The organism is Mucilaginibacter gossypiicola (assembly GCF_900110105.1).
In the GTDB taxonomy this organism is placed as follows: domain Bacteria; phylum Bacteroidota; class Bacteroidia; order Sphingobacteriales; family Sphingobacteriaceae; genus Mucilaginibacter; species Mucilaginibacter gossypiicola.
Map to the genome: position 1 here is coordinate 459,217 of NZ_FOCL01000005.1, position 105,026 is coordinate 564,242.

Sequence of the window (105,026 nt, forward strand, 5' to 3'; positions counted from 1 at the left end):
AATGTTTTTTCCGCTGATCTTGTATCCGATCTGTGCATCTTTAAAACAGGCGTTCAATGTTTCCTCTATCGAAGCGTCTTTAACATTAACGCTGATGGAGGCGTTGGCCAGGTTTTGATCGGTGTAAAGAAAAACATAACCCGATTGGCTTTTGATCTGGGATAAAACTTTTTCTAAGGGGGCATTTTTTTCGCTTAAACTAATCTTTTGACCATAGCTTTTAGCGCTTGCCTGTAATAGTGTAATTATTAGTAGGAGGGTGGTTAGTTTCATAACCATTATAAGTTTATGGATCAGTGAGCCTTTTTTGGGGCATACCACTGTCAGGACACCTGTAAAATTCATTACATTTGTTAGGTTTGAGGTTAACACATAAGATAATACTCCAATTTGTTTTACCGATTTACTCGGAAGGGTTGACTCAAGCTTTATCGCAGAAGTGCTTCGAACCACTTCTGCGTTCTTTTATGAACCCTGTTTTTCTAATCAGGTTATTTGGCGTAATAATTTTTTCATCGTTTTTAGGTTAGCTGTTAAATAATTGGTTGTTTATGTAGTGTAGGGTTAAGGTTTAATTATAATTTTTTTTCCCGAGCCTTTGGTTTGCTGCACAATTTCATAGTTAACTTTAAAATAGGCCAGCATATCCAGTATTTGTGAGGCGTTGGCGTCTTTGATCATTTCGCCCGAAAACACGGTTTTCGGAACACCGTAAGGGTATGCAACATCAACATTGTACCAACGTGATAGCTGCCGCATAACATCCTCAATTTTGGCTTTTTTAAATTTGAACAGACCGTTTTTCCAGGCGGTTGCCTCGTTAATATCGGCGTCTTTAACTTCTATATCTGTATTAGATAAAGAAGTAATACTTTGCTGGCCGGGGCGGAGCGTTACACTCCTTGAATTTCTTGATAATTTTATGCTGCCTGCTACCAGGGTAGTTTTTATTACTGGTTCATCATCATAGGTATTTATGTTAAATTCGGTACCGATATCTTCAATAGTATGCCCTTTAAAATTTACCCTAAATGGTTGTTTTACGTTATGTACTATCTCAAAATAAACCTCTCCGGTAATACTTACCGTACGCTCATTTCCTTTAAAATCAGTGGGGTAAGTGATAGACGATGCAGAGTTTAACCATACTTTGGTACCATCAGCTAAGACCAGGTCATATTTGCCACCCCGTGGTGTACTTAATGTATTGTAAACTACGGCAGAAGCACCCGAATTGTCGGGTGCATAAGCCAATTGCCCGTTAGCCATTTTTACAATTTTAACATTGCCTTGTTTAGCTATTGTTCCATTTACCTGGCTGTTTAAATTAATTTTGGAACCATTGTTTAATACCAATACCGCTTTATTGCTACCTGGAGCAATGTCTACCTTTTCAGCTTTCGCCGTAGTTTGCTGTTGTTCGGTTTTTGATTTTGAAAGATAATAGTAGCCACCTATCGACAAACAAAGTATAACGGATGCCACCAATCCTATTCGTGGCCATAACCGTTTGGTTGCAGCCGGAGACTGGCCAATGTTTAGTGATTGCCAAACATTAGTTTTTAGTTGATCAATTTCTTCGGATGAAAGATCTTGCTGTTCAGGCTTCCATTGGGCATACCATTCCTCCAATAAAACGCGCTCTTCGTCGCTTATCGTGCCTGCCTGATATTTACTCAATAACTCCTGAAGATTAATTTTTTGGTTCAACTGGCTAAATGTTGTCTTATTTATTATAGACAAATAGCACGGCGGCCATGGGGGTAAAAATTATTTATTAAATAAAATAAAAATCAAGAATGTGATGATCCCCAACTTAACCCTCAATACTTTAAGCGCGTTTTTTACATGGCTCCTTACAGATTGTTCGGTAATATCCAGCTGACCGGCAATCTCCTTATAGGTCATATGATACTTGCGGCTCATTTCAAAAACTACACGCATTTTTGGCGGTAGGGCCTGTATTTCTTTATTGATGATCTCGGTCAGCTGTCGTTCACGTACCAAATGATCGGTGAGGATAGGGGTGATGACCTGCTCAGGGAGTTTTAATTTATATCTTTCGTGGATCTGTTTGCGCCCTATTACGTTCAGTATCCTGTTTCGGGTAGCGGTGTATAAATAGTTGGATAGGTTGGTCTTAAATTCAATAGTATCGTGATTGGCCCACAAAAACGCGAATAACTCTTGCACTACATCCCTTGCTTCTTCTTTATCCCTTACGCGGTTAAATGCGTGGATATACAACAAACCAAAATAGCGGTCGTATATCTCTGCAAAGGCCAGCTGATCATCCAGCCTGAGCAAATCTGTTAATTCGGAATCGCTTAGTGTGTTATAATTGACCATCGCGATTATTTAAGTTAACTAAAAAGGCACCCCTCCCTATTGGAAGCAGCCATTGCGTAAAACTGATTAATTTGTTAATTGGCGGATGTATTAAATGTGGCTTTGACATTAAACGCAATCAGGTAAAATGGCCTGTCAACTCCAATAAAGGTATCACGAAGATCTTGAAATGAATTGGCAGGTGTTATAACTTAAATTTCGAATTAAATTACAATAAAGCAAATTTATTTTCAAGCAGGAAATTTATTTCTTTCTACTGGAGGTTGAGGGGGCTTTGAATTGTTCTAATTTGTCTCAAAAAAGTTGGTTCGAATTCCACCCAGCAAAGGAAAACTACAATAGGCAAGCACGGAATTTATTTGATAATTAATTTACAAACAAGTAAATACTGTAAGTTTGATTGGCTACTTAAGGATTGGGGGATATCTCTTTTTACTGCTTGCTCTAAAAGGTCATTGAGTCCGATATATTGACACCTGACTTGTCAAATGAACTTGCAGTCAATCGAAATCAGCAACCTCTTAATGATAGCGTTTAAAGATCAATCAATACTATCCAAATTTATAACCATTTGATTGTCTTCATAAAAAATCGTTAAGTTTTTGGCCGTGATATAGCCACTTGCATGATAATTTATTGTTTTCCATTCATTCGGTAAAATCCTTAAATTTAGATTTTATCAAAGGGATATTGTCTAAGATACGCATGAAAAAGGTTTTTATCGTTATAGCTTGTTTGCTTTCGATATACAAAACTGCTTTTTCACAAATCTCATTTGATCATTTAACAGTTGCCAACGGACTTTCCCAAAGTACCGTTCTCTCTTTTTGTAAGGATAGCAGGGGGTACATTTGGATTGGTACCCGCGACCGTCTTAATCGTTATGACGCCCGCAACATTAAAATATATAATCACTCGTACAAAGATCCGGGCAGCATAAGCTGTAACGACTATGTGTTTTCGGTTTTTGAGGATCGCGCTAAAAACCTTTGGGTTGGTACCGTTAGAGGGCTTAACCGTTACATTCCCGAAACCGATTCTTTTGAACACATTTTAAAAGACAGCACCAATCGTAATAGCTTAAGCGATGATAATATTCATTGCATTTTTCAGGATCATCTGGGGCACCTGTGGGTTGGCACCAACAATGGGTTAAACATGGCTGTCACGTCAAATTCCAGAAAATTTACGCGTTTTTTTAAAAAAGACGTGATACATCCCGGCCTTGCAGGCAACGAGATCCAAACCATATATGAAGACCATGCCAACAACATTTGGGTGGGCACCGTTTATGGTTTAACCAAAATGACACTCAAAAACGGCAGATATCTATTTACATCATTTGTTAATTCCGAAACCAATCCTAATAGTTTAAGCGGCAATTCGGTGCAAGCAATTACTGAAGATGCCGCCGGCCGGTTGTGGATAGGTACACAAAGCGGCGGGCTAAGTTTATACCATCCAGAAAGCGGCACATTTACCAATTTTAAACACGATATAGCTAACAGCAACAGTTTAAGTAGCAATGATGTGCGAACCATTATGGTTGATAAGCAAAACAAGTTATGGGTTGGCTCTATTAACGGTTTAAATATCTATGATCCTGCAACCGGTTTGTTCACATTTTATGACCATGATACCGAAAATCAAAACAGTTTAAGTAATAACTCTATAAAAGATATTTATCTTGACAGGACAGGTACCATCTGGATAGGCACCATGTACGGGGGTATCAACATTGTTCATCCATACAGCATTCCCTTTAAGATATACCGTTCAAACAAATTTAAGAACAGCATAAGCGGTAATACGGTAAGCCCACTCATTGCCGATGCTAAAGATAATTTATGGATAGGCACCGATGGCAACGGACTAAACTATTATGATAAAAGCAAGAACCAGTTCACAAATTATATCAACCTCCCGGCAAACAATACGAGTATATCAACGAATTATGTAAAATCTATTTATATAGATAAGGAGAACAACTTATGGATAGGCTTTCACCAGGGAGGGCTTGATCTGTTTGACCCGGCAACACAAACATTTAAGCATCATAAACATGATCCGGCTAATCCATTTTCAATAAGCAGTGACATTGTTAGCTGTACGTTGGAAGACAGCCAAAAAAGATTTTGGGTGGGGACAGCATTGGGGTTGAATATTTTTGATAAAAAACAGGAACAGTTCCGAACCTATATTAACGATCCCGAACATCCTATCCGTTTAAGCACCATCGCCGTAAGATGTATTTACGAAGATTCCAGGCATAACATTTGGGTGGGCACAACCATCGGTCTTAATATTTTAAAAGATCATTCGCTGGCATTCGTCGCTTTTAAGGTAGACGAAAGGGACGACAATAGCCTTAAAGCCAGCTACATCAACTGCGTTACTGAAGACAGATCGGGTACCGTGTGGATAGGGGCATACCACGGTGGCTTAAGCAGGTATAACTCAAAAACCAATACTTTTAAAACCTATACCGCAGCACAAGGTTTGCCAACAGATAATGTTTTAAGAATTGAACAGGCTAATGACGGCGCACTGTGGATTAGTACCGATAATGGTTTGGCGAGGTTTGACCCCAAAACGGAAAAATTTAAAACTTTCACCGTTAAGGACGGTCTGCCCATCAATGAATTTAACGCTAACTCATCTTTCAGAGACAGTAACGGCGACATTTATTTTGGCACTTATAACGGCCTTGTAGGCTTTAACCCTAAATATGTAAGAGACAATAATTACGCAGGGCCTGTAATATTCACCGGCTTAAGATTGTTTAATGAACCTGTGCAGATAAACGATAAAACAGGCTTACTTAAACAAAATATCAGCTTAACACGGCAATTAACTTTCAGGCACGATCAAAATGTTTTCAGTTTAGATTTTACAGCCCTGAACTATAACACGCCCGAGCGTAATAAATTCATGTACAAGCTGGACGGTTTTGAAAAAAACTGGAACATTGTTAGTATACCATCGGCTACCTATACCAACCTCCCCACCGGCGATTATGATTTTTTAATTAGGGGCAGCAATAGTGATGGTTTGTGGAATAAACATACGGCATCTTTGCACATTGTTATACTGCCTCCTTTTTGGAAAACCTGGTGGGCATATCTCATCTATTTTGGGGGCTTTTGTACCATGCTTTACTTAGTTGTACGCTTTTTCAGGAAGCAGGCAAAACTGGAACGCGATCTGTATTACGAACATTTGAACCGCGAAAAACAGCAAGAAATTTACCAGTTAAAGGTCGATTTTTTTACCAAAGTATCGCACGAGATCCGTACCCCGCTTAGCCTGATCCTGGGGCCTATTGAAAAAATAATTGAACAGGCAGCAGAAAGCCCAATTATTGAAAAACAATTGGCACTTGTAAAACAAAGTACCGATAGGTTGTTAAGGTTAGTTAATGAATTATTGGATTTTCGCAAAGTTGAAAGCGGGCATCTGCAACTAAACGTTGGTGAATACGATATTGTAAAGTTTTGCCGACAGGTTTTTGATCCTTTTGAGCAATTGGCAACTGCCAATAATATCAATTATCAATTTAAAACTGCAGTTGACTCAGCCTATTTTTATTTCGATTACCAGCAATTTGAAAAGGTGTTATATAATGTTTTATCAAACGCATTTAAATTCACACCCATTGGCGGCGAAATAACGTTGACCATTGAACCTGGTCAGGAAAATATTAACATCATTATAGCAGACAATGGCACCGGTATTTCTGCAGAAGCATTACCCCACGTTTTTACGAACTTTTACCAGGATAATCCTACACCAAAATCACAGGGTTGGGGCATTGGGTTGGCGTTGGCTAAAAACATAATTGAACTTCATAAAGGGGATATAACAGCCCAATCAACACCCAAAACTTCTGAAGTATCCGGGCACACAGTATTTATTATCTCGTTGTTGAAAGGCAGCCAACATTTTTCTGAGCATGAATTGCTAAATACAGTTAATGATAATAATGACCTTCATACCGACGATATTATAGTTCAATTGCAAAATACGAAAACGTTGATTGACAGGCCTGCACCGAAAGGACGGGCAGTAGTTTTGATAGTTGAGGATAATGATGACCTTCGCGACTTTATAAAAGAAGCGCTTTGTGGCCTGTATGCAATCCACGAAGCAGTGAACGGGGCGGATGGATGGGAAAGGGCATCTAACTTGATTCCTGATTTAATCATCAGCGATGTGGCCATGCCGGTAATGGACGGGTTTGAGTTTTGCTGCAGGATCAAATCTGACGAACGAACCAATCACATTCCGTTTATTATGCTTACCGCCAAGGTAGCTCAGTCACACCTTGTAAACGGATTGAAAACTGGGGCCGACGTTTACCTAACTAAGCCCTTTAGTGTGCAGGTTTTGGAACTGAACATTTGCAACCTGTTGCAAGCCCGTGAGCGGATGCGTGAGAAATATGCACGACAGGTAACCCTGATGCCACAGGATAAATTCATCGAATCGCCTGATGAAATATTCCTAAACAAATTAATGCAAATAGTTGAAGGGCATCTTGAAGATCCGGAGTTTGACGTTAACCAGCTTGTTAATGAAATTGGCATGAGCCAAGCCGTTTTGTATAGAAAAATTAAAGCTCTTACCGATTTAACCATCCATGATTTTATTAAAACTACCCGACTGAAACAGGCAGCGCTCCTGCTGAAACAAAATAAACTGAGTATAGCCGAAGTGGCTTACTCGGTAGGTTTTAATGATCGTAAATATTTTAGCCGGGAGTTTAAAAAGCAGTTTGGTAAAGCACCGGCCGATTATATTTTGAACAATCCCGCTTCGCATGATGAGCCTGTTAAAGGCTGATTTTTTTATCAAAACTCTTTTTTGAATATTATTTACCCCTAAATAGCCGAATTTTTGCCCCCCTGCAGCAACTTATCATAAGGATATTTGTGTAAGGCGAATCCCTGACCGTCCGTTTTCTTTCCGATGAACAACCGTTCGTTATGTGTGCGCCCCTGAAACATATATCCCTATAAGCTGTACCGTTATGACAACTTTCTCCCCACAATCGCCACAGGAAAGTATTACAGATGATCTGTTGCTATTATTCAGTGCCGAGTTTTCCGCAGTTAAAAGTAAAGATCAGCTAACAACTATAATTGACTCCTGGTTAAAGGATGTACTGCTCTTTAATCAATCAACAATATTTATTGTCAATTCTGAGCATGGCCTTTACTTTGATTTTCTGTCACAGTCCGGCTTATCTGCTATCACTTGGCCGTTCAAGTCAACTTTGCATATTAAGAATCGCAGAGGCCAGGTAGCCAGCGCGAGCCAGTTGTCATCTATACCTGATGTTCACGAGTTCATAATCCCCGAAATGGTTGCTCAATTTAAAGAAGGGCTAATCATTCCGCTCAATCAGGGCGATAAGCCTGTTGGTTTTTGGGTAATGCTTTATAACAATAGTGCCGCAACCGCACGTGAGCAGCAAATGTTGATCCGTTTAATTGCTAACCAATTGACTATTGTAACCCAAATGCTGCTGGCGGAAGAAATCACCATTGAGCGTGAGATAGAGGCAGAAATTATCCAATCGTTAAACATTGATTTTGCCTCAATAAAAGAAAAAAAAGACCTTCTCAAGATCATCCATTTTAAGTTAAAAAGACTCTTTGATTTCGGACATCAATGGGTTGCCGTCATCAATGAAGATCAACTCAGCATGACCTCATTTTTACAGGATGAACATTCACAGGTAAAGGATCACCCTAAGTATCAGCAGGTCATCAATACCAAATACACCACTAACGACCGCATTTTCAACAAGGTTCTTTTATCAAAAGAACCGTTTGTTTTTGACCTGCAACAACTCTCCCAACGCTCCTCACTTCCCGGATATTTGGAAATACTTTATGAAAGTGGTATTAGCAAGGTAGTTATGGTGGGCCTGCAGGTTGGCGCACGCATTATTGGCGTTTGGGCCATTTGTTTGGTTGAAGATCAAACTATGGATTGCAGGCAACTTAACCTAATTAGTGGAATAGCCAATCAATTATCAATAGCGGTTGATAATATTATCATTAATCAATCCATCAAGCAAAAGGAAGCCGAAGCCGAGTTACTACTTAAACTGAGTTACGATATCAGCACTATCCGTAGTAAAAAAGACCTTGTGAGAGTAATCAATACCGATTTACGGAAGATATTTGATTTTGAGAGCATCCTGATTTTCATGTTGAATGGTGAATACAATCAGGACTCTTTTATCCTTTCATCGGTCCCTGATCATAAAACCCCTAAAATGGACGGTCCGGCCAATATTAACGAGCATACTTTAAACTGCCTGAATAGGGTATTGCAAACAGAAGGCGCACAGGTGTTTGATATGGAGCAATTGTATCATCAGGAAACAAGCCCTGAGTCGGTAAAACAGGAATTTTTAAACGGAATAAAGGAAAAGGTTACTGTTAGTTTAAAAGATGGCGATACATACCTTGGTATGTTTTGCGTTAACTCAAATGTAAAGGGCGGCTACACCGATCATGACCTTGACCTTATTAAAGGAGTGGCCTACCAGATTTCAACAGCTGTTTCAAACATTATTGCCAATGAAGAGATCTCGAGGCGTGAGGCTGAGCGTGAGCTCCTATTATCAATGAGTATCGATATCGGCGCTGTTAGGAACACCAACGAGCTTCTTTTGATGATGAACAACCGGTTTAAAGGGATGCTGGGCTTTACACATACCGCCATCCTAACTATCAACAAAGATCGTACAGCAGTGCATGCGTTTTTAAAAGACCCGGAATCTAAAAGCAGAAACCATCCCCGTTATGCAGAATTAAGCAAGTCGGGGTTTCCGGCAAAGGACGGTGTCCTTGATAAAGTGATTGATCAGTCCAAACCTATGCTGGTTGATCTGAACTCATTTGGGCAAGAATCGGATCTTCCGCTTTATATGAAAGTAAACCAGGAAAGCGGGATTAAACAATCAATAGTGGTAAGACTTTCAAAAGGGGCTGAAATGTATGGTTTCTGGCTTATATTTTTTGAAAAGGAATGTGTAAACTACGGTAACAAACTCAATTTAATTGAAAGTTTAGCCAACCTTATCTCAGTTGCTGTACTTAATATTATTGCCGACCAAAAGATCAGCAATCAGCTTAATGAGATCAATAATTACAGGAAGCAACTGGAAGAGGAAAAAACCTACCTGCGCGAAGAGTTGGAAATATCGCATAATTATGCCGAGATCATAGGGGATGGCCCCGCTATGCAGCAAACATTTAAGTTGGTAGCACAGGTAGCATCTTCGGATAGTACCGTACTTATCCTTGGCGAAACTGGCACCGGTAAAGAATTAATAGCCAGGGCTATTCACAATACTTCGCCACGTAAAAACAAGCTCATGGTGAAGGTTAACTGTGCAGCCCTGCCTGCCAATTTGATTGAAAGTGAATTATTTGGCCACGAACGGGGAAGTTTTACCGGGGCTACCGAGCGCCGTGTAGGCAAGTTTGAGCTTGCTAACGGTGGTACACTTTTCCTTGATGAAATTGGCGAAATGCCGTTTGACCTGCAGTCAAAATTACTACGAGCGCTACAGGAACGCGAAATAGAGCGAATCGGTGGCAAAGACGTTATAAAGGTCGACGTAAGGATCATAGTGGCAACTAACAGGCGGCTTGAAAAAGAAATGGAAGAGGGGCGTTTTCGGAGTGATCTGTATTATCGTCTTAACATTTTCCCAATTGAGATACCTCCTTTAAGGCAGCGCAAAGAGGACATTTTTTTACTCGCCACGCATTTTATAAATCGCTTTGCCAAAAAAGCAGGACGCAAAATTAAAATGATCAGTAAAAAGGCCTTACTTGATATGCAGTCATATGACTGGCCCGGCAATGTCAGGGAAATGGAACATCTTATTGAAAGAAGTATTTTGTTGTCGGAGGGTAATACTTTAAAAACTATCCACTTACCTACACTCAGAATAAAAACTCCCTCTTCTACTGAAAAAAAGGAATTTGAGGTTAAAACCATTGACGAAAACGAAAGGATACACATCATTGAGATGCTAAAATATTGCAATGGCAGGGTTGGCGGTTTTCGTGGTGCGGCAGAGTTGCTTGATGTGCCTGCAAGCACTCTTTTTTCAAAAATGAAAAAGCTGGGTATAAAACGCAATATCGCTGCTGATTAATCACGGAAACGTCTTGAATAGTATTTAAACTCAACCAGTCATAACCTTATCTTGATAATGAATATCAAACTGTTGATTGTTGACAACCAGGTTACGGAAGCCAATTACCTTAAAGCAATACTGGAAAAGGCGGGATATTTCGTTTCTTTTGTTGCTTATACTGTGCCGGCAGCTTTAAGCATCATCAGTAATGAAGATGCTCTATTGGTGTTATTGGATCTTGGTATTGAACAACTTGGATGGGGCCAAAAACTTGTTGCAGTCCTTGCAAAAAAAAGAATCCCATTTGTATATCTTGTAACAAATATTGACGTGTTTGCGCTTAATACAGCCAAGCAAAACAATGCTTACGGTATATTGGTAAAACCGTATCTCAAAAAAGATGTAAGCGTTATGATGGAAATAGCCTTTGTCGCCTATCAGCAGAAAAGATTATCGCCCACTTTTACATCGGTTAAACCAGAAATTGTTGGCATTATTAGCAAAAGCAAAGCCTTTTTGGCTGCATTGGAAAAGGCTAAGCTGGCCGCCCAGTCAGACATTCCTGTACTTATCTACGGCGAAAGCGGAACCGGAAAAGAAATGATAGCCAGAGCTATTCACGCTCTGTCAATTCGGAATACCGGCCCGTTGATAGTGATCAATTGCGCCGCGTTTTCTCCGGCCGTTATCGAATCAGAAATGTACGGTTACGACTGTAACCCCTTCAGCGGAGCGCCTGAACAACGGATTGGCAAACTTGAGCAAGCTAACGGCGGCACTATTTTACTCGATGGTATTACAGAACTGCCGGTAACCTTTCAGGCCAAATTTGTACAAAACCTGCTCAATCATAATATTAAGCCTTTGGGTAGTAAAAAACGCAGAATAAATGTGCGCGTAATTGCAACAACAAGCCATTTACCCGAAGACGATGTAGCACGCGGACACTTGAGGGTAGATTTATACTACTATCTTAATATGGCTGCCATTACTTTACCTCTGCTCAAAGAATGCAAGGAGGATATTCCCCTTTTGGCCAGTCACTTTGTTAGTGTTTTTGCCGGGAAAATAAATAAGCACATCATTGGTTTATCAGACGAAGCGCTTATGGCCCTCAAAAATCACTCCTGGCCCGGGAATATCAGGGAGTTAAAAAACCTGATGGAAAGATGCGTGCTATTAACTAATGGCAACGTAATTACCTCGGTATTCCTCTCTCCTGATAAGGATAAAGAACATTAGAGAAAAATATCAATTAGCTCATTCATCCTTAATTGATTGCTGGCAATTATTGCAGCGACAATTAACATATCTGCGACATTCCGTTACACGTTATCTAATCAACAATAATAAAAATATCTGATAATCAGTAGTTTAAAAAACAGGCATGCTTATTACTTGGTAGCTATTGTCTTGCGCATAACTATCGATATATCAAAAAAGAGATGGATAAAACAAAAGCCCAACAATATAACCGTATTTCATGTAGGATCTTTCTGCGTTTAATTAAGTTGTCCGATTTGTCCAAGCCTTTACCCTTTTTGTCCATGTTCGGATAATAGCTGCAAGGCTAATTTTGAAGCATCGAAACAAACACATATAAGAACAAAAAATATGAAAACTATAAAAGTCCCTGCATTTGAGCAGGTAAGCCCAGAGTCACAAGTATTATTTGAGCAAATGAAAAAACGCATTGGTAAAGTGCCAAACTTATATGCAACTATAGGTTATTCTGCCCATGCCCTTAAAGCATTTCTTGATTTTGAAGGCGAACTGAACCATGGTGCTTTTAACGGAAAACAACGCGAAGCTATTGCCTTGGTAGTTTCAGAAATAAATCATTGTGAATACTGTTTGGCAGGTCATACTTTGGCAGCTATTAAAAACGGGCTGTCGCAAGCTGATACTATCGATATCAGAAAAGGTGTAGCTGCCGACCCAAAACTCGATGCCATAGTTAAACTGGCAAAATCAGTTACAGAAACCAAAGGTCACCCTGAAGGCCAATATCTTGAGGCTTTTTACAACGAAGGTTTTGATGAAGCCGCTTTGATGGAGCTTATCGGTTTAGTTACAGTGAGAGTATTTACCAATTACGTGTTTGCTACAAGCAAAATTCCGGTTGATTTCCCTGCCGCGCCTGAGTTAAACTGAATTTAAACCATCAGCATTAATCTATTATGAACAATAACGGAGTGATCATTCGCCGGAGCCCTTTACCAGTGAAAGAAACAATTGATAAGATAATGGAGGCTTTATCCAAAAATGGGGCTACTATTTATTTACGCATAAACCAGCAAAGTGAGGCAAACAAAGCTGGTATCATACTAAACCCATTGGAGTTTATTCTGTTCGGTAACCCAAAACGTGGCGGCGAAGTAATGCAGGAAAACCCTGTTGCAGCGCTCGATTTACCCCTAAAGATCATAGCCTGGCAGGACGATGAACTTAAAACATGGGTTTATTTTAATGATGCTGTTTACCTGCAATCAAGGTTTTCATTAAGCCATGAGGTAACTGAGTTAATTGACATGGATCCGGTTGTGATAAGGATACTACAACAGTAATGCCACTGCTCGGAGAGGCTGGCAGAAACGGGCTTAAACTATAACAGAATCATATTTGAAACAGCTGAAATTAAATCAACATCATTAATTCATAAAACAGTTCACCATGAAAAAGCACTTATTTCTGTTAGGTCTGCTAATCATTGTTATGGCAGGCACAGTATCGGCACAAAAAAATAATAAGGACATCCCGGTTCCCAAATCCACAACACTCGATGCAAGCCTTTCAAAGTCACAAAATGACCAAATGATGCATGCCGGATTAATGTTCTATGCTTTTTGGAACACCGGCAATGAAAAGTATCTGCATGAAGCCGTATCTATGGATTTTTACGATAATACTTTACCTGAAGGACGCCCGCAAGGGTTTAAAGGGATCCTTTTCGCATCGGCAAATTTCCGAAAGGCAGTACCCGATCTACGTTGCAGTGTAGAGGACATTATCATTTCAAAAGACAAAATAACCTGCCGCCAGATTTATACCGGTCATAATACCGGGCCAATAGGTGATCATGCGGCGTCAGGAAAACCTATCCGCTTTATTGCCATCGATATTTTGCATGTTAAAAACGGTAAAGTATATGAGGATTGGCACCTGGAAGATAATCTCGCTTTTTTAAAAGAGGCTGGGATTGTAAAATAGCCTATAACAAACATAATAAATAAACAAAGTATAATTTATGAACGATCAGATTAAAGTAGGGATCATTGGAGTAAGTGCAGACAGAGGCTGGGCAACGGTTGCCCACATTCCTGCTATTAAGTCGTTGCCCCAATTTAAATTAACCGCTATCAGCAACCGCCACTCCGATCAGGCCATCGCAGCAGGTAAAGCGTATGATGTACTTCATACCTATCATAGCACGGATGAATTAGTAAACAGCGACGATGTTGACGTGGTTGTGGTAACTGTAAAAGTACCACAGCATAAAACTGTGGTAGAAGCTGCCATTAACGCCGGCAAAAACATTTATTGCGAATGGCCGCTCGGCAACGGGCTTATCGAAGCCGAAGAGCTTGCCCAAAAAGCAAAGGAGAAAGGAATATATGGCGTTGTCGGCTTACAATCTCGCGCGGTACCGGCTATTAATTTCATCAAAGACCTAATAAAAGACGGTTACGTTGGCGAAGTATTATCCACTACGCTTGTAGGTTCAGGTATCTATTATGGTGCCTTTATTGATCAGTCCACCGCTTACGCTATGGATGCTAAGAACGGCGCGGGAATGATCTATTCCACATTTGGCAACAGTATCGATGCGCTTTGCTATTGCCTTGGCGAATTTCAGGAGCTGAATGCTACAGCCACTACCCGTCGCAAAACAACAACTGTTGTTGAAACGGGCGAAGAGATCCCGATGACTGTTTTTGACCAGATAGCGGTTACGGGCATACTGGAAAGTGGTGCTGTGGCTACAGCTCATTTCCGTGGCGGTATGTTTAAAGGCACTAACTTTTTCTGGGAGATAAATGGCACCAAAGGTGATTTGGTGATCACAGCCGATGGCGGTCACCCGGGGGTGTTTGAATTAACTATTAAAGGAGGCCAGGATGAGGCTTTAGCGGTAATACCTGTACCAGATAAATATTTCAAGGTAAATATGGAACCCAAACAGGGCCCGGCTTATAATATAGCCGAAAATTATGCGCGCCTTGCCAGCGACCTTTCTGAAGACACATACCTGAGCGCCACTTTTGAAGATGCTGTAATACGACATCGCATGATAAACGCTATTGAGGTTGCAGCTGCGACAGGACAAAAGCAAACCTATCTTAAATAACATATAATAAACAAAATGAAAGAGAAAATTGTGAAGACGGCCGAAGGGCAACGAATGAATGTACTCGGAGACAACCAGGTACTAAAATTAACCGGGAAAGATACTGGTGGACAGTTTGCAGTAATAATTCAAAACCTGCCGCCAGGGGTTGGTGTGCCTAAACACGTACACAACAATGACGACGAGCATTTTCATTTGCTTGAAGGCGAAGTACATTTTCAAGTTGGTGAAGATGAATATACTTTAAAAGCTGGCGATATGATCTTTTTGCCGCGCCATATTCCTCACTCTTTACGAGTAATAGGTGACCAAACCGCTATAGTAAGGCTTACCGTTGTACCGGCTGGTGCCGAGGATATGTTTATAGAACTGGATAAACTGCCCGAAGGCCCGCCTGATTTTGAAAAGGTAACAGAAATATGCGGCAGATACGGAGTAAGCTTTGTTTAACAACGCTGCGCAAAAAATAGCCGGGATCAATAAATATCATCGCACCAATGGCTGTTTAGCGGGGCCACACCGCAGGAAATTTCTGATGGTTTGCAAAACACTGTTATTCCGCGAGAGCTGATGATCTCAAATCTCGGTCGCTGGCCATTCACTACTGAATTTGGGGCAATGAAACTAAACGCGATTCATGGACCGCTTGCTTTATCCGGCTATCCGGGGGATTTTACAGTTGGTGCTATCACAACCGGTGAACGCCTCAGTTTGTCTTTAGCTACACGAGCAAAGCAAATATGGACGACATCCTAAAAAGGGCATACGATATTTTGGTGAGTAATTGCCAATCTTAATTGAGGGCAAGTTATCAAAAGCTGACTATTTAAACTAAACAATATGAAACGTACATTATCAATCATTGTGGTTCTGTTAACCGTAATAATTCAAAAAGTTGGGGCACAAGAACCCGTACCTGCACCTATTTCAATAGTTTCGGAGCAAGCAGTGCATTACAGAACAGTTAACGTAAATGGCATAAACATTTTTTACCGTGAAGCCGGTCCTAAAGATGGCCCTGTGGTATTACTAATGCATGGTTTCCCAACATCATCGTTTATGTTCAGGAACCTTATACCCATGCTAAGTGATAAGTTTCATGTGATAGCACCTGATTTACCAGGTTTTGGTTTTTCTGATTTTCCTCCCCGCGAAAAATACCAGTATACATTTGATAACCTGGCCCATACTATGCAGGGTTTCATCGATCAGATGGAACTTAAACATTTCGCCATTTACATTTTTGATTATGGTGCACCTGTAGGTTTACGGCTCGCCGTTAGCAATCCCGAAAAGATCACCGGGATCATCACACAAAATGGCAACGCCTATAAAGAAGGACTACTGGATTGGGCCGGCGGTTTGGTACAAGCCTTTTGGGCCGATGGCTCAAAGAAGAACCGTGACGCGGTGCGAAAATTCTTTTCTGTAGATGCAACTAATTTCCAATACCACCAGGGTGTTATTGATAAAACGCTGATAGCCCCGGAAAGCATTTTGCTGGATCAGCACCTAATGGACAGGCCGGGCAACGTCGAAATGCAGCTTGATCTGTTGCGCGATTATCGCACCAATATTAAGCTCTACCCTACATTTCAGGAATATTTCCGGAAATATAAACCAAAAATCCTGGCAGTTTGGGGCTCTAATGATCCATACTTTTCTCCGGCGGGAGCAGAAGGTTACAAAAAGGATGATCCCAATACAACCGTGAAATTTTATAATACAGGGCACTTTGCACTGGAAACTAATGTGAAAGAGATTGGAGCGGATGTATATAGCTTTCTATCAAGCCTTTAAAAGGTTTGATAGAAAGTTTTTGTTGCTTAATGACACTAATTAAAATCCATATCATGAATGCACAACAATCAAACACAATCAGTCGCCGCAGATTCTTAGGGACAGCCGGCTTTCTCGCCACAGGCCTGTGGCTTGCACCTAAAAACCTCTTTGCCTTTCAGGAGGCCACAAGCCCTGTTGTAACTATCATCAATGCTGCTAAAACTGCTAAGGTAACCGTAACGCCATTACGTAAAAACATAAGCATGCTGGAGGGCTCGGGTGGTAACATTGCCGTGTTGAACGGCCCAGAAGGTAAACTAATGGTTGACGGCGGCATCGGGGTTTCTAAAGCCAATGTTTTAGAAGCTTTGAATTCAATCAGCGCCAACCCTGTCAAATTTTTGATCAACACACATTGGCACTTTGATCACACTTTTGGCAACGAATGGCTCCATGGCGAAGGCGCCACCATCGTAGCGCAGGATGTCACGAAAAAACACCTCGAAAGCACAGTAAGGGTTGATGATTGGAATTACACATTCCCTCCTATGCCAAAAGCGGCCTTGCCAACCATGGTTTATTCGAAAGAACATAAAATGAATTTCAATGGTGAAGCCATCCATATCAGCACATATAAACCATCTCATACAGACGGCGACTCATCGGTTCATTTTGCTAATGCCGATATTTTGCATGTAGCCGATACCTTTTGGAATGGTTATTTTCCTTTTGTTGATTATTCAACCGGTGGAAGTATTGATGGTATGATTGCCGCTTCAAAGCAAAATATAGCCAGAGCAGGTAAAGACACCATTGTGATACCAGGTCATGGCCCACTTGGTAACAAAGCTGATCTTATGGAGTTTCATGAAATGCTTGTAACAGTGCGCGAAAAAGTAGCATCGCTAAAACAAGCTGGAAAATCTTTAGACGAAATTATCGCAGCCAAGCCAACCGAAAAGTACGATGCAAAATATGGTGGTTTTGTTATATCAGGTAAAATGTTCACCAATCTTGTTTATAAAGGCGTATAAAATAGCGGCTAATGAAACCTGGCAATCTATGTTAGGCGCTATTAAAATTTGCGATTACTCAATTACAAGAAAGCCCCTGCAGATCCATGGGCTTTCTAATCTGTAGGTCTTTGGTTCGAATCCCAATGGGATCACATCTTGTTATAGCCTCTTAGTTTATCTAAGAGGTTTTTTTATTGACTAAAATGGGCTACTGATATTTTGAACGCTGTTTTGCTACTTGTTAATTGATAATTGAATGGATCGCTGATTCGTTCACCAAATAAAACAACGGCACACCGCGCAGTTATTTTACCTTAAGGTTTTGAGCATCAATGTTTAATAAACGCTGAAGGGCGCGATTTAGTAAACTGGTAAAAAGTATTGCTGAACGACGAAAGACTTTGATATCCTGTTGCAAAGGCAACTTCACTCATGGTCATATCTGTTTGCAGGATCATTTCAAAAGCTTTCACCATTCGTAATAACTTTAGGTATTGTAAAAAAGATATACCCAGGATAGATTGGAACTGCCGGGACAGTGAACGCCTGCTTAAGCCAAAGCGATCGCCAACGCTTTGAATAGTATGCGGATCGGCAATATTTTCTTCCATGTAATCCATAATGGTGCGCATACGCTCATTTTCGGTGGAGGGTAGCGCAATTGGTAACACATGGGTGCTCATTTCAGGAAGAATATTTTTTATAGTAGTCAAAAACTGGTAGCGACTATCCTCGGGGTGTACCGGCCCTTCCCAGGTATCGGTGTATTTAATCATTTGTAATAGCAGGTCGCTGATAGGATATATACCTACCTTGCTATAAAAGGGATCGCGCCCATCGTCATAAACATAAAAAAAGATTGACCTTAACACAGTAGCCGAATGGCTTACTTTAAGAATATGCTCCAAACCATGTGGTATCCAGAAATAATGCCGGGCTGGTATTACCAGGGTTTTATTTTTGATATGTACGTAAGCTATCCCGCCCTCTACATACGATAGTTGCCCTTTTTTATGCTGATGCACCGGTATTAATCTTTCCAGCTTTTCATGCAGTACGTAAACTGATGTTGGCGCTTTATCGATATCAGGTAACGAAGCTATTAAACCCATCCGAATAAAATGATTTTGAGCGCGTGGCCCGAATCATCAAATATATGGCTTATTTAGGAAAACTTCATTTGACGGCGGCAGATAATTTCGCACCGTGAAAAAAATGATCGAGGGTAAGCTATTCATACTTATTGTCTTATTGCATTTAGTGCCGGCTAAAACATACAGCCAAGAGTTACAAATGTTGTCAGATACAGGGCATCGTTTGTCGCTTACGGCAGTATGGCATCTGGCCGACATTCAAAACAGAACCAATCAAGTCAAAAGCATACAGGTTAATCAGTTACAGGAAAATATTTTGGATGCCAAAGCAGAGCGGTTACCTGAGTTAAATGCGACCGGTGGTTTTGAAGAAGCATCTGATTTGCCAATTTATACCAATGGAGTGCTCAATGCGCCAAAGTTGCACAACATTGTTCATACACGTTACCGCTTAGGTGTTGATGGTACTTTGAATATATATAATGGCAATAAAACAAATCTGAAAATAGAAGAACAGAAAACGCTAAAGGAATTGGAAGTAATTCGCCAGCAGGCAACAGTTGCCGATATCCGGTTACTGGCAGCAGCTTACTACCTTGACCTCAAAAAGAGTTATTTATTTAAAGCACTCGTTGAAAAAAACATTGCAGATCAGGAAAGGCAACTTGCAAAAATCAGTGTATTCCTGCAGCAGGGTGCTATCCTTAAAAGTGACTTGCTTCGTGCACGGTTAAAGCTATCCAACCAGCGGGTGTCATTAATTCAAATCCAGAACGACATCCTGATCGGTACCCAAAAACTCAATATCTTAATAGGTCGACCGGATAATGATACCATTATCCCGATAGATTCGCTTCAAACTGACCAAAGTGACCTTAAGCCTTATGATGAATATTTAAACGGGCTGCCCCAGGTATATAATAATCGGATATCGGATAAAGAAAAGTCACTCAGCGAAATTCGTTTGAAAAATGTAAAGGCGAATGTTGGCCTGAAAGTAGGCTTATACGGAAATTTTCAATATGCTTATCCTGAAAATTTTCTTTACCCGTACTATGCAAACGTATACTCGCTTGGCGTTGCCGGTATTAAAGTATCATACCCGTTATCAGGCTATTATCTGAATGCGCATAAGCAAAAAGCAGCTATGCTGGAAGTTCAGAAACAGCAGCTGCTTTCATTAGATGTTCAGGACAAAGTACGGCAGCGTATAACCGAGGCGTACGTACGCTTAACCGAAGCTCGTACCAAAGTAACTGTAGCCCACGATAATGTTTCGGTTGCTGCCGAAAATTACCGGATTGTAAAAAACACTTATTTCAACCAGGCTTCGCTGATCACCGACCTTTTGGATGCCGACGTTCAGTTGCTGCAAGCCAATTTTGACTTAGTGAGCAGTGAGGTTACCGCCCAGCTTCAATATTATCAACTCCAAAACACATTAGGCACGCTATGACTGCTAAAAAAAATAAATATACAGTAACCGATCAAACCGTCACTCGTGTAACCTCAGCGATAGCAGGTGTAATAACAGTGGCACTTTGTGTGTGGGGGATAATCTCGTTCTGGACTTATTATCATTATGAAGAAACCAATGATGCCCAGATTCAGGAATATATTAATCCGGTTATAGCACGTGCCGGAGGATTTATTGTAAAGATCAATTTTGAAGAAAATCAGGAAGTCAAAAAGGGCGATACCCTCATCGTTATTGACAGTCGCGAATCAAAAATTCAGCAAAAACAAACTTCAGGTTCGCTTCAAAACGCACAGGCCCAGCTCAAAGTTTTGCAAAGTAATGTATATACGCTTAAACGGATTGCAGAGGCTGGCAAGGCGACAATCGCAGCTGCAAAAGCCCGGTTGCTTAAGCAGCAACAGGATTATACCCGTACATTGAAAATGTATGAAGCTGAAGCTGCCACTAAACAGCAGTTGGAAAACAATAAAGCGAGTCTTGATATAGCCCAGGCTGATTACGAGGCTGCACAAAATAACTATCAGGCTTCTGTTGCCAAAGTTGGAGATGTGACAACGCAACAGGATGTTGCCCGTGCCGATATAAATCGGATCCAGGCCACGTTAGAGCGGAGCAAGCTGGATGTTAGCTATACCGTAGTCACCGCACCTTATAATTGCCGCATAGGACGGCGCACTATAGAACAGGGGCAAATGATAGATCCCGGCCAAATACTGGCCTATATCGTTAACCAGGAATCTAACAAATGGGTAATAGCAAATTACAAAGAAACGCAGGTAGCTCATTTGAAAATAGGGGAAGAAGCGGAGATCGAGGCTGATGCCTATCCGGGTCAAACGTTTAGCGGGCGCATCATTTCCTTGTCCCCGGCTACGGGATCAAGCTTCTCCATTAGTCCTCCCGACAACGCGACAGGAAACTATGTAAAGATCGTGCAGCGTATTCCGGTTCGTATTCAGTTAACAGATAGCAGGGCAACAACAGCCGGTTTGGTAGCGGGTATGAACGTTAATGTCCGGCTAAAAAAACTATAATATTGAAAGAGGTTATTCCATTATTTAAGGCATGGGTACCTATGTGGCTCATCAGGATCACCATGTTTGTGGTGATTTTGCCCAGCCTGGCGCTAATGTTTTTGCCGTTATCAAATGTACCTGCTGCTGCCGGCTATTACGGCATTGAACCAGCCGATGTGCAATATGCCGTTCTGGTATATTACGCGGGGTATACCGCCTTTTTTATTTTAGAAAAAAGGTTTTTCAGTTATTTGGCTGCTAAAGAATACTTTTTTGTATTTACCATACTGCAAATAATAACGAGTTATGCTTGTTATCATACGCAAAATCTGGTGGTTCTGCTCCTGATTCGCTTTATCCAGGGAATGGGGCTTGCGAGTACAGGTAACCTGGGCATGTCTATTATCTTTAATCGTATCGGAACTGAAAGGGGCAGGGTTGTGAGCTATACGGTTTACTTTGGGATGCTTGTTTGCATGATACCCTTTAATAACTTCGTTACTGCAGATTTGATTGATTCGTTCGATTTTAACGTGATTTATAAACTTGCCGTATTTGCTTATTTACCCGGTTTGATCCTGTTAGGCGTTACTATGAATAATGTACGGCTAAATATAAAGTTTCCGTTGTATTTGCTTGATTGGCCGAGTTTTTTGCTTTTTAGCTATTTCTTATGTGCGTTGGGCTACCTGGTGGTTTACGGGCAAGAACGTTATTGGCTGGAAGACCGTGGTATTTGCGTGGCTGCTTTAACCGGGGCGTTTTCTGTATTGACTTTTATCATCAGGCAGGTTCACCTGAAGCGCCCTTATTTTAACCCTGGTGTTTTTAAATATCGTAATTTCATGGTGGGCGGGGTGGTTCTTTTTACACTTTATTTATGCCGTTTTACCTTAAATTTTTCTTCTGCGTTTTTCTCTTCTGCTTTTGGATTTGACCCTGCTCATGTATCCTACATGAATCTCTTAAACATCTTGGGGATAGCTGTGGGGGCACTTATTTCATGGGCGCTGCTGGTGCAGCATCGCCCTATCCGGCTAATATGGATTTACGGTTTTTCTGTCTTATTAGCATTCCACATCTGGATGTACAGCCTTTTTAGTTTGCATGGTGAACCTCATGCTTATTTCATTCCCTTGTTTTTGCATGGCTTTGGTGTAGGGCTGCTTATTGCTCCAACCATTATTTTTATGGTTGCTGCTGTGCCGGTAAAAATGGTCGATACATCGGCAGGGATATGCCTGTTTGTAAGATGCCTTGGTTTTTATGTCAGCATTGCCTTGATCAACTACTTTGATCTGCTTAACCGGGGAAAGCATTTGAATGCGCTTAAAGAGCAATTTACTGCAGTTAATCCACTCGTTAGGCAAAACATACTTAAACAAACCAAAAATTTCGTTGCGCATGGTGTTTATAAGAAGCAAGCGGCCGGCGCAGCTGGTAGGCAGGTCACTAAACAATTAATGCTAAACGCCCAACTCAGATCGGCAATGGATTACTACGCAATGATCATTGGCCTAATACTTCTGACATTGATATTTGTGGCCTGGGTGCCTTATATTAACCGAACAATTGTTCGCTTAAGGAAAAATCAGCCTGCACCTATATAAAATTTAGTGGGGTACTTTTATGAGTCAGGTTGATCTGCTCAGTTAGTGAAACATAAAAATGCTCAATTTGGCGTAAAGTGTTTTTATAAGGCTTACATCAGCATGGCAGAGGTTTGTTTTTGAATTTAGGATGGTTCGATTCTTATCCATTAAATTTTAACTTTTTTTAGATAGTACCCACCTTAATAAAAAAGGCATTAGCTCTCCTTTTTTTAATATTCGATTTCTTATTCAATAACTTCAGAGTGTAAAGACCATTACCAATACACCTGGCCGCTTTGTATATGGAATATCTGACAAAAAAGTTGGCGGGCTTGATCTTAAAGTACCAGATGGCAATGAACCGGTGGCCTATCCGGCTGCTTTGCTGTCTGATGTGCCCGAACCTTTTAAAAGTGAATCAGCTGGCGGCTCGGGTATTCATATGCACCATAAATTTGTTGTGATTGATTTTGACCTGCCTACAGCGCGTGTGTACACTGGCTCTTATAACTTCTCAATCGCTGCAGATGAAGACAATGGGGAAAACCTCTGGTGCTTCGATGATCGTCGTATAGCTGTAGCCTATATGATCCAGGCAGTCACCATGTTTGATCATTATGAGTGGCGTGATGCTCATGCTAAAGTCCCGGGCGGAAAACTTTATCTCAAAACGCCTCCGGCTCCTGGCGGAGCTACCTGGTTTGATGAAGATTTCTCTGATCCGCAGAAAATAAAAGACAGAGTACTGTTTTCTTGATAGAACAATAACGTGGTTTAATAGACCTGAAATTATCCTTAAATCCCGGATGATTTTTTAAGTGAATTCAATTACTATACTTAAAGAAGCACGCTGTAAAGCAAGCTTCTTTTTTTATGCCACTAAAATTTTATAAACAGGTATCAGTGACCGGCAGCATTTGTGGAAATTAAGCATATCATTCCAAAGCTATAGTGCGTATCATATCTTTCATGGCTGTTATCTTATACAAGTGTTAAAACTACCCTGTAAGCGGTTTTTTTCTCCCAGTGCGCTATCAACCAGGCTATAAAGCTCAAAGTGAAGATGTCGTTATTTTCTGCCCGGTTCAGCAGATCTAAAACTGCCTTTTTATACGTTGTTTCAAAAGCCACATCCGGTTTTAACATGTATTTTTCAACCAGCTTCAAAAATAATAACACACGTTCTTCCGAGGTTTTAAGCAGATATTTCTTATATCGCCGTCGGAAGCTGTTTAGCCGTGACATGGCAAGCTCGATGTTGGAGAACTGTGCATGGACTAAAATTTCCATCAAATTCTTTCGAATAGTCCATAGCATACCCATTTTTTTCTCGTACCAGGCATCAGTACGCGTTAGTAAAGTCAGCTGTTTTAAACTTCCCCGGTCATTGCAGAGGGCTAAAAACATGGTCAGGCATATTCGTAAATCCTCAATATCTTCAGGTTTGGATGTATGCTTTGTATTGGAAAGACAATTCTGTAATAGCGAGATCGCGTCGTGCGCATAGTCGGTAAAAAACAGGTTAAGCGCAGAAAGTAACTGGTGACGCAGGTAAAACAGCGCATAATACCTGCTATCCGTTTCCATTAAATCCATCATTTCCCGGAGATAGGAGGTACTCCCTGCGAAGTTCTTTTGCCGTAGATGAAAGTTTGCCAAATAATATAAGATGGATATATGGTAAAAGAGATAAGATTGTGTTTTATAGGGCTGGTTTTGTATAAATTGATTTGTTCGGTTGATATAGCGCTCTATCAATCCGTAATTCTGCTGTATGGCAGCGTATTCATTCGCAATGAAAAGAATTTGATAAATGGATTTATAAGTCATGAGGTCCTGCGCAGAAATTTTGTATTTCCGGATCGTGGTTATCATCAGTGAAGTCAAATTAACAACCTTCCCTTTCAGGTGTATCTCCTGCAGTTCCTGCCTCAAAAAGGCATACGCTATGTTGAGCTTAGCCTCGCGTTGCATTTGCAACTGGTTCTGCATAAAGCGTGTGGTCAAATCTTCGAAATCCTCAGCGCCCGGCAAATGGGCGTACTGCAGCTTCAATAGCAAGAGTTCATTCAATAAATTGAACTGCTCCAGATGTCCGGCCAGTCGTTCGGCCTTTTCCAAGCATTTGAAGGCTATTTTAGGTACATCATTTTCTAACAAAAAACGCCCAACTACAACCAGGCGCAATGCATCGTAGGTGTCGGAGTGGCTGCTTTCAAAGGTTTTCTGAGATAAGAACAGCAGTAAATTGTCCTGCAATCTTTTGCGTAAAGCATGATAAGCATCATTGTTTTTCTCAGGCTTATAAAGCTTGTTTATTCCATCTATATCGTCAGTTTCTATCAAATCAAGTAACTGCAGGTTTTTTACGTCCAGTCTTTTGTTTTTTCGTTGTAAAAACTGCCTGAATAGCTTTTTGTCATTGCTATTTAGCAGGTTAGTTAATTCTGAAAGTGAATCCATTTAAGTTTATTAACGGATATAAAGATATAATAATTGCAAAATTATATCGTCAGTAAATTACGTATTCTGGTTTTTTTAGGTCTGCTTTCCGGCCGACATTTGCTTTCATATTAATCAATAAAACAAAACAAATATGGAACCGCTACAAAACAAAACAGAAGAAAATTCATCCTTAGTAAAACACAGTGATAAGGTTAGAAATCCGTTTAAACCAACTGCCGCGTTTATAGGCGCATCCTGGTTTGCCTTATTAGCAGGAGTGGTGGGCTATTGCATTGGCCTATGGAATGCAGGTATGGAGTTGAACGAAAAAGGTTATTATTTCACCATTTTATTATTTGGCTTATTTGCAGTGATTTCGGTACAAAAAAGTGTGAGGGACAGGGCCGAAGGACTCGTGGTTACGGATCTTTACTATGGCCTAAGCTGGTTTGCCACAATCGCGGCGATGATCCTGTTAACAATTGGCCTGTGGAATGCAGATTTGGCCAGAAGTGAAAAAGGCTTTTACGCCATGGCGTTTTGCTTAAGTATGTTTTCGGCCATTGCTGTACAAAAAAATACCCGCGACGCAAGGATGTTTGAGGATAAAGAGATGTAACGTAGCGGTTGCCGCCCCGCAGCGCCTTGCTTTGCAGGCCTGCGGGGTTTATTTACGTATAAGATTTGGATTACTGAAGTAATAGCCTCTTAGATTAGCTAAGGGGCTTTTTATTGTTGTTGCCTTTTGTGCAACATCATCGTCCTTGTGATAAAAGTGTATCATTCACATCCTGCTTTAAGTTATAGTATAATAGCGGCTTAAAGTTCTCGATTTCAACATTAAAATCGTTCGACCGGCAATAAAAATCGACAAGCGTCATGAATTTACAGACGAAAGCCAGTATAAATTTCTGTAATGATCTTTTCGGACATTTTAAGGCGAACGTCGATTAGTTTATCGTGTCCGTCTATCGCGTTTTAAGGCTTAAGTGCCATTACCTTTCTTTGTGTCGCAATAACGCAATTATGAATAAGTTACTTCTTCTATATTTTTTACTAATAGCTTCCCTCACAGCAAAAGCGGGCGATGGCAAATCTATTATTACCGGAACGCTTGTCGATTCGGCCAGCCGCCAGCCGGTAGGCTATGCTTCTGTAGCTGTTTTGGAACAGGCAACAGGTAAACCTGTATCTGGTGTAATGGCCGACGGGAACGGTTTATTTACCATCGGCAGGCTCGCAGCGGGCACATATCGCCTCAAAATTACTTTCATTGGTTATGCCGACAAAGTAGTGCCGAACCTGCAAATGGCCGAAGGTGCTACGCTTAAAGTAGGGGCTATTGTGATGAGTGCAAACGCTAAAGCTTTAAGTGAAGTTAGGATCACCGCTAAAAAAGCCTTGATTGAAGAAAAGATTGACCGCACGGTATACAATGCTGAAAACGACCTTACCGCACGTGGTGGCGACGCAACAGATGTTATGAAACGCGTCCCTATGGTGTCGGTTGATCTTGACGGCAATGTGAGCGTAAGGGGAAGTTCAAATATAAAAGTGCTGATCAACGGCAAACCTTCGGCTATGATGTCGGCCAGTGTTTCTGACGCCCTAAAGCAAATCCCTTCCGATCTGATCAAAAGCGTAGAGGTTATTACTTCACCATCTGCTAAGTACGATGCCGAAGGTTCGGGTGGTATTTTGAACATCATATTGAAGCAAAATAATCTTGAAGGATTATCGCTAAATATAAATACCACAGCAGGTACGCGTGGCTCGGGCTTGGGCCTGAATGGTGGTTATAAAGTGGGCAAGTTCAACTTTTCGTTAGGCGGCTTTGGCAGGGCCAGTTATAATACCCCCGGTGATTTTACCAACAGCCAAACAGTAACCAGCTTAACATCTAATGATGTGAGCCTTACAACACAGTCGGCACGTACTAAAAACAGCGGATTGATGGGGCGTTATAACTTTGGCGTAGATTATGACATCAATGATCATAACTCTTTAAGCCTTGGCCTGGTATTAGGTGCTAATAATCGCCCTGTACAGCAGAATGATTTCTTTACACAAAGCTATCTCAATGATGTATTAACCGGTTCAACCTTGCAGAATAACAAGATCACAAACAATTCAAACCAAATTGATGCTACGCTAACTTATACCCACACCGGCAATACCCCGCAGCGCGAATTCAGTTTCCTTACCGCTTTCAGTCAAAATAACCGCAACTATAATTTTGAGAATATTTTTTTGAACCAAACCGACGGCTCTGTTACCAATGGCCTAAAAAACCTGAATAACAGCGTAAACAAAGAGTTTACGCTTGAGGCCGACTACCAAACCCCGACATTCAAAAATCAACTGCTTGAATTTGGTGCAAAAGATATCATCAGAACTGTTAGCAGCGATTATGCATATTATAGTGCCTCTGACGGTTCGCTGAATTATCAGCCTCTAACATCGGCAAGCTTGTCCAACTCATTTAACTACAAACAAAACGTTGCTTCTACGTATTTGTCGTATACGTTAAGCCCTTTTAAAAATTATACATTAAAGGCTGGTGCGCGTTACGAGTATACCAGTATTACGGCCGATTTCGAAACCGGATCGGCGGTAAGCATACCCAACTACGGTGTGTTGGTCCCCAGCTTAAACCTGGCACGTAAATTTGATAACGGGGATATGCTCAAATTGGGTTATAACCGCCGGATACAACGCCCTTCGCTGGAGTACTTGAACCCCAATGTTCAGGCTGCAAATCCGTTGAGTATTACTGTGGGCAATCCGGCCCTGCAGCCCGAGTTTACCAACAATTTTGAACTGGCCTACAGTACGCATATTAAAAACAATAACTTCAATATATCGGCATTTATGCGTAATACCAACGATGCCATACAAACTATCCGTACCGGTAGCGGAGATACAGTAAGGACTACCTATCAAAATTTAGGTAAGCAAAACGCCTATGGCATGAGCTTGTCGGCCAATCTTTCGCCAATAAACAAGTTGAACCTCAACTTTGGTATTGACCTTTATTACCTGACTTTAAACAACCAAAATCCAGACCCAACATATTATGCTTCCAACCACGGTTGGGTATATAATTACCGGATGTTTGGCAGCTATGATCTTTCGGATAAATACGCCATACAAGCCTTTGCTTTTCATCGGTCTAACCAAATCCAGTTGCAGGGTTACCAGGGAGGGTTCGGGGTTTATAACCTGAGCTTCAACCGTTATTTCGCAAATAAAAAAGGTACCATTGGTATTGCGGGAGACAATTTCTTGAGCAAGGGTTATAAAATCCCTACCGTAGTATCATCGGGGAACATTAGCCAAACTGCTATGAACGTCAATTACATCCGCAGCTTTGAGATTAAGCTTAGTTATAAGATTGGTGGATTGACAAACAAGCCGAGCAAACCAAAAAAGACGATCAACAATGACGACCTGAAACAAGACGGCGGCGATAACAGTAGTAGCGGAAAATAGATAAAAAGTTTAAGTCTCTTTGCTAAATAGCGGATAGCCGGAAATACAAATATGAAGTCAATCAAATAATTTGCTGAGCACTTTTATGATGGCTTTGTATTCAAGGGTTGGGCAACGGTTAAGATGTATCGATGCCCAACTTTTGTGATAACCGGTTCTTCATCTTTCTAACCGCTGTTATTTTACCATTACTTTCAACAATATACTTTTAAAATCGTGCTCAGATATTCTGTAAGTGCCGATCTGCGCGTATCCTGCATTAAATCTTATTGATTACTTCCTCATGAATGATTAGGGGATGATTTAATAAGTGCTTCTTTTGTTTAAAACCATTTTAGTCATAATCGTGGTTCTAATGATTTAATAGCCTATTTCAACAATGGTGTTATAGGTTGCCTGATTGCTAATGTTATTAATGATAAAGTGCGCAACATCGGCTCTCGATATTTTCAGGCAATTTTTAAGAAACGTGTCGATGGCTATTCGGTACTTGCCACTAACGGTTTGGTTTGTAAGTTGCGGAGGACGGATGATTGTCCAGTCGATATTATTGCTTTGTTTTATCAGTGCCTCCATCCTATGCAAATCGGCATACATGTGTTTTAGTAGTTTTTGAACAATATATTTTTCAATTAGCCTGACATAAAACGGCAGTACCGGACTTATCTCAATAGCACTTGCCGATATAAGGAACAGGCGTTTTATACCTTTTTGGTTCATCACTTTTAAAACATTTGCATTGCCCTCCGAATACAAAGTTGTTGGTTTATCGGCGCCGAAGCCACCGGCTACACCTATTGCTGAAATTATTGCATCCTGATTTTCAAAATGATCTTCAAAAGCACCGGGGTGCATAACGTCACCGCTTACTTTTTTAAGATTTGGGTGTTCGATTGTCAGTTTTGCCGGATTGCGCAGTATTGCCGTAACCAGATGGCCTGCCTGTAATGCTTGTTCAACACATTGTAGGCCAATACCGCCGTTTGCACCTATAATCACTAATTTATGGATAGGGAAATTTTGCTGATTTTTCATTTTTTTTGCAGTTAATTAAATTTAAAAACGCTTAAAAAAACTATACTGAAAAACAGCGCCAGCTGTATTGCAAAAAAGATATTAAGGTTTGTCTTAATTTGGTTTATCTGTTCTGTCAAGTAAGCTCCGTTTTTGTTGATGATGGTTCGTAGCTTTTCGCCCTGTCTTCTGCCAAAAAGAATTCCGTTCAGCATCAGTATTAAAACAATCCCTATTTTTATTCTAAACCATAATTGCTCACCAAATACGCCATGGGTTAGAGCCATCATACCAATGCCTGTTGTAACCAGTAAGGCAGCACCTATCCCAATCAACCTTGATGATCTGGATGTGCCGGCAAGTACGCCTTTTGATTTTGCTAAGTCTTCGTCGAAATACTTCCAAAAAATTTTAAAAATGGTAAAATCAATTATGGTAGTGCCCGCCATTATGGTTAGCCCTGTTAGGTGTAATACTAATAAAGCTGGTAAAAAAGTTGATGCGTTCATTTTATTGATAATTAAATTTTTATTATTTGTTATGCCATATGGTACTAAATTAATGCAATAATATACCAAAAGGTAGTAAATAGCAAATATTTGTAGCGATTTTTATAAATTTGATACCAAAAGGAAGTAACGCGTGAATAAAACAGTTGAATTGGTTAAGCTTTGGGGTGATTATGAAATGCAAAATCCCGAATGTAGCTTGGATGATTTTTTTCGGCATCAGGTGACTGCAACAGCAATAGATGAAAAGAATGCTGTGCCCGATTGGCAGCTAAGGCCCGGGATAAATGGCAGGCTCATGATTTTAATAAGGCGAATTGGTAAATATCATATGGTTTATTCAAACAAAGCGCTTGAAGGTACCGGGCTCGATCAGATAGAGGAGTTTGGTATATTGGTTACTATTTTTAACCAGGTTAATCCAATAAAATCTGAAGCTATTTATAATAATATAATCGAACTATCAAGCGGTACCAATATGCTTAACAGGCTAAAAAAACGCGGACTGATAACCGAATATGACGATATTGATGATAAACGTATTAAGCGTTTAAAGTTAACAATCCTTGGAGAGGAAACACTGGGGAAAGCCAAAGTACGTGTACTTGAAGTAGCGCGAATGATGACCAATGTACTAAGCGAAGAGGATAAACAACTTTGCTTTCAACTGCTTAACCCGGTCAGTGAAAAGTTTGACGGCACTTTTCAAAAATTTAAGAATAAAGGTTTTGACGAGATCTTTGAGGCTATGATGAAATAGGTTGCTTTTTTGCCGGAGTTGAGGCATGCGACGGCAGCAAATGTTAATGTTTGTTAAAAGCGTACGGGTTTATAATTTATACGTATATTTAGTTAACCTACTTTACCTGTTAACTGAACCCGTCATGAAAACATTGAAACTAACTTCTGCAGTTATATTGATGCTTCTGTCAATGAACTCATTTGCCCAGCGTATTAAAGGAATTGTGATTGATAAGGCTACTTATTTGCCGGTAGCCAATGCTTTTATCAGTACACCTACTTCGAAAAACATAAGCAACGCCGAAGGAAAGTTTGTGCTGGCCAATGTAAAACCCGGCGATACTTTGAGGATTAATAGTATAGGTTACAAGCCATTCAGGCTCATAGTCAGTTTTTTAAAATTTGATACTTTAAGGTGTTATATTGAACCTGATGCAACCGTTTTGAGTGAGGTGAAAATCAGGGGCAGGCGTAACGCTAAAGCCGATTCATTGCGCAACCGGAGGGAGTTTGCCTCTGCTTTTGCCTATCGTGGTTCAACCATAAAAGATGCATTTATAACACGCCCGGCTGATCTTGATTTTGGTAAACCCAGCAATCATATCAATGCAGATAAAAGTACCGCAACTATTTTAAGTATCAACCTGCTTTCAGTGATTGATATGCTGGGTAAAAACAAAGCCCCGCAGTCAAAGCTGCAAAAAATCCTGCTTAAGGACGAAGAAGATGAGTACGTCGACCGGTTTTTTTCGCCTGAAAAGGTAAGTTCAATAACCAGTCTCAAAGGCGATTCGCTTCAAAACTTCATGAACCAATATCATCCCGATATTAAAAAGGTAAAAAAGATGAGCGATTATGATATGATCAGCTACATCAGAAAAAGCTATGCCGATTACCTTAAATCAGGAAGCAAACAAACAGTGCCGTTATTTGGAAGATAAAAAGATTAGCTTGCACGCTAAGATTGTATTGTGTGATGATTTTCTTACCGCTCAATTACCAGGTACTTTTTATTACAGTTGTAACAAAAATACCGTTTTAGCGGTAGCCAAAATGTCAATATTTTTAAAATGCGTGGCCTGCGGATCCTTTGGCCGGTATTGGTTTGGCATGTTGGGCAAAATGTGCGGCTATGCCTTTTTTCCGAAGGTTCATTTTCAGTATCTACAATATGCATAACATGAATACAATTAAACCCATTGTATCCTCATAGCAGGCTTTTATTGATTAATACCCAAAACTAAAAAGCGTACCTTTTTTAAGAGATCGCTTTTATGAGGCTTTGCTATTATATGGATTGCTCGTAAGCAACGGCGACTTTTTGTTAAACCTATTCCATTCATCAATATTTACCAGGCCGGGAGCAGTTGCATAATGCTTTTTACTTGTAGGGCACGTAACCATAAAACCCTTACGGTTTTGTGCAATTACCGGACGTGCACCGCATTCTTTGCAAGGCTCACAATGGATGTTTGGTTGAATTTGTATAGGTTCTGCCATTACTTTTTTTTAAAGGTTAAATAAACTCCAGCCATCCGGCCAGAGGATTTTAATTATGAATTAGGGTTTTGGCTGCGTCGTTACAAAGATGCAAATAATATTTTTATTAAAAAAATAGCAATTTTTCAGACGTACTTCACAATTATGCTGTGTGTTTATTGATAAAAGTGTAAAATAATGGTGAAAATGTGTGAAGATGTGTGTAATCTTGTTTACACCTGGCGGCTTTGGGTTTTGTTTATTAACAACTTTTTTACACTTTGAACTATCTAAATTTTTACCATGAAGAAAAGTCTTTGTTTCCTGCTGTTATTAATTTGTACCCGGTTTGCATTTGCACAGCCGCCCGAATCTTCAATAAAGCAATGGCAGGATCAAAAGTTTTCCATGTTTATCCATTTCGGGGGCATTTATTCGGTTTTGGGAGGCGTTTGGGATGGTAAACCTGTTACCCGGGGTTTAAGTGAGCAAATTCAGGCTCATGCAGGCATTTACAGCGATACGTACGCTAACCTCGCTAAAAACTTCAATCCGGCAAACTGGAATGCTGATAGTATTGCTTTGCTGGCTAAGGCAGCTGGGATGCGATCTATTGTACTTACCTCAAAGCATCATGATGGGTTTTGCATGTTTAAAACAGCTACTACCGATTTTAATGTAGTTGATGCTACGCCTTTTAAGCGCGATGTGGTAAAAGAAATGGCCGAAGCCTGCAAAAGGCATGGCTTGAGATTTGGCTTGTACTTTTCATTGATAGACTGGCATTACCCGCAGGCATCACCTATATCAAGCCATAATTCGGACTATGTAACCCCAGAGCATCATGAGTATAACAAAAAACAGGTAACCGAACTGTTATCAAATTACGGAACCATATCTGAGCTTTGGTTTGATATGGGATCGCAAAGCCCTGAACAAAGTAAAGAACTTTATCAACTGGTTCACCGCCTGCAGCCCGATTGTATGGTAAGCAGCCGATTGGGTAATGATCAGGGCGATTTTGCTGTTATGGGCGATAATCAATATCCTGATTATTCAATTGGGGTGCCGTGGCAGTCGCCGGCTTCATTTTTTGATGAAACCTGGGGCTACCGGTCATGGCAGAAACGCGGGAGCGAGGATGAAAAATATAAGGAAAAACTGGAAAGCCTGATCCGCGTGATCAGCAGGGGAGGGAATTACCTGCTCAATATAGGCCCCAAAGGAGATGGCTCAGTGGTTGGCTTTGAAAAAGACGTTTTATTAAAAATAGGTGCCTGGCTTCGCAAAAATGCCGAAGCTGTTTATGGCACCACTGCCGATCCGTTTTTTACAGCATTTAACTGGGGAAATATCACCAGTAAACCGGATAAACTTTATCTTTTTGTTACCTCGGTACCGGCTGATGGCTCAATCACTTTACCTGGCCTTGAAGGAATGATCAACAAGGCATCGGTTTTGGGCGAACACCAATCACTTCAATTTAAACAAACAACTGATGCTGCTGTGATCACTTTACCGGCAAATTTCGATAATGAAAAACAAATCAAGGTTATAACAGTTGACATCGCCGAAGGCTATAAAGTACAACCCATTCATATTATCAGAAGCAGCTACGGGCATATGGAGCTGGATGAGCATAATGCTTATAATTATTATAGTTCATCGGGCATTGATTATAACAGCAACTATCAAAGCACGGTAAAGCAGGCCTGGACAATTAAACCTACTGCTACAGGAAAATATCACCCCTCAATACAATATACCGATGAAGAAAAAGGAAGTATAATAGACTTTACCGTTAACAATGTAACTGCCACACTTAAGCTCGATAACGACAGGCTGATGAAGTACAAGGTTGATACCGCTAAAATTAAATGGGGGCCTCTATATATCACCGGGCCGTATTCAGCAGGTTTAGGCGGCTTAAATGGCGTTGCCGGCAAAATTGACATTACCAAGCCATATACTAACGATGCGGATAAACCATGGCAGCGCATGGACAGTTACAAAAACGGCCAGCTTATTGATTTGCCGGCGGGTATGGATAATGCCTATTATGTGCTGCAGAATATTAAAGTAGAAAAAGGTTTGATTTATGCACAGGTCAAAATTACAAGCGGAGATGGTATTATTGTTATGTTCAATGGCAAACAAATGATTATTAATAACAACCCCGGCAAGGCCGGTTCTGTAGATCATATCATCGGTTTGGATTTAATGCCCGGCAATAATCAGTTACTGATAAAGGTGTTCAATAACTTTAAAAAGAATATTCCTTTTGCCATTAACCACAGCATTCCGCAAAATATCTACATAAAAGATCTTGATCCTGTAATGTTTGATGCAAACAGGCTTTATCCGGTAAGTTTAAAACTGCATGATTCTGCATCACCGCATCAAACTTTAAAGCTGCCTAATCTCGAGGTTTGGTTCGCAAAAAAATAAAAAATCAGACTTACGAAGTTTTCAAAACTTCGTAAGTCTGAACAAAAATTGTTATTTCAATAGCACCTTAGTGGCGCCGTAGCCAAATTTTTCTTTACGGGCATCCATGAAGGTTTGTACTTTTTTATGCCTGCCCAATTGTTTATGCAGTTCATTGCGTAAGGTGCCATTGCCCGCACCGTGTATAAAAGTAATATCGGGTAGTTGATGCACAATGGCTGCATCCAGTGCTTTATGGAAATGTGCCAGTTGGATCTCCATGATTTCGGAGCTGCTTAAAAACTGGTAATCATCACGCAGCTTTTCTATATGCAGGTCAACTTCGCTAACCGGTTTCTCAATCACTATTTTTTCGGTAGGCGTTTCAAAAAAGCTTTCCTTTAGTTTTTGTGCATCAATAACCAATTCGGGTTCATCAAGCCTGATAAGCCAGCCCGGTTGGTTAAGCAATGGAATGTTCTTTTTTGTGGTCGAAAAATCCTTTGCTTTAAATTTTTCATGCACAGCTAAAGGCGCAGGAGGTTCAATATTCTGTTTGGTACTAAACAAAACGCTGAAAATAAATTTAGGCCAAACCTGCAGATCGGCCAGTTGTGCAGAGTACATATTTTCGGTTGATTTTGGTGCTATCACACCTGCAAATTCACCCTTAAACGTCTGTTGCTTATCGGTTGTTAAAGTAGCCAGTAACTGAAACGATGTTTCATTGATTAAATGAAAATGTACAACAGAGCTCGCCCTTGCATCGGTTACTACACCTATATAAACCCCCTTTTGTACAAATTCGCCTGGTGTTACTGGCTTTTCATCGGCTGTACTGGTGCTTTTTGTGGCTTCCGCCGGATGGTAACCATGAATATAGGTTACTTTACTGGCCAATACAGGAATCTCAAAATCGTCTTCGCCGGTAACGCCTATCATCTGCTCGTCGATGATGCGGGTTACAAAACCTTCCATTTTTTCATCAACAAACCGAACAAAATCGCCTAATTTATATTTCATAGTATTATGTTATTACTGTGCAAAGTTAATTTATCCGGGCACATCCGGCCTTATAATCAAACTTACTTATTTTAAGGTAAGTTTGATATGCATTTGTATGATTAACAGCTTTTAAGAAATATATCACTACAGCTATACACTTTTAACTTCATATCATGAGCAACAATACCCCTAAAACACTGGACAACGATTTGTTAAAACAGGTATTTGTCCACAACTTAAATCGTATTTATTTTGGTAAATGTTATCTTGATAAACACTTGGAACATCTGAAAGGCCTCGCTTCATTTACGGCATTGCAGCAGGCTATTCAGGAGTTTTGGGACGATATCAAGAAGCAGATAGAACGGATGAATAAGGTGTATACCCTGATCAATGAAATTCCGTCGGATAAGAACTGCAACCCTATAAAGTCCATTGTTAAAGATGAGTTTTGCCTGGACGAGGAGCAAACTTTACCGGTATTGCTGGATATGGATATTATGTTGTATCTGCAGCTACTTGAGCATATTAATATCACATCGTGCCATATGTTAATAATGGTGGCCAAACAGCTCAATTATGCTGAAGCTCAACAATTACTTACCGAATGTAAAGATGAATCAATTGACAACGATGAGTTGTTTACGCTTATTAGTAAAGAATATATAATTGCGGATTAAGTGTCTTGAAAAAAAGAAAGCCATCCGCATAGCGCAGATGGCTTAAATGTTAGTTATTTAATACCCCTATTAAAATAACTGGTAACAAAGTAAAAAAAAATATATCCGATACCGCAAAATATTTATTCATAAATAATCTTTGTGACAGCTTTGTTACAAAATATGTCCTGATATAACGATTTATCGAGCGTTTTTTTTGTTTTAATTTTCGAATTAATGTTTCCCGCATATCGTTATTTAGTCCAATTGCTTTAAATTGGCCACTGAAATTTAAGACGAATGACTAAATCCATTATTTTATCTGCCTTATCCTGCATTGCTTTTGTGCAGGTAAAGGCTCAAAGCCTGTATATGCCACGCGATATACAAAAAGCATTTAAAAACGAAACCCGCTCGGCCGATGGCCGCCCCGGCAAAAAGTACTGGCAAAATTATGGCCGCTATAATATCAGCATTACGGCCATACCTCAAAACCGTACCGTAAAAGGCACCGAGCAAATCACTTATGTTAACAACAGCCCGGATACCTTAAAAAGGCTTAACATGAAGCTGATCCTGAACATACACAAACCGGGTGCCGCCCGTTTTGGTGATGCAGCGGCCGATTATTTAACGCCTGGTATTCAGTTTGATAATTTTTCGGTTAACGGGGATGTGAAAAAAGTCCCTTCTGCCTCAACAAATCAGTTTGTGAGCCTGAGCAAACCGCTTTTACCGCATGATTCGGTTAAGCTTGATATCGGCTGGCATTTTGAAATTTCTAAACAAAGCGGCCGCGAAGGGATGATCGATTCAACTACCTGTTACCTGGCTTATTTTTATCCGAGGGTATCGGTATATGACGATTACAATGGCTGGGATAGGCTGCCCTTCCTGGATGCACAAGAGTTTTACAACGATTTTAATGACTATACACTGCACGTTACTGCACCCAAAAACTACGTAGTTTGGGCTACGGGCACACTGCAAAATCCTAACGAGGTATTACAGCCCGAATATGCTAAACGTTTGCAAGCCTCATTTACCAGCGACTCAACTATTCATGTAGCATCCGCGGCCGAAATGGCGGCTCAGAAGGTAACAGCCCAAAAAGACATGAATACCTGGACATGGACCGCTAACGATATCAGCGATATGGCTGTAGGCATTAGTGATCATTATGTATGGGATGCCGCCAGCGTTGTGGTTGATGATGCAACAAACCGTCGCGCAAGTATGCAGGCCGCTTTTTTAGATAGCTCGGAAGATTTCCATCATGCTGTACAGGCAGGCCGTAACTCATTGGGCTGGCTTTCACATAACTGGCCGGGTGTACCATACCCATTCCCTAAAATGACTTCGTTTCAGGGTTTTGCCGATATGGAGTATCCAATGATGGTTAATGATAGCCACACCAATGATATCCGCTTCTCACAATTTGTGCAGGACCACGAAATTGCTCATACCTATTTCCCTTTTTATATGGGTATCAATGAAAGTCGTTATGCCTTTATGGACGAGGGTTGGGCAACTACTTTTGAATTGCTGATAGGAGCATCAGAAGTTGGCAAAGAAAAAGCTGAAGAGTTATACAAAAGCTTCCGTGTTGACAGGTGGATCCATGATGCTTCAACAGCCGAAGACCTGCCGGTTATAACACCTTCAAGCGAATTGAGAGGCGGCTACGGTAATAACTCATATGGTAAACCATCATTAAGCTACTTTGCCCTGAAAGATATGCTGGGCGACGAATTGTTCAAAAAAGCTTTACACGGCTATATGGACCGCTGGCATGGTAAACACCCAATACCATGGGATTATTTTAACTCTATGAGCAATATCACCGGTAAAAACCTCGATTGGTTTTTTAACAATTGGTTCTTCACCAATTACTATATTGACTTATCGTTAAAAAGCGTAACTAAATCAGCAGGCGGTTATACCGCTGCTATTAAGAATGTTGGCGGCTTTGTAGTTCCGTTTGATGTAAAGGTTACTTATGCAGATGGTTCGGCCGAAAGCTTTCATCAAACACCGGCTGTTTGGGAAAAAAATCAGAAGCAAATTTCTGTAGATATCAAAACCACTAAAAGCATTAAATCGGTTACTTTAAACGGTGGCATATTCATGGACGCCGATGAAAGCAACAATACCTGGAATAAATAATAAAAATGTTTATAAATAATAAAACCCGGCTATATTGGCCGGGTTTTATTATTTTATGATAGTACTAAATATTATGCGTTTTGTACAGAATTGTTCCAATCATTAGCAGTTGCTTTAACTTTATCTTTTGCGTTTTCGGCGGCGTCGCCGGCTTTGCCTGCAATTTCATCAGCCTTTGATTTAGCTGCATCAACTGCTTTATCTTTTGCGTCCCACAGGTCGCTTACAGTACCGCTAAACTTGGTTTTAGCTTTATCAATTACGTTATTGCTGTAATCTTTGATATCTCCTGCTGTTGTTTGCGCTTTGGTTTTGGCTGTATCAACCAAATCATTTATATAGTCGGCAATATCGCCTCTTAGTTCAGTGCCTTTTTCGGGAGCTAACAATAAACCCAAAGCTGCACCTGCTGCTGCACCTACCAATAGTGCTGCTATAATTTTTGCTTGATCTTTCATGTTCTTTCTTTGTTTTATGTGTAGTCGATTTATGATATTACAGGATAAACAACAACAATGCCAGTTTTTATTTGAAGATAATATCTAAATATTAAGTTTATATACCTGGCAGATTAACAAAAAGCAAAGCAATAAAAAAGGCACTCAAAAAATTGAGTGCCTGATAGGCTTAATGATTATATTATAATTATATAACTTTTACATTTACCGCGTTAAGACCTTTACGGCCGTTTTCAACTTCGTATTCAACGGTATCGTTTTCACGAACTTCGTCAATAAGGCCTGTTGAATGAACAAAAATATCCGGACCGCCATTGCTTGGCACGATGAATCCGAAACCTTTTGTTTCGTTGAAAAATTTTACTGTTCCTTGATTTTGCATTATTTTATTTATTAATGCGGCCAAGGTAGGGATAATTTACCGTAATAAAGCAATACCATAACCCTAATTTAGATGTAAACTAAATAGGGCAACACGAGGGCTGCTAAATAATTGATTAAGTATCAGTAGTATATAATCAAATTTTACTCGTGTGAATGCTCGTTTAATGGATAACGCCGGTAGGTTTAGATGTAAAAACCCTGATTTTTGGAGCGAAGGGGCTTGCCTGGAAAAACATCACAACAAATGCCTGTCTGATACTTCAGTCAGTCCTGGTTGCCTGCCTCGGATAAAAAGCTGCTTGTGTTTAAAGAATATAAAATGCTATTGGCCTTTTAGTTTTTAAAAAGATTAAGTTTGCAACGCAGCCGCTGCAGTGGTTTGTTTCCTCTTAAAAACAGAATAACGTAAATGAAGGCCTTTATATTCGACCTTAATGGCACCATGATCAATGATATGCCATTTCATACCAAAGCATGGCAATATCTCTTAAACACCGACCTTGGCGGTAATTTTACCTGGGACGAAGTAAAACCCCAGATGTATGGCAAAAACCAGGAAGTACTGGTACGCATGTTTGGCCCCGATCGCTTTACGATCGAAGAAATGGACAGGCTTTCGTACCTTAAAGAGCAGCGCTACCAGGACGAATTTTTACCACACCTGGCGCTGTTACCCGGTTTGCATGAGTTTTTGGAAAAGGCTTATCAGACAGGCATCCCCATGGCTATTGGCTCGGCGGCAATCCCTTTTAATATTGACTTTGTATTGGATAACCTTAACATCAGGCATTATTTTAAAGCAATAGTAAGTGCCGACGACGTAGTGTTGAGCAAACCCCATCCCGAAACTTTTTTAAAGGCGGCTGAATTGCTGGGTACATTGCCAACAGACTGCATTGTGTTTGAAGATGTGCCCAAAGGTGCCGAAGCGGCAGCCAATGCAGGTATGAAGGCAGTAGTGCTTACCACAACCCACCAGCAGGACGAGTTTGAAGCATTGCAGAATGTGATTCACTTTGCCGATGACTTTACCGATAATTTTATTAACAACCTGCTATAATAATCAGTAGGGTTTGTTATTATATTACTTGTTTTAACGTATTATTGTTCTGAATCCTGTTTATAAACCAGATCCGGACCTTTTACGATGAAACTTAAATTCAACCTGCTTTTGCTCGCTGCCGGTATGATCATTAGCTCGTGCAGTGATCATATTTATGCGCCGGCCATGCATCATAGTGATATTGCCTATCTGCCAAAACCGGTATCTGCCGATGCTGTTAAATCGGCAAATTATATATCGGGGGCATTGGTGGTTGATGAAAGTCCTAATTACTCGGACGAGTTGGTTAGTGCGCAGCTAAATTTTAGCCGCGGGCACGTGTTTGATCATTTTAACCTTGCTTACAGTGCTTTTGGCACGTTAGGAAATTATCATAACAGCGAGTTACAGCCGCAGGACCCCAACTATTTTAAAAATAAGTTTTTCGGCGCAGCGGGAGGGAGGTTATCAGGCAACTTTTTTGTAAGCGGCAGCCACATCGATTTTCGTTTTATTGGTTTTGAGGCCGCTTACAGCCATGAGTTCGGCGATTATCTTAATTTCAGGAGGGCCGTTACCAATCAACCGGGCTTTTATACTGATCCGCGCGCTGATCTGTTTACATTAGGTGGTACAACCGAAATTATATTTCATACCAATAAAGTTGCCAACCAGTTTGGTTTCCGGCTTTTTTGGGGCGGTACATTTGGTAATGATAATGTATACCGAAATAAAAACAGCGATTACAATTACAGGGTTTATAGTCCTGGTATTGTAACCGCCGCCTATTTTATGCAGATCAAAAACTTTATAGGCATTGTTGAAGCCGGTAACTATGTGCAGTTAAGACTTGGCTACAGGCTTAAATAGCTTATTCAGAATAAACGCTGCCAACCCTGTCACGCAGGTTATAGCCTGATGCCATTACCTCGCCATAGGCTCCTGCTGTACGTACAGCTATCAGGTCACCTCGGAATGATTCGGGTAGACTCACATCCTTCTGGAAACAATCTGTGCTTTCGCAGATAGGTCCAACTACATCATATTTTAAACCTTCTGACTTTTCTGCTTCCTGCTTCCTGCTTAGATTTTCTATCTGGTGATAAGCCTGGTAAAGCATCGGGCGTATCAGTTCGGTCATTCCTGCATCAAGGATCAGGAAGTTCTTTTTCTGCCCGTTTTTAACGTACAGCACGCGTGATATCAATGAGGCGCTTTGCGCAACCAGTGCACGGCCAAGCTCAAAATGTACTTCTTGCCCCGGCTTAACATTCAGGAAGTTTTTAAATACCTGGAAGTAAGCTTCAAAATCGGCTACGTTATTATCAGGATTGTAATAATCAACACCTAAACCGCCGCCTGTATTAAGTACTTTGATGGGGAAACCGCGGTCTTCAAACCAGTCCTGCATCTCATTAATGCGGGTGCAAAGGTTTTTATAAACTTCCAGGTCGGTAATTTGCGAACCAATGTGGAAGTGGATGCCTAAAAATTGCAGGTTATCGCATTTGCGCAAAGCAGCGGCAACATCGGGCAATTGCCAGGTGTTGATGCCGAATTTATTTTCATCTAAACCGGTAGTTATGAAATGATGCGTATGGGCATCAACGTTTGGGTTAATGCGGATAGCTACGCCTGCCTTTTTATTTTTCGCTTTGGCAAGCCCGTCGATAATAAAAAGCTCCTGGATAGATTCTACATTGAAGCAAAAGATATCGGCGTCAAGTGCCAGGTTTATCTCCCTGTCTGATTTACCTACGCCGGCAAATACCACTTTACCTTTATCAAAGCCATGCTCAATGGCCGCTTTAACTTCGCCGCCGCTTACGCAATCGGCGCCAAAACCATACGTTTGGATGGTGTCAATAACCTTTGGGTTAAAATTGGCTTTCATGGCATAATGCACATGGAAGCCATGCTTTGCAGAAGCATCGCGGCAGGCGCTCAACGTGTTTTTGAGCACCTCCAGATCGTAGTAATAAAACGGGGTATCTAAGCCGTTAAATTTATCTATAGTTTTACTTGTAAACATTGTAGTATATTTTACCTCACCCAACCCTCTCCAAAGGAGAGCGCTATTTAATGAGATTAATTGAATGTTGTTTATAAAGTCCTCTCCTTTGGAGAGGATTTAGGTGAGGTTATTAAAACAACCTGTTATGTAAGCTCCTTAAAGTTTCAATCTTATCCTCGGTTTTTACCAGTAACGACAGGTTGTGGTCGCTGCCACCATATGATATCATCCTTAACGGAATGTGTTTAACAGCTTCCAGTACGCGTGCAGCATAGCCGTGTTTTTCGGCACCAAAATCACCTACCACGCAAATGATGGTTTGGTTCACATCTATCTCCACCGAACCGTAAGTATTCAGTTCTTTGGTGATGTCACCAAGATAAGTAGTGTCATCAATGGTTACAGATACACCTACTTCTGACGTGGTGATCATATCGATAGATGTTTTATAACGCTCAAACACTTCGAAAACCTTGCGTAAAAAACCATGTGCCAAAAGCATCCTGCTTGATTGAATTTTGATAGCAGTAATGGCATCTTTAGCGGCGATAGATTTGATCTTATCCTTTTCGCTGGTATTGGCGATCAGGGTGCCTTGTGCTTTAGGATCCATGGTATTTAGCAAGCGAACCGGGATCTTATATTTTTGAGCAGGGAAAACACTTTGCGGGTGCAGGATCTTAGCTCCAAAATAAGCAAGCTCAGCAGCTTCGTCAAATGACAGCTGAGCAATTGGCTGTGTGCCTTTTACGATCCGCGGATCGTTGTTATGCATACCGTCGATGTCCGTCCAGATCTGTACTTCTTCGCTGCGGATACCTGCACCAATTAATGATGCTGTATAATCACTACCACCACGGCGCAGGTTATCTATCTCGCCGTAAGCGTTACGGCAAATATAGCCCTGGGTAATAAACAGGTTTACTTCAGGGTGTTTATCGAGTAGCGGAAGCAGGTTTTCGGTAATGTGGTCAACAATAGGTTCGTTGTCCTCATCTATTTTCATGAAATCCAAAGCAGGCAGCAATACCGATGGAATGCCTATCTCCTTTAAATAAACATGATAAAGGGTAGTTGAAAGCAACTCGCCCTGTGCAACAATGATCTTATCTTCAATATGGGTGAACAGGTCATTTGCCAGGTTGCTCAGTAATGAAAAATGGTAGTCGATAACCTCCTTGCCCTGGGCTAAAAACTCGGGCTTGGCAAACAATTCCTTAATAAAAATTTCGTACTTATCCTTCAGGATAGTAATGAGCTGAACCGCCTTCTTCTTATCACCGGTGAGGTATGCTTGTCCAATTTCTACGAGGCTGTTTGTTGTGCCTGACACTGCCGATAGCACTACCACCTGGCGCTCGGCCGGGTTAATGATATCAAGCAGTGCTTTCATCCGGGCGGGGCTACCTACTGATGTCCCACCAAATTTTAAAACTTTCATTTTTTATGTTGCTGTTAACCGTATGTGAATTGATGTTTGAGCTATCATTTTACTGATTTTCAAGCACCAATATTTGAGGCGCTAAAAATAGCGTTTTAAAACACTTATCTGTAATTTAATTTGAAGGGGTGCGCCAAAGTTGGCCCATGAGTAAAGGGAAAGCTAAATTGGTTATGCAAAACATTTTCTTCCCCTTATCCGGGTAAATAAAAAAGAGGCTGTCTTCATGTTTTGAGACAGCCTCTTTTTGCAAATTTTATTGTTTAAATATGTTTAAAACGGTTGAGTTACAACGATTGGTTTCCACCCGGTATTTATACTCACCTGGAATGAGGAGCCAGAACTGGTACCGTTACCCCCAAACAGATTGCTGACGGTATAAACTACCTGCTGGTTTTTCGATAACACTATCGGATCAAATGTACGTCTGGTTATCGTTGTAGAATTACTTCCATAGCAAGTTATAGATGGAGCAATTCCGAAGGTGTCGCTACCAACGTTCATTGATATCGAAAAATTCTTTTTTCCGATTAATGAATCCGGAATAGCAACTCCAAAATGGGTGCCCATATCCTCATATGGTGGGGTAAATTCAAATTTATCTGTGAATAGATGATATGTAGATAGGCCTTTAGGGACGGAGAGTTCTATTGATTTCACTGAAGCAGGGATCGCATCTTTAATTATAACCTTTATCTGGCTAATTATTCGGCTTAGCGTAACAGTTCTATTAAGATCTGAAGCCTGAACAACCAGCGGTGCACTATAGCTAAAACAATCAAGCCATGGATATGATTGAACATAGCCTACATCATTGTCCCAGCCGGGGCTGGCTTCGATATGGGCGACTGCACTATTGGTGCCTTTATCGCTGCCTGTGATTTCAATACCATCCTTAAACCCCAATACATACAATTGGTAATTACCCGGAACAACTATTGTTTTTAGTATACCAAAACCAATGCTACTTTTAGTCTGCGTAAATCTGTATTTAATATAACCTCCGCTATCTACTATATAGAAGTATAGGTTATCAACAAGGCCTGCCAGCGATGCTGAATCCGACACCGATGTGGCTAATGATCTTATTTTACTGTTGGCACCGGTACTAATTTCTTGCGTAAAGTCGCTATTTACACCTATAGTTAAATTATAGGTTTTATCTGTTGTTTCGCCCGGTTGTGGTTGTTTATGATCTTTTTTGCAAGACCATACTAATATGCTACAGGCCACCAAAAGCGCTATGATAAAATAATATTTTTTCATTTCGAGTTTAAGGTTAAAGGTTTATGTTGGTGGTGTTCCAGCCCGGCTCTATGCTGATATGGAAATTATTTTGGTTGTTGGTCGTTTTATCGAATACAGTACCCGATAATATTGTTTTGGCATTAGCAATGAACTTAACATTCTTTATTACAATAGGGTTACCTATTGGTTGCGTAAAGCCCGTTGCATAAACATTTATGGTAATGGTATGTAAAACCTGGGCTGGAAAGATGTTCATCCGTATTTTAAAGTTGGTTGTCCCCTTCTCTGCATTGGTAAAAGTATGGCTGGTAGTACCCTGATTAACAAGCTGACCGTTTGGGAAAGCTAAATAAGTAGTATCTTTTAATAATAGATTGCCATAGGGTACAGCGTCTGTAACAGTTATACTACTTATAGTATTAGGTATAGCGTCCTGAATGTTTAACTCAAGTAAGGAGTTTAGGCGATGCATGGTCAAATTGCTGCTAATATTGGCGCCGTTCACTACCACAGTATCGGCTGCATAGTATGTATCCAGACTGGAGCGACCAACGGAGGCGTGTAAAAAATCTGATTCGCCATCTACACCGCCATTACCCACAAAATAAACATAGTAGGTTCCGTTAGGTGCCTGATCGGTAATGGTGCCGAAATTTGAAAAGGTAGGATCCTGGTTTAGAAATGTCTTTAATTTTCCCTGGCTGTCGTAAAGCAAATAAGTTATTTTTTTAACGTTATTAGTCAGCGAGGTGTCTGCTGCATTCACAGCTAATTTTGACTGAACCGAATTTGTAGCCAGATTCGATTTCATGTTGAAATTCAGCGTGTACAGCTTGTCGTTTGTTGGCGGCGTGGGTTTGTGATCTTTTTTGCATGAAAAAAGTGTGAACACACCTATTGCAAGTAAGGTTTTAGGTATAACTATTTTCATAATAATTATTTTTTCGTAAAGATAGGTTCTTTAACTCCCAATTAAAAGGAATAATGAAAATAACTGAACGAGCTATTGGCCGAGCCATTCAGATATCTTTATGAACGACAGCGTATTTTGATGGTGAAACAGTTTTTTTCTAACTTCACGGTGATATATCGTCCTTTTTGCGCACTTACTGTTAAACGCATTGATCATGGCACATGAGATAGTTTTTGATAAACCGGCGACCGAGAGGGAAAAACTCATTACGGAGCTGTATAAAAGCGCCTTCCCGACGCTGGCGAAATATGTAAGCAAAATGGGCGGCTCCTTTGATGATGCAAAGGATGTTTTTCACGATGCACTTGTAATTTATTACGAGAAAACCGTTAACGGCGAACTGCTTGTGCATGCAGGCGAAAAAGCCTACCTGCTGGGTATAGCCAAACATCTGTGGTTTAAAAAGTTCAGGAATGGTAGTAACAATTTGTCGCTTGATAGTTGTGATTTTGATCTCGCTGATGAGGCCAATGAACAGCTATCTACAAATAAGCTTATGCATTACCTGGAAACTGCTGGCAAAAAATGCATGGAACTGTTGAGTGCCTTTTATTACCACAAACTACCAATGAAAGAGGTGGCAGGCTTGTTTGGCTACGCGGGGGAGCGTTCGGCTACCGTGCAAAAGTATAAGTGCATTGAAAAAGTAAGGAAAACAGTTAAAGAACAATCATTAACCTATGCGGACTTCATTGAATGAGATCAAAGAGATAGATGATCATGTGCTGAAACTTGCCCCACCCGACGAGGCATTGCTGTTTGAAGCTAAACTGATCATCAATCCCGAACTTAAGCAGCAGGTGGTTTGGCACAAGCAAACTCTTGGCCTGGTGCAGCAATATGGCCGTAACAACTTCAGGGCCGAGATTGAAGCTGTGCATCAAAAACTATTCAACCTGCCTGAGCATGAGGGCTTCAGGCAAAAGATCATGCGTTTATTTCGCAAACGCTAAAAGCTAAATTTTATGAATATCAATCAAAATGAGTTCCGCAAATACGCGGTGGGGCACCGCCGTGTCCAAAGTTTACACGTCGACAGGTTTATTGCACAGGTAAACAACAGCAAAATAAATATGGGCATGACGCCCTATATTATGGAAGAACGTCAGCTAAACATCTCGCAAATGGATGTTTTTTCGAGGCTGATGATGGACAGGATCATTTTTCTGGGTACTGCTATTGATGAGCAGGTAGCTAACATCATCCAGGCACAACTACTGTTCCTGCAATCGGCAGATGCCAAAAAGGATATCCAGATCTATATCAATTCGCCGGGAGGTTCGGTATATGCCGGACTGGGAATCTATGACACGATGCAATTCATCTCGCCCGATGTGGCTACTATTTGTACCGGTATGGCTGCCTCCATGGCTTCCACGTTACTTTGTGCAGGAGCTAAAGGCAAACGAGCCGCGTTGCCACATTCAAGAGTGATGCTGCACCAGCCATCGGGTGGAGCGCAGGGGCAGGAGTCGGACATCGAAATTGCTGCTATACAGATAGCCAAAATGAAAAGAGAGCTTTATGAAATAGCAGCCAAACACAGTGGCCAAAGTTACGAGCGGATCCACGAAGTATCCGACCGTGATTATTGGATGATAGCTAAAGAAGCCAAAGCTTTCGGGATGATTGATGAGGTTTTGGGGGCGAAGGAGGATTGAGCTTTAAATTAACAAAAAATGTCATTGCGAGCGATAGCGTGGCAATCTCGTAGCTATGCTTAATCGGTTTGCATATCTCACAGGCTAAACTACGAGATTGCCGCGTCGCTCCAATGCTTCTACCAGTGCTACTCCTCGCAATGACATGATTTTTTAAAGGTGATTACTTTACTTATTCAACGCATCCACTTTATCAAAAAACTCATTTTGTAGTTTAATGGTACTGGTATCGGCCTTGATTGCTTTAAGGGCCTGGATAAAACTGGCTATCTCATGTTCGGCTATAAATTTCCCAAACTCGGGTGTGGCTTTAGCACCTTCGCCGGCGTAGTGATTGGGATAGGCAGCATACCACCAGATTGGGGTATAAATATTGGTGAGATTTAAACGATGTTGATTCTCGCCAGATTGTGAGGCTGCCCTGTCCATCTTCATCAGGTCGGGGCGATAGTAGAGCATCGATGCAGTTTCACTTTCCCCGGCATGCTGATCGCCTTCTATTGCCGATTTATGCATTTTGCGGTATTGATCAGTATATTCTTTATCAGCGCCATGTGGGTTATAAAAATATACCGCATAGTTATGGCGCTTGTTAAGCAGCGATTGCATAAAGAACTGGATAAACTCCGGATTGCCACCGTGGCCATTCAGGATTACTATTTTGTCAAACCCGTTACGGGCAATTTCATCGCAGGTAGCCTCCAGTAAGTCCCAGATTACTTTACTTGGCAGGGCGAATGTTCCGGGTTGGTGACGTGCTTCGTTAATTTGTCCGTAAAAATAATCGGGAAACACAACAGCATATTCTGATTTAACGGCATGTGCAGCCCACTCGCGTACGTGGATGAGGTCGGTACCAATAGGAGAATGAGGGCCGTGCTTTTCCAGGATGCCGATAGGCAGGATACAAGTTTTCGATGATTTTTCGAGGGCGGCAGGAAAATCAGAGGCAACAAGCTCATCCCAGCGGGCAGGTATTTGCTGGGCAAAGGAATAAGCAGAAAGCAGCAACACTGCAAACAGTAACAGGTAAGTTTTCATAAATTATAGGTTTAATAACAGGTTATGGCTAACTGTAATTGATCCTGAAATTTACGAACTTAAACTATTGTTTTTCAGCCGGTAATTTAAAAATTACAATAATATATCAACGGACGTTGGGCAGTGAGTAGCAAAAAGCCGCTCCTTTTATTTTGTTGTTTTCAACCCATATGCGCCCGTTCATTTTTTCAGTAAAATCCTTACAGATCATGAGGGCAACGCCGGCACCTTTTTCCTTTTCGTTACTGTATTGCATATTGGCTTTAAAATTGAAGAGTAGCTGAAGCTTATCGGGCGAAATGCCTTTACCTTCATCCTGTACACAAACAGTTACATCTTTATCTGTTGATGCGCTAATGGTAATGGTTGAATTATCCGGCGAAAACTTAATAGCGTTATGTATAAAATTACGATGGATGAACTGCACCAGTTCTTTATCGGCATAAATGATAATAGCCGGATCAACGGTGTTTACGAAATTAAGCCCGCGATCTTTGCTCAATAGGTTAAATGGCTGGATAGCCTCATCAATAAGTTCCTTTAATGGTAGCGGAATAGCCTTATAATCAAAGCCTGATAGCTGCTGTTTGATCCATTGTAATATGTTTTCAAAAATCTCCAGCGAAATATTTGAAGAATGCTCCATGGTATCTACAAGTTCCATCAATTCTTCCCGTGTAAAGGAGTCGGCATCTTTAAGTACGGTGGCCAATGTTTTAAGTGCACCTATAGGCTGCCTGAAATCATGTGCAAGAATGGATACCAGCCGGTTGTTAAATTCATGATCAACCTCCAGTTTTTCGTTTCGTAACTGTACAGTGCGGTTAAGTTCTTCAAGTGTAAGGCCGTGCTTTTTCTTGAGGTTATACAACCGGTAAGTAAATATCACGGCGATAGCTGTAATTATAAATAAAACGCCCAACACAATGGCAAGGATCTGCCTGTTTTCGCTTCGGATGGTTATAGCCTCCAGTTGCTGGTCTTTCAGGGCATAATCAATATAATCAAAGCCCGATGTATTAGTGTACTTTTCTTCATCGTCATATAGTTTCAGCAGTTTTGAACTGTAACGCTGTACTTCGGGCAGGTTGTTTTGAGCAATGTAAATATCGTATAGTTTTTTCCCGAAGACCTTTTCATAATAGTGATAACCACTCTTTTCGGCGATGGATAGCCCCTGTTTATAGTACTCAATAGCTTTAGCTACGTTATTTTCCATGTATAAATCACCAAGGTTGGTGACGATATCGAGGCTCAGGTAATAAAGGTCCATAGCGAGGCCAGTGTTCACAGCCTTTTGCAACAGCGCCACACCTTTTTCACGCTCGTTGTTTTGCAGGTACAATAAACCCTGCACCTGGTCTGCTTCAACAAGCATCCTGTGATCTTTAAACCTCGTTCCTATTTCGCGTGCTTTATCCAGGTAAATCTCAACAGAATCTTTAGGGATCTGCCTGGGATATAAAAGCAGGTAATTGCACAATACTAACGACATGATAGAGTCGCGCTGCAACGTTTTGCCGGTATTTAATGCCCGTTTAAAAAAAGCTATTGCTTTTTTATCTTCTCTGTTTTCGTTAAACACAAGGCCAATATTCATTAGCCCCTGCACAACGTTTGAAGTATCTTTTAATTCTTTATACAGGTTATAAGCCTCATTGTAGTAACGTAAAGAAAGTTGCAGATTACCCTTAAGGTCGTAAACAATACCTATAGCATTCAGGGCATCGGCTTTGCCTGCTTTGTAGCCTCGCCGCTCGGCTATGGCCCTTGCCTTTTTAGCATAATTAAAAGCGCTGTCGATATTTTGCTCATACATAAGCATACCCAGCCGGTTAAGTGTATTCACATATTTTATGCTATCGCGAATTAAAGGCAGGTCTTTTTTTAGCTTATTAACTTCCCTGAACTGACCGCTACAAACGGATACAGCAAGCAGAAGCAATACTAAGAAGCTTACGGTTTTTTTCATTAACTGATATCAGCAAACAGGTTTTTAGTTGAAAATATGCCTAAGGCTGTTATACGTACGAAAAAACAGTATGGTTGGAAAATGTTAAATAAAAATAAGAGACGGCTACGAATGGTTTAAATTGTTATTCGGTACGATATTAAGCTTTGCGGGTAGTACCAGCTACTAATAATCTTCTCGTAATGCTATAAGCAGTTTCAGTTGAACGTTTTACCTAACGTATTATAATGAATCGGGATTAGGGATGAAATTCATAAATGCCTGAAACTTGGCATAGTAGTTTTGCATATTTAGCTGATAATAATAGGCGCCACGTTTTGAGCCTGCTTTGTCTTTATCGGCCAGTTTAATAAGTAAACCGGTTGCCAATACCCTTTTACTAAAATTGCGTTTATCAATAGTGGTGTTAAATACACATTCATAAAGTGTTTGCAACTGCGGTATAGTAAACTTGGTAGGCAAAAGCTCAAACAGGATAGGGTGCATAGCTGCCTTGTAACGGATGCGTTTGCGGGCTTGCTCAACCATCTCCTGCTGGTCAAATATTAATTTAGGGGCACGTTTAAGCTGGAACCATTCGGCCTGGTAATCATCACTGATCTGGGCTTCATATTTGTGGATATCAACCAGGGCAAAATACGCTACCGATACTGTACGTTCAATAGGGTCACGCTGGGGTTGCCCAAAACTATATAACTGTTCAAGGTACACGCCCTCCAGGCCGGTTAATTGCTTTAAGATCCGGTTGGCACTTTGGTCAAGGCTTTCATCGGGTTGAACGAAGCCACCCATCAGGCTCCAGTTTCCTTTTTCGGGCTGAAAACCTCTTTTTATGAGCAGAATTTTTAAAACTTCGCCATCAAAGCCAAAAATGATACAATCAACCGCTAATAATAACCTTGTTTGCTTGGAATACTTGAGCATTTATAATCAGTAATAATTTTATGGTAAAAACAAATATAGAATAACATTCGATATAAGATGGCAAATTTGCTATGTTATACCGGTTAAAAAAGTATTAATTTACAATAGTTAGTCAAATGTGTAAATTAATTGTGCTTTTTACAATAATAATTATTGCTTTTCATTAATTATTCGCCCCAGGCCGATATTACCAGCGTGCGGTAGCCGCCGTGGTTACGGTGCTCGCACAGGTAAATTCCCTGCCATGTGCCTAAAGCCAGTCTCCCGTTGCGGATAGGAATGGTTACCGAGCTGCCAAGCATGGCGGCTTTGAGATGAGCCGGCATATCATCAGAGCCTTCATCATCATGTAAATAGTCAGGATCGTTTTCCGGCACAGCCTTATTGAAATACATTTCAAAATCCTGCCTCACAGTTGGATCGGCATTTTCGTTAATGGTTAATGATGCTGAAGTATGCTGGATAAATACCTGGCAAATCCCGGTTTTTAGCTCATGGATTTGAGGCAGGGCATTAACAACTTCGGCCGTGATGAGATGGAAACCTCTTTTGCGTTCTCTGAGCTGAAGCATTTGCTGAAATATTTTCATAGCGAGTTTGCTTTATAGCGATGCTGCAAACATATCTATAAAGATTGTTTCGGTTTTGTTTTTTACCACTTAATAATATTGAAAATTATTTACCGGTTTTGTAAGTTTATGCAATAACAGCGGGATTTAGTTGGGGGGCCTGGGTAGTAAATAGCCGGTTGATGAATGCCTTTATTTTTTCAAAAAAGCTTTTTCTGACAGTTTTTTGAATAATTTGAGTTTGGTCATTGTCCGGAGGCTTGGGATTGTCTGCATCCTGCATTTCTTCCAAAACAATTTCACGGATGTCGGGGTCACGGTTTACGATCTCGTCCAGTTCGCTAAGCTCGTTGAAAGTAGCAGTGCCGTTTTTTTGCCGTTTAATAAGTATTTCAAAACGGTCCTGGTTGAAAGTTCGCCTTTCCAATTGCTTGCCGTGTTTCATGATATATAAAGTAATCTTTACTATGAACTCAAATTAAGTGCCATGTATGTATGGTGTTGATTTTCAATTAATAATATTTTGTTTGTGTTTTGAATTTGCATCGTTTTGACACATGGATCGTTCGTTTTCGTGCAGGTGTATCTTTATAGATGGCTTAGGTTTTAAGGAGTAGTATTAGTACTTTTAAAAGGAAATATTTGTATAGTTATGAATTGGGTGCCGTATGAAAAATTTTCTATCATAAGTCCTCTCAACCCTGATGAAATAAGATCAAGAATGACGGAGCAAGTGAGTCCTGCTTTTACAGGGAACTTCTTTGAGCAATTGACCAATAGATACTCCAAACCCTTTAAAGGGTATGTAAATATTAACGAGTTTAAAATTGAACCTGTAATTGTGGGACGGAATTCTTTTATCCCTGTGATAAAGGGGCGGGTAGAGTTAAAGGAAACAGGAAGTTGTATTTACATAACCATGTCAATGCATCAGATGATAGAATATATTATCATGGGCGCAGTAGTTTTTTTAACGTTTGCCGGCTTTTTGAGTTGGCTAAATTCATTGAAATCCAATAAGTTTGACCTTGTATCACTCAGTCCGTTTGGTGTGCTGACATTTATCTACCTTATGGTGATATATGGCTTCAATTCGGAAAGCAATAGCTGCAGGACTTTTTTGTTGGAGTTATTAGACGGAGATTATGAGCAATAACATCATTGTAAAACACATACAGGGGGTAGCCCCTCTGCTCCAGGTTTTTGATATGCCTGTAGCTCTAAGTTTTTACCGCGATGTGCTGGGTTTTGAAGTAGTACAGGCATCAGGCGAAGGTGATGATGTGGACTGGGTTTTACTCAAGCTCAACAGTATAGAACTAATGCTCAATACTGCTTATGAAAAACCTGAGCGCCCTTCCGATCCCGACGAACAACGGATAGCCGCTCATGCCGACACTTCACTTTATTTTGGACACCCGGATATTGATGAGTTATATAGCTATTTGCTAAGCAAGGGGATGCACCTTAAAGAACCTCAAATTACCGGTTATGGCTGGAATGCCATCTATTTGCTTGATCCTGATGGATACCTGTTGTGCTTTCACTGGCCGGTGGCATAATATTATAACCGCTCATAGTGGTCTTCGGGCCCATCGGCAGCAAGGGGAACTGTACCGTAAAAAGTGAGTATTTTGCCTTCTATCTTAAAAAAGGTAATACTGTTGGCCGAGGTATCATTATCAAACATGATTTGTTCATGTGCATTATCATATCTGCGGGTACGGTAGTTGCCGCTTTTTATCAGGGTATCCTTGTGCATTCGCTTGTAGGTATTGGCTGTGAAAACAATAATGTTGCCATTTCCGGCCTGTACTGCCGACAGATCTTTAGGCGGTTCGCAATAACAATCAGTGCCGCGATATTCCCAACTGCCAATCAGCTGATCGTTATTGGGTGTTTTATCTTTTTTACAACTTAGTAAAACAGCGAGTATTCCGAATAAAAACAGCTTTTTCATACCATAAGGTTTATACTACTTTACGGTATTACAATGCAAAACGCTACAAATTAACTTCGGTTGGTAACAGTTTCAATACACAATTTGCAGGCATCAATTAATTGATAACTTTGGTATAAACCAATGTATTCCCTATACCATCATGAAACAGCATAACTTATCAAGGCGCAGGTTTATTGGCAGCGCAACACTCGCGGCCGCCGGTTTTCTGGCATTTTCAAAATCGTCATTTGCAGGCGTACTATCAGGCAGTGCCGATAAACCCAATTCACTTATTAACGGTGTACAAATAGGGGTGATCACTTACTCGTTCAGGAGTATGCCCGGTACTGTTGATGATTTGCTGAAGTATTGTATCGATTGTAATATCAGCGCAATCGAACTTATGGGCGATGCTGCCGAAGTTTATGCCGGTGCCCCTAAACGGGAGGCTAATGAAGATTGGGCCGCATTTGGAAAAAAAATGGCCGAATGGCGCGCCGCAGCTTCGATGGATAAGTTTAAGGAAATCAGGAAAATGTACCATGATGCAGGAGTAAGCATTTACGCCTGGAAGCCTAATGCCCTCGGCTCCAAAAATACCGATGCTGAAATTGATTATGCCTTTAACGCAGGGAAGGCCCTGGGTGTAAACCACGTAACGGTTGAACTGCCCGAAGAAGCACAAACCAAACGTCTTGGCGATATTGCAACCAAACATAAAATGATGGTTGGCTATCATGCCCATACCCAGGCTACGCCAACACTGTGGGATACCGCACTAAGCCAGTCGAAATATAATGGAATTAACCTTGATATTGGTCACTATGTGGCTGGTACCAGCAGCAGCCCGGTGCCGTTTATTGAAAAATATCACGATCGCATAACCAGCATGCACATCAAAGACCGCAAATTTCATGATGGCCCTAACCAGCCATGGGGCCAGGGCGATACCCCGATAAAAGAAGTGTTACAACTACTTAAAAACAATCATTATAAATTCCCGGCTACTATTGAGTTGGAGTATAAAATTCCAGATGGGTCAGACGCTGTAAAGGAAGTGAAAACTTGCCGTCAGTTTGCTGCAGATGCTTTGGCCTAAAATCGTGTTTTAGTTTGCTTAATGGCCTGTGTTTTGTAAATTTATATTTATTTGAAAATAGATATGGACAACTCATGCAGATTAAAGCTGGAGTGGATACCTGCTGCTTATGCTGCGATAGATAAGGGCGTTAATGATACACCTGCCGGCAAACCGAAACAGGTGCATCCGGTAAACGGGATTTACAAAAGCGGCAATGGGTTTGCCAGGGTCAATAAAAGGAAAGTGTAAGGCACCATTTTGCTGATGTTCGGCCTAATGGCCTATCTTTATCAAATGGAATCTAAAATATTTTCGTACAAAGTAGACGGCATTGTCCTTACTCCTGTTGATGATCAGCTAAACATAAGCCCTGCATTTAATCGCAAGGAATTGCTGAATAAACTGAAAGACCTTTTTAAAGACGGCGACTATAAATTGGATGAGCGCACCCTCGACTATAAAATTAAAGACGGGCAGCTTTACGTGGAGGGAGTGGTGACTAAACAGGAAGCGGCAAAGTCGATAGGGTTTATGAGCGGGAAGTAGTAACGCGGTACTATTAAAATCTTCTATGCTAATTATCAATTAACCCTGAAGCTTGTAAAGGTTTCCTTGGTAACAGGTTTTGTATAATATGATTTTACGTGTTTGTATTGCTTTGAACGCGTCACATCTTTTGGAAGTATCGAAAAACTTACGATATAGATTTCAATGGTTTTCCCGATCAGGTGGTGAATTTTTGCAAATTCATCCAGAAATTCCCATCCGCTAAAAGGGTTCATATAAATATCAAGAAAAATGACATCAGGCAGCTCATCCTCATTTTGCAGATGTTCCCTGATGTAACGGATAGAATACTCCGCATCGGTGCTATATGTAACAGAATCAAATGCAGGATATTTGCTCTGCATCCCTTTAATAATGGCAATATCTATCTGATTGTCATCAATATATAAAAGCGTTTTGGCCATTTAGGTTAGATTTAGATCACTACTAATATATAGCTAAAAGCTATATTGATAGCGTGGGCCAGGGTTGGTGCGGGCAGGTGATTATGTTAAAGTGAGAAATGTGTGATTGCTTAACTTTCTGATTTTTAGTTTTTTAATTTGTATTTTTCAATGGCTTTCTCATTTTTGTACAATTTTATTTTTGGTGAGTATTATGATCTTAAACAAATACTCAAAAAGAGAAACCGGTAATGAAAGAGTAGCAAAAATTGAACTATTGTTCAACAAAGTGCCAGCAAACACCTGCTATATCTATAATGTTAAATTCTTTCCCATAAGGTTCCTGACTGATTTCGCCTATCCGGATCTTAAAGCGTTGTGGTAATTGCTTATCTATCACCATTTGCCTGAAAGTGGTTACATCGCTCACTTTTACACTCAACATAAAGTTCTGTGCAAAGCTGGGCTGATCGTAACGTTGCAGAATAAAGCGGCAGCTATCTTTTTGAAAACCTATATAATCGCCCGAATCCCAATTGATTTTGAACCCCAGTTCCTGAAAAAGTTGTTTAGAGCCTTCAAAATTGCTGCCGGAGGGAACAAAAGGCTCAAGTGATAAAAATTCCATGTTGTTTAACGGTTGATAAATATTTGTAAACATAACAAATGAGCTGGTAAATCGTAGTCGGAAGGATCTCTGTCTTATAGACGTAAATAGTATCAATTTTTCTTCAATTCGTATCAAAGTGATGTTTGAATAAAACAGCTAAAGGTTATTTTTTTGATGTTTGCCGCTGTTTTAACCTGCAGCGCCTGTAAACCGGCGTTTGAATAAATAACCAATGGAAATAGCAGAACCTGTAGTAGCGGCACCAGCATTAAAAACCAAACAGCATTTCGAAATTTTAGACGGCCTTCGTGGTATTGCGGCCATCTCTGTTGTTATATTCCACTTTATGGAGTTTGTTGTTCCTGATTATAACAAGAGTTTTATAGCGCATGCATATCTCGCCGTCGACTTTTTTTTCTGCTTATCGGGCTTTGTGATTGCTTATGCATATGATAATAAACTGAAAGATTTAGGTAATGCATTATTTTTCAAACTGAGACTTATCCGCCTGCATCCAATGGTAGTTATCGGATCGGTTATTGGCATGCTTGCCTTTATTTTTGATCCGTTCAGTAACCTTTACACAACCTATGGCGCCGGGCAAACCTTACTTATGTTTTTGAGTTCGTGCCTGCTCATCCCTTATCCTATTGTGCACGAACGTTATTTTAACCTATTCCATCTCAATCCGCCAACATGGTCGTTGTTTTGGGAATATATTGCTAATATAGTTTATGCGTTGGTGCTGGTTAAACTGCGTAATAAAGCGCTATGGCTGCTAACCGTAATTGCCGCAGTTTTGCTCTGCTATGAAGCTTCGAAAGCGGGTTACCTTGGGGTGGGCTGGGGCGGAGATAGTTTTGGTGGTGGGGCTATCCGGGTTTCCTTTTCGTTTTTAGCGGGGATTTTAGTGTATCGCTCAAACTGGATCATTAAATCGAAACTGGGTTTTTTAGGTATTGGCTTATTATTGCTCATTGCGTTCCTTGTGCCTTTCTCAGATAAGGTTAACCATATAACTGATCCGCTTTTGGTAATCTTTTACTTCCCGTTTTTGGTAGCGCTTGGCGCAGGGGCTGGTCTGCATACCCGCTTTGCCAAAATTTGTAAGTTTTCGGGCGATATTTCGTACCCACTTTATGTAATTCATTATCCGTTTTTATGGACGTTTTTAAGCTATTTGGAAGCCAAAAAACCTTCAATGGACCAAATGATAATAATGATACCCGTAGGTGTGTTATTATTAACCGGTTTGGCATATGTTATTATGATTTACCTGGATATCCCCATTCGTAATTATTTGAAAAATAAGTTGCGGAGGGGGTAGGTTCATTATTTTGAAATAGTATTTGTTTGGGTAGTATCCTTCTTGATCTTTAATTTTTCATACTTGTTGGCTATCATCACCAAACACCCGTTCCTTGCTTTTTCTATTACCTTTTTCAAATCTTTTTTAGCGCTGCTGTCACTTAATCCGTGGGAGAAATGGGTTGTTACCTTAAACGAGAGGCAGTCCACATATTCTTTTTTTACGTTTTGTGGCAGGAGCTTCATTTCCGGATACGAGTAAAATTGAAGTTTAAGCTGCTGTACAACTTCGGGCTGCCAGATGTTTATGTTTTTGGTGATAACCTTTGAACACTCGGCCCCCATTTTCATTGCTGCTACCTTTACGCTATCGGTCATTTGCCCCATATTTGAAAGGCCATTTGGAAACATAGCTTTTATTTTAGTGAGGCAGCATGAAGCAAACTCACGGCGCAGGCTGTCTGTAGTACTAAAAGTACTTGATTGGGTATAGAAAACATCGTATATCTGCTGCTCCACTTCTGGTGTCCAGCCCTTTTGCAGCTCTGCTGCCTGTTGCTGTTGATGAGCTTGCCTTCGCTGGCACCTGCTTATCGTTAAAATGAGAGAAAATAAACTTATTGCAGTAAAAATAAGTGTTCGGTAAACAGGGTGCATATGCGTGATAAGGGTTTAGAATTTTCTGGCGTAAAATTAAGGTTATAATTCTGATTGGCTTTTTTTATTATAAAATAACATTGCCTTTCAGTTATTTGAGGTGCTGATCATTGATTTTTGGCTGGCAGGGCAATAAAATTAACCCGGCTTCGTTATAAGTTTTCCACAAATTGCTGCTTTTGCGAAAATATTCAGCCTGGTATATAGTGTAGTTATTACACCTTATGTACTGATAATCAGTTGTAAATTCATGCGCCGTTGTTAAAAAAGTACCACTACAACAGCACTACTTCAATTTATTATCATGTTTTTGCTGTGTTAAATTAAAATTTACTTTTTACTTTTATCTCACCAATTATAATTAAACTACAGTGGGTAAGAGTATTAACAGCAATCATATCCAACAATTGATAGCGGGTGATGAGGCCGCTTTCGATTTGATTTATGAAGCGTATAGCAGCAAAGTTTACCGGCTGGCATTCCGGTTTTTGAAGGATGCGCAACAAAGTGAGGAGATAGTTCAGGAGTGTTTTATAAACCTTTGGACAAGCCGCGAAAAACTGAATGCCCTGGGCGATATCTGGCTATACCTTTACGTTATCGCAAAGCGTTTATCACTAAACTCATTAAGGCAGATGTCTCAGTCGCGTGAGTTTTCTGATAAGCTCGTGAATCAGATAGCTACCGTTCACAATGATACCGAAGAAGATTTACTGGTAAGCGACTTGGAGCAATTTACCGAACGGATCATTAACAAGCTTCCGCGCCAGCAGCAATTGATTTTCAGGCTGAGCAGGGTAGAGCACCTTACCCACAAAGAGATTGCCGATCAGTTACAGATTTCGCCCAATACGGTAAAAAATCATATGGTTGAGGCGCTAAAAACCCTCAAATCGCAACTGCAATACTCCGATCTTATTTTTATGCTTGCCTTGTTCTTCTGGATCAACTAAAGGCAAATCCCACCTAACCTTTTTTCAATCAAGTCTGTTTACCCTGTAATTTAACGCTGCCGTTGTGCCTCCGGTTACATCGATGGTTACGCCTGTAATTTGGCCAGCCAGGTTTGATGCCAGGAAAACGGCTGTATTGGCAATATCAGCCATCAGTGGGAGTTTCTTAAGCATGGTATCGGCCTCCATTTTTTTGATGATAGGATCCATAACATCAGGCATGGCATCAATAGCGCTTTTAAACACCCGCGAATCAGGTGAACCGCCTGAGCGGATATTAACTACACGGATACCGTACACCCCGAGCTCAGAGGCCAGCGTGCGCGAAAAACTTTCAACTCCACTGCAAGCGGGCCCAAAGCCTCCTGTAAGCGGATAACCTATACCCGCAGGAGTAGCCGTAAGTGATAAAATTACTCCCGATTTTTGCTTCATCATCACCCCGGCGGCTGCTATTGCCGTCATGAAACGGGTTTGCATGGTGAGGGTAACAGGTTTCACAAAATCTTCGGCTGATATTTCGGTAAGCGGAACGTTTTGCACCACATCAACCCCGACAGCGTTAAAGGAAATATCAACTGCTCCGACGCTGTTTATCATTTGCTGCAAATGCTGATTGATTGCGGCCTCGTCAAATGCGTCAACTATCGCCGTTTCGGCTAAACCGCCCAAAGCAATAATTTCATCGGCTACTTTTTGGAGGGATTCGTGGTTGGGGCCAGTTAAAAATACTTTTGCACCGGCTGCTGCAAAAGCCTTTGCCACTGCGCCGCCCAATGAACCACCTGCGCCATATATAACGGCATTTTTGTTTTGGAGTATCATATGATTAGTTTGTTTAAATATAGCATTTGAAAATGCCAGATTACATAACAAACATAATTGTAAATGTTATTTTAAAAGAGAGCTAAAGGTGATAAATGGAGGGTTGGTTTATGACAATACGAGCCAGAGCAAATTGTATACATCAATTTTGCTTTTCACTTATCTCCCGTTTACTTTTTGAAAGCGTTGGATTATACCCAAACTGCTTTTTAAAAGCGTATGAAAAATGCGATAGGTTCTCAAAGCCTAATTCAAAGTAAACTTCGGATGGTTTGCGGTTTTGTTCAACTATCTGATAGTGGGCGGTTTGGAGACGCTTTTGAGTGAGCCATTTTTCGGGCGTGTTACCGAAGGCTTTTTTAAAATCACGTTTAAAGGTGGTTAAGCTCCTGCCGGTTAGGTAGCCGAACCGTGCAGCGGTGAGATTAAACATGTAATTTTTCTCCATAAAATCCGCCAGGTTAATTTTACCAGGGCCTTCAAAATGCCTCAGCAAATTATCAACCGATTTATCGATAGATCGTAATACCGCAATGGCTTCAGTTATTTTGATGTTCGCTATTTCTTCAGGCAGATCATCAGCCACTTCAAAATAGGGCATTAAAGATCCAAGCAGGCTTTCGAGCAGCGGATGCCGATTGAAGTATTTAACGTCTGGTGGAACCGGGGCTGCATGAACCTGCGGAAGTGTTGCGTAATACCGCTGTAGTGTCTCCTGCGGAAAACAAATGGATATCGATTTAAAAAGCTCTCCGTTTAAAGGCACCTTGCTCATCCTGCCCAACTGATTACGCGGCAGTAATACAATATCTCCGGCGTGGAAAATAAATTGCCGGTCGGCCGAAGCGATCCTCATTTCCCCCGACAGTACACATACCAGTGCATGCCACGGAAGGATCACTTCCCGACTGTAATGCTTTTCCCGCTTACAGGATACAAATACCATCGATCTGCTGGCTGCTCCCGTTTGTTCCATTAGTGTAAAAATAACTATTTAATTATTCCCAATTGTATCAGGCTTTCGGCAGTTGCAACAATTGCCTCTTCTGCAGATCGTGGCGACCAGCCAAGCATGCGTTTGGCTTTTTCGCTGGTAGCGTTCATGTTTTGGTCGAGCATCGGGATAATAGCTTTAGCGGTCGGGTTCCAAAGTGCTGTTAAATGTATTAACCAGTTTGGCACATTGTGAGCTTTAACTTTTTCTGCATAACTGCCCATGCGGCGCTTCAGAATTTTAGCTATATCAATCATCCATAAGCTTTCACCCGAAATAGCCAAAAAACGCTGGCCTTTTGCTGCCGGGTTGGTCATGGCGCGTAAATGCAGGTCGGCCACGTCGCGTACATCAACCAGGCCGGTATTGATCCGCGGCGTGCCTTTTAGATTGCCAAATAACATGTTTTGTACCAACTGAATGGAGTGCGAATAATCAGGGCCTAAAACCGGGCCTGCAACTGCAACTGGGTTTACTGTAACCATTTCAAGTCCCTGACCTTCAGTTTCAATAAACTTCCATGCAGCCTGTTCTGATAGTGTTTTTGATTTTTGATAGGCCGGTATGCTATCGTTTATTGGTGTCCAGTCGGTTTCATTAAATGGGGTAGTACGTGCTTTGTGTCCAAAGCCAACCGCGCCAAATGCCGAGGTAAATACAACCCGTTTAACACCGGCATCTCTGGCTGCTCTCAGCACCCGTAATACACCCTCCCGGGCAGGTATGATCATTTCATCTTCATGTTTATAACCCTTTAGCGGGGTAGGGGATGCTACATGCAAAACATATGTACAGCCTTTTACAGCTTCCACCCAGTTTGCATCCGCAGCCAGATCGGCGGCTATGAATGATAGGCGGTCGCATGCTTCAACGCCGCCTGTTTTGAGCATATCTCGTACTTCAGTTTCGCGGTTTAGTGAACGTACGGTTGTTTTTACCTTATAACCTGCTTCAATAAGTTGAAGGATACAGTGCACTGCTATAAAGCCCGAGCCGCCGGTTACCAGTACCTGTGTATTGCTGTTTGAATTTGTTGTTGTCATTGCATTAAAATTTATTATGCAAAGTTGCTGCAAATAGCTACGGGCAGGTTTGTTTAAAAGACCGAAGATGTTTTGTTTAAAAGGCCATTTTATGAAAGCTAAAAAAGGCGGAATGTGCGAGCTTAAAGCAATAATCTGATTAATTCAGCTTACTCTGCCCTTAAGCTTTTTACCGGGTTCATTAGTGCGGCTTTGATAGCCTGGAAACTTATAGTGAGCAGGGTTATCATGATGGCCCCAGTTCCCGCCAATAAAAATACGCCTGGTCCTATACTAATCCGGTATTGATATTTCAAAAGCCAGGCATGAAGGTAGTAATAGGAAACAGGGCTGGCAATCAAACAGCTGATAACCACCAGGGCCACAAACTCTTTGGATAACAGCAACCAAACTTGTGGTACAGTAGCACCCAATACCTTCCGGATACCGATTTCTTTGGTGCGCTTTTCGGCCATGTAAGCTGCTAAGCCGAACAATCCTATGCAGGAGATCATAATGGCAAGAGAGGCAAATAAACCGGCGAGTTTCCCGATCAGTGATTCAAAATCAAATTTTGATACATAGCTTTCATCAACAAAGCTGTACTGAAACGGAATGCTTGGATTATAGCGACTAAATACCGGGGCAAGTTTTGCCAATGCCGCACGGGTGTTTATCCTTGGCGATAGCCGGTAAGTAACCACGCTCGACCAGCTTGGCTCGTAAATAAATATGGTAGGTACCGAGTTTGCATAAGGCGATGCCATCAGCGCGTCTTTAACCACTCCGATTACAGTAGCACGTTGTTGTACCGTATGCCATGTAATCACCTCGTTAATGGGAGCTTTATACCGCATGCGTTTAACGGCTGCTTCATTGAGTATTACGCTTAAAGAATCGGCACCGAGATTGCCGGTGAAATCACGTCCGCTTTTTAACTTCATGCCCAGTGTTTTAAAGTAATCAGCGTCGGATACACCGATAATAGCCAGGCTCAATGTTTCGCCTGGCAACCTGCCCGACCAGTCTGTTACACTATTGTTGGCCCAAATATCGGTGACCGGGCTCGAGGATTTGGTAACGCTGTTCACGACACCCGTAGCCAGCATTTCATTTTTAAAGGCATCGTAATTGCGCGTCAAATCGCCGGTGGCATCTGTCATCACTAAACGATTGGCATCATAGCCTACAGGTCTGTCTTTAGCGTGATCTATTTGTTGATAAATGACAATGGTACTAATGATTAGTGCAATGGAGCAGGTGAATTGCAGCACCACGAGGATCTCCCGCGGGAGATTACCGGCTTTACCGGTTTGTAAACTTCCTTTTAAAACTTTTACCGGGTTAAAAGATGAGAGGTAAAAGGCGGGTCGCGCTCCCGAAAGTAAACCGGTGAACATAACGAACCCAATCATGAGCAGCCAAAAAGTAACATTGGCAAAGGGAATGCTTATTTCGGTATGGGTTAAATTATTGAAAGCCGGTAATGCCAGTGTAACAAACAATAGTGATACCAAAAAGGCCAAAAAAGTTAAGGTCATGGATTCGACCAGGAACTGGAAGATGAGGTTTTTACGACTGGAGCCTATAGCTTTACGCACACCAACTTCCCGCGCCCTTTTTTCTGAGCGTGCGGTAGCAAGATTGGTGAAATTGATACATGCTATGATCAGGATCAGGATGCCGATAAGCGCAAACATTTTTACATAGTCTATTAAGCCGCCTGAGACTATTCCATTTCTGTATTCTGAAAATAAATGCCAGTCTTTTAAAGGTTCAAGAAATAGTTCGGCCTTAGTTTGTGCATAATATTTAGGGCTGTGCCTAACCATCGTTCCTTTTATTTTGGGGGCCAGTTCTGCATAAGAAGTATTAGGCTGAAGCGCAACAAAGGTTTGGAACGAATTGTTATCCCAATTGGTAAGGGAATGTTTAACCTCGTCATTCGTCATTGAGTAATAAGCAAAAGGCACAATAAAGCTAAACTGAAAAGTTGAATTAGCCGGTACATCTTTCAGGATGCCGGTAACCCGCAGGTCATGAAAGTTATCGATCTTTACAGTTTTACCCACTGCGTCGGCGTTGCCAAATAATGCCGTTGCTGTAGCCTGTGACAGTACAATGGAATACGGATCGCTTAACACAGCGTTAGCACTACCTTTTAAGAGTGGATACTGAAAAATTTTCAGAAAATCGCCGCCCGCCATTGCTCCGTTAACGTTTATCCTCTTATCGCCGACAGTAAGCGGGTGAGAACCCATCCAATCGGTTTGTGCAACGTATTTTATCTCAGGAAAATCTTTTTTTAATGCGTCAGCAAGCGGTAAATTGGTTGAACCAACGGTATTGATTTCGCCATTGTTATTCACATTGAATTTAACTTTATAGGCAAGTTGATAGCCTGGAAGAAAACGGTCGTAAGAGATCTGGGTATAGATCCATAAACCGATAAGTATAGCTACGGCAATTCCCGAAGCCAGACCAATAATATTCAGCGCGCTGTAAACTTTATTGTTCACGAAGTTACGCAAAGCAATTTTAAAGTAATTCCTGATCATAACCGGTTGATTAAAATAATACGAAATTGTTCGTAAATATAATGCCAGTTATTTATTGTGTTTATTATCAGATATTTGTGTTGTTTTTTTTCTGTGACTATTGTATCAAAAGTGAACAGCATCCGTTCAGAATTGAACGGATGGGGTGAGCTTTGTTTAAAAATGAAAAATGATGTTTTGCCTGCCAGCCTTCCGCTTAACTATGCGAATTGAGCCAGTGAGGATGCCCAACCTACCGAACGCATTTGATCAACCGCAGTATTCAGCAATGCTTTCCCATACATTAACTGTCCGTCATAATTAGCCAGGGATATTTCTCCTTTGCCCATTAGTACAAAAAATAGTTGCAAATCAATCCCTTCCATTTTTTGATCATGTTTATAGTTTGCCGGTTTATGTTGTGCTGCCAATTGAAACATCAGCATTGCATAAACAATCCGGCAAACCTGCCGCATGGTAAAAAACCGTGCTTTTTTATATTCATCTACATCGCCATCAAAATAAGTAGATAAAAACAGGTGTTCCTGCTCTTCTGTATGAACAAAGAAATTAGCCAGGTTTGCAAGGTCGATATAACGGTCATTTAAATGGGCAGCATCCCAATCAATAACCCAGATCCGTTTACCATCACATAAAATATTATTAGGATTGAGGTCATTGTGGCTAAACACCCTATCCGAATCGGTTAGTACGACACAACTTTTAAGTATAGCATAATTGGTAAAACATTCATCGAATACTGGCCCTGATAATATTCTTGATTGTTTAAATTGCCCGATCAGTGAATCAACTGTTTCAAACAGCGGTGCCCCATCTACGCCCGATGGTATCAAATGAATAGCTTTGACTATAGCCGCAATCTCAGAGATCAGCTTATCCGGTGTAAAAACAGCGCGTATGGGCTGGTTTTCTATATAATCACTTATGGAAACTCCGGTTACGGTATCCCGATAATGCAATGCTGGAGCAATATTGGCATCAGCGGCAAGCGATAAGTTCGTTGCGCTTAAATTGGGTGGCGATAACTTTAAAACATACACTTGACCATCCACTGTTAACTGATAGGTATGCGCCGAAGAAAGGCCGCCGGCAAGTGTTGTCATGTTATCGATAGCGGTAGTACCAAAAGCGTCAAGTAAGGCTGCTTCAACCGCGTCTTTCCTGTGCGGTGGGAACAAAGTAGAAAATTTCATAATGTTTATATCATCTTATATTTCCGCCAAGCATTATCAATAAATCGGCGACAGGAGGGGATTTTTTCAGGTATTCGTCAGGAATAATATCTTCGGAAATTGCGCTGGCCGATGGCAAAGCTTCTTCATAAATTGTTTTGCCTGCATGTGTTAGTTTGGCATAACTTACCCTTGCATCCCGCTCGTTGGCACCCCGTGTTACCAATCCTGTTTTTTCCATTGGTAATAACAGGCGTGTGATACCTGATGCGGTAAGGCCTATTTTCTCGGCCAGTTCTGTACGGCGTAATTGTCCGCCGGGCGCTTGTTGCAAAAGATGAAGGATCAGAAAATCGTTAAAACCTATCCCATGTACAGCCAGTCCATCAAATTTTCGGGAGATCACTGCCTGTATTTTAGCAAGGTTCATAAGCAGTTTTAAAGGTTGATTTATTGTTGACATATACTTGACTTATCAATGATTATTCAAATATATAAATTAATTGGATATCCCTTTATGTTTAAACATAAGGTATTCCGGAAGCCTGATGTGATTTCTTGAAAAGAGAGAATTTATACATTTTTTAAAAATATTTCAATTACAGGTAGTCCTATGCTTTGAGTTGTGTGTTCTATATACAAATTCCCCTCTCCGGGGAATTTGTATATAAACCAAAAACATGAATAACGAAAGGCTCAGGAGTTTACTTGAACAGTATTTTAACGATGCTATAAACGATGCCGACCGCGAAGAGTTGCTCAACTATTTGAACAACAATCCCGGCGAGGTATTGAGCACTGTTGATGAAGGCATACTGAATCTTGATGGTGCCCCCGAGTTTGATAATGACCGCGCACAAAAAGTATTAGCTGATATTAAAGCTGATTCGAGATTCAGGGATACTGTTATACCGGTTGTACCTGTTATTCCTAAAAACAATATTTTAAAATTATACGGTGGTTGGCTGAAAATTGCAGCCGCAGTTTTAATTTTTGGAACTGTTGGGGCTTACTTTGTACAACGGCAAAAAACGGGCGCTGTTAAAAATAACATGGCAGCCAATACCACTGCTAAAATTGTACCGGGCAGCAATAAAGCCATACTTACATTGGCAAGCGGTAAAAGCATCGTACTGGATAGTGTGGCTAACGGTGCCCTTGCCAATCTCGGGAAAAGCCAGGTAAATAAAGTAAGCAATGGTAAACTTGTTTATGACGTGCTGCCAAATGCTACCCACGCAGGGGTTAACACTGTTTTATACAATACACTCACCATTCCTCCGGGGGGCCAGTACCAGGTGGTGCTGCCCGATGGTACGCAAGTATGGCTAAACTCATCATCATCATTAAGTTACCCTACCGAATTTACAGGTAATAGCCGCACTGTAAAACTCACCGGTGAAGCCTACTTTGAAGTGGCTAAAAATAAAGACAAGCCTTTTTATGTAGAGATGAACAACGTACAGGTAAAAGTACTGGGTACACATTTTAATATTTCGGCCTACGCCGATGATAATGATTTGACTACCACGCTGCTGGAAGGCTCGGTACAGATCAGTAAAAACGGTAGCCTGGCTATGCTAAAACCGGGTCAGCAGGGGGTGGTAGGGAGCAATGCTAACGCCATTACAGTTTCAAAAGCAAACATTAACGAGGCAATGGCCTGGAAAAACGGCTATTTCATGTTTGATGATGATAATATCGTAAATATCATGAAGAAGGTATCCCGCTGGTACGATGTAGATATTGAGTACCAGGGTAACTTTATTAACCAGCGTTTCGGCGGTACGTTTACCCGCTCAAAAAGTATAACAGATCTGCTTAAAAACCTCGAACAAATAAGTAACGTGCATTTTAAAATTACAGGAAGGAGGATCACCGTTATGCAATAAATCTACGTTCTTCATTATCCCAACCAATTATCTATCAGCATAAAAAATAAAGCCAGGAGCGTTTCGGACCGCCCCTGACCTAAGCCGTGTTATGGCAATGCCAGATAGTAAAACTAATTGCAGCGATTACAACCACTTATTAATAAACTGACATTCAAATGTATAAAAATTTTACTGCATTTACTTGCGGCAAACATCGTGGGCGCCTATATAAACCTGTGCTTATTATGAAACTGACACTTATTTTGCTAACAGTTACCTTCTTACAGGTGTCTGCCGCAACTTATGCACAGAAGGTTACTTTAAAGGTTAAACAAACAACTTTAAAAGAAGTCTTTGAACAGATCAGAAATCAAACCAATTATGATTTTCTGTACAATTCTGAAGATATTAAGTTGGCTAAACCGGTAACTGTTGATTTGACCAACGCAACTATAAACCAGGTCATGGACCTTTGTTTAAGCAACCAGTCGTTAACTTATACTATCGACAACAAAACCATTCTCATCCGTAAAAAAACGGGCGCAGAGAGCAATGCCCCTAAAAAAATTGGCGGTAAGGTTGTTGACAGTAAAGGCTTGCCTTTACCCGGTGTAACGGTTAAACAGAAGGGTTCGGCAGCGGCAGCCATAACCGATTTAAATGGTAATTACGCTATTAACGTCACGGATGCTGATGCTACACTTGTATTTTCATTTGTAGGCTTCAGAACTAAGGAAGTTGCCCTTAACGGTCGTTCAGAAGTAAGCGTTATACTTGAAGACGCACCGCAGGACCTTACCGAAGTTGTTGTTGTGGCTTACGGTGTACAAAGAAAAGAAACCGTAACCGGCGCTATTACATCAATTGGCACCAAAGACCTGGTGCAGTCGCCGGTTGCTAACCTGAGTAATGCGCTGGCCGGTCGCTTATCGGGCTTAACGGTAACCCAAACCAGCGGTAAGCCGGGTGATGACGGCGCTACGCTTTATGTGCGTGGTGTGGGTACTTATACCGGTCAAACCGCTCCGCTGATCATGGTAGATGGTATCGCCCGCGACAGCTATAATGATATCGATCCTAACGAGGTTGAATCCATTAGTATCCTGAAAGATGCTTCGGCCACAGCAGTATACGGTGTGCGTGGTGCAAATGGTGTTATCCTCATCACTACAAAACGTGGTAAAGAAGGGGCTCCTAAAGTTAGCGCTACTTTCCAGACTGCTATTTCGCAGTTTTCGAGCATGCCAAATTTTGTTAACTCGTACCAGTACGCTACGCTGTTAAATGAGCAGAGCTATGAGAACTACTGGATCCAGCATTCAAGGGATGCCGATGTGAAAACCTGGAACGATTTCGTGACCAAACGTGATGCTAACTGGATCAAGGATGCTACCATATATTACTCGCCCGAAGATTTAAAGTATTATCAAAACGCACATACACCAACTATCAACGGCCAGGCAAACCCATATTATGATCCGTACGGGCACCCCGATCAGGACTGGAAAAAACAGATCTTCAATAAGTTTGCTCCGCAAACACAGGTAAACGCCAACATTACCGGTGGTACCAAGGCAACCAAATACTTTGTTTCATTAGGTTATTTGGCACAGGGCGGTTTGTTCAATACCGATTACATGCCTTTTTCGGATGAGATGCAGTTTAAGAAGAAACGTTATAACCTGCGCTCCAACCTCGATTTTGATGTGAACTCCGATTTCAGGGTATCGGTTGATGTATCTACCCAATACGTAACCATTACCGGTATGGACAATGATGGTTACACCTGGGAAAAAAGGATCTTGTGGTCATCGCCGCTTGGCTCTCCTGGTATAATCAATGGCAAATTTGTGGTGCCTTTTACCAACCAAAATGATCAGCTTAACCCGCTGTACGCTATTGCAAATAGCAATAACTATAATATCACCACCAACAGTACTTTAAACTCGGCCATCAAGTTAAGCTATAAACTGGACGACATTACGCCCGGTTTATCGGTAAATGCACGCGGTGCTTACGACAGTTATTTCCAAAGCCGCACCGGCGGTAAATACACTCCGTTATTGTACGGCTTGCGTCCAAACCCTAACGGTAATAAGCTTGACCCTATCCTTGTACAGCTAACCAATGATGTTGCGCCTGCACGCTGGACAGATTTTTATACTGATAAATGGCGTAAGGTATACGGCGAGTTTTCCATTAACTATAACCGTGTATTTGCTAAAAAGCACACCGTTACCGCTTTGATTTTGGCCAACGCCGAGAAAAAATATGATCCCAATTTGTTATACGATCTTCCGCACGCTTATGAAGGCGTATCGGGCAGGGTGACTTATAATTACGGTGACCGTTACCTGGCCGAATATAACATGGGTTATAACGGTTCAGAGAACTTCCCCGAAGGTAAAAGGTTTGGTTTCCTGCCTGCATATTCATTAGGATGGATTGCCAGCAACGAATCGTTCTTCCCTAAAACCGATTACATAACTTATTTAAAAATCCGCGGATCATTAGGTAAAGTAGGTAATGATGGTATCAATATTCCTGGTACTACAACTTCGGCCCGTTACCTGTACCTGCCTGATACCTGGCAATATGTAAACGGCTACAACGCTGGTGGCGGTTATACTTTTGGTACGCTTAATGATCGTAACAAGATACAGGGCGCACAGGAAAACGTGTTGGGTAACCCTAACGTAACCTGGGAAACAGCAACCAAATCAAACATTGGTTTAGAAACCCACCTGTTTAATGATCGCCTTTCGCTTATTTATGATCACTACAATGAGCATCGTAAAAACATCCTTTCATATAAAGGAAGCGTACCGGGCATAGTGCAGGCAACCTTGCCTCCTTATAACCTGGGCGAAGTAAAAAACTGGGGCGACGAAATTGAATTGAGTTACACCAGTGCTCCGGGTAAATTTACCTGGTGGGTAAAAGGTAACGCCTCAACAAACCATAATAAAATCCTATTTAAGGACGAAGCTATTGCACCGGGTTTAGAGTACCAGGCAGCTACCGGCAGGCCAATTAACCAGGGCTCGTATTTACAGGCCGATGGGCTTTATACCTCGTGGTCGCAGTTATACAAAATTGATGGTAACGGTAACCCAATACTTTCGCAGCCTGTACTGGCAGTTGGGGCTGATGGCAAGCCATATAACAACGCTGCGGGCAACCCGGTTTATCAAAAAGATTTGGGATACGCCGGCGCTCCTTTACAACCGGGCGAGGTTAGGTTAAAAGACGTTAACGGCGATGGTGTTATTAACGAAAAAGATTATGTCCGTTCGGGCAAAACCGACCTGCCTACATTAAGCTACGGTGTATCATTTGGCTTTAGCTTTCATGGCTTTGATTTTTCGGCCTTGTTTCAGGGGCAATCAGGTGTGGCTAAATATGCCATGCAGGAGCTTCACTTTAATAAACAGCAGTCATTGTTTGATGTGGATTTAAACAGGTACACCCAGGATCGTTATGATCATGGCGATCGGATTGATTTCCCTATTGCTGCTTATAACCAGGATGCAGCCTACAATACCTTCTTTTTGAAAAGTACAGCTTTTGTAAGGCTTAAAAATGCCGAGATAGGCTATACTCTTAAGCCCGAGCTTTTGAAAAAGATAGGCGTTCGCTCGGCCCGTTTTTATATCAACGGATATAACCTGTACACATGGTCGCCAAACAAGATCTGGGGCGATCCTGAAAACCTGGGTTACATCGGTTATCCGCTTACCCGCACCTATAACGTAGGCGTTAATGTTAATTTTTAATCATAAGATATAGCAATGATGAAAAGAACAAATATTATTTTACTGCTTGTGGCTTGTTTCATAGGCGGTATGCTTTCAACAAGCTGTAAAAAAACTTTTCTTGAAAAGCCTAAGGGTGGTGCGGTAACAGTTGATACCATTTTTGATACCCGTAACCAGGCACAATATGCGGTGGCGCAAATGTATATGTTGTGCGTTAGAGGGTATTTTCCAGAAACGTATGATGGTTGCCGTCCCGAAGCGCTTACCGATCAACTTTATATCATCCACCCGGCTTATGATTGGGCTTCAAACACCATTAACACCGGCTCATATATTACCGGTAACATGAGTGCCGATAATAATTGCGATTACGGCTTTGGCCAGGATAACGGCGCCGGTTTTTACTGGCACTATAAAGGTATCAGACAAGCTAACCTGGTATTGAAAAATATTGATAAGGTAGCCGATGCTGATAACGCATGGAAAACCGACGTTAAAGGCCAGGCTTTGTTTTGCCGCGCTATGCAGCACTATGAGTTATTCAGGTATTATGGTGGTGTGCCTATCGTGAACAAGGCCCTTGACGGTACTGTAAAAATAGCCATCCCACGCAGCTCGGTACAATCGGTAGTTGATAGTGTAGTTAAATGGTGTGATCAGGCTGTTGCTATGTTGCCGGCTACCCGCCCAAGTGCTGACTTTGGCCGCGTTACCAAACTGGCAGCCATGGCTTTGAAAGCAAGGATATTGCTTTATGCTGCAAGCCCGCTTTATAACACACCAGCCGGTATGAAAGGAGAAGTATCAGGCGCAAGGTTTAATGACAGCCGCGATACGGTATTGGCTTATGCCAGCTATGATAAAGAACGATGGAATAAAGCTGCCAAAGCTGCTAAGGATGTAATAGACAACGCAGCAGCAGGCGGTGTTTCATTATTTAATACCGGCCATCCGCTCACAACAGGCGAAACTTATGCCACCTTAGGTGATTATGAATCGGTATGGAATGTGTTCGCCAACCAGGAACTGATTTTAGTTAATACCTCAAACCAGGTTCCGGGTGCCGGAGGTGGCTGGGGCGATGGTTCGGCCTGGGGCCAGTACCTTTCATCAAAGCTACGTTTGGCGCAGTGGGGCGTTAAAAACAACGTTCCTATTGAGTTCATTCAGCAATATGAAAAAATTGATGGTACCAAATGGACAATGCCTGCAAGCGGTTCAGATCTACCGGTTGATGTTGCAGCCTGGAACCTCGACCCACGTTTTTACCAAACTATTGCTTATGATGGTAAATACTATAGTAGCCAGCGTGGTATTCTTGCCTACTACAAAAAAGGCGACTACAGTACCGATGGTAACCTGGCCAGCAGCGACGCCGGTGTGGATGGTTATGCTACCGAAACCTACAAATTTGTTGCAAGGGTTGATAACATGACCGATAACCATTTTGCTTGGCCGGTGTTTCGCCTTGCCGAGTTTTACCTTGGTTATGCTGAAGCGCTTAACGAATACCAGGGCCCAAGCGCCGAAGCTGCAACTTATCTGAACAAGATCAGGCAACGTGCCGGGATGCCTGATAAAAACCCGGCCACTATTGATGCGTTCAGGGACGCGGTTCAGAATGAGGAAACCATTGAGTTTGCTTACGAAGGACATCGCTATAATGACCTGAACCGCTGGTTAAAAGCCAAAACTGTTTTGAATACGGTGTTACACGGTATCCAGACAACTGCCAGGAACGTTGGCGGACAATTAAAACGCACATGGACAACTGTTCCATTTGTTACAAGGGTGTTCCCCGCCAGGTATTACTATGTGCCATTTCCAAGTACCGAAATCAGTTTAAGGTATTTAGGCAATAGTAGCTGGGACGGACAAAATCCAGGTTGGTAATAGGCTTTTACACATTAACAATTAGTGAAGAACAATGAAAAAAGATTATAAAAACTTTTTGGCCTGGATGCTTGCGTTCTGCAGTTTTTCGGCGGCAAACGCCCAAACCGCAGGTACGGCACCAGCCGATACCATAAAAAAAGCAAGCTCTTATAAAGACTTTGTCGACGGGGGCTTAAGAATAGATAAATCATGGCGCAATACCGGTGCGGTTTTTACCCTCTCGGGCGAGGACCTGACCCGTATGACCTCGGGTAACCTGCTTAATACACTGCAGGGGCGCATTCCTGGTTTAACCGTGGTTACCGGATCGGGCGAGCCTGGTTATGATAACCCAACCTTTTATATGAGGGGTGTAAGCAGCTGGAACCTGCAAGGCAACCAAGTGCTGATTTACCTCGATGGTTTCCAGGTTGATATGGGCGCTATCAGCGGCCTTTCGGCTTATGAAATTGAATCGGTCACTTTATTGAAGGATGCCGCTGCACTGGCAGTTTACGGACTTGAAGGTGGCTCGGGCGTATTAAGTATCCGCACCAAAAAGGGTGCTGTGCTGAATAAAACACAGGTGTTTGTAAACGGCAAATACGGCATATTAAGTCCTATCGACTTGCCTAAGGTGATGGATGCATACGGTTATACCACAAACTATAACAATGCGCTAACCAACGATGGTTTGCCGATTAAATATGCAAACCCTGAGCTATATAAAGCAACAAATGACCCTTTTCACCCAAACGTGAACTGGTATAATGAGTTGCTTAAGAAAACCTCGGCAATACAGGATTATAACTTCGGTTTCCGGGGGGGTAATAACACAGCCAAATTTTTTGTGCTAATGAACTATACCAACTTTGAAGGTTTGTACAAAAATGCCGATGTTATTGACAAAGATTTTGGTACCAATGCCAAATACACCAAGTTGAATTTAAGGGCAAACATTGAGTTGCAACTTAACAAAAACCTGGTGGTGACAGCCAATATCAGTGGCATTACCGAGGATAGGAATACGCCATCGGGATTCACTGCAGATCAGCTGTTTAATAACATTATGGCTATTCCGGCTGCTGCTTTCCCCGTTAAAAATCCTAATGGTACCTGGGGCAATAGTTCGGTATATAAATTTAACCCTATTCAGCTTTTACAGCAAAATGGTGTTTACCAGTCGCATACCCGTAACCTGCAAACCAATTTTAGCTTTGTGCAAAAACTGGATAAGCTAACCAAAGGTCTCGACCTTAAAGGTGAAGTATCTTTTGCCAATCAGTATGTAGGGATCTACCAGAAACAATTCTCGGTAAACTCTTATGAAATTACCGGTCAGGATGCGCAGGGTAACGCCATCTACGGCTCAACGCCGGTTACTCCTATCAGCCAGTCGAGCAGTGACGGCGGCGGTGCACACTGGAACCGTACCACCGTTAGGATGGGTTTTGATTACGACCGTACTTTTGGCAAATCAACCTTTACTGGCATGATCCAGGCACGCAGGCAGGGCTACACGCATGATGGCATTGTTTACCAGGTGCGTACACAAGGCATTGCCGGTAACGTAACTTATGATTATGATAAAAAGTACATCGTTGACCTTTCAGGCTCATATAGTGGTTCAGCTGATTTTGGCCCCGGTCATCGTTATGGTTGGTTCCCCGCTGTAGGTTTGGGCTGGATTGCTTCAAAAGAAGATTTTCTGAAGGATAATTCAACCATTAACTTCCTGAAGGTTCGTGCATCATACGGTACTGTTGGTAATATCAATGAGGCTTATCGCTTTTTGTACCAGCAGTTTGCAGTTGGTGCGCCAGGTTGGATCACAGGTACAGGCAATACTGCGCATGGTGGCCTAACCGAAGGCCCTTTTGCTAACCTTGATTTTGCATGGGAAAAAAAGACAACCCTTAACGTTGGTTTAGACTTCACCTTGTGGAAAAATCTTTCGGGTACGTTAGATGTATTTACCGAAAAACGTACTGGCATCCTTGAAATTCCATCATCAGGTGTGCCAGATTACACAGGCTTTAACTTACAATATGCTAATACCGGCGAGGTACATAACAAAGGTTTGGAAGCATCATTAAAGTATGAACAAAACGATAATAAATTCAAGTATTATGTAGGTGGTTCAATTGCTTATGCCCGCAATAAAATTGTTAAGCGCTCTGAAGACCCTCAGCCATTTAACTACCTGTATACCCAGGGATACCCTATTGGCCAAATGAAGGGGCTGGTTTACACAGGCTTTTACCAGCAATCGGACTTTGATGCCAACGGAAACTTAAAACCGGGCGTAGTGGCATCATCATATACCAATGTTAAACCTGGCGACCTGAAATTTAAAGATCAGGATGGCAACGGTATCATTAATGATTATGACAAGGTGCCAATGAAGTATTCAGTACTTCCTGAAATTACTTTGGGTTTTAACCTTGGCTTCAAATATGCCGGTTTTGATTTTGATGCTTATCTGCAGGGCGTATTACACCGTACTGTGAGCTTGCTAAATTCTGCTTATACTTATACCCATCCTTTTGTATTCAATAATAACATCTCTGAGTTTTCGGCAAATAGCTGGACGCCTCAAAACGCCACTACCGCTACTTCGCCCCGGTTATCAACTCTGGCAAATCCTAACAATGATCAGCAATCTGATTTCTGGATGCGTAATGGCAATTTCCTGAAACTGCGCAGTGTTGAACTGGGATACACCTTACCTCAGCGTGGGTTTTTAAGAAAGCTTGATGCAGTAAGGGTTTTTGTGAATGGTACTAACCTGTTTACATGGGATAAGATACAGGATCTTGAAGCTGAGCGCCTTTCAATGGGGTATCCTTTAGTAAAAGCAGTAACATTTGGCATGAAAGTGAAATTGTAGTATTAATTATTTGATTACAAGGAAATGAAAAGAAATCGATATATAATAACAATGCTGGCGCTGGGTACGTTGCTTTACTCATCATGTAAACATGACTACCTGGAAGTACAGACCATTAAGGCCGATATTACCACCGATAAGCTATACTCAAATTATACCTATGTACAGCAGCAGATGTGGAATACCTACAGCTACCTGCCCGATGGTTTCGCCAATCTTGATCTTGAAACAGCTACTGATGAAGCGGAAGCTACCAACTCGGTTGAACGGGCGCAGCTTTTTAACTATGGTACCTGGAACCAATATACTAACCCCGACAATGTTTGGGCCGCTAACTTTGATGGTATCCGTCAGGCAAACCTCTATCTGAAAAACAAGGGTACGGTTGATATCAATTACATTAAAGATAAAATCACATCAACCGATTCAACCACTTATTACAACGCCCGCAATAACGTTAAGTTTATGGAAGGCGAGGCGCTGTTTTTAAAGGCCTATTTTTATTTTGAGCTGGTAAAGCGTTACGGTGGCGTTCCCATTTTTGAGCAGCCGCTTGATTACAATGACCCTAACTCATGGAAAAACGTACAGCGCAACTCGGTTGATGAATGTATCAAATACATTGCTTCATTATGTGATAAGGCTGCTGCTATTATTCCTGCTAACCTTTCGCCGTATTCGTGGTATGATGCCGGCCGTGTTACTAACGGCGCTATCAAAGCGTTAAAAGCAAAAGCTTTGCTTTATGGTGCAAGTCCGCTGTTTACTGCAAATGGCTCAAGTACAACCTGGGCACAGGCTGCCGCTGCTGCGCATGACGTTATCGCTTTGGGCAGTTATTCACTTGATGCCAATTATTCAAATTTGTTTGGAGCAAATAATACTACATCGGGCGAGGTGATCTTTTATCGTCGCTATGGTGCTGCGAATGCTATCGAATACAATAATTACCCTATTGTATTTCAAAATAGTAACGGTAACAGCATAACACCGGCCGAAAACCTGGTTAGTGATTATGAGGTACTTGTTAAATCAGGAAGTACAATCACAGGATCGGTTCCGTTTGACTGGAATAACCCGGCCCATGCAGCTGCTCCATATACCAACCGCGACCCGCGCTTTGCTGCAACTGTAGTATACAATGGTGCATCGTTCAAATCAACTACTATCCAGACTTATTTTGGTGGTAATAGTGGCCTGCCTAAGCAAAATGCTACTAAAACAGGATACTATCTGTCAAAGTGGATTAATCAGTCTGTCGACCTGATCAACAACACAACTACCAATCATGCATGGGTATATTTCAGGTATGCCGATATTTTGCTAAGCTATGCCGAAGCGATGTTCAATGCTTACGGGCCGGATGCCGATCCGCAGGGATATGGTATGACAGCCTTGCAGGCAATTAACAAGGTGAGGCAACGTGTTCAAATGCCGGCGCTTACAGCAGCGCAGTTAAACCAGCAGGCTATTGAACATGAGCGTAATGTTGAGCTTAGCTTTGAAAACAACCGCTTATGGGATGTGCGCAGGTGGAAAAAAGGTGTAAGCTACTTTAGTAAGCCTATAAACCGTATTGATATTACATCTGCCGGTGTTTACACTGTAAAAAAACTGGAAGACAGGGTGTTTGCTACCAAAATGGAATGGTACCCTATCCCTCAGTCCGAAATTTCAAAAACAGGCTGGACACAAAATCCGGGCTGGTAAATACAAGCTTTCCATCACCCTCAAAGCGGGGGTGATGGGCTGTTAAATGATTTAAATTAATAATGTAAAAAATATTTTCATGAAAATTAATGCATCATTAGTAAAGCTTTCGGTAGCATGCCTGTTGCTGGGAGTTGCTGGCTGCAAACAGGAGCACCTTAATGGGGTAAAGTCAAACCCTGATGTAAAAGTATATCTGCCCGATTCTGAAAAGCCCAATGGTTTAGTTGATGTGATGGCCGGAAGCTCGCTTAAGGTTGATAGTGCAAAAAGTACAGTAAATTTTTCTATCCCGGTATATCGCGGCGGCGAATCAAATTTTGAAACGTTAACTGTCGATGTAAGCACCGATAACAGTACTATTGCCGGTTTAATTACCGCCGGTACATTGCCGGCTAATACAGTAGTGCTTGATCCTGCAGATTACACCCTTGATACAAAAGATACCGTAATGCTGGACAACAACATTATGAAAGGCAAGATCACTCCCAAAATAAAAATTGCCAGTTTGAGCAAGTATGACGGTAAAGTGGCTGCCCTGGGTATTAAAATTGCAAACTCGTCAAAACAGGAGGTAAATACCGATATGAACAAGGCCATTATTTACTTCAATGCTGCAGACCTTATAGACGCTATTACGCCTAAAACCAATTTGATAGATAATACCAAATGGCAAATTTATCACCGTGGTGATGGTGTAACCTTTAAGGTAAATACTGATGGTAGCGTACTGGCAACCGGTGGTAACTGGGGGCAGCAGGGTATTGTTCAACCTGTTGAGGTAAGGGCCAATAAAAAGTATAAAATCGATATGACAGTAGCCGGTTCAGGTGCTACCGATTGCTGGTTTGAGGTTTATGTAGGCCAGGCGGTGCCTTCTGAAGCAAGTGATTATGCTGATGGTGGAACCCGCATAGCGCTTAACACCTGGAATGGTTGTGGTAAATCGCCTTTTAATGGTTTATTGTCATCAATATCATGTGCAGGCAGTGGTAACGTTGTATCATTCCCAACAAGCGGTACGGCCTATGTACTTATCCGTTCGGGAGGTTCAACGCTGGGCACAACCGGGATTAAGATCACTAATATTGATTTCAGAAGAGTGAACTAAAAATCTCTGCAAAAAATAGCCAACTGATTCTCAATGATAAATTGAGATTTAGTTGATTAGTATATCACTATACTATGAAGCGCCCCGGGATGAGATCCGGGGCGTTGTTTTTTGGTAATAAGTAGATTAAATTATTAGCAGATAAAAGTAATTAGCGGTTTTGCCAAAGACCAAGGGAGAAAAGTTTTAAAAACAGCAAATTAGAGGGGATACAGCTTGGTTTTCTTTTAAAGAATAGCCTTAAGCTCCTGCCTTTTTCCTGATCCTTAACAAGCCATTGGCAGTAGTGGCGTAAATAACACCTTTTGAATCCTGTACTATCTGGTAAATGGTAAAGCCAGGCAGTGGCGAGTTGTTATTGTGGTAGTTTTCCCAGCCATTATTCAGGTCAAACCTGGCAATGCCCGATTCATCTGTGCCCAGCCATAAAACATGCTCAAATTTGTCGTATAACATAGTATTAACATGATTGGCAGGCATGCCCGAGTTTTTATCGTTATAGTGAAGCCAATTGCCGTTAAACTTTAATACGGCTATACCTTCTTTATCGCTATCGCTGTCGCCGGCTTGCTTTTCGCAATCAACCAACGAGAAGTAAACATTTCCTTTTTCATCTTCTACCGCGCCCGAAATGGTTGCATTTTTTAGCGGGGTATTATTGAGGCTGTTAAATGAGGTAATAACGCTTTTATCAATCATGATAGTGCCTTTTGAGGTGCCTATCCAAAGTCGTTTCTGGCTATCTACATAGGCAAAAAGCACATTGCTTGATGGCATTTCGGGCATCGATTTTTTGTTGATTACAACTACTTTGTCTTTCCTTTTTACAACCAAACCGTTTTGTGTAGTAAATAACAACTCACCGTTCCGGCTGTTCAGTACCTGGTTAACGCCGCCTGCCAAAAACTGTTTAAAATCAAACAGCTGCCAGCCGCCGCTGCCATACATGAATATTTTATTATCGTAATAAACCCATTTGTTGTTATCCCTGTCGATGGTTACCTCTTTGATGTTGGCATCTGACGGAAATGGCGAGTTGTATTCATTAACCGGTATAAACGTTGTTCCTTCAAAGCGGGTCATGCCCTTTTCGGTAGCATACCATAAAAGGTCTGATTGATCCATTGCAGCTGATTTGCTGATGTTATCAACCAAAGGCGAGTTGTATTTTGTCCAGGTTGTAAAATCGTAGTTTTTCAACGACGGATTGGCGTAGGTTACAGTCTTATTGTAAATTATCGGATCGCCCGGCGGTTTCATCTCGGCAAGGTCCATTCTTTGAACCTGACCGTAAACACCACCGCTTATAAAACGGAAAATAACGTTTACTGAAGTGGCTACCGGTTTGCCATTTAGTATAGCTGGTTTCCAGATACAGCCATTAAGATAGGTGATCAACTCATTGGTGAGTGCGCTTTTGGTAGCATCGTTATGGCTGAGCACGCAGCTAAAGCCGCGTTCATCAACTATTACCTGAAACGTTATTGAGCCGGTGGCATCTTTTAAAAGGTAGCGGTTATTGATCCTTGCAGATACAAAATCAATGGCAAGCTGGTCGCAGCTGGCCTTAACATCACCGCAGTCCATGCAATAATTGGTGATATTACACATCTCTACCTTTTGTAAAAAAAGATTTTGAGCCGATAGGGTTGAAGGTAAAGTAAAGATAAACAGGCAGATAAATAATATTCTGCGGATTTTAGTTGGGGATAACAATGCCAGCATTACGCTTATAAATAAAAGAAAGCAAACCCGAAACTCCAAGCGAATGATAGTTAAATAATGTTAAACAAAGATACACATCATAAATGAGGATAATATGAAGCTGTTTGCATTTCAATGCGTTTGTAACAAAACATTTCCATTAAACCGTTTAAAAGTACGTTCAGGTTCCTTTTTGCCCGCTTCGGTGGCAAATTGATACAGTGCTTATTGCCTATTAGTTATCTTTGAATAATATGCCGTCTCCATTACCAATTAAAAGCCTTATCCGGCTTAACTGGCTGCTTGTACTTACTTTTACCGCGATCATATCGCTGTATTTTATTTTTTTGCTGGACGAGACCCCTATATATAAGGTGTTTTATATGGGTATGACTGCGCTGGGAATAGGCTCAGTGGCTTTTGTAAATGTCAGGATCCTGATTTTGTTGGCACGTAGCTATAGCTTCAAAGGGAAAGCATTTAAACGCTACCGTTATTTTTTTACCTATGCAGCAAGTGCCACTATATATCTGATGCTGGCACCTGCGTTTGATTATTTTGAACATAAAGGCCGGTTATACCCTTTTCCGGTTTTTCTGGTGATATTCTTTATTTCCAGCATCCTTGTTAATACCGTTATTATCCTGCTTCAGGACTTTGTGATCCTGCAGGCTGATAAGTCTCATGCCGATCTTGAACTTTCCCAAATTAAAGCTGCGCATGCCGAAGCTACAAACCTGCTTTTAAAACAACAGATCCATCCTCACTTCCTGTTTAACGCGCTTAACACACTCAAGGCACTTTACCGGAAAGATCCAGGTGCCGGGGATAATTATATTGTTCACCTGGCCAACTTTCTCAGGGCCTCTGTTTATAATCATGCCGCAAAAACTTCGAGCCTTGCCGATGAGCTGGCCTTGCTGCTTGATTATCTCGAGATGCAAAAAATTAGGTTTGGTTCGGCGTTAAATTGTAATATTGACTTACCGCTCAATATATTGAATGATCATTACCTGCCATCTTTTTCATTGCAACCCCTTCTGGAAAACGCAATCAAGCATAATGAGCTAACCCAGCAGTCGCCGCTTGTTGTAAATATTTTTTGTTCGGAAGAGAGGATAGTTGTATCCAACACGCTTAAGAAGAAAAATCTTAACGTAACTTCAACTCACCATGGGCTTGCAAACCTTGCCGAACGGTACAGTCTTTTGTCGGGTGATGAAGTTATTATCAGTGAAAGTAAAGAAACATTTTCTGTAAGTATCAGATTATTGAATAATGAATATAGCGATCATAGAGGATGAGCCGGTAGTAGCCGATGACCTGGAACTGAGTATAACACAACTGATCAGTGAACCGGTAACTGTAGTACAGCTTCATTCTGTAAAAGAAGCCGTTTCTTATTTTGCGGGAGGTAACGGGATAGATTTGATATTCAGTGATATTCAACTGGGAGACGGGTTGAGTTTCGAGATATTTACTGCAATACCTATTGATGTTCCTGTGATTTTTTGTACGGCATACGATGAATATGCGCTGGATGCATTTAAAGCAAACGGAATAGATTATATCTTAAAACCGTTTACAATGCAAACGCTTCAGCAGGCGCTGGAACGTTACGGGCAGCTGAAAAAAGTATTTCAAACGCATCAGCCACCGCAATATGAGGTGCTTATGGAACTGCTGGCCAAAAAGGAAACTACCAAACCTTCTTCGGTATTAGTTTATCACCAGGATAAGATCATCCCTATAAAATTAGATGATATAGCATTGATCCATCTTTCAAACGAAATTTCGCATTTATTAACCTTTTCAGGTAAGGTTTTTTATCCTAACAAAAATTTAGATGAACTGGAAAAAACATGTGGAAGCTACTTTTTCAGGGCTAACCGTCAATTTTTGGTTAGCAGGAAAGCTATTATTGATGTTTCCAGTTTTTTCTCCCGTAAACTGTCTCTCAATCTCAGTATCACATTCAGCGAAAGAATTGTGGTAAGTAAAGGCAAGGCTTCCCAGTTCCTTGCCTGGCTGGCAAAAGCCTGATAAGTCAAAGCCGAAAGCAAAATGCGTAAAGCCAAAAGCTAATTGATTGATTTTTAATCAGTGTTAGCCGGATTAGTTGTGTTTATTGATAGGCACAGTGCAATGCCTTGCTCTATCATGTTGCCTCCGTAACACGTTTGCCCATTTTTTCCGCTTCCGGCGCTACTTTGCCCGCTTCGGTTACCTTTTCCTTCTGCAGGCCGCTGCATAAGCCCACTTTTGCGCCATACAATAACAAATGCGCTTTCGGGCAGCAACATTATCTCAAAAATTGAAATTAAAATTTATGAAAAAGTTACTTATCGTATTTACTTGTTTAATCCTGGTATCAACTGAAGGCTTCAGTCAAAGCGTTATCCAAAAGGTTGCATCGCGCCTTGAATTTGGAATTAAAGCAGGTGCCAACTATAGCAACTTTACCAATGCCAGTTTCCCTACTGATCCGTTGGTAGGCTTTCATGCAGGTGCTACTGTTGCGTTTAAATTCACCGATAATTTCTTAGTACAGGAGGAGTTTTTATTCTCATCACAGGGTGCAAAAATTAAGGGCGGCTCACTTGGCGATCAAAACCTTAAACTTTCCTATATCTCTGTTCCATTTTTGTTGAAATACCGTGCTAACTCAGGGTTTTATATTGAGGCAGGTCCGCAGGTAGGTATGAAAGCCAAAGAAGATGTTTCTGGATTAAGCGCAGGCGATTTTGCTAAGAAACTGGACCTGGCGGCAGCAGGAGGTATCGGATACCAGTCAAAACTTGGGCTTGGTATTGGTGTAAGATATGTTTACGGCCTCTCAAAAGTTGGCGATTTTAATCTCTCCAACATCAACAACGATTTTAAAAATAATAACATTCAGGCCAGTTTATTTTACGTGTTTTAAACATACAGGAGGTATTAACGGAATTAAAACAAATTGCGCGGTTAGCTTTAAGCTTTAAGCATTCTGCTTTCAGCTCTTTATTTAAGCCTGAAAGCCTGGTATGAAAATGCCGGGCTTTTTTTACTTTTGTGCCATGAGCTACGAAGAATTGAGTGAATACTTTAGTAATGTTACGTTACCCCAGGAATTAAGGTTAGACCGCGCTACAACTCAGCTCCATGTTGCCGATTTTGTTAAGCAATTATTGAAAAACATGAAAAATTATCCCGATAACTGGAGGCATCAATACCAGTTAATGAGGATAAAAAATGCCCTCGAAAACCCGTATAACGGCCCCGAGATCCCAAGGTTTTAAATAAACTGTTTAGGAAAACAGGTCGTTTTCGCCTAAATAACTCCTGATCATTTTTAAAATAGGTTCGCCCAGATCTGTTGCTTTGGCATCGCCAAAACTTTTTAACTGCGAAAGCTGGTTTAATGACCGCGGTAGTTTTGAAGTAATGTCCCGAAGCATATTTTCGGACACGAGCGTATGCTCTGGAATTTTACGTTCGAGGCTGGTTTCTTTACGCCAGTTGAGTAGCTGTTTATACAGTTCGGGGTTAACAATTTCTTTTTCTTTTGGCAGCGCTTTGGGGTTCCAGTTTTTATATACCGGTTTGTAACTTATCCCGGCCTCCTGTACCGACGATAAAACATCTCGGCCCGATGTGGCAATAGGCAGGCGTACAAAGGCTGCCGTTTTTGCTTTCAGGTTAACCAATAAATGGTTTAGGCTGTCGTAAAATTCGGCAGGAGGGTTGGTGTTATTTATAGCCATATAAAAACCGTTAATAGCTTCTGAAAAAGCATTTAATTTAGGCAGAAAATAGTTGGCGGCATTTTTTAGCCTTCCTATAAACGGTGCATTGTTCCAGATAAGCTGATCATCAGGTAAAGCGCCCAGTTCTTTTCGGATAAAACGGTCGCCGATGATTTTAATTTCAGTTTCCCAGCTATGATCGGTTTTGTTGATGTTTTCGGATAATGGGCTGTTTTTAATCGCCCCGCTCAGCATGATGGTTTTAAGTTGTTTCCATGCACCTGTAAGCATCGAAAAATCAAAGATATCCTTCATCTCTTCCAGTGCTATTTGCCGGATGGTACTCTCCAGCAGATTTTCATCAGGCATGGAGATAGCTGCATTTTGCATAAAGCTGATGATCTCCGGATCGGTACGGATATTTTCGGGGCGTACAGGCGACTTCAGGATCATGCCCTCAAGTGAGCGGCAACGGCTTAAAGCCACATAAGCCTGCCCAAAGGCAAAGGCAGCATCGACGTCAATAACCGCTTTTTCAAATGTAAGCCCCTGGCTTTTGTGTATGGTGATGGCCCAGGCCAGTCGCAGCGGATACTGGCTGAACGATCCGTTGTTTTGTTCGTTTACCTTTTGCTCATCTTCGGCCAGTGCATATTTTACGTTTTGCCAGCTTTCGGGGATTACCTCAAATTCCGAGCCGTCATCCAGAAAACTCAAACGGATATTGCCCGGCCCCATGGCAACTATGCGCCCTGTACGGCCATTGTAATATTGCTTTTTGCCCGAGCTGTCATTTTTGATAAACATTACCTGTGCGCCAACTTTCAATACTAACTCTTCTTCGGCAGGGTAGGCTTCTTTGGGGAAATCACCTGTAACTGTTGCTTTAAAGGTTTGTGCTTCTCCATCAAGCTCAGTTAAACGTTGCTGGTTAATTTCGTTAACGAGTTGGTTATGGGTAGATAGGGTTACGTAATCCTTAAGCCAATTGGCATTAAGGTTAGGGTTATAATGGGCATTAAGTTTATCCAACATTTCGCCGCTGGCATACCCGTTCCTGATACTGTTCAGGATCTCCACAAATACCGGGTCTTTTTGGCGGTAAACCTGGGTGAGCTCAAAAGTTAATACCGGAAATTTTTGAAATGCAAGGCTATCAAAAAAATAAGGCCCCTTGTAAAAATTTCTGAGCACGGGCCAGTCCTTTTCATAAACCGGGGGGAGCTGAAACAAATCGCCGATCATCAATAATTGTACACCGCCAAAAGGCCGTGCCGATCCTTTAACCTGACGTAATACAGTATCAATATAATCAAGTGTATCGGCCCGCACCATACTGATCTCATCAATAATGAGCAGGTCGAGGCACTTTAATATGTTTGATTTTTCGAGGCTAACCTGTCTTAGCAGCGTATTATGACTGTTATGATCGGTTACAGGTACCTGCGGCCCGAAAGGTACCTGGAAAAAAGAATGGATAGTTACGCCGCCGGCGTTGATAGCTGCTACGGCGGTAGGGGCTACAACAGCCAGGTTTTTGGTAACGTTTGCCCTGATCCAGCGTAAAAAAGTTGTTTTACCGGTGCCCGCTTTGCCGGTTAAAAATATCGGCCGGTTAGTATTTTCAATAAATTTAAGTACCAGTTCATGAAAAGGCTCCAACACCATACGCTTGCTATTTATTACTGTTTTCCGGATCAGGAAACATCTTCAAATTTAATGATTAGGTATGAGAGTGGGGATTTGGGTTATCAACAGTGTTAAATAGGAAGCGCTTTCTCTCTTTTTTAGCTTTTTTGAATGCACTTTTTTATCAAAATCAAAAATGTTTGATCAAATGGTGAATTTTAGTCCATGTAAATATTTGATTAAAAGCATGTTAATTTTAATGCGCAAAAACTTGAAAAAAAATTTTGCACGCATATACATGATTTATATCTTTGCGGCCACCAACGCGAAAGTAGCTCAGTTGGTAGAGCACGACCTTGCCAAGGTCGGGGTCGCGAGTTCGAATCTCGTCTTTCGCTCAAAAGCCTTTCTCTGAAAAGAGAAAGGCTTTTTTATTATATGCCCGTTGGTGAATAGCTGAAATGCTTTTTAAAAGCATAGGTGAAATGGGATAGGTTTTCAAAACCAACCTCCGCATATACATCCGAAGGTTTCCTGTTTTGCTCCCTGATGCGATAATGCGCAAGTTCCAGCCGTTTTTGAGTTAACCATTTTTGCGGAGTAGTGTTAAAGCTTTTTTTAAAGTCTCTTTTAAAAGTGGTTAGGCTACGCCCGGTTAAATAGCCGAATTTTTCCATTGGCATATTGAACATGAAATTCCGTTCCATAAAATTAGTCAGATCAATTTTACCAGGCTCCTGGAAATTGGCCAGGATACCATCTATATCGTTATCAATTATTCTGAGAATGTTGATTGCCTCTTCAATTTTTAATAAAGCGAGGTTTTCAGGCAATCCATCCTTCAGATCAAAATACGGAATTAATGATGCCAGGCAGCTTTCCAATAGCGGGTGCTTACCGAAGTTGCGGATCCCTGGCGAATGCTGCAGACGTGCTTTAGGGGGATTTTTAGCATAAAACTCCTTTAACATAGGCATGGTAAGGTGCATAGCCACCGTTTTATGCGGCAATCCGTCTTTCGGATAATTAATAACCGTGGTTAATTGATTTCGGGGGATCAGGAAAATATCTCCTGCACCAAAAACATGTATCGAATCGGCCTGCACTATTTTTGTTTCGCCCGAAATAAACCAGATCAGCATATGGTGTTCAAATAGTACTTCCGTCCGGAACGGCTTATCTTCAAAGTGCGATAGTTTAATATCAGGGCTTAAATAGTGCGTTTTAAATTCCATGGTTCATCAAATGCTGCCAGTTAACAATAAAGCTACAACGGATCTTAGTTTGCTGCAAATTTTACGCCCGTCATTTCTTCGCTCAATGTCCATAGTCTTTTTGCGTTTCCTTCATTAACAGCATATGGTTTTACGCCACGCAGAGTTAGCGGATCATCATATTTATGTTCAATGTCTCCAAAATCTAAATCAGCTACATCGGCATTTTCACAATAGACGCCGCCGATATTATCGAGCTGTGGACTGGTAGCACACCAAACCGAAGTTGCTGCACCCTGCTCTACGGTTTTAAGTCTGGCTGCCACTTCCGGAAAGATATTGCCATCGGCATCAAACATGCCCATTTGCTGAAACAACTCTACCGAGGCGGCCCTGCCAAGATCGGTGCCATTTACAGAACCGGGATGCAGGGAGTAGGAGCGAACCCCGAAATCTTTACCACGATGATCAAGTTCTACCGTAAAAAGATTATTGGCTGTTTTAGATTGGCCATAGGCCGACAGCGTTTCATAATAGCGGCGAAGAAAATTTGGATCATCAAAATTAAAAGGTGCGATCTGGTGGCCGTATGAAGATACGTTAATTACCCTTGCGCCATAGGCTTTTTTTAGAGCAGGCCAAAGGAGTGCAGTAAGCTGAAAATGCCCAAGATGGTTAGTTGCCAGTTGAGATTCGTAGCCTCTTGCGTCGCGCTGAAGGGGCACCCACATAATGCCCGCATTATTGATGAGGATATGCAATGGTTCGGCAGTTTTAAGAAAATCGACTGCAAAGTTGTCGATAGAAGCGGGATTCATCAGGTTCATCGCTTTAATCATCACGTTGGGTACGCCTGTAAGATTCGTGGTTGCTTTGTTAATATCACGTGCCGGTACAATAACTTTTGCCCCAGCCAATACCAACGTTTTCACGGTTTCCAGGCCAATACCTGCATAGCCACCAGTTACTATGGCTGTTTTGCCGGTAAGGTTAATGCCTTTTATAACATCGGTAGTAGTGGATTGGGCTGTAAATCCAGATCCCAGCGGCTTTTGTAACACGCCGTTATAATTATCTTTTATTTGTTCCATTTTTTATGTTTTAATGAAACAAAAGTATAGGCAGTTATCTACAACGTTTTTGTTTTAAAGGCCGATGTTTTTTGTTTTAAAGACCATTTTTTAATGTTGATCTATATGTAACAAAGTAGATACAATAAGGTCAGTAAAGAAGGCGTGATAGGAGAGCGTCTTGGGCAGGGTGAATTCTTCCCCGGTTCGGGAAAGTTTGTATACGCCAATTAACCTGTTAGCAGGTATAAACTGAAATAATGGACGTGGTTTTGGGGTATATTTCAGGAGAACGTTTTGCGGTAACTATACCAGCGAATAACCTTCAGTAGCTCTTCTTCTGAAATGTTATCGCCGTCTGTTGGCTGGAAAGCCAGTTCTTTATCCAGTATAGTGGCCCTTAACGGTTGTGGAGAGCCTGGATTTGTTTCTGTTTCCGGTTCGAAAACGCAGACGTAACTCCCTGAACCAGGGATTAAGATTACGTCGACCCCGTCGATGGAGTTTAGTAAATAATTTTGATCCATGCTATACCCGTTGCAAAAAGCATACCTGTTAACGGGGGCGGCCAAAAAACAGGAGATATCCATCGGCATCTTCCAACTCAAAGCCACGCAAGCCATCATGGGTATCCTGCAGGGGAGAAGTAAAGACAGCACCCCGCGATATAAATTCAGTGGCTAACTTATCCGGATCAGGAGTACCGACATAGGCATCCCATCGGGCATCAGCGGCGCGTTTACGGTTGGGATGGGGATCTGCGTTTACAGCTTTGAGGAAAATCATTGCCCCATCGCGCTGTACAATGGCGAAAAAAGGATCATGGGCAGGCTCTTTAAAAACTGCTTCAAAACCAAGTTTTTCGCTATAAAAGGCAAGCGCTACTGTAACGTCGCGAACGATGAAGAATGGCGCAATGCCGGCGATGGATGGCTGATTCATGCATTAAATATTGAGGTTGCTGATATAAAGGTATGAAGCCAGCTGCGGATAAACAATTTGGGAGATTTTAGTTTTACGGGGGCTTGTCTATCAGGAATAGCTTGTAGTCGGTTATCTCCCCGCCCTGGTCGATTCATCCTCTAAAAATCAGGTAGTTCAGTATATTTGTTTATAGGAAAAATCATTTCTTATGACCGAAACTAATATTAACCTGTTTCTCCAATTTGCTAATCCTATGAAGAAAATCGCTCACCGCCAAATTTTAAAAGCTATAAAATTCAGCTCGTTTAAATTGCTTGCTGTAAGCTTCTTATGGATACCGATAGTTTTTACCGCGACCAAATGTCAGGCACAGGCTACGCCTTCACGTTCGCTGCTTGCACTTTCAAAAAGTGATCATACCCTGGCTATCATCGATCCGGTTAACCTGAAAGTTATCGCGCGTGTTCCTGTAGGATCTGATCCTCATGAGGTTATTGCATCGGCTGATGGAAAGACCGCGTATGTTTCCATCTATGGAGGTGGAAGCCTGCACGAGTTGAGCGTGGTTGACCTTGTAGCGCAAAAAGCTTTGCCTGCCATTGACACTAAACCATTGATGGGGCCACACGGGCTAACATTTGCAGGAGGAAAAGTTTGGTTCTCGGCCGAGGGGGCTAAAGCAGTTGGCCGTTACGATCCCGCTACCGGTAAATTTGACTGGGCCATGGGAACGGGCCAGAACAGAACGCATATGATCTATGTAACCAATGACGGGAAAAAGGTTTACACTACAAACGTTTCGTCGGCAACAGTAAGCATTTTGGAGGATAGCCTGCTGAAGCCGATGGGGCCTCCGGGAGGAGGGGTTCCTCCTGCGGGCGCAACACCTCCGCCCGGGTTTGCACCTCCGGCACGCCATGATTGGATACAGACAGTTATCCCGGTAGCCAAAGGCTCCGAGGGTTTTGATGTTTCGCCTGATGGTCGTGAACTATGGACTGCAGGAGCAGAGGACGGTAATATTTCAATCATCGATATCGCCGCCAAAAAGGTAACTACTACAAATGATGCGAAGGTTGTGGGTGCCAACAGGCTTCAATTTACACCGGATGGTAAGCGCGTATTGGTTACCAGCCTCCGCACCGGCGACCTGTTTATTTTTGATGCGGTATCGCACCAGGAGTTGAAACGTATAAATACCGGGCATGGCGCTGCTGGTATTCTGGTTGATGATGACGGATCACGCGCATTTATCGGCTGCACCGGCGATAATTATGTGGCGGTGATAGATCTCAATAAATTAGAAGTGACCGGGCATATTGATATACGCGGGGCCGATGGGTTGGCTTGGGCGGTTAGGCGATAGCAGGCTATATCAATTCATATTGAAAATGGGTAATGCTTTGACTCCGATACAAGAGTGAATTTTAGTATCGGAGTCAAGCCATAAAATATCCGGGATCATCAAAATTGATAACTAAGCCCACCCTGAAATAAAAATGAGTTTTTATTATAAGAAATATTAGCCACTCGGTCATTAAGTTTCGCAAACCCTTCAAAGGGTACCTTCTGATCCATATTAAAAGTTTCAAGCCTTTGCATAAAAGTATGGCCGGCTACCGCGGTGAATTTCCATCTTCTGCCCAATGTGAGGTCATATAATAGGCCGGCGCTGTTTTGACGTAAATGCAGGTACTGTGGCTGGTCGTTAGTATTAAGGCGGTACATGCTTCCGCCAATGGCCATAGTTACGCCGAGTGATTGTGAGCTTGAAAGCCTGCGTTTTAAAGATGCCCTTGAAGGTAAAACAGCGGTAAAGTTCCAATTATCACTAATAGTCCAGTCAAAATCGGGGAGGGGCAACAGGAACTGGCCCGAATAGTTCCGGGTGTATACCAATGTAACACCCCATTTAAAAGATTTGCTTGACCGAAAGCCCAGGCGTATACCGAGTGTATACAAGATGTCATTGGCTTCGATCCCGCGTTTAAAATCCGAACCGGCTGTAGCTAAGCCAATAAACGAAATTGCTTTGGTTCGGGATAGTGAATAATTCAGCAATAACGGGATAGTAACAGAATGAAAAGTACTCTCGCCAATTTTTTCCTCATTTGAAAGGAACAGGCCCCGGTAACGGATCCCGGTTTTTACTAAAACGGAGTTTTCAGAAGAAAAATCTTTATAAACGGGGATACCTACATCTGCTATCGGCTGCTGCATGGTTATGGTATTGCTATTTACTTTAACAGGGCTAACAATATCGGTTACGTTAACACCGCCGAGAAAGGGAGAGGTGGTCAAAAATTTTTTATGTTTTGCCGTATCCGGACTTTGGCAATAAGAAAGTATGGGCAATAAAAATCCGGTCAGAATAAAAACGTATTTTTTCATATCTGTTAATTTGTTTTAAAGTTTATGGGAGATGCTGTTGATTACATAGGCGTAACTGCCGAAATTAGTTTCTTCATCAGGTAATCGAGTTGCTTTTTTTCTTCGGTAGTAAATTCTGCCGTTAAAGCGGTATCAAATTTTTCAATAACAATGTCGGCCTGTACAGAAAGCTTTTGACCATAGTCTGTTAATTCAACACGCGTTTTCCGTTTGTCACTAATGTCCTGATCCACTTTCACCATATCATTTTTAAGCAAAAAGGCTACTGTTCTGTTAACGGAGGCTTTATCGCGTTGCAGTTTGTAGCATATTTCCTGCTGTGAGGCAGGCCCGGTGTAATAAAGGCTAAGTAAAACCTGTAATTGATCCATCTCCAGGGGAAAGTCCTGAGCACGGAAAACCTTATCACACTCCCGGCGCAACCTGTTTGAAACCGCCCCAATTTGGGCGATTAAATACGGGGGAAGAGGATTATTGTTTTGATCCATAATACAAAAGTAAACAAATGGTTGATGTATCAACCATTTGTTTTTAAAAATAATATACACTGATATATCAATGGGGTAGGTACAGGACAGTTATGCGCTATTTAATACGCATATTGCTTTATCCAATTATTTTTACTGTAAACCCAATTATGACAAAAAATCGCGCCCCGATAGCCAAACCGGTTGTCCTGATTTTATTACTGCTATTTTCATTCATACAAATTAACCTTTACGGCGCTGTAACGGCCCCCCGGATAGTTAACCTGCAGGTGGAGTATACAGATCATCCTATCGGTATTGATGTTAAACTGCCGCGGTTTAGCTGGCAGATGCTCGCGCCCGAAGTTGTAAGGGGATATACGCAGGTTGCTTATCAGATCACTGTAAAAGATCCGCAGGGAAAAATAGTATGGAACAGCAATAAAATAAAAAGCGGAACTGCCCTGGCTGTGGTTTATGCAGGTTCTCCGCTTAAAGCAGCAGCCCGCTATAACTGGACGGTAAATGTATGGGATCAGGCGGGAGGTGTTTCATCCGCAAGTTCATGGTTTGAAACAGGGTTGATGAATACCGGCATGTCGGCCTGGGATGGTGCGCAGTGGATTGGGGGAGGGGATAACGACCTGGTGCTGTATGCTCATTATTTGCCGCTGTACAACCTGAAATATAAAGTAGCAATTGCTCCGGGCAGTTCAAAGGCAAGTATTGTTTTCGCCGCAAATGATCCTCGTTTGATGGATAGCAACCGGAACGTTTTCCAGCTTGCCAATAAAAAGAACCAGTCGTATTTTAAGGTTGAGCTGGATGTTTCAGGTTTGGAACAGGGAGGCAATGCGCGGATCAATGTATACAGGGCCGGGTATTCGGAAAAAGATACATTGGGTAAAGTATTTAAAAGCTTCCCGGTAAAAACCGATCTGATTGGCAACAACAATAAAAACAAGCAGCATTCGATACTAATCCATAACGAGTTTGGTACACTTTCGTTTACTGTTGATGATGATAAAACATTTTTGGCCGATGAAAAAAATGGAACAGCGGTAGCCCGCCCGGTATCGGCAAATCGCGGAGCCGTGATAACGCTTAACCCGCTTGGTCCGGGGCATGATGTAATATCATACGGAATGCTTGGCGAGATAGGTTTTTCTGTAGATCAGGGACAAAAGGCTGAATTTTCTGATCTTACTGTTTCCAATATCAGGTCTCCGCGGAGTACTTTATTTAGCGAAAAACCTGAAGAAAATAACTACAGCGGAATTTTTAAAGAAGCGGTTGCCGCTCCATCGTCAGGGTTGGTTATAAAAGATGCAAAATATGAAGTAAGCGGCGGGAGTGCCGGGGCATTTATCCTTGCCGATCCCAGCCATAATGCTATGCCAATGCTGCGCTCGGTGTTTAATGCCGATAAAAGTATTTCGCAAGCCAGGCTTTATGTAACCGCAAGGGGGATTTATGAAATCTATCTTAATGGCAAGCGGGTTGGTAACGATTATTATAATCCGGGTCTTACTCAATATAACAAAACCCACCTTTACCAAACCTATGATGTAACTGGTATGGTAAGTAAAGGGAAAAATGCGATTGGTGCTATGCTTGGTGAGGGCTGGTGGAGTGGTTTGCTGAGTTATGGCAATGTCTGGAACCATTTTGGCGACAGGCAATCTTTATTGGCCAAGCTGGTAATTACTTATACCGATGGTTCGGAGGAGGTGATCAAAACCAACGACAAAAGTTGGAAATATTTTAACCATGGCCCTGTTGTTTACAGCAGTCTGGATATGGGCGAGATTGATGACGCCACGCGGGAAGCTGCAGTTAAAGACTGGAACACGATAGCCTATGATGATCGCAACTGGCAAAAAGCCACAGAGATATCGCTCAAAGGAACAATCTATGCCGGCGATGATGTTGACTATTTCGGAAAGAAGATCCCTCTTGATTTTGATCATATCTCGATGATTGGGCAGATTGGAACGTCGGCGGGAATTTATAAAACCCTTACTGCAAAAGGAGTAAAAGAAGTTAGGAAAGGTGTTTATGTATATGATATGGGGCAAAACTTTGTAGGTGTGCCTAAGATCAGCATTAAAAATGGTATTGCCGGAAAAAAACTAACCCTGCGTTATGCCGAGATCCTTTACCCTAACCTGAAGGAATCGGGTAAAAATGTAGGTATGATCATGACCGAAAATTACCGCGCAGCCCTCAGCCAGGATATTTACATCATGAAGGACGGCGAGCAGGTGATCCAGCCGCATTTTACATCGCATGGTTATCAGTATATAGAAATCACCGGTACCGATAGCCCGCTGCCTCTTGATGATGTGCAGGGCTTGGCAATCAGCTCGGTAAAGAAACTTACGGCCGATTATGCTACCTCCAATCCGAAGGTGGACAAACTATGGTCCAACCTAACATGGTCAAACATCGATAACTTTTTGACCATACCAACAGATTGCCCTCAAAGGAATGAGCGGATGGGCTGGTCGGGCGATATCAGTATATTTTCGCGCACTGCCACTTATGTATCTAATGCAGATCAGTTTTTGCGCAGGCATATGCTGGCCATGCGCGACCTGCAAACTGAGCAGGGCAGGTTTACCGACATTGCACCTGTTGGCGGCGGCTTTGGCGGTGTGATTTGGGGGAGTGCCGGGATTACCGTAGCCTGGGAATCTTATCTGCAATATAATGATGTAGCCCTGCTTGCTGAACATTATGATGCCATGAGCAAGTATATGGACTACGTGGACTCAACCATCGACCCCGAAACAGGTTTTAGCAAGGATGGGGTACTTGGCGATTGGCTTGGCCCGCAGTATATGCAGCTTGGTACTGCTTTCCCGGTTACGGCCTATCATGTTTATGATTTGGGCATCATGGCAAAAGTTGCCGGCGTTTTAGGCAAAAAAGATGACGCCGAAAAATTCAGGAAAAAATATGAAGAGCGAAAAGCTTTCTTCAATAAAACATTTGTTAACGCCGATAAAAAGACGGTCGGCCTCATTGGCGGCGGGATGTTTGGCGAACCTGGTAAGAAGGAGTTTAAGGTTTCGGATACACAAACTGCCTATGCAACCGGTCTGGCACTGGGTGTATTCAACAACGAAAACGTCAGTTATATGGCCAAAAACCTACAAGCTGCTGTTGAACGTGAAAATAAAGATGATCAGGGGATTGTCCGTCCGGCTTATTCACTCATGACGGGGTTTGTGGGCACTGGCGGTATCAGTAAAGCGCTTTCAGATTATGGGCATTCAGAGGCGGCTTATAAGCTACTACAGAATGAACATTATCCTTCATGGTTATATGCAATTGATCAGGGCGCAACAACTATATGGGAAAGGCTAAATGGCTATACCGTTGAAAATGGCTTTGGCGGAAATAACAGCATGAATTCGTTTAACCACTATTCATTTGGTGCTATAGGCCAATGGCTGATTGCTTATTCTATCGGGATCCAACGCGATGAACCTGGGTTTAAGAAATTTATTTTGCAGCCAGAACCAGATCCGACAGGTAAAATGACCTGGGCCAAAGGAGCGTATGATTCGCCCTATGGCCGTATAAACAGTGGCTGGTTGGTAAGCGGAAAAACATTAACTTATAACGCCACAGTTCCGGCAAATACAACCGCTACCCTGTTTTTACCCACAACCAATGCTAAACAAGTAACGGAAGGTGGCAAGCCTGTGGCAGGTGTAAAAGGCGTCAGCTTTATCAGGTTTGAAGGAAACAAAGCTGTTTATCGTTTAGCGTCGGGATCTTATGAGTTTAAAGCAACTTTGTGACAATGTGCGGGAAGATTTTTGGAAGTATTGATCGCAAGGATTAGGAACCCGGTGATCAATACTTCCAAAATTTCCAACCAAATTTCACTTGATTAATGTTACAAGTGGTTTATCTTTTTCAACAATATAAGTAGCAAGTTCACTTGCTTTGGTAGTGCCTATATTTTTTACGGCGTGTATGGTTCCGTAGGGAATAAATAAAACGTCGCCAGCTTTGAGCGTTACCGGTTGTTTGCCCTCTACCTGGTATTCTAACACGCCTTCAAGTACATAAATAATTTCTTCGCCGGGATGCTTGTGCTGCGGATAAGCCTGTCCTTTTTCAATATCTACACGAATCTGCACCATTTCGCGGCCCGGTGTACTGAGGTCATGACGCTGTAACTCTGTGCGGCCGTTTACAGTTTGCTGAGCCATAACAAATGACGGAAACATAAAAACTGCAAGGGCAGCAATAAGGATGGCAGTAGCCGGTTTGTTTTTGTTAGTCTTCATAGCTTTTGGTTTTAATTTTAGTAAAGCTACGGGCTCAAACAACTTTTAAGTAGTGCCATTTCCATGAACCGGGCTAAACTCCCCTTAAACCAGACATTCGTAATCTTGAAAAGGATAGCATGTACTTAATAATGAAATGATTTGTCAATGTGCCCTGCCTTGTTCGCTCTCGGCTCCGCCGGTATTACGTTTGGCGGGTACGCTGATTGATTTGCCGAAGCTATAGGTAAAGGTGAGGGTAGCTACCTGGGTATCCACAAAGTTGTGGTAAGTTGCGGTTGCGCCTACAATATTGGTAATGGTGCCGCTTGGGCTAAATGATTTAAAGATATCCCGCATATTGAATTTGATGGTTCCTTTATTGTTCAATATTTTTTTCTGAATAGCCGCGTTGAGCATTCCGGTAGGAATGGAAACAAACTGGCCGTAAGTGCCGCTTGTGTTATAAAAGCCGCTTAACTCGGCGCTCCATGTTTTGGATAAAGTGAATTGATTATTGCCATTGGCGCTAAAGGTAGTTTTAGACTCGTTGAGATAACCGGAATAAAATGCACCCTGGTAAGTATTATTATAAACCTCTGCATATAAATTGACAGACCACCATTTGGCGGGCTGGAGGTTACTGCTGATAGAAAAATCTAATGTTTTTTGCTTCCCTATGTTGCCAGTGGTACTGATAAATGTATTATCAACTTTATGGATGGTTTCATTTTGAACATCAGTTGTACGATTATAGGCAACTGCTACCGTAAACAGGCTCTTGAAGCTATAAGCCAGTTTATAATCGTCGGTAAACTGTGGTTTCAGAAAGGGGTTGCCCGAAAAGTAGGTAAACTTATCTACAAAAAAGGTAAATGGATTTAAGCTTCCATAACTCGGCCTGCCAATCCTGCGGCCATATGAAGCAACCAGTACGTTATGGCCTGCTGTATCAAGGTTGTAGGAAAAATAGGCGGTTGGGAAAATGTTGGTGTAATGCTTAACAAATGATGAATCGGCCTTTTGCGCATTACCAAGCTGATGCCCGTCGCCGTTGGTGTTTTCCAAGCGCAACCCTGTTTGTAATGAGAACCTGCCAAATGTTTTATTGAAGTTCAGATAAGCTGCATTGATATTCTCTTTATATAAAAAACGATTGGTGTTGTTGTAATCAATAGTGCTGATGTTATCGACCACATTAAAATAATTAGCAGCATTATCGGTATTTACATAACTGCTCTTTATGCCGACTTCCAGTTTGGCTTTACCCTTAAGGGGATGTGTATAATCAACCTTTGCCGAATAGATATTGATAGTAGCGGGCAGATCATCTTTAATTGTTTGCGAATTTGTTAAGGTACCATCGGGCAAAAAAGTATTGTTTACAAAAAACTGGTTACTGCCTGATATATCGCGGATATAATCCAGGTCAAATGTGAGTGCCCTGCCAGCGCTGTCAAACTTGTGGGTATAGTTTACGTTGATCCCTTTGCTGTCAAACTTATTTTGGGAAGTGTTGAGGGTGTTGATAGTTGAATCCAATTCGCCGGTTTTGCCATATAGTAAGCTGTAAACCGGGCTGCTGTCATGATCGCGCGAGATTGTACCGGTAAATACTACACCCCAGGTTGTTTTGGGAGATATAAAATAATCTAACCCAGCTTTGATATTGGTATTATTGCTTGAGGGCCTGAAATAGGAAATATCCTGCAGTGAGGATGTTTGATTGCTGTTTTCGTCAAAATAATTGCGGTCTATTTCAAGTCTCCTGAATGTTTTCTGCTTATTGTAGGCTACGTTAGCAAAAAAGTTAACCTTATCTATCCGGTAGTTAAAGTTGATGCTTGCATCAGACCGGCCGTAAAAGCCCTGGGCTAAATTCACGGATGTTACTGCGTTAAATCCCCTATTGGTATTTTTCTTTGTTTTGATATTGATCACTCCCGCATTTCCAGCAGCGTCATACTTGGCCGGTGGGTTATCCATTAGCTCTATCTGATCTAAAGAGGAAGATGGCAGGGAGCGAAGGTAAGTAGCCAGGTTTGCTGCCGAAAGATAGGTGGGTTTATCATCAATCATTACCAATACGCCGCTTTTTCCTTTAAAGGTGATGTTGCCGTCGGCATCTATCTGCACACCGGGTGTTTTTGACAATACTTCCAAAGCATTGGCTCCGGTGTTGGATATCAGCGCCCCAACGTTAACAACGGTGCGGTCGATCTTTTGCTGTACGTAAGATTTTTTGGCGGTTACGGATACCTCATTCAAGGTTTTCCCGCTTGGCGACAGCGTAATTGCAGGCAAGTTAACCGGCTTTTGCTGGCTGACTGCCACCTGGCTACTCACATGGGTTTTATAACCCATGTAAGTGGCCTTAATGATATAAGTATTGTTTTTTAAGTTTTGAAATGAGAAACTGCCATCCGCTTTAGCGAGGCTGGTACTAATCACCGTAGAATCTTTTGCTGCAAGTAAAACCAGGGTGGCACCGTCGAGTGGTTTTTTAGCTTCATCGGATACAGTCCCCGAAATGCTGCCTCCTGTGGTTTGTGCTTGGGCACAGTTGAATAGAATTAGTGCGAATAAGGTGAAAAGTAGTTGCAGTCGTCTCATAACTATGAGACAGCGTTTTCGCTGATATAGTTACAGCAATTTTTGCGATTTAATATTTGTTATATTTTTAAATACTAAAAATATTAGTATTTTTATATCTTTGAGATGAGTTTATATAGTTTAAAATGAATACCCACAGCTATCTGACCAGGGAGGCTAAGGCCTTTGTAAAACGCAGGAATGGTCCCGATGAAGTTATACGGGTGGTGCCCGATCTGTTGTATAAAAAAGCGGTTCAATGCTACCGGCTCTATACCGCTTTTGAAGAAAATCCTGATGATTTGGGCTGCATTTTGTTTGACGGTCAGGGCTTTTGGATTTATGATGGTAATCTGCTATCTGTGGCCGAACAGGAACAGCTTGCAGATTTTATTATCAACTATGTAGAAAGGTTGTAAAAAGCAATTAAAGATAACCATGAAACAATTAAGTTTTTTTGCAGAGGCGGGGCAGAGCAGGGGATTACCAAAAGAACTGTTGGAATACCACGCTAACTTTATCGATCAAAATACCGGGGATTACTTGCTTCAAAAGTTCATAACTGAATCGCCCTGGAAGCAAACCACTCAAAAAATGTGGGACAAGGAATACCTTACACCCCGGCTTACTGCCTGGCACGGGGATGTAGGCACAGACTATTCTGTATCTGGTAAAATCTGCAATCCAAATCCCTGGACGCCGGAATTATTAATGCTGAAACAAAAAGTAGAAGCTGCTGCCGGGGTGAGGTTCAATAGCGTTTTGCTGAATTATTACCGGGATGGTAATGATTCTGTGGCCTGGCATAGCGACAAGGAGAGCGTGTTAGGCAAAAGTCCTGTTATTGCCTCGGTCAGTTTCGGGCAGGTACGCTGCTTTGATATCCGCAACAAAACCAATCATAAAGAGCACTACACCGTGAAACTGGAACACGGTTCCTTCCTGTTGATGAAAGGCGGTTTGCAGGAGCACTGGGAACATCGGATAGCTAAATCGCATAAACCGATGAAGGCCAGGGTTAACCTGACCTTCCGGGTAGTGATTTAATTATCGGTTTGGAGCATATGCCTCTTGCAAAGCTGCCACATCAACTTTCTTCATCGTCATAAAAGCTTGTGTAATACGTGCAATTTGTTCAGCACTGCCATTTTTCAAAGCTTCAAACATAACTGTTGATGCAACCTGCCAGGATACGCCGTATTTATCTTTCAGCCAGCCACATTGCCCTGGTTCGCCATCGGCAGAAAGTGCCGACCAGTAGTAATCGATCTCTTCCTGTGTTTCGCACGGAATTAATAGCGAAACAGCCTCGTTGAAACCAAAACCATGCGAATGTGCGCTGTCCATGGCTGCAAACCAGGTTTGATCGATATAAAAATCGGCAAACATCAGTGTGTCTGCTTTATCCGGGCCCATATCTTCCGGGCGCGGGGCAGTGGTACCACGTTTACTGTCTTTAAATACCGAGCAATAAAAGTCGATGGCCTCATTGGCTTTACCGGCTACCTGGCCTGTATATAGTAACGACGGAACAATCACAGGTCTTTCTTCGCCTGCCGGGTTGGTAAGTATCAGTTGCCACGACACGCCATATTTATCGCTGATCCAGCCATAACGCTCGCTGAAAGGATAACTGTCAAGCGGCATCATCACCTGTCCGTTTTCTGACAGTTTATTCCATACCTCATCAATGCGCTTAGCGGCATCCGGGTCGCGCGAGGGATCAAAATTGATCATAAAGGAAATTGAAGGGCTGATCCTGGCTCCGGGTACGCCGCTGATACCAAAGAACGGCTGACCGGCGAGCGCAAATTCAACCACTTCGCATTCGATATCAGACATAGGGAAATGATTAACATAACTTAAAGACGAATTAGGCAGTAAGGTTGTATAAAATTCTGCAGCATCTTTGGCTTTATCCTGGCCGAACCAGATGTGTGGCTTGATTGTTAACATAGGTAAATAATTTGGTGTTAATATTTGGTTAAAGTATCAATCTTAGTAAGCTCAGGCCCCCAATGATACTGAGAGTTTGTTTCATTTTTATGTATTTAACTAACTCAAAGTTAAATGGTTTTTGTCTGTGGATTAGGGGGCATTAGTGACATTTTGGAGGTGTATTATGACAGCGGTTTTATCTGAGGTGACTTTTTTTGAACTTTGTGAAACCCATTTAGTTTTCGCTCAGGTGAACTATATTGCATATTCTTTAAGCAAGCATGAAAAAATCGATGCCTTTTGATTTTCTGCTGGATTACCTGCCCGCCGGTATTATAGTGAAGCCAGCTGTAGGTATGTTTTATATTTATTTTGACCGGAAGATAGTACTGATCTTCCGAAAGGTGAGTAAGAATCCGCAGCATAACGGCATCTGGATCTCTACACAACGTGAACATCATGAAAGCCTGAAATCCGAAATGCCCGAAATTGCCGATTTTGTGTTAGATGAGGGCTTTGATACAGCCTGGCTGCTGCTTAGCGACAATCACAATGATTTTGAAAAGGCGGCGATTCAGCTCTGCGAACTTGTTTCACAAAAAGATAAACGGATTGGTAAGGTAACCCCTAATAGCACTGCAATGTTTAAGTATTAAACTTACCGGCGGGTCACAATATCCACTATTCAAAATCAGCCCGTAGTTTTCAAAATTTCATAAATGTTTAGTGCTCGTCACGGGCAAAAGCTCTTTAAATTATCAAAAAGAGGTTATCCAGATAAAATCGAACCCGGTATATGAGTAAAACCATAGCTATGCTTATTTAATTACTTAGCATTTCTTTTTATATTTATCAGTTAATATTGCTGCACAAAGCTATATAAGCTATATTGTTGTATAATATTGAAATGGCAGCGATGTTAAATTGATACCAATAAATTAGAATGCCTCTAAAAAGCTATTTTTTTAAACTTTTAATATTAACCCTGTTTTTATTCCCCTGGCGGTTATATGCCGACACTCCATACCAGGTAGTTTACCTGAAAAATTATAACGCACCCGATGGTCTACTCAGTTCAAGGGTTAATTATTTAACGCAAGATAGCAGAGGATTTATCTGGATAGCCACGGATAAAGGTGTAAGCAGATTTGATGGTCAGCACTTTAAAAATTTTACGTCGGCGGATGGGTTGGAAAGCAACGAATGTTTCCGGATAGCCGAGGATAATTATCACCGGATTTTTTTCTATTGTAATAATTTTAGGGTTTGCTACTATGAAAACGGGCTTATACACAAGCTTAAATCACCTCAGAAGGTAACAGTATTGCCTTTTGCCAATTTCTTTTTTAACCGCTATAATGAGCTTTGCGTAAATTACAGGCTTAGTACAAAAGTTTATCATTTTGATGAGTTAAATTCAAGAAGGCATGCCATACAACATTTAAACGGGGATATTTATGGCGAAGACGGAGAGGAGATTACCTTATCTCAAAATGACCTCGACATACTCGAGAAAGAGCTTTGGGCCGGGCAGTTAAGTTATCAAACAGCCAAAAATAATACCAAACCTTATCGGTTGGCTATACGGCAAAATCATTTATTATTGATAACTAAGGACTGGGTACATGTTTATCAATATCAAAAAAGCGGGATTATTCCCCTCCATAAAATCTATTTTACCGGCAATGTAACCTCGGTTTACCTTACCGGTAAAAACACGTTTACTGTTACCACGGTAAAACAAGGCACATACATTATCAACTATATTACGGGCGAGCGAAAAAACTACCTTGATAACCACATCACTACATCAACGCTTATAGACAAGGAAAATAATTTATGGTTTGGCAGTTATGACAAAGGCTTTTTTCTAAGTACCAATCCCGAAGTAAAAATTATTAATAAGGAGAGCGGCCTGGCAAATGAAGACGTTTTGAAACTGGATACCGCAGGAGGCTATCTTTTTGCCGGGCACGTTTTAAGCATGCTCAGCTATATGAAACTTGGTGCAAAGCAGATATCGTCAATAGGCACTATAACTATAAACCAAAACCGGTCGGATTTTAACCGGATAACTAACCTGCTTACAATTTCGGGTAACAGGATCATGATAGGTACAGATAATGGCATATTCGGATTAAATGTTTCCAATGATAATCCTGCATCATGGCATCCCGAAAATTATTTTGATGGCCCTATAAAAGGTATTACCCAACAGCATGATACAGTGAGTTTTATTTCACAAAACGCAGTTGTCGTATTGTCCAGCCAGTTCACACGTCTAAAAGGTTATAGATTCAAACCTATACGCATGACATCTCTTACCTGGTATAAAAACAAATTGCTGATAGGTTCACTTTATGGATTATACCAGCTAAGGCCCAATACAAATGATATTAACTATTCCCGGATATTGGCCAGAAACAGGATAAATATTATTAAGTGCCTGGCGGCAAATAATGATGTATGCGCGATAGGCACCGAAGCTCAGGGGCTGTTTTTGTGGGCTGGGAAAAACATTGTTCAGTTTAATTCGCCTCTTATTTCTTCGGGCGATATCCGCAAATTGGTATGGACAGATGCCAATACATTATGGGCCTGTACAGCGGATGGGGTGAGCATCATCAGCTTTTATAATAATTATCAGAATTACCGGATCAGCCTGCTTAATACCAGTAACGGGCTTCCTTCGGATAATGTTGCCGACGTAGTTCGGAACGGTCCTGATTACTATATAGCCACAGATCAGGGAATAGCAGTGACTCAAAATTTAGGGAACACCAATCTGCCCAGGCCGATAATGATTAACGACGGAGCCACCGGAAATCAAAGCAGCTTTACTTACGGCCAGCCCGTTGTATTTAATTGCGTTGCCCTATCCTACAAAAGCATGGGTAAAATACAATACCGGTTCAGGCTGAAGGGCGTTGACAAAAATTGGAGCGTTGCACCATCCGGCGAAAAAAGGTTTGACCTGTTGCCTCCGGGGAGTTATGAGTTAGAAGCGGTGGCTGCCGATCGTTTTAACCAGTTGAGTTCGTCGCTTATTTTTAAATTTACCGTTATGCCTTTATGGTACCAGCAACTATGGTTGCAGGTACTGGCAGTGCTAAGCGCTATCGTTGTAGTTTTTTTACTGGTACGAAAATATTATCAGTCCATTATAGGCTTGCAAAAAAAGGACTATGAAAATACGCTTGCCCTGCAACGCGAACGCCAGCGTATCAGCAGTGAGGTGCATGATGATTTGGGTGCAAGTATATCGGGTATTAAGCTGCGAACCGAATT

90 protein-coding genes and 1 tRNA gene (1 of these 91 running past the window's edge) are annotated in these 105,026 nt (G+C 41.6%); 50 read left to right on the top strand and 41 right to left on the bottom strand.

Translation table 11 applies throughout. The features are described from left to right. The 3 genes from BMX50_RS19545 to BMX50_RS19555 form a co-directional block, all read right to left on the bottom strand. On the bottom strand, window positions 1–273 hold the 5' end (the start) of the coding sequence (locus tag BMX50_RS19545) for a TonB-dependent receptor (protein ID WP_091212610.1). It extends 3,183 nt beyond the left edge of the window; only the first 273 of its 3,456 coding nucleotides appear in the window; it begins with the start codon at window positions 271–273; its stop codon lies off the left edge, out of view. 291 nt (window positions 274–564) lie between these two features. Beyond that, window positions 565–1,710: a FecR family protein gene (locus BMX50_RS19550; protein WP_091212229.1), complete on the bottom strand. Its 1,146-nt coding sequence runs from the start codon at window positions 1,708–1,710 to the stop codon at window positions 565–567. Window positions 1,711–1,770: 60 nt separating this feature from the next. Then, window positions 1,771–2,349, bottom strand: coding sequence for an RNA polymerase sigma-70 factor (locus BMX50_RS19555; protein ID WP_091212230.1), 579 nt, complete (start codon window positions 2,347–2,349; stop codon window positions 1,771–1,773). Window positions 2,350–3,054: 705 nt separating this feature from the next. On the opposite strand from BMX50_RS19555, the gene BMX50_RS19560 reads away from it, so the two are divergent. From BMX50_RS19560 to BMX50_RS19605, 10 genes are all read left to right on the top strand, one after another. Then, on the top strand, window positions 3,055–7,191 hold the full coding sequence (locus BMX50_RS19560) for a hybrid sensor histidine kinase/response regulator transcription factor (RefSeq protein ID WP_091212232.1): 4,137 nt from the start codon (window positions 3,055–3,057) through the stop codon (window positions 7,189–7,191). A 187-nt stretch (window positions 7,192–7,378) separates the two neighbouring features. Beyond that, window positions 7,379–10,534, top strand: coding sequence for a sigma-54-dependent Fis family transcriptional regulator (locus BMX50_RS19565; protein WP_091212238.1), 3,156 nt, complete (start codon window positions 7,379–7,381; stop codon window positions 10,532–10,534). Between the two features lie 57 nt (window positions 10,535–10,591). Further along, window positions 10,592–11,758: a sigma-54-dependent transcriptional regulator gene (locus BMX50_RS19570; RefSeq protein WP_091212242.1), complete on the top strand. Its 1,167-nt coding sequence runs from the start codon at window positions 10,592–10,594 to the stop codon at window positions 11,756–11,758. Window positions 11,759–12,130: 372 nt separating this feature from the next. Next, on the top strand, window positions 12,131–12,670 hold the full coding sequence (locus BMX50_RS19575) for a carboxymuconolactone decarboxylase family protein (protein WP_091212244.1): 540 nt from the start codon (window positions 12,131–12,133) through the stop codon (window positions 12,668–12,670). 26 nt (window positions 12,671–12,696) lie between these two features. Further along, complete coding sequence (locus BMX50_RS19580) at window positions 12,697–13,083, top strand: DUF302 domain-containing protein (RefSeq protein ID WP_091212246.1); 387 nt, start codon at window positions 12,697–12,699, stop codon at window positions 13,081–13,083. Between the two features lie 106 nt (window positions 13,084–13,189). After that, window positions 13,190–13,726, top strand: a complete 537-nt coding sequence (locus BMX50_RS19585; RefSeq protein WP_091212249.1) for an ester cyclase — start codon at window positions 13,190–13,192, stop codon at window positions 13,724–13,726. A gap of 37 nt (window positions 13,727–13,763) precedes the next feature. After that, window positions 13,764–14,864, top strand: a complete 1,101-nt coding sequence (locus tag BMX50_RS19590; protein ID WP_091212253.1) for a Gfo/Idh/MocA family protein — start codon at window positions 13,764–13,766, stop codon at window positions 14,862–14,864. A gap of 15 nt (window positions 14,865–14,879) precedes the next feature. Beyond that, a complete protein-coding gene (locus BMX50_RS19595; RefSeq protein ID WP_091212256.1) occupies window positions 14,880–15,314 on the top strand; it encodes a cupin domain-containing protein in 435 nt (144 codons plus the stop codon). Window positions 15,315–15,704: 390 nt separating this feature from the next. Beyond that, on the top strand, window positions 15,705–16,664 hold the full coding sequence (locus tag BMX50_RS19600; RefSeq protein ID WP_091212260.1) for an alpha/beta fold hydrolase: 960 nt from the start codon (window positions 15,705–15,707) through the stop codon (window positions 16,662–16,664). Window positions 16,665–16,717: 53 nt separating this feature from the next. Then, a complete protein-coding gene (locus tag BMX50_RS19605; protein WP_091212263.1) occupies window positions 16,718–17,680 on the top strand; it encodes an MBL fold metallo-hydrolase in 963 nt (320 codons plus the stop codon). Between the two features lie 311 nt (window positions 17,681–17,991). On the opposite strand, the gene BMX50_RS19610 is transcribed toward BMX50_RS19605, so the two are convergent. Further along, window positions 17,992–18,774: an AraC family transcriptional regulator gene (locus tag BMX50_RS19610; protein ID WP_091212268.1), complete on the bottom strand. Its 783-nt coding sequence runs from the start codon at window positions 18,772–18,774 to the stop codon at window positions 17,992–17,994. 181 nt (window positions 18,775–18,955) lie between these two features. Between BMX50_RS19610 and BMX50_RS19615 the strand changes: the two genes are divergently transcribed. The 4 genes from BMX50_RS19615 to BMX50_RS19630 all read left to right on the top strand — a co-directional run bounded on the left by BMX50_RS19615 (window position 18,956) and on the right by BMX50_RS19630 (window position 23,601). Next, entirely contained in the window at window positions 18,956–20,212 is a 1,257-nt protein-coding gene (locus BMX50_RS19615; protein ID WP_167668022.1) for a TolC family protein, read from the top strand. After that, a complete protein-coding gene (locus BMX50_RS19620; protein WP_091212275.1) occupies window positions 20,209–21,270 on the top strand; it encodes an HlyD family secretion protein in 1,062 nt (353 codons plus the stop codon). Before BMX50_RS19615 ends, BMX50_RS19620 begins: the two co-directional genes overlap by 4 nt. A gap of 2 nt (window positions 21,271–21,272) precedes the next feature. After that, entirely contained in the window at window positions 21,273–22,862 is a 1,590-nt protein-coding gene (locus BMX50_RS19625) for an MFS transporter (RefSeq protein WP_143065226.1), read from the top strand. Window positions 22,863–23,208: 346 nt separating this feature from the next. Then, window positions 23,209–23,601, top strand: coding sequence for a phospholipase D-like domain-containing protein (locus BMX50_RS19630; protein WP_091212283.1), 393 nt, complete (start codon window positions 23,209–23,211; stop codon window positions 23,599–23,601). 224 nt (window positions 23,602–23,825) lie between these two features. Here the strand turns inward: BMX50_RS19630 and BMX50_RS19635 are convergent, their stop codons facing one another. After that, entirely contained in the window at window positions 23,826–25,307 is a 1,482-nt protein-coding gene (locus BMX50_RS19635; protein ID WP_091212287.1) for a hypothetical protein, read from the bottom strand. A 133-nt stretch (window positions 25,308–25,440) separates the two neighbouring features. Here BMX50_RS19635 and yiaA point away from each other — a divergent pair, with 133 nt between their 5' ends. Both yiaA and BMX50_RS19645 read left to right on the top strand, forming a co-directional pair. Continuing rightward, a complete protein-coding gene (gene yiaA / locus BMX50_RS19640; protein WP_091212290.1) occupies window positions 25,441–25,908 on the top strand; it encodes an inner membrane protein YiaA in 468 nt (155 codons plus the stop codon). Between the two features lie 407 nt (window positions 25,909–26,315). Continuing rightward, window positions 26,316–28,781, top strand: coding sequence for a TonB-dependent receptor domain-containing protein (locus tag BMX50_RS19645; protein WP_091212294.1), 2,466 nt, complete (start codon window positions 26,316–26,318; stop codon window positions 28,779–28,781). Between the two features lie 360 nt (window positions 28,782–29,141). On the opposite strand, the gene BMX50_RS19650 is transcribed toward BMX50_RS19645, so the two are convergent. Further along, window positions 29,142–29,816 carry an NAD(P)-dependent oxidoreductase gene (locus BMX50_RS19650; RefSeq protein WP_091212298.1) on the bottom strand — a complete coding sequence of 225 codons (675 nt, stop codon included), beginning with the start codon at window positions 29,814–29,816 and terminating at the stop codon, window positions 29,142–29,144. Window positions 29,817–29,827: 11 nt separating this feature from the next. Then, the gene (locus BMX50_RS19655) at window positions 29,828–30,304 is read right to left on the bottom strand and encodes a DUF2214 family protein (protein ID WP_143065227.1); all 477 of its coding nucleotides are present in this window, start codon (window positions 30,302–30,304) and stop codon (window positions 29,828–29,830) included. 133 nt (window positions 30,305–30,437) lie between these two features. Here BMX50_RS19655 and BMX50_RS19660 point away from each other — a divergent pair, with 133 nt between their 5' ends. Further along, window positions 30,438–31,064 (top strand): MarR family winged helix-turn-helix transcriptional regulator, encoded by a 627-nt coding sequence (locus BMX50_RS19660; RefSeq protein ID WP_091212305.1) that lies wholly within the window; start codon window positions 30,438–30,440, stop codon window positions 31,062–31,064. A 124-nt stretch (window positions 31,065–31,188) separates the two neighbouring features. After that, window positions 31,189–31,986 (top strand): carboxypeptidase-like regulatory domain-containing protein, encoded by a 798-nt coding sequence (locus tag BMX50_RS19665; protein ID WP_167668024.1) that lies wholly within the window; start codon window positions 31,189–31,191, stop codon window positions 31,984–31,986. 331 nt (window positions 31,987–32,317) lie between these two features. Here the strand turns inward: BMX50_RS19665 and BMX50_RS19670 are convergent, their stop codons facing one another. Continuing rightward, the gene (locus BMX50_RS19670) at window positions 32,318–32,545 is read right to left on the bottom strand and encodes a hypothetical protein (protein ID WP_091212311.1); all 228 of its coding nucleotides are present in this window, start codon (window positions 32,543–32,545) and stop codon (window positions 32,318–32,320) included. Window positions 32,546–32,827: 282 nt separating this feature from the next. Between BMX50_RS19670 and BMX50_RS19675 the strand changes: the two genes are divergently transcribed. After that, window positions 32,828–34,972 (top strand): alpha-L-fucosidase, encoded by a 2,145-nt coding sequence (locus tag BMX50_RS19675; RefSeq protein ID WP_091212314.1) that lies wholly within the window; start codon window positions 32,828–32,830, stop codon window positions 34,970–34,972. A gap of 51 nt (window positions 34,973–35,023) precedes the next feature. Here the strand turns inward: BMX50_RS19675 and BMX50_RS19680 are convergent, their stop codons facing one another. Continuing rightward, window positions 35,024–35,974, bottom strand: a complete 951-nt coding sequence (locus BMX50_RS19680; protein ID WP_091212317.1) for a Smr/MutS family protein — start codon at window positions 35,972–35,974, stop codon at window positions 35,024–35,026. Between the two features lie 155 nt (window positions 35,975–36,129). Here BMX50_RS19680 and BMX50_RS19685 point away from each other — a divergent pair, with 155 nt between their 5' ends. Together BMX50_RS19685 and BMX50_RS19695 are read left to right on the top strand one after the other, a co-directional pair. Continuing rightward, complete coding sequence (locus BMX50_RS19685; protein ID WP_091212321.1) at window positions 36,130–36,636, top strand: DUF892 family protein; 507 nt, start codon at window positions 36,130–36,132, stop codon at window positions 36,634–36,636. A 279-nt stretch (window positions 36,637–36,915) separates the two neighbouring features. Continuing rightward, window positions 36,916–38,781 (top strand): M1 family metallopeptidase, encoded by a 1,866-nt coding sequence (locus BMX50_RS19695; RefSeq protein WP_091212330.1) that lies wholly within the window; start codon window positions 36,916–36,918, stop codon window positions 38,779–38,781. Window positions 38,782–38,852: 71 nt separating this feature from the next. Here BMX50_RS19695 and BMX50_RS19700 read toward each other — a convergent pair whose 3' ends face one another. Next, window positions 38,853–39,239, bottom strand: coding sequence for a YtxH domain-containing protein (locus BMX50_RS19700; RefSeq protein ID WP_091212335.1), 387 nt, complete (start codon window positions 39,237–39,239; stop codon window positions 38,853–38,855). A 187-nt stretch (window positions 39,240–39,426) separates the two neighbouring features. Then, window positions 39,427–39,621 carry a cold-shock protein gene (locus tag BMX50_RS19705; RefSeq protein WP_090533335.1) on the bottom strand — a complete coding sequence of 65 codons (195 nt, stop codon included), beginning with the start codon at window positions 39,619–39,621 and terminating at the stop codon, window positions 39,427–39,429. Between the two features lie 411 nt (window positions 39,622–40,032). On the opposite strand from BMX50_RS19705, the gene BMX50_RS19710 reads away from it, so the two are divergent. Further along, entirely contained in the window at window positions 40,033–40,683 is a 651-nt protein-coding gene (locus tag BMX50_RS19710; RefSeq protein ID WP_091212339.1) for an HAD family hydrolase, read from the top strand. An 87-nt stretch (window positions 40,684–40,770) separates the two neighbouring features. Next, window positions 40,771–41,535: a hypothetical protein gene (locus BMX50_RS19715; RefSeq protein ID WP_091212342.1), complete on the top strand. Its 765-nt coding sequence runs from the start codon at window positions 40,771–40,773 to the stop codon at window positions 41,533–41,535. Between the two features lies 1 nt (window position 41,536). On the opposite strand, the gene lysA is transcribed toward BMX50_RS19715, so the two are convergent. The 4 genes from lysA to BMX50_RS19735 all read right to left on the bottom strand — a co-directional run bounded on the left by lysA (window position 41,537) and on the right by BMX50_RS19735 (window position 46,299). Continuing rightward, entirely contained in the window at window positions 41,537–42,697 is a 1,161-nt protein-coding gene (lysA, locus tag BMX50_RS19720; RefSeq protein ID WP_091212345.1) for a diaminopimelate decarboxylase, read from the bottom strand. 112 nt (window positions 42,698–42,809) lie between these two features. Next, window positions 42,810–44,120, bottom strand: coding sequence for an aspartate kinase (locus tag BMX50_RS19725; RefSeq protein ID WP_091212347.1), 1,311 nt, complete (start codon window positions 44,118–44,120; stop codon window positions 42,810–42,812). A 273-nt stretch (window positions 44,121–44,393) separates the two neighbouring features. Next, the gene (locus BMX50_RS19730; protein WP_091212350.1) at window positions 44,394–45,386 is read right to left on the bottom strand and encodes a hypothetical protein; all 993 of its coding nucleotides are present in this window, start codon (window positions 45,384–45,386) and stop codon (window positions 44,394–44,396) included. A gap of 13 nt (window positions 45,387–45,399) precedes the next feature. Then, window positions 45,400–46,299 carry a hypothetical protein gene (locus BMX50_RS19735; protein WP_091212353.1) on the bottom strand — a complete coding sequence of 300 codons (900 nt, stop codon included), beginning with the start codon at window positions 46,297–46,299 and terminating at the stop codon, window positions 45,400–45,402. A 196-nt stretch (window positions 46,300–46,495) separates the two neighbouring features. Here BMX50_RS19735 and BMX50_RS19740 point away from each other — a divergent pair, with 196 nt between their 5' ends. Genes BMX50_RS19740 through BMX50_RS19750 form a run of 3 tightly spaced genes read left to right on the top strand, consistent with a single transcriptional unit; the run spans window position 46,496 to window position 48,002 of the window. Continuing rightward, complete coding sequence (locus BMX50_RS19740) at window positions 46,496–47,041, top strand: RNA polymerase sigma factor (RefSeq protein ID WP_091212356.1); 546 nt, start codon at window positions 46,496–46,498, stop codon at window positions 47,039–47,041. Next, complete coding sequence (locus BMX50_RS19745) at window positions 47,022–47,294, top strand: hypothetical protein (protein ID WP_143065228.1); 273 nt, start codon at window positions 47,022–47,024, stop codon at window positions 47,292–47,294. The genes BMX50_RS19740 and BMX50_RS19745 overlap by 20 nt, the downstream gene beginning before the upstream one ends. A gap of 12 nt (window positions 47,295–47,306) precedes the next feature. After that, window positions 47,307–48,002, top strand: a complete 696-nt coding sequence (locus BMX50_RS19750; protein WP_091212362.1) for an ATP-dependent Clp protease proteolytic subunit — start codon at window positions 47,307–47,309, stop codon at window positions 48,000–48,002. 168 nt (window positions 48,003–48,170) lie between these two features. Here the strand turns inward: BMX50_RS19750 and BMX50_RS19755 are convergent, their stop codons facing one another. The 5 genes from BMX50_RS19755 to BMX50_RS19775 all read right to left on the bottom strand — a co-directional run bounded on the left by BMX50_RS19755 (window position 48,171) and on the right by BMX50_RS19775 (window position 52,953). Further along, the gene (locus BMX50_RS19755) at window positions 48,171–49,043 is read right to left on the bottom strand and encodes a creatininase family protein (RefSeq protein ID WP_091212366.1); all 873 of its coding nucleotides are present in this window, start codon (window positions 49,041–49,043) and stop codon (window positions 48,171–48,173) included. A gap of 106 nt (window positions 49,044–49,149) precedes the next feature. Then, window positions 49,150–51,015 (bottom strand): tetratricopeptide repeat-containing sensor histidine kinase, encoded by a 1,866-nt coding sequence (locus tag BMX50_RS19760; protein ID WP_091212370.1) that lies wholly within the window; start codon window positions 51,013–51,015, stop codon window positions 49,150–49,152. A 222-nt stretch (window positions 51,016–51,237) separates the two neighbouring features. Next, on the bottom strand, window positions 51,238–51,939 hold the full coding sequence (locus BMX50_RS19765; protein ID WP_091212375.1) for an NUDIX hydrolase: 702 nt from the start codon (window positions 51,937–51,939) through the stop codon (window positions 51,238–51,240). A 167-nt stretch (window positions 51,940–52,106) separates the two neighbouring features. Continuing rightward, entirely contained in the window at window positions 52,107–52,529 is a 423-nt protein-coding gene (locus BMX50_RS19770; RefSeq protein ID WP_091212380.1) for a secondary thiamine-phosphate synthase enzyme YjbQ, read from the bottom strand. A 106-nt stretch (window positions 52,530–52,635) separates the two neighbouring features. Further along, window positions 52,636–52,953, bottom strand: coding sequence for a hypothetical protein (locus BMX50_RS19775; protein WP_091212385.1), 318 nt, complete (start codon window positions 52,951–52,953; stop codon window positions 52,636–52,638). A gap of 207 nt (window positions 52,954–53,160) precedes the next feature. Here BMX50_RS19775 and BMX50_RS19780 point away from each other — a divergent pair, with 207 nt between their 5' ends. Both BMX50_RS19780 and BMX50_RS19785 read left to right on the top strand, forming a co-directional pair. Next, window positions 53,161–53,664 (top strand): hypothetical protein, encoded by a 504-nt coding sequence (locus BMX50_RS19780; protein WP_091212388.1) that lies wholly within the window; start codon window positions 53,161–53,163, stop codon window positions 53,662–53,664. Continuing rightward, a complete protein-coding gene (locus BMX50_RS19785; protein WP_208864747.1) occupies window positions 53,654–54,070 on the top strand; it encodes a VOC family protein in 417 nt (138 codons plus the stop codon). The genes BMX50_RS19780 and BMX50_RS19785 overlap by 11 nt, the downstream gene beginning before the upstream one ends. A 2-nt stretch (window positions 54,071–54,072) precedes the next feature. Here BMX50_RS19785 and BMX50_RS19790 read toward each other — a convergent pair whose 3' ends face one another. Then, a complete protein-coding gene (locus BMX50_RS19790) occupies window positions 54,073–54,468 on the bottom strand; it encodes a hypothetical protein (RefSeq protein WP_091212393.1) in 396 nt (131 codons plus the stop codon). A gap of 142 nt (window positions 54,469–54,610) precedes the next feature. Here BMX50_RS19790 and BMX50_RS19795 point away from each other — a divergent pair, with 142 nt between their 5' ends. The 3 genes from BMX50_RS19795 to BMX50_RS19800 all read left to right on the top strand — a co-directional run bounded on the left by BMX50_RS19795 (window position 54,611) and on the right by BMX50_RS19800 (window position 56,077). Further along, window positions 54,611–55,549, top strand: coding sequence for a sugar phosphate isomerase/epimerase family protein (locus BMX50_RS19795; RefSeq protein WP_091212398.1), 939 nt, complete (start codon window positions 54,611–54,613; stop codon window positions 55,547–55,549). A 63-nt stretch (window positions 55,550–55,612) separates the two neighbouring features. Then, a complete protein-coding gene (locus tag BMX50_RS34600) occupies window positions 55,613–55,780 on the top strand; it encodes a hypothetical protein (protein WP_167668026.1) in 168 nt (55 codons plus the stop codon). Between the two features lie 45 nt (window positions 55,781–55,825). After that, on the top strand, window positions 55,826–56,077 hold the full coding sequence (locus BMX50_RS19800; RefSeq protein ID WP_143065229.1) for a hypothetical protein: 252 nt from the start codon (window positions 55,826–55,828) through the stop codon (window positions 56,075–56,077). Between the two features lie 35 nt (window positions 56,078–56,112). On the opposite strand, the gene BMX50_RS19805 is transcribed toward BMX50_RS19800, so the two are convergent. Together BMX50_RS19805 and BMX50_RS19810 are read right to left on the bottom strand one after the other, a co-directional pair. Then, a complete protein-coding gene (locus BMX50_RS19805) occupies window positions 56,113–56,502 on the bottom strand; it encodes a response regulator (RefSeq protein ID WP_091212403.1) in 390 nt (129 codons plus the stop codon). Window positions 56,503–56,755: 253 nt separating this feature from the next. Continuing rightward, the gene (locus BMX50_RS19810) at window positions 56,756–57,109 is read right to left on the bottom strand and encodes a VOC family protein (RefSeq protein WP_091212619.1); all 354 of its coding nucleotides are present in this window, start codon (window positions 57,107–57,109) and stop codon (window positions 56,756–56,758) included. A gap of 214 nt (window positions 57,110–57,323) precedes the next feature. Between BMX50_RS19810 and BMX50_RS19815 the strand changes: the two genes are divergently transcribed. After that, window positions 57,324–58,418 carry an acyltransferase family protein gene (locus BMX50_RS19815; protein WP_091212406.1) on the top strand — a complete coding sequence of 365 codons (1,095 nt, stop codon included), beginning with the start codon at window positions 57,324–57,326 and terminating at the stop codon, window positions 58,416–58,418. Between the two features lie 5 nt (window positions 58,419–58,423). Here the strand turns inward: BMX50_RS19815 and BMX50_RS19820 are convergent, their stop codons facing one another. Then, a complete protein-coding gene (locus BMX50_RS19820; RefSeq protein ID WP_091212410.1) occupies window positions 58,424–59,056 on the bottom strand; it encodes a hypothetical protein in 633 nt (210 codons plus the stop codon). 371 nt (window positions 59,057–59,427) lie between these two features. Here BMX50_RS19820 and BMX50_RS19825 point away from each other — a divergent pair, with 371 nt between their 5' ends. Then, on the top strand, window positions 59,428–60,009 hold the full coding sequence (locus BMX50_RS19825; RefSeq protein WP_091212413.1) for an RNA polymerase sigma factor: 582 nt from the start codon (window positions 59,428–59,430) through the stop codon (window positions 60,007–60,009). A 24-nt stretch (window positions 60,010–60,033) separates the two neighbouring features. Here BMX50_RS19825 and BMX50_RS19830 read toward each other — a convergent pair whose 3' ends face one another. The 6 genes from BMX50_RS19830 to BMX50_RS19855 form a co-directional block, all read right to left on the bottom strand. After that, window positions 60,034–60,834, bottom strand: a complete 801-nt coding sequence (locus BMX50_RS19830; protein ID WP_091212416.1) for an SDR family NAD(P)-dependent oxidoreductase — start codon at window positions 60,832–60,834, stop codon at window positions 60,034–60,036. Between the two features lie 142 nt (window positions 60,835–60,976). Then, on the bottom strand, window positions 60,977–61,810 hold the full coding sequence (locus tag BMX50_RS19835) for an AraC family transcriptional regulator (RefSeq protein WP_091212419.1): 834 nt from the start codon (window positions 61,808–61,810) through the stop codon (window positions 60,977–60,979). Between the two features lie 14 nt (window positions 61,811–61,824). Then, entirely contained in the window at window positions 61,825–62,871 is a 1,047-nt protein-coding gene (locus BMX50_RS19840) for an SDR family oxidoreductase (protein WP_091212421.1), read from the bottom strand. A gap of 149 nt (window positions 62,872–63,020) precedes the next feature. Beyond that, window positions 63,021–65,408 carry an ABC transporter permease gene (locus BMX50_RS19845; RefSeq protein ID WP_091212424.1) on the bottom strand — a complete coding sequence of 796 codons (2,388 nt, stop codon included), beginning with the start codon at window positions 65,406–65,408 and terminating at the stop codon, window positions 63,021–63,023. 200 nt (window positions 65,409–65,608) lie between these two features. Then, window positions 65,609–66,601 (bottom strand): phosphotransferase, encoded by a 993-nt coding sequence (locus BMX50_RS19850; protein ID WP_091212427.1) that lies wholly within the window; start codon window positions 66,599–66,601, stop codon window positions 65,609–65,611. Window positions 66,602–66,611: 10 nt separating this feature from the next. After that, window positions 66,612–67,043: a MarR family winged helix-turn-helix transcriptional regulator gene (locus BMX50_RS19855; protein WP_208864748.1), complete on the bottom strand. Its 432-nt coding sequence runs from the start codon at window positions 67,041–67,043 to the stop codon at window positions 66,612–66,614. 217 nt (window positions 67,044–67,260) lie between these two features. Here BMX50_RS19855 and BMX50_RS19860 point away from each other — a divergent pair, with 217 nt between their 5' ends. The 6 genes from BMX50_RS19860 to BMX50_RS19885 all read left to right on the top strand — a co-directional run bounded on the left by BMX50_RS19860 (window position 67,261) and on the right by BMX50_RS19885 (window position 79,798). Continuing rightward, window positions 67,261–68,472, top strand: coding sequence for a FecR family protein (locus BMX50_RS19860; protein WP_091212430.1), 1,212 nt, complete (start codon window positions 67,261–67,263; stop codon window positions 68,470–68,472). A gap of 227 nt (window positions 68,473–68,699) precedes the next feature. After that, complete coding sequence (locus tag BMX50_RS19865) at window positions 68,700–72,230, top strand: TonB-dependent receptor (protein ID WP_244281047.1); 3,531 nt, start codon at window positions 68,700–68,702, stop codon at window positions 72,228–72,230. Between the two features lie 15 nt (window positions 72,231–72,245). Further along, window positions 72,246–74,105, top strand: coding sequence for a RagB/SusD family nutrient uptake outer membrane protein (locus tag BMX50_RS19870; protein ID WP_244281049.1), 1,860 nt, complete (start codon window positions 72,246–72,248; stop codon window positions 74,103–74,105). 34 nt (window positions 74,106–74,139) lie between these two features. Continuing rightward, window positions 74,140–76,977 (top strand): SusC/RagA family TonB-linked outer membrane protein, encoded by a 2,838-nt coding sequence (locus BMX50_RS19875; RefSeq protein ID WP_091212447.1) that lies wholly within the window; start codon window positions 74,140–74,142, stop codon window positions 76,975–76,977. Between the two features lie 24 nt (window positions 76,978–77,001). Continuing rightward, the gene (locus tag BMX50_RS19880) at window positions 77,002–78,687 is read left to right on the top strand and encodes a RagB/SusD family nutrient uptake outer membrane protein (protein ID WP_091212455.1); all 1,686 of its coding nucleotides are present in this window, start codon (window positions 77,002–77,004) and stop codon (window positions 78,685–78,687) included. Between the two features lie 79 nt (window positions 78,688–78,766). Beyond that, entirely contained in the window at window positions 78,767–79,798 is a 1,032-nt protein-coding gene (locus BMX50_RS19885; RefSeq protein ID WP_091212459.1) for a DUF1735 domain-containing protein, read from the top strand. 240 nt (window positions 79,799–80,038) lie between these two features. On the opposite strand, the gene BMX50_RS19890 is transcribed toward BMX50_RS19885, so the two are convergent. Next, entirely contained in the window at window positions 80,039–81,523 is a 1,485-nt protein-coding gene (locus BMX50_RS19890) for a ligand-binding sensor domain-containing protein (RefSeq protein ID WP_091212466.1), read from the bottom strand. 233 nt (window positions 81,524–81,756) lie between these two features. Between BMX50_RS19890 and BMX50_RS19895 the strand changes: the two genes are divergently transcribed. The 4 genes from BMX50_RS19895 (at window position 81,757) to BMX50_RS19910 (ending at window position 84,780) form a co-directional block, all read left to right on the top strand. Beyond that, entirely contained in the window at window positions 81,757–82,806 is a 1,050-nt protein-coding gene (locus tag BMX50_RS19895; protein ID WP_091212470.1) for a sensor histidine kinase, read from the top strand. After that, the gene (locus BMX50_RS19900) at window positions 82,781–83,545 is read left to right on the top strand and encodes a LytR/AlgR family response regulator transcription factor (protein ID WP_091212475.1); all 765 of its coding nucleotides are present in this window, start codon (window positions 82,781–82,783) and stop codon (window positions 83,543–83,545) included. Before BMX50_RS19895 ends, BMX50_RS19900 begins: the two co-directional genes overlap by 26 nt. 286 nt (window positions 83,546–83,831) lie before the next feature. Continuing rightward, window positions 83,832–84,425: a porin family protein gene (locus BMX50_RS19905; protein ID WP_091212627.1), complete on the top strand. Its 594-nt coding sequence runs from the start codon at window positions 83,832–83,834 to the stop codon at window positions 84,423–84,425. 133 nt (window positions 84,426–84,558) lie between these two features. Beyond that, window positions 84,559–84,780 (top strand): DUF6965 family protein, encoded by a 222-nt coding sequence (locus BMX50_RS19910; RefSeq protein ID WP_112653808.1) that lies wholly within the window; start codon window positions 84,559–84,561, stop codon window positions 84,778–84,780. Between the two features lie 9 nt (window positions 84,781–84,789). Here the strand turns inward: BMX50_RS19910 and BMX50_RS19915 are convergent, their stop codons facing one another. Next, complete coding sequence (locus BMX50_RS19915) at window positions 84,790–86,895, bottom strand: AAA family ATPase (RefSeq protein ID WP_091212486.1); 2,106 nt, start codon at window positions 86,893–86,895, stop codon at window positions 84,790–84,792. Between the two features lie 286 nt (window positions 86,896–87,181). Here BMX50_RS19915 and BMX50_RS19920 point away from each other — a divergent pair. Next, window positions 87,182–87,254, top strand: a tRNA-Gly gene (locus BMX50_RS19920). Window positions 87,255–87,290: 36 nt separating this feature from the next. Here BMX50_RS19920 and BMX50_RS19925 read toward each other — a convergent pair. From BMX50_RS19925 to BMX50_RS19940, 4 genes are all read right to left on the bottom strand, one after another. Next, on the bottom strand, window positions 87,291–88,091 hold the full coding sequence (locus BMX50_RS19925; RefSeq protein ID WP_091212491.1) for a helix-turn-helix domain-containing protein: 801 nt from the start codon (window positions 88,089–88,091) through the stop codon (window positions 87,291–87,293). Window positions 88,092–88,135: 44 nt separating this feature from the next. After that, complete coding sequence (locus BMX50_RS19930) at window positions 88,136–89,161, bottom strand: SDR family NAD(P)-dependent oxidoreductase (RefSeq protein WP_091212494.1); 1,026 nt, start codon at window positions 89,159–89,161, stop codon at window positions 88,136–88,138. 263 nt (window positions 89,162–89,424) lie between these two features. After that, complete coding sequence (locus BMX50_RS19935; RefSeq protein WP_143065230.1) at window positions 89,425–89,730, bottom strand: hypothetical protein; 306 nt, start codon at window positions 89,728–89,730, stop codon at window positions 89,425–89,427. Further along, window positions 89,696–90,082 carry a VOC family protein gene (locus BMX50_RS19940; RefSeq protein WP_091212501.1) on the bottom strand — a complete coding sequence of 129 codons (387 nt, stop codon included), beginning with the start codon at window positions 90,080–90,082 and terminating at the stop codon, window positions 89,696–89,698. Before BMX50_RS19940 ends, BMX50_RS19935 begins: the two co-directional genes overlap by 35 nt. 235 nt (window positions 90,083–90,317) lie before the next feature. Here BMX50_RS19940 and BMX50_RS19945 point away from each other — a divergent pair, with 235 nt between their 5' ends. Then, on the top strand, window positions 90,318–91,430 hold the full coding sequence (locus BMX50_RS19945; protein ID WP_208864749.1) for a Vgb family protein: 1,113 nt from the start codon (window positions 90,318–90,320) through the stop codon (window positions 91,428–91,430). 98 nt (window positions 91,431–91,528) lie between these two features. On the opposite strand, the gene BMX50_RS19950 is transcribed toward BMX50_RS19945, so the two are convergent. Both BMX50_RS19950 and BMX50_RS19955 read right to left on the bottom strand, forming a co-directional pair. Continuing rightward, window positions 91,529–92,455 (bottom strand): DUF6268 family outer membrane beta-barrel protein, encoded by a 927-nt coding sequence (locus tag BMX50_RS19950; protein WP_091212504.1) that lies wholly within the window; start codon window positions 92,453–92,455, stop codon window positions 91,529–91,531. A gap of 41 nt (window positions 92,456–92,496) precedes the next feature. Further along, the gene (locus tag BMX50_RS19955; protein WP_091212507.1) at window positions 92,497–92,943 is read right to left on the bottom strand and encodes a MarR family winged helix-turn-helix transcriptional regulator; all 447 of its coding nucleotides are present in this window, start codon (window positions 92,941–92,943) and stop codon (window positions 92,497–92,499) included. Window positions 92,944–93,092: 149 nt separating this feature from the next. Here BMX50_RS19955 and BMX50_RS19960 point away from each other — a divergent pair, with 149 nt between their 5' ends. Further along, window positions 93,093–96,734 (top strand): family 78 glycoside hydrolase catalytic domain, encoded by a 3,642-nt coding sequence (locus tag BMX50_RS19960; protein WP_167668028.1) that lies wholly within the window; start codon window positions 93,093–93,095, stop codon window positions 96,732–96,734. Between the two features lie 84 nt (window positions 96,735–96,818). Here the strand turns inward: BMX50_RS19960 and BMX50_RS19965 are convergent, their stop codons facing one another. Together BMX50_RS19965 and BMX50_RS19970 are read right to left on the bottom strand one after the other, a co-directional pair. Further along, window positions 96,819–97,229 carry a cupin domain-containing protein gene (locus BMX50_RS19965; protein WP_091212518.1) on the bottom strand — a complete coding sequence of 137 codons (411 nt, stop codon included), beginning with the start codon at window positions 97,227–97,229 and terminating at the stop codon, window positions 96,819–96,821. Window positions 97,230–97,373: 144 nt separating this feature from the next. Beyond that, complete coding sequence (locus BMX50_RS19970; protein WP_091212522.1) at window positions 97,374–99,821, bottom strand: TonB-dependent receptor; 2,448 nt, start codon at window positions 99,819–99,821, stop codon at window positions 97,374–97,376. Between the two features lie 125 nt (window positions 99,822–99,946). Between BMX50_RS19970 and BMX50_RS19975 the strand changes: the two genes are divergently transcribed. Together BMX50_RS19975 and BMX50_RS19980 are read left to right on the top strand one after the other, a co-directional pair. Next, the gene (locus BMX50_RS19975) at window positions 99,947–100,219 is read left to right on the top strand and encodes a hypothetical protein (protein ID WP_091212527.1); all 273 of its coding nucleotides are present in this window, start codon (window positions 99,947–99,949) and stop codon (window positions 100,217–100,219) included. A 19-nt stretch (window positions 100,220–100,238) separates the two neighbouring features. Next, window positions 100,239–100,847, top strand: coding sequence for an alpha-ketoglutarate-dependent dioxygenase AlkB family protein (locus tag BMX50_RS19980; RefSeq protein ID WP_091212535.1), 609 nt, complete (start codon window positions 100,239–100,241; stop codon window positions 100,845–100,847). On the opposite strand, the gene BMX50_RS19985 is transcribed toward BMX50_RS19980, so the two are convergent. After that, entirely contained in the window at window positions 100,848–101,756 is a 909-nt protein-coding gene (locus BMX50_RS19985) for a VOC family protein (RefSeq protein WP_091212543.1), read from the bottom strand. A 263-nt stretch (window positions 101,757–102,019) separates the two neighbouring features. Here BMX50_RS19985 and BMX50_RS19990 point away from each other — a divergent pair, with 263 nt between their 5' ends. Both BMX50_RS19990 and BMX50_RS19995 read left to right on the top strand, forming a co-directional pair. After that, window positions 102,020–102,394 carry a hypothetical protein gene (locus BMX50_RS19990; protein WP_091212548.1) on the top strand — a complete coding sequence of 125 codons (375 nt, stop codon included), beginning with the start codon at window positions 102,020–102,022 and terminating at the stop codon, window positions 102,392–102,394. A 287-nt stretch (window positions 102,395–102,681) separates the two neighbouring features. Further along, window positions 102,682–105,026, top strand: a 2,345-nt coding sequence (locus tag BMX50_RS19995; protein ID WP_091212551.1) for a two-component regulator propeller domain-containing protein, incomplete at its 3' end; no start/stop codon positions are given.

Coding starts and splice junctions, on each gene's coding strand:
- BMX50_RS19555 (WP_091212230.1), bottom strand. CDS start 2,349: ATGGTCAATTATAACACACTAAGCGATTCCGAATTAACAGATTTGCTC.
- BMX50_RS19560 (WP_091212232.1), top strand. CDS start 3,055: ATGAAAAAGGTTTTTATCGTTATAGCTTGTTTGCTTTCGATATACAAA.
- BMX50_RS19565 (WP_091212238.1), top strand. CDS start 7,379: ATGACAACTTTCTCCCCACAATCGCCACAGGAAAGTATTACAGATGAT.
- BMX50_RS19570 (WP_091212242.1), top strand. CDS start 10,592: ATGAATATCAAACTGTTGATTGTTGACAACCAGGTTACGGAAGCCAAT.
- BMX50_RS19575 (WP_091212244.1), top strand. CDS start 12,131: ATGAAAACTATAAAAGTCCCTGCATTTGAGCAGGTAAGCCCAGAGTCA.
- BMX50_RS19580 (WP_091212246.1), top strand. CDS start 12,697: ATGAACAATAACGGAGTGATCATTCGCCGGAGCCCTTTACCAGTGAAA.
- BMX50_RS19585 (WP_091212249.1), top strand. CDS start 13,190: ATGAAAAAGCACTTATTTCTGTTAGGTCTGCTAATCATTGTTATGGCA.
- BMX50_RS19590 (WP_091212253.1), top strand. CDS start 13,764: ATGAACGATCAGATTAAAGTAGGGATCATTGGAGTAAGTGCAGACAGA.
- BMX50_RS19595 (WP_091212256.1), top strand. CDS start 14,880: ATGAAAGAGAAAATTGTGAAGACGGCCGAAGGGCAACGAATGAATGTA.
- BMX50_RS19600 (WP_091212260.1), top strand. CDS start 15,705: ATGAAACGTACATTATCAATCATTGTGGTTCTGTTAACCGTAATAATT.
- BMX50_RS19605 (WP_091212263.1), top strand. CDS start 16,718: ATGAATGCACAACAATCAAACACAATCAGTCGCCGCAGATTCTTAGGG.
- BMX50_RS19610 (WP_091212268.1), bottom strand. CDS start 18,774: ATGGGTTTAATAGCTTCGTTACCTGATATCGATAAAGCGCCAACATCA.
- BMX50_RS19615 (WP_167668022.1), top strand. CDS start 18,956: ATGTTGTCAGATACAGGGCATCGTTTGTCGCTTACGGCAGTATGGCAT.
- BMX50_RS19620 (WP_091212275.1), top strand. CDS start 20,209: ATGACTGCTAAAAAAAATAAATATACAGTAACCGATCAAACCGTCACT.
- BMX50_RS19635 (WP_091212287.1), bottom strand. CDS start 25,307: ATGGATTCACTTTCAGAATTAACTAACCTGCTAAATAGCAATGACAAA.
- yiaA (WP_091212290.1), top strand. CDS start 25,441: ATGGAACCGCTACAAAACAAAACAGAAGAAAATTCATCCTTAGTAAAA.
- BMX50_RS19645 (WP_091212294.1), top strand. CDS start 26,316: ATGAATAAGTTACTTCTTCTATATTTTTTACTAATAGCTTCCCTCACA.
- BMX50_RS19650 (WP_091212298.1), bottom strand. CDS start 29,816: ATGAAAAATCAGCAAAATTTCCCTATCCATAAATTAGTGATTATAGGT.
- BMX50_RS19655 (WP_143065227.1), bottom strand. CDS start 30,304: ATGAACGCATCAACTTTTTTACCAGCTTTATTAGTATTACACCTAACA.
- BMX50_RS19665 (WP_167668024.1), top strand. CDS start 31,189: ATGAAAACATTGAAACTAACTTCTGCAGTTATATTGATGCTTCTGTCA.
- BMX50_RS19670 (WP_091212311.1), bottom strand. CDS start 32,545: ATGGCAGAACCTATACAAATTCAACCAAACATCCATTGTGAGCCTTGC.
- BMX50_RS19675 (WP_091212314.1), top strand. CDS start 32,828: ATGAAGAAAAGTCTTTGTTTCCTGCTGTTATTAATTTGTACCCGGTTT.
- BMX50_RS19680 (WP_091212317.1), bottom strand. CDS start 35,974: ATGAAATATAAATTAGGCGATTTTGTTCGGTTTGTTGATGAAAAAATG.
- BMX50_RS19685 (WP_091212321.1), top strand. CDS start 36,130: ATGAGCAACAATACCCCTAAAACACTGGACAACGATTTGTTAAAACAG.
- BMX50_RS19695 (WP_091212330.1), top strand. CDS start 36,916: ATGACTAAATCCATTATTTTATCTGCCTTATCCTGCATTGCTTTTGTG.
- BMX50_RS19700 (WP_091212335.1), bottom strand. CDS start 39,239: ATGAAAGATCAAGCAAAAATTATAGCAGCACTATTGGTAGGTGCAGCA.
- BMX50_RS19705 (WP_090533335.1), bottom strand. CDS start 39,621: ATGCAAAATCAAGGAACAGTAAAATTTTTCAACGAAACAAAAGGTTTC.
- BMX50_RS19710 (WP_091212339.1), top strand. CDS start 40,033: ATGAAGGCCTTTATATTCGACCTTAATGGCACCATGATCAATGATATG.
- BMX50_RS19715 (WP_091212342.1), top strand. CDS start 40,771: ATGAAACTTAAATTCAACCTGCTTTTGCTCGCTGCCGGTATGATCATT.
- lysA (WP_091212345.1), bottom strand. CDS start 42,697: ATGTTTACAAGTAAAACTATAGATAAATTTAACGGCTTAGATACCCCG.
- BMX50_RS19725 (WP_091212347.1), bottom strand. CDS start 44,120: ATGAAAGTTTTAAAATTTGGTGGGACATCAGTAGGTAGCCCCGCCCGG.
- BMX50_RS19730 (WP_091212350.1), bottom strand. CDS start 45,386: ATGAAAAAATATTATTTTATCATAGCGCTTTTGGTGGCCTGTAGCATA.
- BMX50_RS19735 (WP_091212353.1), bottom strand. CDS start 46,299: ATGAAAATAGTTATACCTAAAACCTTACTTGCAATAGGTGTGTTCACA.
- BMX50_RS19740 (WP_091212356.1), top strand. CDS start 46,496: ATGGCACATGAGATAGTTTTTGATAAACCGGCGACCGAGAGGGAAAAA.
- BMX50_RS19745 (WP_143065228.1), top strand. CDS start 47,022: ATGCGGACTTCATTGAATGAGATCAAAGAGATAGATGATCATGTGCTG.
- BMX50_RS19750 (WP_091212362.1), top strand. CDS start 47,307: ATGAATATCAATCAAAATGAGTTCCGCAAATACGCGGTGGGGCACCGC.
- BMX50_RS19755 (WP_091212366.1), bottom strand. CDS start 49,043: ATGAAAACTTACCTGTTACTGTTTGCAGTGTTGCTGCTTTCTGCTTAT.
- BMX50_RS19760 (WP_091212370.1), bottom strand. CDS start 51,015: ATGAAAAAAACCGTAAGCTTCTTAGTATTGCTTCTGCTTGCTGTATCC.
- BMX50_RS19765 (WP_091212375.1), bottom strand. CDS start 51,939: ATGCTCAAGTATTCCAAGCAAACAAGGTTATTATTAGCGGTTGATTGT.
- BMX50_RS19770 (WP_091212380.1), bottom strand. CDS start 52,529: ATGAAAATATTTCAGCAAATGCTTCAGCTCAGAGAACGCAAAAGAGGT.
- BMX50_RS19775 (WP_091212385.1), bottom strand. CDS start 52,953: ATGAAACACGGCAAGCAATTGGAAAGGCGAACTTTCAACCAGGACCGT.
- BMX50_RS19780 (WP_091212388.1), top strand. CDS start 53,161: ATGAATTGGGTGCCGTATGAAAAATTTTCTATCATAAGTCCTCTCAAC.
- BMX50_RS19785 (WP_208864747.1), top strand. CDS start 53,654: ATGAGCAATAACATCATTGTAAAACACATACAGGGGGTAGCCCCTCTG.
- BMX50_RS19790 (WP_091212393.1), bottom strand. CDS start 54,468: ATGAAAAAGCTGTTTTTATTCGGAATACTCGCTGTTTTACTAAGTTGT.
- BMX50_RS19795 (WP_091212398.1), top strand. CDS start 54,611: ATGAAACAGCATAACTTATCAAGGCGCAGGTTTATTGGCAGCGCAACA.
- BMX50_RS34600 (WP_167668026.1), top strand. CDS start 55,613: ATGGACAACTCATGCAGATTAAAGCTGGAGTGGATACCTGCTGCTTAT.
- BMX50_RS19800 (WP_143065229.1), top strand. CDS start 55,826: ATGGAATCTAAAATATTTTCGTACAAAGTAGACGGCATTGTCCTTACT.
- BMX50_RS19805 (WP_091212403.1), bottom strand. CDS start 56,502: ATGGCCAAAACGCTTTTATATATTGATGACAATCAGATAGATATTGCC.
- BMX50_RS19810 (WP_091212619.1), bottom strand. CDS start 57,109: ATGGAATTTTTATCACTTGAGCCTTTTGTTCCCTCCGGCAGCAATTTT.
- BMX50_RS19815 (WP_091212406.1), top strand. CDS start 57,324: ATGGAAATAGCAGAACCTGTAGTAGCGGCACCAGCATTAAAAACCAAA.
- BMX50_RS19820 (WP_091212410.1), bottom strand. CDS start 59,056: ATGCACCCTGTTTACCGAACACTTATTTTTACTGCAATAAGTTTATTT.
- BMX50_RS19830 (WP_091212416.1), bottom strand. CDS start 60,834: ATGATACTCCAAAACAAAAATGCCGTTATATATGGCGCAGGTGGTTCA.
- BMX50_RS19835 (WP_091212419.1), bottom strand. CDS start 61,810: ATGGAACAAACGGGAGCAGCCAGCAGATCGATGGTATTTGTATCCTGT.
- BMX50_RS19840 (WP_091212421.1), bottom strand. CDS start 62,871: ATGACAACAACAAATTCAAACAGCAATACACAGGTACTGGTAACCGGC.
- BMX50_RS19845 (WP_091212424.1), bottom strand. CDS start 65,408: ATGATCAGGAATTACTTTAAAATTGCTTTGCGTAACTTCGTGAACAAT.
- BMX50_RS19850 (WP_091212427.1), bottom strand. CDS start 66,601: ATGAAATTTTCTACTTTGTTCCCACCGCACAGGAAAGACGCGGTTGAA.
- BMX50_RS19855 (WP_208864748.1), bottom strand. CDS start 67,043: ATGTCAACAATAAATCAACCTTTAAAACTGCTTATGAACCTTGCTAAA.
- BMX50_RS19860 (WP_091212430.1), top strand. CDS start 67,261: ATGAATAACGAAAGGCTCAGGAGTTTACTTGAACAGTATTTTAACGAT.
- BMX50_RS19865 (WP_244281047.1), top strand. CDS start 68,700: ATGAAACTGACACTTATTTTGCTAACAGTTACCTTCTTACAGGTGTCT.
- BMX50_RS19870 (WP_244281049.1), top strand. CDS start 72,246: ATGATGAAAAGAACAAATATTATTTTACTGCTTGTGGCTTGTTTCATA.
- BMX50_RS19875 (WP_091212447.1), top strand. CDS start 74,140: ATGAAAAAAGATTATAAAAACTTTTTGGCCTGGATGCTTGCGTTCTGC.
- BMX50_RS19880 (WP_091212455.1), top strand. CDS start 77,002: ATGAAAAGAAATCGATATATAATAACAATGCTGGCGCTGGGTACGTTG.
- BMX50_RS19885 (WP_091212459.1), top strand. CDS start 78,767: ATGAAAATTAATGCATCATTAGTAAAGCTTTCGGTAGCATGCCTGTTG.
- BMX50_RS19890 (WP_091212466.1), bottom strand. CDS start 81,523: ATGCTGGCATTGTTATCCCCAACTAAAATCCGCAGAATATTATTTATC.
- BMX50_RS19895 (WP_091212470.1), top strand. CDS start 81,757: ATGCCGTCTCCATTACCAATTAAAAGCCTTATCCGGCTTAACTGGCTG.
- BMX50_RS19900 (WP_091212475.1), top strand. CDS start 82,781: ATGAATATAGCGATCATAGAGGATGAGCCGGTAGTAGCCGATGACCTG.
- BMX50_RS19905 (WP_091212627.1), top strand. CDS start 83,832: ATGAAAAAGTTACTTATCGTATTTACTTGTTTAATCCTGGTATCAACT.
- BMX50_RS19910 (WP_112653808.1), top strand. CDS start 84,559: ATGAGCTACGAAGAATTGAGTGAATACTTTAGTAATGTTACGTTACCC.
- BMX50_RS19915 (WP_091212486.1), bottom strand. CDS start 86,895: ATGGTGTTGGAGCCTTTTCATGAACTGGTACTTAAATTTATTGAAAAT.
- BMX50_RS19925 (WP_091212491.1), bottom strand. CDS start 88,091: ATGGAATTTAAAACGCACTATTTAAGCCCTGATATTAAACTATCGCAC.
- BMX50_RS19930 (WP_091212494.1), bottom strand. CDS start 89,161: ATGGAACAAATAAAAGATAATTATAACGGCGTGTTACAAAAGCCGCTG.
- BMX50_RS19935 (WP_143065230.1), bottom strand. CDS start 89,730: ATGGATATCTCCTGTTTTTTGGCCGCCCCCGTTAACAGGTATGCTTTT.
- BMX50_RS19940 (WP_091212501.1), bottom strand. CDS start 90,082: ATGAATCAGCCATCCATCGCCGGCATTGCGCCATTCTTCATCGTTCGC.
- BMX50_RS19945 (WP_208864749.1), top strand. CDS start 90,318: ATGAAGAAAATCGCTCACCGCCAAATTTTAAAAGCTATAAAATTCAGC.
- BMX50_RS19950 (WP_091212504.1), bottom strand. CDS start 92,455: ATGAAAAAATACGTTTTTATTCTGACCGGATTTTTATTGCCCATACTT.
- BMX50_RS19955 (WP_091212507.1), bottom strand. CDS start 92,943: ATGGATCAAAACAATAATCCTCTTCCCCCGTATTTAATCGCCCAAATT.
- BMX50_RS19960 (WP_167668028.1), top strand. CDS start 93,093: ATGACAAAAAATCGCGCCCCGATAGCCAAACCGGTTGTCCTGATTTTA.
- BMX50_RS19965 (WP_091212518.1), bottom strand. CDS start 97,229: ATGAAGACTAACAAAAACAAACCGGCTACTGCCATCCTTATTGCTGCC.
- BMX50_RS19970 (WP_091212522.1), bottom strand. CDS start 99,821: ATGAGACGACTGCAACTACTTTTCACCTTATTCGCACTAATTCTATTC.
- BMX50_RS19975 (WP_091212527.1), top strand. CDS start 99,947: ATGAATACCCACAGCTATCTGACCAGGGAGGCTAAGGCCTTTGTAAAA.
- BMX50_RS19980 (WP_091212535.1), top strand. CDS start 100,239: ATGAAACAATTAAGTTTTTTTGCAGAGGCGGGGCAGAGCAGGGGATTA.
- BMX50_RS19985 (WP_091212543.1), bottom strand. CDS start 101,756: ATGTTAACAATCAAGCCACACATCTGGTTCGGCCAGGATAAAGCCAAA.
- BMX50_RS19990 (WP_091212548.1), top strand. CDS start 102,020: ATGAAAAAATCGATGCCTTTTGATTTTCTGCTGGATTACCTGCCCGCC.